Here is a 115,343-nt window from a genome sequence, read left to right as displayed (position 1 = left end):
AAGGACGTCAAGGTAGTTACTGTATTCATCCTGTATAGTAGGAACTGTATTGACGACTTGGGTGATGCGTTGTGTTTCGAGGCGCGGTGTAGTAAATGAGATCAGATTGGAGGAGATTTTTTCAGGAAAGGACAGTGCTGGTTGTTGCTGTAGTTGTTTAATGCGTACTTCCAGGACATGCAGCAATGCGTGAGGGCTACTGGCAGCGGCATGCATGAGAATACGACAGTATTCAGCGACCAGAGCGAACTGGGGCCCTCCAAGTTTTCAGCAGAAAAACTTTGTGTATATGCTTCGACATAATCGTAAAGTGTGTCGAGTGCCACTGTTTCTTCTTCAGCAGGGATATAGCTGTAAGAAGTATCTAGCTCCCTTTGAGGGAGAGGAATGGTTAGATGAGCACGTCTGTTACGAATAACGCGACTTTCTATACGGTAGTTTTCGCTGATATAAGCAAGGATCTGGGTTGCCATTGCTGGCGTTTGAGCTGATGCGTTAGAGAAGTCCTTGACGAGTGTTCGTAAGACTTGATCGTGTTTTAAATTACGCAGGAGGCCATCGAACTCGTCTTCAAACTCTTCTGCATCAAACTCATCAGGGTTGAGATTTTGGGCTAATGTGACTACTTTACGACGGATCTTGTTCTGAGCTGTGAGCATAGTGGTAAATGTTTCTTTGTCATCTGGGCCATATCTGTTTGGGTCCATTAATGCTAAAAGCTTTAAGTACTCACTCGCTCTTCGCTGTATGGGGGTGGCAGAAAGGATAAGTGCGCGCTGGGAATGTTGGCTGATATAGCGCACGCGCTCATATGCTTGAGGATCTTTTCGAAGATGATGAGCCTCGTCAACAATCAATAACCCCCAGGAAATATTGCTGATGACGTTCCAAAGGGATTGATCCTGTACGAGATCTTCTATCGAGACAATGTAACCACGCCCATTCAAACCAGTAGATCTTTTTTGTTGTGCCTGAAGTAGTGGAAAATAGAGCCAGAACTTCGAATCGAGCTCATTTTGCCACTGCTGGGTTAAGGAGCTAGGAGCAATAATAAGTGTCTTGATAAGTGGATCTCGGCGTTGCAGACCCCTCAGAATAACGCTGGCTTCGATAGTTTTGCCTAAACCAACCTCGTCCGCAAGGATGTAACGACATACAGGATCTCCGAGCACACGCGAGACGACTTCTGCCTGGTGGGAAAGGAGCATAATGCGTGAACCAACAAGATCCTCAATCCCGTATGTTGCATTTCTAAGCGTGTGATAACTGTCGATTACTTGGTCTCGCAAGCTTTTCCATTTGGGGTTTTGAAATTCATAGTGATGTAATTGAGACTCTGGTAGAGGATTCTGGCGGATTGAAGAAACAATAATCTCTTTTTCGCTCAAACTTTGTGTTCCTTGCTCTCCATAGAATTGCACGTAGTAATCCATGAATTGATCTGGTTCTGGCGCATCTAAGCAATGGATCAAGATTCTGCCGGATTTTTTCTTGTTCACGGTTGTAAATGACGTATCGGGGAGAATACGACACCGCTCAAGATTGTCTAGGGAAAATTCTTCATCGGTGGGTTCATCGTAATCAGGATGGTTGAAGTGAATCGACGCTGTAAATGCAATTTGGTTTATAGAGCGCAGTTGCCCGATACGAAATTCGCGGAAATCGCTACTACGATCGGCCTCTTGAGGCACACGAACATACATGCCAGGTAGTAGTTGAGTAGTTTTTTCTGCTGATTGCATGGATGCTAACATCCTGTTCTATAAAAATAGGTGGTGTTTAATAAAAATAGGTAATACTTAATGCGCTAGAAAGAAATAGGATAGAAAAATTTCATGTATACCCATAGCAATGAGTAAATGCCGTTGTAAAGGACGTCGAAGAAGTTGCACCATTTTGATCTGCATGAATAAAGTGATTCGTAGCTGTTGCTACAGTTCGGCCTATGGACCGAAGTTGTCTGATTCGAAATCCTCTAAAAACTTCTTCATTGTGATCGATATCGTAGGGAACACGTACATACGTACCAGGTAAAAAGCGATCAAGCGCCGCATCGTGCTGCATCATTGCAAGTGCCTTTACTATATCAAGAAATGATCCCATATAAAAATATATTGTAAAAATAAAGGATATGCAGGCAGGAAAGACTATAGCAACTGCTGCCGTAATAGAACACTGAAAATGCTTTAGGGATAAGTGTATAGCAAAATTCTAAAAAATTCAAGGTGCATTCTTTGTTGCATTATTTAATAAAAGTTTTGCTCTATGATAGCGGCTGTAGTGGCCATTGAATTGAAAGCTGATCAATTCACAAAACTTATTATATCCAAAAAAAATGCAAATGCAAGATAGCTTTGAGAATGTATCTTTTTTCTAGTTTGCATTTTATTTAACGATGGATATGGAACATATTTTATCATCAATAATTTTGGTGATTTCCAAATAGTCTATTTATTTGCCTTTCTAAAATTTTGCAGCCTCTAATTGCGGGAATCTTGAGATCTTATTTAAAACGCATTTGTATGAAAAACCGCGTCAGTTGTAATATCCGTGATAAACATCTGCCTGTATTTCTCTATTAAATAGAAGGACCAGAGTAAGTATTATTTACTCAATTTGATATGGTATAACGTGCAAAGATATATTTAATATTAGTTCAAACTTACTTGACGTCGAGGTTACTATGCAATATATTTTGAGGAGATTGTTGACGATAGGGTTTTTGCCGTATGATCGCCTCTATCACAAATGTGGGAAATCTATGTAATATATCGCCTTTTTATCATGATTTGAAACGAGGAAGATATGGTTTTATATGTTGGTGAAATTTACAAATCTAAACGGACGTCTGCTATTTCTGTTGGACTTCTCTATTCGTTTATGCCTGGATCTACCTATTTTGCTGCCCTCGATTCCGAGGTGGCAAATGAACATATTCCTTGGTGGCAAGCTCCTCGTAATCTCCAGGAAGGGAGTATGTGGATTTTGGATTTTATCGATGATCCAATAACAAAAGAGAAGGAGGTTAAATCTTATAAACCTTTTACTGAAGTACTTGATCTGAAAAAATATAAAAGAATTAATCCTTTTGATATTATTAAAGAACTACGGTCGTTAAATTTGCCTTTTATTCCCTCTCCTCGCGCTTATTTATGCCTGGAAGAAGATGTTTGGTGTGGGCCAGTCTCGCTTACCAGAGATACCAAACATAAAAGTCAATGGGTATTTGATTGGCAGTTAAGTGATTCATATATACCTATTGTGAATCTCGTGCATGAAAATTTTGTTCACTTGCCTCTACATCCAGAACGTACTTTTGTTTCTCCCTGGTACGAGCCAGGGCCGCCATTTTCATTTATCGATATGCGTACCTTTGAACTTGTATCTGCCGACAATATGCAACTGGAAATTTTAATGAATTTGAAGACGACGGAAACGCGTCGTGATATTGCTATCGAAAATACTTCGCAACTTATGGCTCTGCCTGTAAAGCAGACAAAAGTTCAACAGCCGGCAGCCAAGTTTAAATCAGTGGTGACAAATTTTATTGAGGATATCCCCAAAAGTAATGAAGATCTTGCAGAAGATAAAAAATATTACCGAAATAATAAGAAGTTAGAGAAAATATCAAAATAGAGAATCTAAAAGAAAGCATAAATTTGTATCAGAAAAAGACCAAATAAAGAAAAATAAGTTAGAAAACGTTGAGAAGTTAGAAAAAGAGTTTATAGCAATACAGGAATCTAAAAACAATATATATTCAAAAATAGAACGATTACCTGTTCGTCAAACGGAAGAGCCTATAGAATATATTGATGTACCGAGACGGCTCTTTGAGAAAGTGCAAAATGCGCTATTAACGGGAGACATGAATTCTTCTGTTGCTACTGCATTACATGCTGCTTTCATTTCTGGGATGATACCTTTGCTCGCCGGAAAAGATGCATTTTATATTTTGAAGTCATATGCATCTATTGTTGTTGGCGGTCGATTATCTCATATCCACGTTACAATGTCGAGGAACGATTCTGCAACTCCGTCTGAAATCGTCTCATCAAAAAATACAAATAAGGAATCATTTATTTCTTCCCTCGGTTTAACCTCTCTTTTTTCAGAAGCCAGTCAAAATCCTGATAATATGTATCTTGTGGTATTAGATGGTATTAATCAGGCACTTTTCGAGGAATGTTTAGCACCTCTTCTCCATTGTTATGACAACCGTTGGAAACAAGGAAACGCCTCTATCCCTGATAATTCTTACTCCCTTAACAGAACCAATAAAAAACCAATCGGTTTGTTTTGGCCAAAGAATGTTTTGTTGGCTGGCATCTTTGTGGAAACATCCAATAACGCGAAAATACCACAGTTATTTTGGGATCATATGGTATTTATTGATCTGAGCCTTTCTCTTTTTAAGGGATACCTATCTGGCCTGCCATTGCAAAATTCTTCTGTATCAACTGTTCCCGCAAAGATATGGCAACGTTGGTGTGAGGAGAATCAAAGAATCAGTGCTACAATGCAACGAAAGAACTGGAATCTTGTTATCCTGGACTTGAGTGGACACAGCACTTACTTATGCCAACGTGTGTCATTTGCTCTGCTGCAAATAATAATAGATATTAATTTAATTGATTTATATCTTCTTGTACTGATATGGTTGCCAATTGCTATTAGCAGCAATCAGACTGATAAAATCATTAAAATGATACAGAAGCCTCAATGGAATAGTAGCTTGTTTTCCCTTGCAGAGCTTGCAAAAATGAAATCTTTGATTCAAGGCAGGGAATAAATGAATTAGATCAACTGCATAATCAAAGAACGGAAATCCAGTAAAAATATATTTAGCTAGATTTCCGTTCTTTGATTATGCAGTTGAGATGGGCAGGCTTTTATGTTTATTTTTCATATGGAGTTGGATCTGGGACCCCAGAGAGCTCAAAGGCTTCTTTTCTTTCGACACATGTTCCGCATGTACCACAATGTTTAGCACCACCTTTGTAGCAACTCCATGTATCTGCGAATTGGACACCCAGTTTGTCACCAAGGCTGACAATTTGATGTTTGCCAATGTGTAGGAATGGTGCTGCCAGGTGCAGTTTGGCATTCCCAAATCCTTCTACAGCTTGTTTTTGCATCGCTTCAAAGGACGAGATAAAATCAGGTCGGCAATCTGGATAAATATAATGATCTCCTCCATGGGCACCAATTGCAACAACTTCTGCTTCCTCGCTTACCGCTATTCCGTAGGCAATGGAAAGCATAATAGCATTTCTGTTTGGTACAACGGTGATTGCCATATTGGCGTCTGCATAATGACCATCTGGGACATCAATGTCATCAGTGAGCGCAGAGCCCTTAAGATGCTTGCCAAGGCTGCTCAGGTCTACAATATTATGTTTGCCATTTAGTCTTTCAGCGCAAATTCTGGCGTAGTCGAGTTCTTTTTTATGACGTTGCCCGTAGTCGAACGAAAGTAGATGTATATCATAGCCCTGGGCTTTTAATAGATATGCTAAGGTAACGCTATCCAACCCACCACTTACAATTGCTATCGCTGTTGGCATGTGTAGAAAAATCCTCTCTGCTATTGAATTTGCTCATTCAGTGGCTAGTCTACCATGCTTGAGAAAAGAATACTATCTCTGGAATTTAAGTGCCGGACAAGAATTGAGTAAAGGGTATATATGAAGAAAACGAGGTTATAATTGATGGGTTTGACTTAGCTCGTCTGTTAAATCCATATGCCACAATATAGAAATATTGTACTAATATGGATAGGACCGCTTTTATTAATGAAGTTGGCATTATACAATAAAGGAAAGGTTTTAAGGAGGGAAGTCTATTGAAAGTTTCTGTTTGGTATGTAGCGGTTACTGCTTTGTTTGTTACATGTCTGATTACTGCAAATATTTTAGCTGTCAAACTTATCAGCCCACTTGGATTGCTTCTCCCAGCCGGTGTTATTATCTTTCCTCTTAGCTATCTTATTGGAGATATCTTGACAGAGGTCTATGGTTATAGTGCGGCTCGCTTTGTGATTTGGCTAGGGTTTTTCTGTAATTTATTAGCTGTTCTTGCTTTCTTTATAGGGGGTCTTATTCCTTCTGCAGGTGTTTGGCATGATCAAAAAGCCTTTGATGCAATCTTGGGGTCCACCCCACGTGCTCTCTTTGCGTCTTTCATCTCTTATATTGTGGGTGAATTCTCAAATTCTTTTATCCTGGCAAAGCTTAAAATTGCTACGAAAGGACGATGGCTATGGATGCGGACTATTGGCTCCACCTTTGTTGGTGAAGGGTTTGATTCTATTATTTTCATTAGCATTGTCTTCTGGAATATTCTTCCTCCCGCACTTATAATCACTGCTATTCTGACTCAATGGATTGTTAAAGTGCTTTATGAAGTAGCTGCTACTCCATTGACTTATATAGTTGTAAACTTCCTTAAGCGCCAGGAAAGCATAGACACCTACGATTATCACACCAATTTTAATCCATTCGGGGTGCATTGAGTTTTGTCACATATGAGGCATTAGTGTTTGGGATGAGAATCGTTCAATGTCTCTGGTAACTTGTGCCGTTTGTCAAAATTGAATGAGATGTTTTGTTTAATAACGCTATTGAGCAGGGCATCTCATTGCAAATTCTTCAATGGCACATACTATACTCATTGAACCACTAGACTCTGGATAGACAATGTGATCCTGTTTGAGCGAGGGCCCCAGACCATAAAAGAGCGCATGTTTCATAGTGGTTGTCACCAGTACAACCTCTCAAACCAGGTCAACCAGTCAGTAATGGTAAACTGCTCTGGTTTGTTATTATCAATATTCAGTAGTTTTTGTAAGAGGTTGAGTATATCATCCATCGATGGGAAACGCTGTAGGAGATCGGCTTGTTGTATTGGTGTTAAGTCCCAGTATGATACTAATGCCTGTTTAGCAGTGTCTGCGATAATGCCCCCTTCTTCCTGAAGATACCGCTCAAGACCCGCATACTGCACGACGCCAACCAGATCGGGTGGCGCGATCTCTTGCCAGCGTCGGGCCAGGTTTGCGAAGACGAACTGGGGCAAAGGCAGCAGGAGCGGATAGGTTTCGTAAGGGATGGTGAGGTTGCCGCGATTGAACGTGGTGAGGGAAGCAAAGTCCAGGGTTGGACTTTCCCCGTTTTTGTAGAGTCGATGAAGAAAAGTGTGATAGACTTCGACTTAGAAGGGTCCAATGGCGGTCCCTTGTTTTAGAACGGCTGGTGGACTGGATACGAATCCGGCCTTTATTTAAGAGAAGTGTACGTTTGCTCAGAAAATCTAAAGTATGTGTCCTGTATGAGCCCCAGATATACCCTTAGAAAAATCGGGTTCCACCTGAGATTATCCTCACAACGTTGAACCAGGTTATTCAGGAGAAGATTCATGGCAAATAAAAGTATGAAGGACCTTGTCTGTGTGTTTTCCAAAACGCCTGGCTAATTATGCTCATCGTATCCAATCCTGATCTCGTTTCATCCATTACTGTACACGTTCACGTCTAAATATCGGCAGAAATCGGTTCTGTGCCCTGGAAAATATGTCAGTTTTTTGTTGTATGTATACAAGTAGAGGTGAGAAATACATTGCCTGCGATTCCCAATATATAAATTGTTTCTGCCGTACAACATTGTAGTCGTGAGTCTGTCCTATTCAAAATTGCTTTAGTAGTGGTGCACAATCTTCTTCCTTGCTTTGCTGGTGTTTTCTTCCATTAGTATGATCAGTTAATCTGTCTCTCGTTTTAGACTGCTATGCGGAGAGTTCGATGGTTTTTGGATAATTGGTTGGTTTATGTATCATAGAGGCAACACTATTTTGTTTTGCGCCAGTCTGTTTATTTGCAATGGACTGGACAACTGCTGTGTTGCGGCACTTCGTCATGATGGCGTTCATTCGCATCTATACGAAATAACTTAGGATAAAATAAGTAACCTCCTTTGGTTCATTCTGTTTTTGAGGGGGCAATTTTGATGCCGATTTGTCCGATCTCTTGCGGCAAAAAAAGCCTATTATTGTGTGTAAATTTTCTGGGCTTAATTTTGTGGGCCCCTCCTTAATATGGATATTAATGGTTTTTAAGAAACCCGCTGTTAATATAGCATTTGTCTTCGTGTCGGTATGAGTGAATTCGTTGTTGCTATAACGAGCTTTTTGGATGTAAACACATGACGCTCCTTGTGAATCTGTATCTTCTTCTCTTTAATGCGGCATGGACTAAATCGGAGTCTATATGATAAACGTTTTAGCATAGCTCGCATTTGGCGCGCGTGTTAGTGATCACGCCTTTGCTGGTGCAATGTACACACATGGGAATTGTGGTCTTTGCTAAAATCTATAACAGCTGGAAGATAATTTATTAGTTGTGAGAGAGAGAAGTTACAGCAAATAATTATAATCTGGTGTTTGCTTGGTATGGTTCTGTGTTTGCACCGACTTAGTTCGCAAGCCATTGTCATATTTTTGTGTGAGAGGGTTCCTTTTATTCTCTCGTTATTGCGATATATTTATGCTGTTGCTCATATATGAATGAGTCTTTATGCATTATGCTGTATGCTCTCCTTACTCGCAATTGTATTCTTTTGCTTTTCTCCAATTTTGTCTATCTTGGGCATTTTTCATGACATTGTTGTGTTTATTTCTATCTGTATGGTACGTATGCTTATCGCGTTGGTGCTCATATGGTTGAGGGAAACGTTGTTTGACAGTTGGTACGTATTGTTCGTATTCATATTTTCTCTAATATTGATCATTCTACGTGCGTTTGATGTGGTTATTATTTGCCCGTATAGTACTTTCATTGGTTCATAGTTTATTTGTGTCCTCAATATGATATAGTTGATCGATACAACTGTGGGGTTGGGTTTACAAAACCTTGATTTGGCATGGTATACTGATGAAGTGTACTCGTGATAAAATTGATGCGCTCGTGAAAATTAAAATACGAGATAGACCGCAACTCTTCATTAAACAGCCTGATGGGCTGCTGTGTTCATAGATCTTTGAGCGGTTATTCTGATGATTTCTGCGCTCTTTGGTATTTTTTTTGATAAAATAAGGTTGTTTGGATATCACTCAATGATCGTACGGCTCTGATCGTAATCCACCTGGATAGGATCGGTCCTCCTAAGGGAGGGTACTTCTTTCTTATTCGTGCCTATGCAATTAACTGGAATGCACCTGAACCTATTGAGTATATATCGCTTGTGGATAGTTTCGCAGTGCAGGGGGTTGTTGTTGCTCATATAAAGCAGAGTTATTTGGTTGGACGTTTAACCTGTCCTGCGCCTCATTGCGATAGGCATTGTGGCTTCGACTCTCCATTTTTATGTGATGAAACTAAGGCGATGTCTGTGTACGACCAGCCGCGAAACCTAAGGGTAAAGCTTTGTGTTACTTTCGGTTATTAGGTGATCTGGCCGTCCCGATTGTGTGTCCTCCGTGTACTTGCTTCTCAAAATGCAGTGGTTGTTGGTTTGGGGTGTTGGATGGTGATACAGCGTTGATCATGGGATAATGTGTCTCGGTGCTGCTTGAAATGTTGTTGAATCAGTTGCCCGCATCCAGGCATTGTGGCTCAGGATTAAGGTCAGCCCGTTATCGTTGGCGTTTGTCTCGTGACAGGCCGTTGGCTTTGTTAGCCTCTTTAATTATGGAGATTATGCATGTTCCACTCCGCAGTCTATGTTCTCTGGGGTGTAGGGGGCATGTGTCTTTTCCAGCTGAGAGCGTGGTGTGGTGGACGCGTCTATTATACTCCACGGTGTTGCCGACGCTATTAGAGACATGCATGTTGCTTACTGTATGTTGTGCAGTGCTGTCACTCTCTGAATGTGTTTCCCTTTTTCTTGCGAAGGATCTCGCTAGTAGATGATTATCGTCTGTTTGATTCTGGCTGCGTTCCGGATTGAGAGTCGTGTTTGAGTATAGTGCGATGTCGTCTATCTATCTGTATTGCCATAGTGCATATTATCTTGTGTTCCAATGTCTTACGTTAAAAACCTTAAGTAGTGAGTCTTTGGTTGTCGACGTATGCGGTATAGGTGATGTGGCTTCCGATAGGTTCATTGCCGTTGTGCCATATCCCAGGATAAGCTCTGTAGGGTGGTGTTGTCAGTGTGCATTAGCCAACGGGCGTGGACCGTCTTTTGTTGGGGATGCTCTTCGCTCTGTCTTTGCTTGTGGGTAATGGTGCGTTAGGATTTGTTTCCGTATTGGAAGCTCGCTTTGCCAGACTGAAAATCAGCTCCGTTAAAGAAACTGATTCGTTGCCTGCTTGGTATGTGTGCTCGCGGTCCCAGGCTTCTACGCAATAGCTATGACCTCTTTGATTTCATAATGCGGCTATTAAGTATTTTTGGTTTGGTGTCGAATGGTGGTTGGTTGTTTGTCGTCTACTTGTCCCACATTATCATGGTATATTTTTTTTGGTCTTTCTGGCCTTGGCAGCGTCCCAATCATGTAGAATGTAAGTTGTTTGCGAAAATAATAGAAATGCTTCTTTTTTTGTTTGTTTCCTTTCCCCGGGTGGTTTGCTGAAGATAAGCTGTGGATACTGCTTGGTAAAAGTTGTGGCCGCGCTGTTCGGGATGTTTTGTTGGGTGTGTTCGCATAAAGAATACCTGGTGGTCTAGTTTTTTTTTTCCCTGTTGTCGTTCTTTTGTGATTTTGTAAGCGATTTGCCAACAGAATTTTGCTTCTAGGATATGTGGGTTATGTTGTATGCGCCTCCCCCGACATTTCCAGTCGTCCGAAGCCAGGGTTGTTCTGGTTTTATAGAGTTAATTGGGTTTGTTTTGTCCATTCGTATAGTTGTGATGGTGACTTTGCCGAGCTTCTCCTAGTTGGCGGATGCCCCCATCAAAGGCCATTTGTTGGCTTGTTGGGTGTGACCGGGTGACTGGAGGTAGTTTGGCCTCTGCACAATCTTAATTATCTGCGACGTTCCACCTGGGACTGCCAGGTAATAGTCTTCATTTCCATTGTCGCGTTCAGTGTTGTGGGATCATTCAGTTTTTCTATGCTCCATCGGTTTTTTTTGGATCGTGTAAATCTCTTGATATACTGTCACCGTGCCATGCCTTAAGGCTATGCTCTGTGATGTAGCTGTCTTCTATTCTACTGATACTCAATGTGAGTTAGTGATAGGTCTGTCGGTGTTGTGCTTTACGGCTTCAAAAGGAATATGATCTATCTCTCGAGTGAGTGGGTGGCATACTTTGGGAGGGTTTTGCCAGCGGTTTAGATCATACTCAAGCGGAACAAGATCGTTGTGACTTTTGTTTGTGTTTGGTTTGGTACTGTCCGTATTTCTGATACTTCCATTTTTGAAATCCAGTCCGTATGTATTTTCAAAGTATAACCCTCCCATCTTCATGTCCAATCACTTGTATCCCTCTTTGAGATCGTGAATATTGGTTAGGGTCTGTATTTAATAAGATGTTGGCTTCCCAGATGAGTGGCGCCTCCGGTTCGTGGCTCTCAGCCCAGGAATCTTAGTTTTGTCTGCTGAATGGCAGATTTGGTTATTATTCTTGGTGTTTAGCACCTGTCCAGTTGGGCCTTCTGTGGTTATTGTTGTTGGTTCGAGCCAACGATAAATTCTGTGTGTCCACGAGTAGGCTAAGTCCCGATGGGTGCACTCACTAGCCTGGTCGTCGCTGTAGTTGATGGCCTGGTATTCGTTTTTGCTAAAGCTGGCTAGAGTAGTATTACTCCCTGATGCCTCTCATTGCCATCAAATGTTAGCGGATGTTTTGTGCATGCATCACTGTGCGCATCTTATAGCTGGACGGTCTTTCCAACGCGATAAGATTAGGTAATTTGCCCTGTGGGTTGGGTGTCGTCGTGGACTCATATGCTGGTGATTCGTTTTTCCCGGTTGAATGATGTCGATTTCTGCGTGTTGAAGTAGATATTTTGTGTTTGGTTGTTAGCGTTTTTTCTGTGGAGTGGTTTTTTTGTATTTGCATAGACATTTTGGTTTGCTATAGTGAGGTGTGTCGTAAATGATTGTGTGTTCTACTTCCCCCTTCAATGTGCCAATTCACGCAGGCCAAGGTAATGAGTCGGGTTGCGCGTTCGAATTGTATTTCAGTAAGTCGGATGGTTTGCTTGCTGAGAGTGCGCTCCGGGGCTGGCACCGATGCACCCCTGAATCTTGATCGCTTTTTGGTGAAGTTAGGTTCCTTTTGGAGATATCTGTGCCTCGCTTGTTTATTAATCTTCGGTTGATTTTCCAGACTTTGTCGCTCTGGCTATTGAATAGGCATATTCCATCCTACTATTGGTGCCCTGCGGTTCAGGAACGTTTGGGATGTGGCGCGGGCTGAATAGCTGTAGCCTCCCCGGAAAAGAATCTGTCTGCGGCTTGATAATCATCGGGAGTGCCAGAGCTGCCTCGGCCAGGAATAGGCAATTCCATCGCTACTATTGGTGTGCCCTGCGTTCAGGGAGACGTTTTGGAGTGCCTGGGCTGAATAGCTGTAGCCTCCCCCATCGATATTGGCGGAGGACGGACTGCTATCGTTACTGATGCCCGTATTATTCAAGGCGGGGCCACTGATGCCAACAGAAAAAATATGCATCTGGCCGGGTGAACTGGTAGTGGGAAGGGTGACGCTTTGGACGATCTTACCTGCGGGAATGGCCACCCCGGTGTAAAAAAGAGAGACGTTCTGGGTGAGTTGGGTGGTGCGCGCGTTAAAATAGGACATCTGTGCCGCAATACTGTTATTTGGCGCCGAGAGTGTCTGGGCCCAGTCATTGAGATTGATGGTGGTGGTCTGGGTGGTGCTATCCGTGAAGGTGAGGGTCGCCGTCCCAGAAGCGTTGCCGTAATCCGCTGCGCCTAAGAAGCCGAGTGTGGCGGCATTGGCGATGGGAGGCCAGACGGGGATCACCTGACCACTGACCAGGTAGTTGTTAGGTTTGCCCGCCGGGGCATTGGGCCAGACAAAGGTGATGTTGTTGTAGGTGAAATTTTGCCCGGGCACCAGGCCGACGCCTTGCATCGCCTGGGCGGAATAGCTACTATTGCCATCGAAGTTGCCGCTGGTGGGATTGCTATCATTGCTGGTGCCTACGTTGTTGTAAGCTGGAAGCGCAGGGCTGGCAGCTTTGACTGCCGGGCTCACTGTTTTTTGAGATGGGTGGTGTGTGACATGAATTTTGCGTTTCAGCGCCTGGCGTAATTGTTCCTGCACATCTGGTGCTGGTGGTTGGTGCGTTCCTGCTGTCTGGGCAAGCGCGTGAGCGCCAGGGGCCAGCGTACTTCCTATGATTGTGAGGAAGAGAAACCCTATCATCGCGAGACGGCGCCCATGGGGAAGAAGACGTCTTCGCCGGTTCGAAGACGTCGCACGTCCTTGAATAAAGATCATCTTGTCCGTACTTCCTATTTTCCTAAAATATGCATGCTATGCATGTGAATGCCCTGGCGGAGTCACTGAAATAGAGAACGCAGATGAATACTGCCGAGTATATATTCATGTGAAATAGTATTTACTTGCTCCGTACAGAAAATATCCACAAAGGTTAATATACTGTATAAATAAAAAAAAAGTCAATGATCTTTTTAGAATAACAAATGTCGGAAGAATAAGTGACGCTCTTCTATTCCGGTTGCTCTTGGAAAATAGAGAAACCAATGCTCTCGCCATAATAACAGAGAAAGTTATGAATATTTCCTTGAATTTCTTTTCGTGCTCTATACATAGCACTATCTTAATCATCATTGGTTATTGAAATGCTTGACAAAGCAGTGTATTTTTAAATATACTTCGAAATGTATCGATGTTTCTTGCACACCTTACGCTATATCTCTTTTTTCTTGCCGTTCATGCCGATTGTACCACTTCTATTTTTCAGGTAGAAAGAACGCGCTTAAAAACAGAAAGCATCAGGGTCACAGATGAGAAGCGCCGATGTGCGTATTTTTATTTTTTGGAGCTTCTATGACTCGAAGTACCGTATTGGCTTCCGTCAAGCGAGGACGTCCTCGCTCAAAACGAAGCCTGGGTTCAGCTCTCTGGACCTCTTTTTTTGTGTCTCTGATTGTGAGTGCGTCGTTGCTCAACGCGGTAATGGATATTCCGCCCGCCTATGCGGCGACGAAACCCACCAATCCGAATCCTGCGTTAACCACACCTCAGTGGTTGAAGGCATCAAAAGCAGTGAAGCCGCCTGATGTTGGCAAATATGTCAGCGGCCATCCCGATCCAACCCAACAATTGATTACATCCCCTCAGCATCCGCACCCCACCTTGACACGGTCGTTGACCCCTCAGGCCCAGCATATCCAGACCAGCGATGGGCACCTGGTTGTTGATGTTCTGGCAGACACCGTCAGCGCCCAACAGGTCAGTGATGCAGGTGGGCGCATCCAGCTGAAAATTGTCCAGGTTGATGCCGGAAGTGGTGGTGCCGTCAGTGGACACTTGATGCTGGGCAGCTATCAGTTTTCATTATTTGATGCTCAAGGACATGCACTTACCACGCTCGTCCTTGCTCATCCGTTGACCCTGCATTATCGGCTCTTGCCGCAGCAAGGAAGCCTGCTCTGGAAGAGCCAGACGATTGTCGCGATATGGAATACCAATACACCTACTGTTTCAACCCAGGCACCATCTGCTCAAGCACAAGCCAGCCCTCAAACTGGCAGTAGCAAACCGATGTTGCTTGTCGCTCAGAAGGACGCAACTGCATTGAGCTGGAGTACAGCGACAACGTTGACGTCCTCGACATCTGTGGCGACGCCTACGCCAACCACAACGGCGAAACCACAGGGGACGCCAACGACGGTGGCAACAGGAACGGCAACCCCATCTGCCGCCGGGAAGGTAGCGACCCCAACGGCAACGGTGAAAGCGACCCCTCAAGTGACAGCAACCGTTGCCGCAACGGTAACGCCTCCACTACATGCCACGGTAACCCCGACGGCAACCCCGGCCACAATGGTCCCGGCGGCTGCCAGTAGCACGATCTCCTTTAGCACGCAGGCCCCCCAGGCCAGTTGGGGCTCACCACAAAATGTGGATGTGGGCTTAAGTGCGGGTTCCCTGGATTACAGCTATCCGATCAGTGTGCCTCCAGGCCCTGGTGGGTTTGCTCCCAACTTGAATCTGACCTATTCCAGTGGCTCGGTCAGTGAAAGTCATAACGCGCAGGGAACCGCTCCCTGGGTGGGTGAAGGCTGGAACCTGAGCCTGGGTTCGATTACCTGGAGCGAGCAGAATGTAACACCAGGCATCGATAACACGTACGAGAATGTCTGGTCGATCAGCGACCCCAATGGCATCAGCGGGCAATTGATCCCCCCTGGCTATAGTGAGACATCGACCAGCATCGATAGCACCTCGACGTACTGGCATTCCGCGCCGGAAAGTCATGCCAGGATCCAACAGGTGAAATTTAATAACCAGCCGTGTTGGCATGTCTGGCTGCCCAATGGCATGATTGAAGAGTTTGGCTGTACCAATGACTCCCGCCAGTCGGCGACCGATGTCCAGGGCAATTTCCATCCCTATCGCTGGGACCTCAATTTACTGGTTGATCGCTACGGTAACCAGATCCGCGTGCATTATCAACAGGATCAACCCATCCATGATGTACGCGACTCGGCGATCTCGTTTATTGAGTACGATGATCCCACCTGCCATAACGCCAATTATGCCCAGAGCGATGGCGTGACGCTGGGATGTAGCACCTGGAATCCTCTGGTCAAGATCGCGTTTAATGCCGAATACAAGGCAGATCGGATCTTGAACACCACCGGAGGATGTAACAACTGGTCGCAATACATTCGCTGTGATGCGCCAGCCGATCTGTCGGGATCAAATGGTCTACCGGCACCCAAAGCATTCAGCGACTATATCCTCAATAACGTTCAGATCCAATCCAATGGCCATGCGCTCAATGAGTACGATTTCTCCTATGACCAGCAACCGCCGAGCACCTTTCAAGATCCACTCAGTGGGGCCAATGAAAGTGTGGCCGGCTATCTGTTGTTGCGTAAGATTGATGAGTTTGGGACCGACAGCACCTTGCATGCTCCGATTGTGAATATTTCCTATATCCAGGAAACCGAGCATTATGAGGCCTCGGACTCAGCCCATCATGCCTTGCCTCTGGGCAACTGCGGCCCCAGCTGGACGCCGCGCTATGCCACCAATGATTGCTGGCTCTGGCAGCAGACCTATAATAAATACTTTATCCAGAACCTGGATAATGGACGCGGCTGGAATGAGACCATCAACTGGTCGGAGGCACATGGCAACACGCATGGCACCGATGGTGGCGCCGCCAATAATGCCTTGACCTGTAATCCCAGCCGTTCTTCGACCAATCTGTGTGGACAGGCCGATGATCGCAGTTGGAGTCGCATGGTGGTCTATTCGCGCACCGCGGTCACCAATGGTGTCTCTTCGACCTGGCAGTATCAGTATTATGTCAACTCACTCAGTGCGACCTGGTGTCCCAATTGTACCTATGGCTATACCTGGGGCAATGTCAACGACGAAGACTATGCCGACTACTACAATGAGCAGTTCACCAGCTTCTCGACGGTGGACGTGACGCAGCCCGATGGTTCCTCACAGCAGCATAGCTTCTACTCCACCAGCGGACCCGGCATCGCCACTAGTGGCATCACCTGCTACTACAAATATAACAAGGTCGCGAACTGTGGCGTCTCCCCCTATTGGGGTGCTGATCCAGGCCTGGCGGGCAAAGAGAAGGAATCCCTGAACTTTGGGATCGATGGCAAGTTGCTTTCGGCGCAGACCTGGAACTACCTGACGATGTGCCCTCCTCCCGGGGTGGGCAATAGTGCCGGGGCGACTGGCTTGCCCTCTGATGTGGGCAAGCAGTACATGACCAGCCAGTTAGATCGCAACAACCCGGTGGTGGTCTGTGATCCACGGGTCACACAGACGGATCAGTATCAAGTGGATGGGGTGACCGACCAGAATGGGTATCAGAGCAATAGCAATGTGGTCCATAAAACGACCACCTACAGCTACGATGGCGATAACCAGGGGTCGAGCGACGTCAACGGCTATGACTATGGCAATGTGAACCAGGTGGATGTCACGGCCAATGATGTCAATGGCAATCATTATATCTCGAAATCCACCTATTATCCCAACGATAACCCGCTGAGTTCGGTCTACCTGACCAACCTCCCGGCCTTGACCAAGACGCAGAGTGCGTCTGGGACGCAGTATGGATGTCACGCTACCTTCTATGGGGGCAATAGCGCCTTTACGACCGCCCCTTCTTTGCCGGATGTGACACGCACCGAAGACCATACCGGCTATAGTGATCCCAGCAATAGCTGTAACGCACCCGGGCCAATGGTGGTCAATCAGGCGACCTACGATGCGTCTGGGACGCCAGTAGCCACGCTTGACCCTGATAGTCATAAGGGCTGTACCAATGGGGCGTCTCAATATACCGCCTGTGCGAGCTATGATGGCTTTGGCACCCATCTGACCAAGGCGTACAATGCCAGGAATCAGCTGGTGCAGGCAGACTACAATAGCACGGCAGCTGGGGGCTATGGGCAGTGGGTGATGGCCACCAAAGATACCAATGGCCAGAGCACCGCCTATCAGTATGATGTGCTGGGACGGCTGACGGCAGTCGCGGCTCCTGATGATACGCTGACCAGTCCTACCACGACCTCCACCTACAAAAACACTTGTTCACAGGGTTCGACAGCACCGTGCCTGGAACTGGACACGACCACACGCGTGGTGAGCGGCGGCACGCAAACGGTGACCACGCAGCAATGGTTTGATGGGCAGGGGCGCCTGATCGAAACCAAAGCGCCGGGACCCAATCTGCTGTCGAAGGTGCCCAGGATCCCCTCGACACTGATCACCTACACTATCTACGATAGCATGGGACGCGCCACCACCAGGAGCCTGCCCTATGCCGTTTCCGCGCTGACCGGTACCGGGTATGTGACGCCGGACCTCTCACAGGCACGTACGGTGACGAACTACGATGGATTGGGACGCCAGTTGGGCAGTGCGACCTATCAGGATGCCAGCACGATCAAGCTCTCCACCAGTGTCGCGTACACCGTCGCGCAAGGGCTCCCCAGCTTTACCCAGAATCCCACCTTGCCGTTTGAGCGCACAACGACGTTGGATGCCTACAATCACCAGGCAGTGAGTTATACCGATGCGATTGGCAGACAGCGTTATACCCAGGTGTTTTCGGGCACGGGTCCCTCCTACACCGTGGTGCGCACGATCCGCTATGATCGGGATGTGGTTGGCAATCTGTATGCGACCTTGACCTATGACGCCACCACGACCCAGCAAGCCTTCCAGAATGCGACCTATGATGGTGTGGGACGCAAAGTGGGGATGAGCGATAGCGACTCTGGGAATAACTGGGTGTACAGCTATGATGGCGATAGCAACCTGGTTAGCCAGACGGACCCACGTGGGACGAGTACCTATGTGAGCTATGACGTGCTCAATCGCCCGCTCTGCAAAGGCACCACATCGGCAGCGGTCAATCCGTGTAGCAGTAGCGCCTATGCCACCTTTTTCTATGACAGCTATGACAATAGCAGCAACACTGGCGTCAGTTTCCCCTCGGGATGTACCGCTCCAACTGGCTCGTTTGCCTCGGATCCCATTGGAAAAGAGACGGCTGATACGTTCCGCGCGACCGCAGGCAGCGGTTGGCGCTGTTCGGGCTACGACGAGCGGGGGCGCCCCGATCAGAATAGCCTCTCGGTGACCGCCGATGGCACCACCACGACCCAGACCGTCAATGCATCCTACAACGATGCGGGCCAAGTGACCACGTTGAACTATCCCGATGGCGAATTGGTCACCTCGCAGTATGACAACAACGACTACCTGCGCTCGGTCTACTTTGGTGGGGCTGGTGTGACCAATCCTGTTACCTTCCTGGTGGGACAGGTCAGCTACACCAACGCTGGACAACTCTCAGGCATGGCCTTTGGCGGCAGCGCTGTTCCGACGAGTGTGCCAACACCCGTGTTCTCGACGAGTCTCTCCTACGACGGCATTCAGCGCCCGTTGACCAGCACGGCTTCTCGTTCCGGTACCACGTTCTGGAACCAGACGCGCACCTACGACAACGTGGGCAATGTCATCAACCTGAGCACGACGGTTCCCACCACGACTAATGGCACCAAGACGGATAGCCAATCGTTCTGCTACGATGATCTCAACCGTTTGGTGTGGTCCGGTAACACCGGGACCCCGACGGGTGGCAATCATTGTGGCCTGGCGCCCAATGGAACCACGGTGAGTGCCTATCAGCAATCCTACAGCTATGATGCGCTGGATCGCCTGACCAATGGACCCTCGGGTAGTGAAACCTATGGCACCTTCCCGGCGCACGGCGCAGTCACGCTGGGCAACGTGCCCAACCAGTATGCCAGCTACGACGCCATGGGGAACATGACCTGTCGCAACGTCGATACCACCTCGGGTCACGGTTGTGATGCTGCTCAAAGCGGGGCCATCATGACCTATGACAACGATGGTCGTCTCGCCACCTGGGTGGCACCCAATGGCACGGTGGCCAGCGATCAGTTCCTCTACGATAACTCGGGGCAGCGTGTGTTGCAACGAGCCAGCAACACGGTCGGAAGCACGACCACGACCAGTGACACCATCTCCTTTGATGGCTACACCGATGTCACCATCACCGGCGGCACCACCTCAACCACTAAATACTACAGTGTTGGTGGGAAAACGGTGGCGATGCGCCAGGATGGGACCTTCTTCTCCTATCTCATGCCCGACTTTCTGGGGAGCAACAGCATCAACTTGCGAGCCGATGGATCGGTACAAGCTGTCCAACTCTTCTCGCCCTTTGGCTCAACCCGTTACAGCGACGGCACCATGCTCTCGCCCTTTAACTTTACCGGTCAGCGCCTCGACACCCAGACGGGTCTGCTCTACTTTAACGCACGCTATTACGACGCGAACAGCGGGCGGTTTACCAGTGCGGATAACGTTGAAACTAACGGTTCTGGTCTGGATCCTTTTGCGTATGTCAAAGGGAACCCTGAGACGTTTATCGATCCCACCGGTCATGGCAGATGTCCCAGCCCCGATTCTTGCGGTGTAGGTGCCCCTACATATGATCCACCCCCACCACCCTCATCTGACCCACCATCTTCCAATCCGCCAGTAAATGGTTCTGGTGGAAGCAGTAGCGGTGGAAATGGCGGGGTTTGCCCTTATCAAGCAACATGCCCAGGAAATAATAATAGCGCTAATGGGTCTTCGGATGTTCCAGCAACATCAGATCCTGCAACTAGAAATGGTGTATGTCATTATGATTGCTGGGTCGATGTTGCTAGTGGAACAATGCTATTCCTAACACTAGTAGACCCATTCTTGCTCATTGTAGATGCATTGGATGCTCAAGCAGTTGCTAATACTGTGCAAGAAGACACATATCCTGGTCAGCTTTCCGAACAGCAACTCAAAAATTGGGTCAATGCTATAAAGCAGGCAAACAACATTGGCAAGAATAGAAACGTTGCAGCTTTAACATTTGACATTGAAGGAGAACAAGGCAATGGTTGGGCTTCTAGTGGGCCTGATTTTGATGGATCTTCTAAACCAACTAATCCTTATTTTCCTGCAAGACCAACGGGTAATAATCAACGTGACGAAGATTCGGAGTACAAGTTGTTAAATAATCTCGCGCAAACACTCAATCCAACAAGGGCAAAAGTTTCAAACATTATTGGACGTATTGATCTGTACTCTGAACGCACGCCTTGCTCTTCTTGCAGAGACGTTATATGGGATTTTGAGAAAATGTTTCCCAAGATTGATGTGTACGTATGGTATAAATAACCAATTAACGCGATGTGCAAGTTTTTCTAAAGCTTTTTTTAGCAAGTGAAACTTGCACATCGCATCAATTAAGTAAATAGAAGGAAGAAACGGATCATCCACAATAGGTTAGATTGCATCTGCTTTAATGCAGCATCTTTCTAGGCTAAAATGGCTCTTTATCCTTTCGGGTGATTGGGGAAGTGCGAAGTGTGAAGCCACTTCGCACTTCGCTAAGGGCTGTTTGCCTCTGTGCCTTGCTTTCACCCGAAAGAATATAGACAAATGAGCTTCCCCCAATCTGGTAGAGCCAAAGAAGATGAAATATACTACCAACAAGGGGGAAAGGACCAATGGCAAAAAAAGGGCAACATGTCTTCACTAAGGCATGGTTGGTTCATAATGAGCTTGAACCAATGTGACAACTTTGAACAATCTAATCGGTAAAAATAAATTCTAAGATGGCTTCCTGGACGGCTTCAGGATTTATTTTGGATTAGCTTGATCGTTCAAAACTGTCACATTCATTTGAACCATGCCTAAAGAATTTAAACAAGAAGCTGTCCGTTTAGCCGAGACGAGTGGCAAGAGTTTGACGCAGATTGCTCGTGACCTGGGCATCTCTGATAGCGCTTTGCATGCTTGGCGCAAACAATTTGCTCAACACAGAGAGCAGGTGTTTCCTAGCAAAGGGCATCAAACAGAGCTCGAGGAGGAAAATCGTCGACTGCGGCGGGAGTATGATCTGCTCAAATAGGAGCGTGATGTGTTAAAAAAAGCCATTCGTATCTTTGCGCAGAACCAGCTATGAAATTTCAGTTTATTCAGACTCAGCGTGAAGAGTATCCCATTGCACTCATGTGTCGTGCAGATGGCGCGTCTCTGAGATTGGCTATCACGCCTGGAAAAAGCGAGAACGATCCGCTCACGCTCAACAAGATCAGGAGTTAGCTGAACAGATTATGCAGATCTTTCATGCCAATTGGGGTGTCTATGGCAGCCCCCGCATTCACGCGGAACTGCAAGCGCGAGGGAAACGCTGTTCCCGCAAACGCGTCGCTCGTCTGATGCAAGAGCGAGGCATCAGCGCGCAGCGCAAACGCCGCCGTGTGAAGACAACGGTGAGCAATCCCGATCACCCGGTTGCTTCCCAATCTGCTCAATCGCGAGTTTGCAGCTCCGGCTCCCAACTGTACGTGGGTAACGGATATCACAGCCATTGCAACAGGCGAAGGAGATCTGGACTTGGCCATAATTGGCCAGTCTGCTAAAATGAACACACCATGTTGTATGGGCAAAGCGGCTGACATGAACAGGAACATTATCAATGGTGGAGACCATAGGATTATTGCTGATCGTCATATCACACAACCAACACTAAATGTGTTCCTTCACGGTTCTCAGATCTGCCAGAGCCGGAAAAAAGGACGTGTAGTAGTGTTGGATGTAGACGAACAAGGCGCTATCCTGGTTGAGTCCCAGGTAGCTTCTGATCATTTCCATCATGATCACATCACTATTGCAGAGCTTAGGCACTGGATATCGAGCTCTCAACGGTTGGATTCCAGTGATCAGGGTATCATTTCGTTAACCAGGTAGAAACATGTGACAATAACATCGTCCAAGTTCATGCGGTTTTTTCGCAGAAATTGTTTCGGTTTTTATGAGAATGCCCCATGAACTTTTTATTCAGCAAGTTTACTTGCATATTGCATTAGCTAGGAAAAGAGGAACTAATTTTATGTATCTCGATCATGTTATTAAAAGAGCGACCAGCGTTCCATATTTCAGTCCAAATGAGTTTATTCCTTGCACAATTGACGAAGTGTTAGCTCTTGAACAGTTTCTTGGTTCTCCTTTGCCACGAGCTTACCGGGAGTTTCTCTTGTGGATGGGACATTCAGGAGGAAAATTTCTCCAAGGAACAGATTGTTTTTATAGTGATCTTTTTCTTATCCAAGAAGGAGCAAAAGAGCTATTAGAAGAAGATAAATTTTCTGGACAACTTCCAGAAAATGCTTTTGTGTTTTATATGCATCAAGGCTATCAGTTTCAATTTTTTCTCTTGAATGAAGAAGACCCCCCTGTCTATTTTTATTTGGAAGAGAGACCAATTAGAACATCATTTGTAAAGCTTTACTCAAGTTTCAGTGAATTTCTTTCTATTGAATTGGAAGGACATATAAAAAGTGAGGCATATAGAATCTTCCCTAGCTGAATAGGTAATTGCAACAACCTTATTTATGCTAGGGATATTAGAGATAACCTCCTGCTTAGATAACGACCAGTGGATTTCATCCTTGTGCAGTTTGTATTGCCTATGAGAATCAAAGTAGGGTGCATATCCGATTAATGACTATGATCACATAGCAGCTAGAACGTTTCTCCCCGATCAATAGTGCTCAGTGATATCAAGAGACATCATTGAGCACTCGTTGCCGTAATAGTTCAAAACTGCCATGTTCATACATCAAGCGCTTGATTTGTTTGATGACTACTATCTACACTCTACTTACATTGGTAGTGGTGGAACGACTAATTCATTCAATTTTTGGGAGGACCAGGTCAGCTACACTAGTGTCAGACAGCTCTCACACATGGCCTTTGGGGGCACTGCTGTTCCGACGAGTGTCCCACACGCGGTCTTCTCGAAGAGCCTGTCCTATGATGGCATTCAGCGCCCGCTAACCAGCACGGCCACCCGTTCGGGCACCACGTTCTGGAGCCAGACGCGCACATATGACAATGTCGGCAATGTCATCAACCTGAACACCACAGTTCCCACCACCACCAATGGCACCAAGACCGACAGCCAGTCCTTCTGTTACGATGATCTCAACCGATTGGTGTGGTCCGGCAATACAGGCACGCCCACCGGGGGCAATCATTGTGGTCTGGCTCCCAACGGCAGCACAGTGGGCACCTATCAGCAATCCTATAGCTATGACGCCCTGGATCGCTTAACCAATGGACCATCTGGCAGTGAAACCTATGGTACCTTCCCAGCGCATGGAGCCTTGACGTTGGGTAACGTTCCCAACCAGTATGCCAGCTACGATGCTATGGGCAACATGACCTGTCGCAACGTTGATACGACTTCCGGTCATGGTTGTGATGCTGCGCAGAGCGGGGCGATCATGACCTACGACAACGAGGGTCATCTCGATACCTGGGTGGCGCCCAATGGCACTGTGGCTAGTGACCAATTCCTCTACGATAATTCGGGACAACGCGTGCTGCAGCGAGCAAGCAACACAGTCGGAAGCACGACTACGACTAGCGATACCATCTCCTTTGATGGCTACACTGATGTGACCATTACTGGGAGCACGACCTCAACCACCAAGTATTACAGTGCTGGCGGACAGAAGGTGGCCATGCGCCAGGACGGCACCTTCTCCTATCTCATGCCCGACTTCTTAGGAAGCAATAGCATCGCGCTACGCTCTGATGGTTCGGTGCAAGCGGTGCAACTCTTCTCGCCCTTTGGCGCAACCCGCTACAGCGACGGCACCATGCTTTCGCCGTTCAACTTCACCGGCCACCGCCTTGATACCCAAACCGGCTTACTTTACTATAACGCGCGCTACTACGATGCGAATAGTGGATGTTTTATCAGCACCGATACAGTAGTGACAAATAGTAATGGTCAGGACCCTTATGCCTATGTACAAGGGAATCCAGAGACCGCAACTGATCCAACTGGCCATAGGATAGACTGGGGTGGAGGCGAGCAAACCATCGTTAACTGGTCTACCGGGACGGCAACAACCTTTGAGACGCAAAGCGCTGTTGATCCTTCAATCACTCAGTGGTGGGGAACCACGATGGATTATCCCACTCATTCTCCCATCACTTCGACCTATGCGGGTGTTGATGTCCATCATTTTGGCAAGCAACCTTATAACCCATTATCAATTAATCCGTGGGATAAGTTCAAACACTCGATAAAAACCGGCCTTGGTATCGATAGGATGCAGAAAGGAGATGTGGTAGGCGGTCTTCTACATGGGGCGAATAACATTTTTCAGTTGTCATTGATCCTGGGTGGTGGTGAAGAAGGAATGGGTGGTGAATTAGCCATAGATGGTGCAGGCACAGTCATAGAAAGCGTTGAAGCAGGAGGTGGCGCTGCTGGACTTGAAATGACTAATACCGTTATGGGCCACTTTTATGATACGGCAACGGTAAACTTTTCGGGTAAAGGAGCGGGAACATTATTAAATGACAGTGGAGAACTGGTACAACAACTTAGGATGGCTAGGCCATATATGCATTCTCCAAGGATGATTGCAGATATGATCATGGAAAGTGCAGAACCCGTGGCAGATAAAGGTTTCGCTAACGGATCCAAATGGGTAACTGAGGGTTTTCTGAACGGTAAACCTGGTATCTGGGAATTAGTCATTGACCATGACACCAATCGAATTGCTCACCTTCTTTTTAAGTAATGAGATTAATCTTAGATGCTGCAAAATAGTATCAGTATCTTTAAAAGATGAAAGGTTACTGGTGTTTTTTTATGTAGTAAATTAATTTTAAAGCAGCTGTAGCCTGCTAGGGTTAGGTATAGCTACATTAAGATAGTGTTGGTGAAATCAATGTTTTCACCCGTTTTTAAGCGGCTAGTTAGAAAAACGCAGGCTTAGAAATAAATTGCCAATACCATCATTAAGAGATGAAGCTATATATTTTGAGGGCTCCCCTTTATCTAAAGGGGAGCCAAAAAGGAAACATTAATGCTGTTATCATTGAGTATTTTTGCTAAAATGGCTACATAGCTAAAACTATTTTAAAGATCATGATGTTGAATATGGGTGGTAACATGCTAATTTAAGGAACTCTTCCATTTGTTTGCCAGTAATTAACATTTTTGTGATTACTTTACACCATTCAGGAGGTAAAAGATGAATGAGCATGAAAAATCTTTAAAGGATTATAAAGCGCTCAAGCCGGAATCATTCCCGTTCCTTTTAAGAGTAGAAATTCATGAGCAATACTCTTATGATATTTTTGAGACTGAGCCGGTTCTTGAATTATGGTTCTATTCAAGTAACAGCGTTGAAGCGTTAAAGCAATCTCTTCATGTACGTTTTTATGGTATGAATTTTTGCCCAATGCGTATAAGTAGCACCAAGCATCTTCGCTTGGATGTGATCTTCTTAAAAGAATGGCATTGGGAAGATTTAGTGTTTGAAGTTCGTTCTTTTTCTGATGATGGAACACTACACGCTGAGTCTTTTTATTGCCGACGTTTTGATGCCCAGCTAGAAATTATTGAAAAAGATAGTATTTAGAGGAACAAGAAAATGATGCCACGAATGATGACTTCTTTTTGTGTGTATGGTACATCATATCGCGATGTAGGAATAGCGGGTTTACAGGGTTTGCTAAACAGTGGATATACGCTACTGGAACCAGTAGAATGTACTCCATATCTCATAGATAAAGACGACTACGATGATAAGACTTTTATAACGATTGATACGAGTCTTGCAACGGTAGAAGAACAAGAAAGGAAGATGCAGACGCAATTACAACAACTTGTCCCTCACACGCTGATTGCAGCCAGATTTGAGGTGCCATTCACATCTAGAAAGGAAGAGATAACCTTCAGTGTGAGGCCGATTGATCCTCTTTCATGTGGTGTTATCATTGGTGGTGATTATGATACTTTAGTTGAAGACGTGCCTGAGCAGATAGCAGAGCAAAATATGAGAACGTTTGCTCATGTAGGGATGGTGGTCTATAATCACGTCCATCCTATTTACGGCGTTCAAAGCCCCTATATCCCTATTATAGGATTACAAGAACTCCTTGAGACCAACGAAGCGTTACCCCTTGACTGGACTTTTTTTGGTCCAGGAATTATGCGTCAGCTTCAACGAGACGTTTCACTATTCCATAATGCAATCTGGGTAGAATATTTTTTAGATGGTGGAGTATTTTTTGCCTTTGCTGATTGGATGGATTATGGCAGGGATCCTCAAACCTCCCCTTCAATGGAGAAATTATGTGAAGCTTTACAGACTCATCTTGATTGGAAAAAAATGACATTTTGAGACAGTATTTTATTCACAGAATTCTATTGGTGGGCTAGCTAAGTGCACTCACATAACTTTCACTGAATAACACCTACTTTTTAAGCATGGACAATGCCTAAAAAGTTAGTTGGATTGTACTTAATTATTCAGGCTCATTTGCTTCTGATACCATTGGAACCAAGGCGGCGAAAATCTTCAGTTCGGTGGCAGGCAGTGGTTAGCTTGGTGTTTGGTATGATAAACAGGGATGTCCCTATCAGAATAGCTTTTTAGCGATGGCCAACAGCACCAAGACCACGCAAACAGTCAACGCGTCCTATAAAGATGCCAATTAACTGACCACATTGAACCATTCGGATGGCGAACTGGTCACCTCGCACAGTATGACAATAATGATTACCTGCGCTCAGCCTACTTCGGCGGTGCAGGCTCGACCGATCCGGTCACGTTCCTGGCTGGTCAGGTCAGCTACACTAACGCTGGACAACTCTCTGGCATGGCCTTTGGTGGTACGGGTCTCACAACCAATGTGCCGACCCCGACGTTCTCGACGAGCCTCTCCTACGATGGCATTCAGCGCCCGTTGACCAGCACGGCTTCCCGTTCTGGTACCATGTTCTGGAGCCAGACGCGAACGTATGACAATGTGGGCAACGTCATCAACCTGAACACGATGGTTCCCACCACGACCAATGGCACCAAGACCGATAGCCAATCCTTCTGTTACGATGATCTCAACCGTCTGGTGTGGTCCGGCAATGCTGGCACACCAACCGGTGGCAATCATTGTGGCCTGGCTCCCAACGGCACCACGGTGGGCACCTATCAGCAATCCTACAGCTATGATGCGCTGGATCGCCTGACCAATGGACCCTCGGGCAGCGAGACCTATGGCACTTTCCCGGCACACGGCGCGGTTACACTGGGCAACGTTCCCAACCAGTATGCCAGCTATGATGCCATGGGGAACATGACCTGCCGCAACGTCGATACGACCTCGGGTCACGGCTGTGATGCCGCGCAGAGTGGGGCCATCATGACCTACGACAACGAGGGCCGTCTCGATACCTGGGTAGCCCCCAATGGGACCGTGGCCAGCGATCAATACCTGTATGACAATTCGGGTCAACGGGTGCTGCAGCGAGCCAGTAACACCGTCGGAAGCACGACCACCACCAGCGACACCATCTCCTTTGATGGCTTTACAGATGTCACCATCACCGGCGGTACAACCTCGACCACCAAGTACTACAGCGTTGGTGGACAACGAGTGGCGATGCGCCAGGATGGGACCTTCTCCTACTTGATGCCCGACTTCCTGGGGAGCAACAGCATCACGCTACGCTCTGATGGCTCGGTGCAAGCGGTGCAACTCTTCTCGCCCTTTGGCTCAACCCGGTACAGTGACGGGACCATGGTCACGCCGTTCAACTTCACCGGACAGCGCCTTGATACCCAGACGGGTTTGCTCTACTATAATGCACGGTATTATGATGCGAATAGCGGACGTTTTACCAGTGCGGATAACGTTGAAACTAATGGTTCTGGTTTGGATCCCTTTGCGTATGTCAAGGGTAATCCTGAGACATTTGTCGATCCGACGGGTCAAGGCCGATGTGGTACCGCAGATTCGTGTGGCGTGAATGCACCTTCCTCTGATCCAACACCACCTTCGCCTGACTCACTGCCACCTGCAGGTACGAGTAATGTCGACGATGCCTGTCATGATATGTCTGTGTGTGGCCCTGGTGGTAATAATACAGGGGATACAGGTGCTGGCGGAGGGGGCTATACGGGAGAAGATTTAACTCAATCAACAACGCAGACAAAGACACAGGAAAGATCTCAAAGTGCAGCACATGGATGTGGTTACACAAGCATCTTTGGTTTATGTGTAAAGCATACAAGCCTGTTTTATCAAGGCGCAGCGGAGGTTTTTGGGTCACTTACCACACTTATCCTTGCCGGTATTGGCATGTTTCAGAGCGGTGGTGTCCTTTGGTTACTTGCTCAAGCATTTCAGATGTTCTCTTCAACCTTAATATTGGTAATGAAGAACGGTGTAAGTAATATTCTTAATTCCTTAGATGGTTCACCAAGTAAGGGATTCAAAATATTTCTCGATGTACTTCAGGTAGCCTCAGACGCTGTTGCTGCCGTTATCAATTTGGTTGGTTTTGCTAAGAACATAATGCAAATTGGAAGATACCCAGGAAACACTTATCGTGCCAGCTGGAAGGGATTTTGGAAAGTTACAGGTACATATATTGGTAAATCACAGATAAATGCAACGGTGCAATTAGCTATGAATACTGTGGGGAGTTTTGTCAACGGGGTGCTGTATACCGATGTTCTATTTAACGATAGTCAACAGTTGCTTGGAGACATAAACTCCAAGTAGCGAGGATTGGGTTGTTCAGGGACGTAAGTTCGCCTTTGATGTACTGAGGTATTTTGAATGTATTCTTTATCTGAATAACCAAATACATGTGCTAACAATTTGGGAAGTTCAAGTTGTTAGCACATTTTGATGATGTAGATATCGCGCTTGGCCTAGTTATAGTTTATAACTCGGTACGTAGATATGGCGGAAACATTTGTCTGTTGTCAGTAGTAAGATATCAGCTTTTGTGGTAGAGAGGCGTTAAGAGATCAAGAGAGAACACGTTCCCACAGCCTATCAGTGACTTTCTAGAGTCGTGTTTATGCCATTGTGGTTATCTTTCGCTTTTAGCTTTATTGTGCCATCAGTTTTCAGATTAAAATTTTATATCAAACTGGCGGTCATATCGTTGGCCACTCTTGCACGTGATCGTTGGGAAGAGTAGGATTTTTAGAGAAGTCTCACGCGGATGCAAAATAAACTGCATCACTATAGTTCATGAGCAATGGAGATATGAAATGTTTCAAACAATTCTCATTCTTTCACCAGGAATCCTTTTGTCAATTGTGGGCTTTATTTGCTTAACTTTAAGCTTGCGAAACTATAGAATTCAAAAAGAAAAAGGAGAAACAGGATTTAATGGGAATAATCTCCCGCTGCTTATATTCGGAAACGCCAGCATAACAGCTTTTTTTGCAATTATTCTATTTTATATTAATGCAATTATTATACTAATAATTGCATTTTTCTGTTTTATGCTTCTTTTTTTAACAGGAGAAATATTACTTCATAAGCTTGTTATTGCCGGAAAAGAGTATTTTTTTGCATCTCTAATTACAATGCTGGGCGCTTTTTTGTGTCTATTCCTTTTCCCTATAATAACTACTATGCGTGAGCCATTTACGTTAATATACTCAGTATTAATAATGTTTTTAATCTTTGTACAAATAATGTTCATAGATAATTGGAAAAGAAAGAGATTACAAAGAAAGAGATTATCTGGAGAAGCTCATAGAACTGCGTTAACTGATGACTAATCACAAATGCATTTTTCGGCGCCGAAGCGGAGTATTTAGTGCTTATATAATCAAGTAGGGGGTATTTTCTGGATTTCTTCGATGTTTGGCTCGGCTCAGGCCACGGTGCACCTTATGGCCTCTCGGTGACGGCCGATGGCACTACCATGCAGACCGTCAATGCCTCCTACAACGATGTGGGGTAGCTCACGACACTGGTCTATCCAGACGGTGAATTGGTCACCTCTCAGTATGACAATAACGATTACCTGCGCTCAGCCTACTTCGGCGGTGCAGGCACGACCGATCCGGCCACGTTCCTGGTGGGTCAAATCAGCTACACCAACGCTGGACAACTCGCTGGCATGGCCTTTGGCGGTACAGGCCTCACGACCAATGTGCCAACCCCCGTGTTCTCGACGAGTCTCTCCTACGACGGCATTCAGCGGCCGTTGACCAGTACGGCAACTCGTTCCGGCACGACCTTCTGGAGCCAGACGCGCACGTATGACAATGTGGGCAACGTCATCAACCTGAACACGACGGTTCCCACCACAACTAATGGGACGAAGACCAATAGCCAATCGTTCTGTTACGATGATCTCAACCGTTTGGTGTGGTCCGGCAATACCGGAACCCCGACCGGCGGCAATCATTGTGGTCTGGCTCCCAACGGCACCACGGTGAGTACCTATCAGCAATCCTATAGCTATGATGCCCTGGATCGCCTGACCAATGGACCCTCGGGCAGTGAAACCTATGGCACCTTCCCGGCGCACGGCGCAGTCACGCTGGGCAACGTGCCCAACCAGTATGCCAGCTACGACGCCATGGGGAACATGACCTGCCGCAACGTCGATACGACCTCTGGTCACGGCTGTGATGCCGCGCAGAGTGGGGCCATCATGACCTACGACAACGAGGGCCGTCTCGATACCTGGGTAGCCCCCAATGGGACCGTGGCCAGCGATCAATACCTGTATGACAATTCGGGTCAACGGGTGCTGCAGCGAGCCAGTAACACCGTCGGAAGCACGACCACCACCAGCGACACCATCTCCTTTGATGGCTTTACAGATGTCACCATCACCGGCGGTACAACCTCGACCACCAAGTACTACAGCGTTGGTGGACAACGAGTGGCGATGCGCCAGGATGGGACCTTCTCCTACTTGATGCCCGACTTCCTGGGGAGCAACAGCATTGCCTTGTGGGCAGATGGCTCGGTGCAAGCGGTACAACTCTTCTCGCCCTTTGGCGCAACCCGGTACAGTGACGGCACCATGCTTTCGCCGTTCAACTTCATGGGCCAGCGTCTCGATACCCAGACGGGCTTGCTCTACTATAACGCGCGGTATTATGATGCGAATAGCGGTCGCTTTATCAGTGCAGATACGGTAGAGACAAATGGTTCAGGATTGGATCCTTATGCTTATGTTCATGGAAATCCTGAAACTTTCAATGATCCAACTGGTAAACGCCGTCTCGATGAAAACCCAGATGATCAAGAAAACACCGGTAATGATTCAGGTTTGCCTTTTGTAGTTAAAGACCTGTTATATGGCAATGAAAGCGTTGCTGCGGTCGATGGCGGGGAAGACCTTGTAAGAAATACTCTGCGCCAAAATGAAATCAATGCTATAGAGGCCCAGTTAAATGAGCCTGGACCACAGGCACGGAGTACTTTAACAAATTTACTCTATAACGAGCCTCGACCTGGTACTCCTACTACACAGACGCCAAATCTAGGCACAGACAGACCACTTAGTGACATTTACAATGATGCAGTGAATGCCCAAAGCAATGCCCAATATAATAAGCAGAGGCTTGCAGGCGCATCTTCCAATGTAAGATCACCGAATGGCGGTTACGTAACAGAAACTCACCTTAAAGGAGGTGAGACGGCTAATCCTCAAATTGGTGATCAACAAACGTGGACTGCAACAAAAGGTGGTACATGTGGTGGAAGCACAATATTTTGTGCGATAGGCGAGACAAAAAAAGCTGACTTACCAGATCAAATTGTGGTTGTTGAGAAGCAGCAGTCTGGTTTTGCTTCATGTGACGAGTGCCGCATTAATGCATATCGACTGGCTCAATGGTCAGAGAGGCGTGTTTGGGTTGGTACAATTGATGCTAATGGAAACATTAACTGGCTGATATTTGACCCAGTTCGTTAAATTGAGTAATGGCTAGAAGCATTTTTAACTATTTGAAAGGAGGAAATGATTATAATGTCTACATTTTGACATGATTCTGCCTTGCTAAGTAGGCTATGATAATATAAATAGAGTATAAAGCTCAAGAATCTTCTGCATATGCAGAAGATTCTTGAGCTTATCGAATACATTATTTGCCTTTTTTTAAGGCTGCATTTGATGGAGGTATGTCAAATGTCTAAAGGTAGCGTTGAATTGCTGAAATTGCTTGAGGAGAAGGGCATAGAATTCAGCCATGTTGTGTACGACGATAAGGATATTATAAAGAACTTAAGGTGTGTTGTTCGAAATGCGTCCTCAATTCCTGAGGAACTATGGAGCTTAGATACTCTACAGGAACTCGATATAGTAGGCGATCATATTGAAGCTATTCCACCAGATATTCGTAAATTAAAGAGTTTGAGGCAATTATCCATTGCGGGACAACGCATTATATCTTTACCACCCACCATTGGCGAATTGCTGAATTTGCGACAGCTACAGGTAGTCCATACCCGCCTGTCTTCTCTCCCAAAAGAAATTGGTCAATTATCATCCCTTGAATCTCTTATTCTGCAGTATAATCGCCATCTGATATCACTTCCTGAGGAGATAGGATCATTACATGATTTACAGCGTTTAAATTTGAAGTATAATGGTTTAACATCTTTGCCATCGGAGATTAGCTTATTAAAAAAGCTTCGCTTCATTGATGCAACAGCCAATGACTTATCGATTTTTCCTGTATCCGCCTGCTTTGTACTTCAATTGGAAGAGCTATACCTGTCCGAAAATCAACTAGAAGCTATCCCGCGAGAAATTGGACAACTAAAGTGCTTAAAAAAATTGCATCTTTCTCAGAATGTTCTTCGATCGCTTCCTTCTGAGCTTAATGAAATGACATCTTTAATAGATTTGTTCCTTTTTCATAATCAGATAAGAGATCTCCCAGATGATTTATCTTCTTTACAGAAGCTATCCTTTTTGCGTCTAGGTCATAATCAGCTAGAAAAATTTCCAGATGTTCTTTTACAACTTCACCATCTTCTCAGTTTGGACCTGGAATACAATCATTTAAATGAACTCCCGAAAGAAATTGGGCAATTAAGAAGTTTGGAAGATCTTTCTGTGGCTGGTAATAATCTCAAAGAACTCCCGAAAGAAATTGGGCAATTAGAACATTTAGAAGGGCTAGTTGTTGCAGATAATCACTTAGGCAAACTTCCCGTAGAAATCTGGCAGCTACATCATTTGGATTACTTAGATCTGCGCCAGAATCAATTTCGAGAGCTTCCGAAGGAGATGGGGCAACTACGAAAATTAACGACTCTGGATGTATCAGGCAATCCTTTACAAGAAATACCCTTGGAGGTAATGGCACTTCCTGATTTGACTGAATTAAGTAGTGATTTGGAATAGCTAACGCCATGATGTCGCTATATATTGTACCTGCAGATCTTTTCTCGCGCTAGCATGGTAATTTGAAATTTATTCCAGCCAGAGAGGCACGTTCAGGTTCTTCCTACTGTGTTTGAGACTGCTCGGGGCACACCTCTGGAGATAACGAGTGATATGTTCTGCGATGTCATAGGGGATGGCTTCTACTTCTTGGGGAAGCAGGCCGCCTTTAACGACCTGGCACTGAAGGCAGGCGGGAACGACATTTCCGGCTCAAGTCGCGTACCCTGGCTCACTGGGGCGAAATGGTTCAGACTTTCAAAGGAACCCTTGCAGAAGGCGCAGTGCCATTTGTAGCGGTGTATTATGTATCATCAAAAACAACACTTTGGATCAGCAAGAGGAGATGTTTCAACCAGGTCCTCTTGCTGATTTCCCTACTAAGGTTCTCTGTATCGAACCTTCATACATTCAGCAAGCACAAATTTGCCGCCAGTCTTCACAAAGAGCCAGTAGTCTTGTCCGTCCCCTTCCACACAGCCACTCACCCATTCACGATTGAGCCAGATATCCAGAGTGTATCCTATGTCAAGGTGATAGTTTGCAATGCTAGCGTCTCTGGTTCGCAGATGCAATAGCGTCTGTTGTGATCCAGAACCAGCAGGCCCTCATGAATCTGCTGATTGCTCATCATTCGCTGTGTGTTTTCCGTGCTTTTCGTCGGACGGTTTTCACAGGAATAACGGTAGTTTCTCCGATTGGCACCGTTTCCATCTCACGAGGGGTGAGACCTGTTGGTGTCGGTGTATGAGCAAGTTGCTCAATGAGTGTCTGGTGCAGTTCAACTCCTTCGGTAACCAGCAACTTTTCCTCCTCGGTTAATTGTACAAACTCCAACATGCGCAGCAGGTTCGCTTGGCCTTCCAGAAGTTGGTCGGCGAGAGACTCTTTCGGACGGTAAAAGGGACAGCGGGTGCAGGCCATACGGTGTTTGCACTCGGCCCAGAAATCGTTGACACAGTAGCCATGACCCAAGTCGTAGTACTTCCAGGGTTCGCCATGTGCTGCCGCTCCACTGCGTACTGCTTCTTGTCTAAGAGCACCTCAATGGTGGCCAGATTCTGCTCCAGATACCCTGTTTTCGTTACTTTGCTTGCGAGTTTGGTGGGATCAACCTGTACATAATGCTGTGTAGATAAAAGCCTTTTGTGACTAAGATATTGCATCAGTTCATATATGGTTAAGGGCTCCTTCGCATTGTAAAGCTGAGAAGCAATACTAGCCCGTGCTCGATGACTCGTAATATTCCCTCGACTATCTTGTTCAGGAATACCAGCCTTGCGGCACAAATGTGGAATCAGCGAGTTGTTGATGTATGATTTTGCGACACGGACACCTCGGTAGGAGAAGAGAAACTGCACCAATTCGCCTGTCTTTCTATCTAGGTGAGATGGTTGCCCCTTTGGACGAACTTGTTCCCACTCATTGATGCGCTGGATCAGCTGACCAATGGGCCCTCAGGCAGTGAAACCTATGGCAGCTTCCCGGCACACGGAGCGGTCACGCTGGGCAGCGTTCCCAACCAGTATGCCAGCTACGATGCTATGGGTAACATGACCTGCCGCAACGTCGATACGACCTCGGGTCACGGTTGTGATGCTGCTCAAAGTGGGGCCATCATGACCTACGACAATGAGGGCCGTCTCGCCACCTGGGTCGCGCCCAACGGCACCGTGGCCAGCGATCAATACCTGTATGACAATTCGGGTCAACGGGTGCTGCAACGAGCGAGCAACACGGTAGGAAGCACGACCACCACCAGCGATACCATTTCCTTTGATGGCTACATGGATGTGACCATCACCGGCAGTACCACCTCGACCACCAAGTATTACAGTGTTGGTGGACAACGAGTGGCGATGCGCCAGGATGGGACCTTCTCCTACTTGATGCCCGACTTCCTGGGGAGCAACAGCATTGCCCTGCGGGTGGACGGTTCGGTGCAAGCGGTACAACTCTTCTCGCCCTTTGGCGCGACGCGCTATAGCGATGGCACCATGCTCTCACCTTTCAACTTTACCGGCCAGCGTCTCGATACCCAGACGGGCTTGCTCTACTATGGGGCCCGTTATTACGACGCCACGAGTGGACGATTTATTAGTGCCGATACTGTTGAGACGAATGGCTCTGGTTTGGATCCTTTTGCATATGTCAAAGGAAACCCAGAAACTGCAACAGATCCAACAGGTCATGCTCATATCGGACCTGATGGCGGTGAAAATCAAACATCTATTACCTCTCCAGATGGTGTGACTGATGTAAGTACTGTTACTCAATTTGGTACGCCAGTAGATTACACTTATCTTCCTGGTAATACAGAACCATCTTTTGTCACGTATCCTCAATGGTTTAATGATCAGCTTAATAAGGATCCGCATCCCTGTGATGAGAATTGTCAAGCAGGAGAGTTTCTTGTTTCGAGTGCTGTCATAGATGCTGCTCTTCTTATCCAGCCAGAGCTTGAACCCATTGCTCTAGGAGCAGAAGCAGAGGAAATGAATGCCTTAAGAGAGGAAGAAGTTAATACCTTAAACATGGCAGGAGAGGATGCTTTAACTCTAAGCCAGGAAGAAGGAAATGCTTCTATGCTGCCCTGTGAAGGAGGATTGAGTTTTGCCTATGCCACTAAGGTTTCGACTGAGACAGGTAAACAAGACATTGGTCATTTAAAACCCGGAGAAAAAGTCTGGGCGTACAATCAGAAGACGAAAAAGATGGAGCTTGAGCCCATCAGACATGTTTGGATTAACCATGACGATGATCTTGTTGATCTTACTTTAACCACCAAAACTGTTTCTCCAAAAGAAAAAACGACTCATCAGAGTAGTGAAACTTTACATACTAATAAGAAACATCCATTCTTGACGCTTGAAAAAGGGTTTGTTCCAGTTGGACAACTGCATATTGGAATGCATGTCATTGAGGCTAATGGTGTTATTAGCGAAGTGACAGCATGGAAAAGTGTGCCAGGCGTTCAGGTGATGTATAACCTTGAGGTTACCCAAGATCATACGTTTACTGTTGGAGATGGCCAGTGGATTGTTCATAATTGGGGTGATACTGCCTGTAGCAAACTTGCAGCAGACGCTAAAATGCTTTTTCAGAACCTTAAACCTAACAGTGGTAGTCTTAAAGCGATTGCTATATCCAATTCAGAGGATAGCCAGCAAAACGTCATTGGGGGTAGGAATGGAGGTAATTCTGAAACAAATATTGGGGGCTCTAAAGCTATCGATAGCCCTCACAATGGCAAATGTGCCGAAACCCATTGTCTTGCAGATATTTTTAACGCTCTACAAAATGGAGGAAAAATAACTGATTCTGATGGGATCATAAGGGTTGGAGAATATCAAATTAAGGGCAGCCCTCCTTGTGATGCTTGTCAGGGGAATGCGCAACTCTTAGCTAATGCTACAAATCGTACTGTCTACTTGGGATGGTCTGGTGGGATTGCAGTTTTCAATCCTGGCGGTAGTCCGACATTCCTAAGCGTGCCATGAGTATACTTTCGTTTCTGTAAGTGTGCTAAGATAGAGTCAATTTGCCGTGCAAAGTCTACCGGTATGGTAGGCTTTGCCTGTTTGTTGTTAATATCTGCACAAGAAAGTAGGGTAAATTAATGAATGACGAAGCACTAATCCAAAAGATAAAACAAGTATCAGGAAAAATGATACGTTCTGTTGAGTACAATGACTATGGAGATGTAATAAAATTGATCCTCTCCGGGGACGAACAGCGTTCGATTCCATCGGATCTATGGAAACTGAGTCACCTGCAATCTTTGCGACTATCTGGTTTTGACCAAATGGAGCAATTGCCATCTGAGATTTCTCAACTGACACAGTTACAGAATCTTGAGGTTCGCCGATGTGCTCGGTTGTGTACTCTTCCTGAGTCGTTGCAGGCATTATCACACTTGACAACTCTTGATCTTAAAGTGAATCACTTTGAAGAATTTCCTGAAGCAATCCTTGCACTTTCTTCACTGAAGACACTTGATCTGCAAGAGAACGCCATTCAGAATCTTCCAGATGAAATTGTGCAGTTGCAATCTCTTGAAGAACTCATTCTAAATAGAAATCCTTTACACCGTATCTCACCTGCAATTGGACGGCTCACAAATTTGCGTTCTTTATCGCTATTTGCTAGTCCGCTTACCTCTTTGCCCGAAGAATTGTATCAGCTTGAAAGGCTAGAGAAGCTCTTTTTGATGAGTCTTCCTCTGGAGGATATCTCACCTGCAATTGGGAATCTTCACTCGCTTATCGATTTAGGTTTGCATTCGTTGCCCGTTCAATCGCTTCCGGCTGAGTTAAAGCATTTGCACCGTTTAGATTGGCTTGGCATCAGCGACCTTCCCCTTCAAGAACTCTCGCCAGCCGTTTGGGAAATTGCATCTCTTCAGATCCTCAGTATTATGGATATTGCGTTGCGGAGGATTCCATCAGAGATTGTCAATTTGAAGCGATTGAAATTTTTTCGCCTTTGTGGAACGTTGGTCAGCATACTACCTGATACCTTCTGGTCCTTGGAGTTGCTAGAAGAGCTTGTCCTATCGGGGAATCGTTTTCAATCTCTTTCACCTCAGATTGGGAGGCTTCAAAAGCTGCGCTATCTTGATCTCTCTTCTAATAAGTTCACTGCTTTGCCAGCGGAAATTGGTGAGTTACGCAATCTTGAGGAAATTGATCTTAGCGAGCTTCCGTTGTTGCAAACGCCTTCACCTGAAGTAATCGAAAATGCGACACTCGAGGAGATTTTATCCTATTTCCGATCTTTGAAATCTTCTGGTGCATAAACGAATGTCAGATTATGGTGGATTGAGGTGATCTTTGGGCTGTATAACCAATTAAGATTCGACTATTGGATACAGCACTACTACTAGTAACGTCTCAATGCCCATGCCCTTAACGAGCATGTTCTATCATGGCATCCAATACCTGATAACTATCGCAACCCTTGTAATGGAACAACCATCTGGAGCCAGATATGCACGCATGACAATGTGGTCAATATCATCAATTTTGTATTCAAGTTCCTTGAATCTACTAATGTACTTAAACTAATAATCAATCCTTCTGTTACAATGTGAACTCAATTGTCTGGGCTGGCAATACTGGCACTCCGACCGATAGCTGTCATTGCGGTTTGACCCCTAGGGGGATTACTATTGGTGCCTACCAGCAATCCGACAGCTATGATGCCTTGGATTGTTTGATCAATGGTTCCTTGAAGATTGAAACCTATGGCAGCTTTCCGGCATCTGGAGCAGTTACGTTAGGCAACGTTCCCAACCAGTATGCCAGCTACGACGTCACGGGAAACATGACCTCGGGTCACGGGTGTGATGCCGCTCAAAGTGGGGCGATCATGACCTACGACAACGAGGGCCGTCTCGCTATCTGGGTCGCGCCCAACGGCACCGTGGCCAGCGATCAATACCTGTATGACAATTCGGGTCAACGAGTGCTGCAACGAGCCAGCAACACCGTCGGAAGCACGACCATGACGAGTGACACTATCTCCTTCGATGGCTTTACAGATGTCACCATCACTGGCGGCACCACTTCGACTACCAAGTACTACAGTCCAGGTGGACAAAAAGTGGCAATGCGCCAGGATGGCACTTTCTCCTATCTGATGCCTGACTTCCTGGGAGCAACAGCATCGCGCTGCGAGCCGATGGCTCGGTACAGGCGGTGCAACTCTTCTCTCCCTTTGGCTCAACGCGGTACAGTGACGGCACGATGCTCTCGCCCTTCAACTTCACGGGCCAGCGTCTCGATGCCCAGACGGGCTTGCTCTACTATAACGCGCGGTATTATGATGCTTCGAGTAGTGGTCGTTTTTACCAGTGCGGATACGTAGAACCAATGCGTCTGGTTTGATCCCTTTGCGTATGTGAAAGGCAATCCCGAGACGTTTGCCGATCCCACGGGTCATGGCAGATGTAATACGGATGGCGATTGTACGTATGGGTCTGGTCTGCCGCCACCACCTTCTGATCCTTCACCTCCTCCTGGCATCAGTGGCGTTGATGATGCCTGTCACAACATGGCTGTGTGTGGCTCAGGAGGAAGCGGTGGATCTGGTGGAGCTGGAGGAGGTGGTCAACCAACTGCTGGAGGAGGCTCGTCTTGTGGTGGTTGTATGTATCGTACCCCTCCACCAGATGATGAGAATAGTGGGAAATATAGTTCCGATCAAATAAAAAAAATAAAGGAGGCTATGAAACAGAGTAATACGGACTTTAGAAACAGCGTCGCTATTGCTCTTGATGGGATATCCTTGGTTCAAGATGTAGGAAATATGATAGCCGATCTTATTGCTAAAAATTTTGAAGATATAACAGGAGATATTTTAACGCTGCTTGTTCATGGAGTTCAACTTTGGAGAGATATTGCACTAAAGAATGGCGCTACGATTCCGGCAGGAGTATTAGCTGCCATGGCTTTTATCCAAACGTTATCTGCTATGTGGGATGCAGGAAAAACTGTTGTTGAAGCTATAGGCTTCTTCTTCGGCGGAGGATTAAGTAAAGCAATGGCCGATGTTGCTAAGGAAGGCATAAAAGATGTCACAAGTATGATAAAAGACCAAGCTGGATCGATAGTGACCAGCTCTACTGGAGTGTTGAATACCACTATTGCTTGGAGCCAAGTAAACGATGCGTATATTGATTCGGAAACACCTGTTCAAATTGCCCAATGGTGTCAGACGAGCAAAGCATCTGTGTGTGCATGATTTCATTGTTAATGCTTGGCGAACATACCTTAGCTTAAGGGTGTGAGTAGGATTTATGCTTTATGTGCCATTGCATAAAATAAGCTAAGTCATACTTATTTTGCATACTCAATGCGATGTGCGAGTTATTTTCAGACCTAAGCACTACCTTGAAGGAGTGCGATTTCATAAAATCTTTACATGATACGCTAAGAATTGTTTATGGTTTTTAGAGAAGAACTTGCATATCGCGTTCGTACTCTCTGCTAGTTTGTAGCAAAGGTTATATTACAAGCTAGCAGAACCACAAATGATCGTTACGATACTCGGTCATTCTTTGCAGGAAGTTTGTACACATGAAGTTAAAGAATGAGTTGTATGAGTAAAGTGAAAGAGGTGAATATTGAGAAAGTACGTCAATCTTTTAATGAATCTTTATTTTCTAGCATTGTTTTTGTTGGCTTTACTTATATTGCTTGATTTGTTTGTTTTTGAGGGTGTCTTAAGGCTAATTGCTATTTGCGTTACTGTATTGGTTGGGTTGGCTGGCGGAATCTGTCGCGGTTTGGCTAAGGGGAGTTAAAAAAAACATCCGCCGAAAACAAATAAATTACATGCTTAACCAGTCTGTGATACAGCTACACTAAACGGTGTGAGATTGCCTCGCTTTTGTCCAGTTCGAAAACGTGGAAGTTTGGACCACCATCTGGTATAATTCCCGGCTCTGAAAAGAATACTCATGCAGAGGAGCAATTATTTAATTGGGCAACAGGCCAATTAAATAATCGGGCAAAGCCTGGTCAGTCTTATACTGTTAATTACGTTATCGACCCAGCACCATGCTACAAATGTCAACCAAGAATACCGGATTGGGTGGACAAGCTATCAAATATAAATGGGGCGACAATCACCTCAGTCTATTAGTACCTTAGCCCTGATGGAGTATTGCGACAAGTATCAGAGTTGATATTATCCTTATCTAGGATCGAAGGATAAAAATGTCTAGGGGTAAGCCGCATGCAGAAAGAAATCTGTCTTCTTGCAAACGGCTTGCCTGTTTGTTGTCTCTGCACAGAGATAATGATATTAGAGTATTGATTTATACGAGAGAAATAGAAGGAGCACCAGTGATGGCCAATCCAGCACATCTCCAGCTTTTTGACGATCCACAACAATGGGAGGCTTGGCGCCTGCAGTTTCCAGACATTGAGCCAGATTTGAGTGCGAGTGATGTGTCGTCTCTTGATCACCTGGGTAACAGAAATGTACAACGCGTCAATTGGTCAGATGCTGATCTGAGTTACATGAATTTGACGGATGTGAACTTCGACAGAGGCCGCTTCACCCATGCATTCCTCAACTCGGCCCGACTCTGCAATGCCTCTTTTGCGTTTGCTGACATGCGTCACGTAGATCTTTCTTTTGGGCGCTGCCGCGGGGTGAATATGTCTCATGCCAATCTGCAGGAAGCATGGCTGGTGAACGCAAAGATGGAGTATGCGCAGTTGAGGGCTGCCGATTTACGGAAGGTACATCTTAGAAGAGCTGACTTGCGTTTCGCTGATCTTCGAGAGGCAACACTTGCAGGCGCGCACGCGTGCGAAGTGGTGCTCGTGGGTGCTAATGTTGCTGGGGCTGATCTTACGGGCGTTGATTTGAAAGGGGCCGATGTCCGCAGAGTGAATATCCTGGAAACACAACAGGGAAACGATCTCACCCGGATACATTTGAGTCAGGCGAATCTGAACGAACTGAATTTGTGTGGAGCGCTCATGCGAGAAATGGATTTACGACACGTCTATTTCCAGCGTACCGATTTACGGGGGGCGGATCTTCGAGGAGCCAACTTGACTGGAGCTATCTTCGACCAAACGATGATTGATGGTGCCCTCCTTGATGGTGCCCTCCTCGATTGGGATGCGATAACGCGATCCAATGATGTCTTGACCTTGCATAGGAAGCCAAAGGGGTGGTGGCCTGTACATACGCGCCAATGTTGGCGAGACCTCCAGAAGTGGAAGAACGTATAAGCCGCTCATCCATACTTTTCTGTGGTGCTCCTTCTGGTGTGAATCAATGCTGTATTTTTGTGTATGTATGTATGTATGTATGTAGGAAGGAATAATGGTAATGGCCAATCCAGAACATCTTGGCCTGTTTTTTGAGCCCAAGCGTTGGCAAGCATGGCGTCAACAACACTCACACATCCTGCCGGATCTCAGTGGAACCGATCTCTCCGGTGGTGAAGAGTGGACAGATAAATTACAACGAGTGAATGCCTCGAAATGCACATTTCATTATATGAATTTTGCCTGTGCCAATTTTGATGGTGCCCTCTTGGTCGGAGCTTCCTTGAGCTGTGCTTGCTTAATTGAAGCGTCTTTTGTGGGGGCTGATTTGCGTGGCGCTGATCTGTATGCAGCGGCGTGTAGTAATATCAATATGAGTGCGGCCAATGTGCAAGGCGCGTTCCTTGTGGGTGTCTCTATGAATGACGCAACGTTGCGTGATGCGGACTTACAAAAAGCGACGATTCGCAAATCCATTCTTGAATCTTCGGACTTTCGAGGGGCCAATCTTGCAGGCATCTACGCGAGTGAATGTGAGATCTATGATGCCAATGTTGCCGGGGCTGATTTGACTGGAGCTGATTTCCGCTGGACCAATTTATCGAGAACGAACCTCCTGGAAGCTCGCAATGGCCTTGATTTCATGCACCTCAAACTCCGTGGTGCTTTACTAAGAGAGACCAATCTGTATGGAGCGCTCATGAGAAATATGGATTTGAGGAAAGTTAATTTCGCCAAAGCAGATTTACGAGGAGCGGATCTCCGGGGAGCCGACCTCACGAAGGCCTATTTTAAGCAGACGATGGTGGCTGGCACCTTGTTTGATGGAGCGCTTGTGGATTGGGACCAGGTGACGCTATCTCATGATCTTCTGACCTCAAATGATGGACCATACTATGATTATTGGAGGGAGTGGGACAAAGAGGAGGATGAGGAGTGGGATGAAGTGTGAGCATGCACTGTTGGAGGTGTTCTTCGCTACATCTGTGGCGAGGATGACAATGAAGCTATGAATGCACGTGAGGTATCTGCTTTATCATCATTTTTATGAGCTTGGCACACTCTTGTAGAGGTTTTAAAGGCGTTGTTGAGTGCATTTTGCATTGAGAGATAATGAAACTCTCTTTGTCCAACCGGAAGTGCCGCCGGATATGATTATGAGCTTGACCCATTTTGTTTTGGACTACTGGGTCGGTCTCAGCATGAGAACAGATGACAATCCCATCCATTTGTTTTCTCTAAAAAAAGTGAAGCGATATATGTAGACAGCAACGGGGAAGATTTTCGTTGTTTTTTATGTCTTTGCATGGACATGTACCAGTGATTTTGAAGACGAAAGAGATGCTGGTAGACGGGTTGAGACCCGATGGGGCGCTTTTTGTTACCACCGCAACACAGCGACGATGCCCTGGACCGGCTGACTAGTGGACGCTCCGGCAGCGAGACCTATGGCACTTTCCCGGCACACGGCGCGGTCACGCTGGGCAACGTGCCCAACCAGTATGCCAGCTATGATGCCATGGGCAACATGACCTGCCGCAACGTCGACACGACCTCTGGTCACGGCTGTGATGCCGCGGAGAGCGGTGCCATCATGACCTACGACAACGAGGGCCGTCTCGATACCTGGGTGGCACCCAATGGGACTGTGGCCAGTGATCATTTTCTCTATGACAATTCAGGTCAACGGGTGCTGCAACGAGCCAGCAACACCGTCGGAAGCACGACCACGACGAGTGACACTATCTCCTTCGATGGCTACACGGATGTGACGATCACTGGTGGCACGACCTCGACCACCAAATACTACAGTGTTGGTGGACAACGAGTGGCGATGCGCCAGAATGGCACCTTCTCGTATTTGATGCCCGACTTCCTGGGCAGCAATAGCATCGCGTTACGCTCTGATGGTTCGGTGCAAGCGGTGCAACTCTTCTCGCCCTTTGGGGCAACCCGGTACAGTGATGGCACCATGCTTTCGCCTTTCAACTTCACTGGACAACGCTTGGATACCCAGACCGGCCTGCTCTACTATGGTGCTCGCTACTATGACGTCATGAGCGGGCGATTTATCAGTGCGGATACTGTTGAAACGAATGGGTCTGGTCTGGATCCCTATGCCTATGTCAGAGGAAACCCAGAAACTGCAACCGATCCAACTGGGCATTTTCGTGCTATGAATGATGTGAGTGGAAGTAGTACTAGCCTGAGTGATTGGAACAGTGCCTCAACGGCACCTCCTATTTATTCGGCAAGTTCTGGTGGATGGACTAATATCTACACGGATGCATCTGTGCCAGGAGTTCTAGTTTCACCGCAGCCGCCATGTGACTATAATTGTGAAACAGGGAACTTTCTCATCTCATCTGTTTTGATCGATTTAGCTTTGGGAAGCCTCTTTGGACCAGAAGCTTTAGCTGGAGGCCTTCTGGGAGAAGCAGCGGGATTAGCAGCAGATGGTGAAGGAGTTCCACCTACAAGAAATGGTTATGGAGGTGAAGGTTACAAAGATCCTGAAAATCCTGGACCGATTACTAGAGGACCGTATCCAACTCCTTATAATCTCACAAAACAAACATATAGGATGTCTTGCACTGCAGCTTGTGCTGTTATGAAGCTACTAGACGCAGGGGTAACGGGTGACAACGCAACTGAAGATGGAGCAATAGCTGGTTTAGGGATTCAAAATCCAGAGCTGACAGGAGGAGGATTAGAAAATTTACCTTTCTACTTATCTAGGAATGGAGTGGATGGCTATACTTTTTCGAATGATGCTACTATTGATGATTTAGAAACATCTACATCACATGGCAATCCTGCAGTCGCTTCCATAGGAGTAGGAATAAATAAGGATACTAGTGAAATTCAGTTGCATTCAATCATTGTCGATCGTATCGATAGTGAGAACGTGTATGTGCGAGATCCTAGTCCACTCATTGGTAATGGCAATCCTACTTCCTATTCCATATCATTAAGCGCATTCGCGAAAATGTTTAGTGAAAGGGCAGTATTCAAGCGTTAAGTGTCGCCGACGTGTTTTGGTTGCTCATGCTCAAGCAGCCATGCTATTATAATGATAGTATGGCTGCTTAGGTAAAGAATGGATGTTTAAGTATGATGTATGATATTTTTCTTCAGCATGGTTGTTCTTCTCAACCTGACCTGAGTCATGTGATGGAGCAGGTCCCTGTATTAGAAGATTCCTATCTCCAAGCTTGCATTGTTCAGAAGGAACAAGCACCAGGGTTTCTCGGTCTAGACCTATCAGCCTCTTTGGCTTCCATGCTTTTGGAATGCCTGATCGTTGCAGGTGCTGTTGGATACCGACTCTTATCAACCTATCGAACCCCAACGCTCTCTATTGGGCAAGCAAAGGTGTATGCGACACATGTTCTTACACAACAGTGGAATGAGAAATTCCCTGAAACACCTTTTTCTCAGTCGCTGAATATTATTGATAGAGGTGTATGTTGGCAATTTGAAGTCAAGGAGGGGGCTATTACTTTGTTGTTTTTGTGGATAAATTAGATGAACATCTCTGGTCGCGTGAGGACTTGAGGCATCTTAATGACGAGTCTACAGTAATCAAAAGAAAGAAGAGGTACGCAGAAGCATATGCTGCTGGTTTGCCTATGACGCGTTGGCCCGAGCGTTATGATACCTACGACCTTGCAATATCAGGATTTTGCCATACTCAGCCGCATTTACAAGACCTGCTTCAGTCTATTCCTCAACTGACAGATGAATGGTTGCAGGCTCATATTATGAAGAATGAAAGAATGGCTGAGTCGTATGAACAATGGATCGTCTTTCCATTTTTGAAATTGGATCTTCCATATGAGCTAGCCAAAACGTTGGCGCTTCGGTTGCAAGAGGCTGGAGCATGGGCAAATTATATCCCATCCATCTATCGAGAACCTCAAATTCCTCTTTCCGAAGCTCTGCTTATGGCAGAACCGATTATTATGGAACAGCATAAAAGGGTGATTCCTAATGAGCCTTTGGGTCCCGTTAAGTTAGTGGAATGGCTCTGGACCCCTTATTGGCTTTTGGGTACATTTTCTCGGGCGTTATATGAGCAAAATTACTTATATGCTTACATTGACAAGGTTGATGGACATATATGGACTCGGGACGAGCAACAATTATATAGCAGAGAAGGAAAACTTGATTAGTCAACTGCTTAGGAATAGCAATAATTAAAAATGAACGTTTGAAATTTAGAGATGTATTTATTGGTAACGAAGAGAAGGGATAGAAATCCACTAACTGGTGACTACGCAACAAATGCTCTTTCGTAGCCGGACTCTTGTCTGTGGTGACTTGAGAGGAGTTGAGGATGGGCGTTTGAGTAGTCTGCCTTACCGCTGGGGTTTGATCCATAGTGTCCGAGTGGCCTTATGCGTCAGCAATTTTTGTACATTTCACACATGATCAGTCAGTGGTTCACCGGGACAAAATGGTCTAGGCTCTCAAATGGACCCTTGCAGAAGGCGCAGTGCCATGTTTAGTAGCGTAAGGTTTCGGCCCACGCGCCGATTTGCAGAAGATAGGGGTGATTCCTGCTATAGGATTCCTCTTTATGACGCTCGATGCAATAGCGACCGGCATAGAGCCGGTCGCGACACTGCACCTTACAGGCAGTGTCGCTTTGACTCCCGGTGATCATCGCATTGCAGACCCAACAACGTTTCTCCGTATAGACCATGGTGCTCTTTTTCCGCACGCCATGAGCAACATCCAGGGATCCAGCCGATGGCTCCTCGCAGCAGCATAGTTTCTATTCCACCAGCGGACCCGGCATCGCCACTAGTGGCATCACCTGCTACTACAAATTTAACAATGTCGCCAACTGTGGCGTCTCCCCCTATTGGGGTGCTGATCCAGGCCTGGCGGGCAAAGAGAAGGAATCCCTGAACTTTGGGATTGATGGCAAACTGCTCTCAGCGCAGACCTGGAACTACCTGACGATGTGTCCTCCTCCTGGGGTGGGCCATAGTGCGGGAGCGGCAGGTTTGCCCTCTGATGTGGGCAAGCAGTACATGACCAGCCAGTTAGATCGCAACAACCCGGTGGTGGTCTGTGATCCACGGGTCACGCAAACGGATCAGTATCAGGTGGATGGGGTGACCGACCAGTATGGGTATCAGAGCAATAGCAATGTGGTCCATAAAACGACCACCTCTAGCTATGATGGCGATAACCAGGGGTCGAGCGACGTCAACGGCTATGACTATGGCAATGTGAACCAGGTGGATGTCACGGCCAATGATGTCAATGGCAATCATTATATCTCGAAATCCACCTATTACCCCAACGATAACCCGCTGAGTTCGGTCTACCTGACCAACCTCCCGGCCTTGACCAAGACGCAGAGTGCGTCTGGGACGCAGTATGGATGTCACGCTACCTTCTATGGGGGCAATAGCGCCTTTACGACCGCCCCTTCCTTGCCGGATGTGACACGCACTGAAGACCATACCGGTTATAGTGATCCCAGCAATAGCTGTAACGCACCCGGGCCAATGGTGGTCAATCAGGCGACCTATGATGCGTCTGGAATGCCAGTAGCCACGCTTGACCCTGATAGTCATAAAGGCTGTACCAATGGGGCGTCTCAATATACGGCCTGCGCGAGCTATGATGGCTTTGGCACCCATCTGACCAAGGCGTACAATGCCAAGAATCAGCTGGTGCAGGCAGACTACAATAGCACGGCAGCTGGGGGCTATGGGCAGTGGCTGATGGCCACCAAAGATGCCAATGGCCAGAGCACCGCCTATCAGTATGATGTGCTGGGACGGCTGACGGCAGTCGCGGCTCCTGATGATACGCTGACCAGTCCCACGACGACTTACACCTACAAGAATACCTGTAGCCAGGGTTCAACAGCACCGTGCCTGGAACTGGACACGACCACGCGCATCGTGAGCGGCGGCACGCAAACCGTGACCACCCAGCAGTGGTACGATGGACAGGGGCGCCTGATTGAGACCAAAGCACCCGGTCCCAATCTGTGGTCGAAAGTGCCCAAGATTTCTTCAACGCTGATTACCTACACCATCTATGACTATGACTCTACTGGACGCGCCAGGATAACAAAAAGCCTGCCGTATGCTATCTCGGCGCTCTCGGGGACTGGCTATATCGCGCCCAATTTGGCGCAGGCGCGTACCGTGACCATCTACGATGGCCTGGGTCGTCCTCTGGGCAGTGTGACCTATCAGGATACCTCGACCATTGTGCTCTCGACCAGTGTCTCCTACCAGGTCGCCAATGCCTTGCCCGGCTTTACCAAGGAGCAGTCAACGACCCCGTTTGAACGCACCATCACCGTGGATGCCTACAACCACCAGCAGGTCAGCTATACTGATGCGCTGGGACGGCATCGCTACGACCAGGTCTTTACTGGAACCAATCCCTATACGGTGGTGCGCACGATCCAGTACAACCGGGACACGGTGGGCAATCTGGTGTCGACCAATACCTTTGATGCTACCTCCACCATCGTGGCGTCCCAAAGCGCTACCTATGACGGCGTTGGTCGCAAGGTGGGGATGAACGATAGTGACTTGGGCAATAACTGGGTTTACAGCTATGATGGCGATGGCAATGTGCTCAGTCAGACGGACCCACGTGGACAGAGCACCTATGTCAGCTATGACGTGCTCAATCGTTCGCTGTGTAAAGGCACCACGTCGGCCTCGGTTAATCCCTGTAGCAGCAGTGCCTATGCCACCTTCTTCTACGATAGCTATGACAATAGCAGCAACACTGGCGTGGCCTTCCCCTCGGGGTGTGCGGCACCGACCGGTTCGTTCGCCTCGGATCCCATTGGAAACGAGACGGCTGACACGTTTCGCTCGACGGCTGGCAGCGGCTGGCGCTGTTCTGGGTATGACGAACGGGGACGCCCCGATCAAAGTGGCCTCTCGGTGACGGCCGATGGCACGACGACGACGCAAATGGTCAACGCATCCTACAACGATATGGGGCAACTGACCACGCTGAACTATCCCGATGGAGAACTGGTGACCTCGCAGTATGATAGCAACGACTATCTGCGTTCCGCCTACTTTGGTGGTGCTGGTGTCACCAATCCAGTCACCTTCCTGGTCGGGCAAGTCAGCTACACCAACGCCGGACAGTTCTCAGGCATGGCCTTTGGCGGTACCGCTGTTCCGACGAGTGGGCCAACGCCGGTTTTCTCCACGAGCCTGTCCTATGATGGCATCAGCGCCCGCTGACCAGCACAGCCACCCGTTCTGGCACGACCTTCTGGAGCCAGACGCGCACATATGACAATGTCGGCAATGTCATCAACCTGAACACCACAGTTCCCACCACCACCAATGGCACCAAGACCGACAGCCAGTCCTTCTGTTACGATGATCTCAACCGATTGGTGTGGTCCGGCAATACAGGCACGCCCACCGGGGGCAATCATTGTGGTCTGGCTCCCAACGGCAGCACAGTGGGCACCTATCAGCAATACTACAGCTATGACGCCTTGGATCGCTTAACCAATGGACCTTCTGGCAGCGAAACCTATGGCACCTTCCCAACGCATGGTGCAGTCACGCTGGGTAACATCCCCAACCAGTATGCCAGCTATGATGCGATGGGCAATATAACCTGCCGCAACGTCGATACCACCTCGGGTCACAGTTGTGATGCCGCACAGAGCGGAGCCATCATGACCTACGACAACGAGGGTCGTCTCGATACCTGGGCCGCGCCCAGTGGGACCACGGCCAGCGATCAATACCTGTATGACAATTCGGGTCAACGAGTGCTGCAACGAGCCAGCAACACCGTCGGAAGCACGACCACGACGAGTGACACTATCTCCTTCGATGGCTTTACAGATGTCACCATCACTGGCGGCACCACTTCGACTACCAAGTACTACAGTGCAGGTGGACAAAAAGTGGCAATGCGCCAGGATGGCACTTTCTCCTATCTGATGCCTGACTTCCTGGGCAGCAACAGCATTGCCTTGCGATCTGATGGCTCGGTGCAAGCGGTGCAACTCTTCTCACCCTTTGGGGCAACTCGTTATAGTGACGGCACCATGCTTTCGCCCTTCAACTTTACGGGCCAGCGTCTCGATACCCAGACGGGCTTGCTCTACTGTAGGATAGGGAACTGGCGCGTTACTGCATAGCAGCACGTTTCCCGTCCCCTTCCTCCGAACCGGACGTGAGAGTTTCCAACTCATCCGGCTCTCCATTCGTGTCTTCTTCTCAATCGTTCTGCCTGCTCTTTATCCATCGTGGATAGCAGCATGGCAGGGTTGGCAAACGATCAGGGTTTTCCTTCTTCTTTTTAGCATCATCTGCGCCCACTCCGGTCGGACTTGTCCCATCCTTCTCAGATCGTCCAGTTTGCGGACCTGATGAACGACGCACTGATCATCTTTGATCTGGCAGAGTTCACAGGTGCCCGTCATGAGCCTTCGTATCACCTCCTTTTGCTCATAGCGGATGGTGGGCGGTTGTTGATCGACGAGCATTGCGTGTATGTTTCGCCTCAGAGGAATGGCTCCAAACCGTGCGACCAGCGGTGGTTTCCCTCCTTTTTGTGCCAGGGTTGCCTCGAAACCCTTCATGGGTCCATATGGGGTTTCAATATGGGTTTGGAACCGCTTGACCATGGCACGAGTTGTGCTGTGATACTTCGCTGCCAGCGTGTGTGTCAAGGATTGTTGGACCGCCCAACGGTACCGGTGCAGCCAGGACACATTCACCGCCAGCAGATAGTACTGGACAAATCCCCGATATTCCGCTTGAAAAGTATTCAAGATGGTATAATCAGAGCGGGAAGCCAGCGAGAAGCGTCGGAGTGGTTTTCCTCCTCGTTGGTACAGCGCAAGCTTTTTCTTCACCACATCCATGGGAACGCGAAGAGCGATATGTCCATTGACCCGCCGTCGCCCGTCTGCGGAGAGTTTCTCGTTGCAGTATTGGGCCTGGATGTCATAGCTCAAGAAGCGAGCCGCTTGCCTGTGGGCATGCGTGATCAAGGTCTTTTCCTGGGATAATTCTAGCTTGAGTTCGTCTTGCAGGTATTTCCCCAGGTCCTGCTTGATCTGTTCTGCTTCCTTGCGCGATCCGACAAATCCGAGTAGCATATCATCTGCATAGCGGATATACCGCAGGCGCCGGTACGTAGGATCAAACGGATCCTTCGTTGGGAGTTGTTGGGCTTTGCGCAGGTAGGCAAGAGCCTGGCGGTGCTCCCCATTTTGGCGTGCCCTGGCGCGTTTCTTGATGAAAGATTGATACACCGGATTATGTTGGCGGACCGTCCCTCGCGTGTAGCGTGGGATCAGATGGGTTTCCATGAAGTGGTCGAGTTGGTTCAGGTAGATATTGCTGAGTATGGGTGAAACAATGCCACCCTGTGGTGCTCCACTTAGCGTGGTGTGATAGCGCCAGTCCTCAAGGTATCCGGCCTGAAGCAGCTGTTTGATTAAGCGCAGAAAGCGTGGGTCATGGATTCTTTCAGCCAGTATTTTCAAAAGAACTGTATGATCGAGTCGATCGAAACAGGCGGTGATATCGCCTTCGATGAACCAGTGTACGCCTTTCCAGGTCTGCTGAATCTGGCTGAGAACGGTATGACATCCACGTTGGGGGCGAAAACCATGGGAGGCATCGCTGAATTGTGGCTCATAATAGGCTTCTAAAAGGCTGCGAATCACCTCTTGCAGAAGCTTATCCGTCCAGGTGGGCAAGCCGAGTTGCCGCATTTTCCCGTTCTTTTTGGGCACCTCCTTTCGACGAACGGGTGTCCAGCGGTAGCGTTCATGGCGCAGATCCTCGATGATCTGTTCGATTGTGGCGAGCGACATCGCGTCGGCTGTCTCGGGTGTCGAGCCGGGAGTCATCGCGCCAGCATTGGCGTAAATGCGTCCGTACGCTCTCACGTAGAGCCACGGATTGTAGAGTTGGCGGTAGAGATCATCTACCGGTTTGCCTCGTTTGCCTCGATCTTGAAGCATACCAAGAACAGTGTCGGAAGAACGCATATCTCATGCTCCTTTCTGTCTCGTGGTATATACACTCCTTACACCCCTTCCCCCTTTGCGGAATGGACCCGCATCTTGTGGTGAGTACTATGGGTGTTCCGTCACCCTAGATCTTTGCTCAAGATCCGTAGGTGATCCCGCGTTCCGGTGACCTGATACGTATCGAGCACAGGGTAGGTCGCCTTTTCATTCCCTTATCATGGCTCAGTGCCAAACGTCTCTCGCGTGGAAGTTAGATTGGTCCATTATAAAAACCGATCTACGCGTGAGCATCGAGGTCCAGATGTTGTATCGATGGGAGACCGCGTCCTCCTTCTGGGAATTGGGCTTCAGGCAATCCAGCTTTGACCATACTGTGCGGATCTTGCACCGCCTGCTCCTAAACATCTTCAAAGCATCAGTGCGTTTCACGCATGCTTTTGTCCCCTCTGCCTTTCGCCTTCAGGTAAGCGTGATGATCCAAGAATGTTCCTCCAAATTCTTCCCGATTGCATCGGGGATATCAGGCCGCGTCCCGCGGCGCACATAACGCGCGGTATTATGATGCCACGAGCGGCCGTTTTACCAGCGCTGATAGCGTTGAAACCAATGGTACTGGTCTAGATCCTTTTGCGTATGTCAAGGGTAATCCTGAGACATTTGTCGATCCAACGGGTCATGGAAGATGTAACGCTGATGGTGATTGTGTAGGAGTGCCTGGTCCTGGAACACCTGGGCAACCAACACCTGGGCAGGGATCGCCACCACCTGGTGTCAATGGCGGAGATGATGCCTGCCATAATATGGCTCTGTGTGGATCTGGCGGCAGTGATGGTTCTGGAGGAGGTAGCCCACCAACAACTGGAGGAGGCTCGTCTTGCGGTGGTTGTATGTTTCGTACTCCATCAACACCAACAACAAATAGTCACAATGATAAGCAGACGACCTGTGACAAGGTTTGTATGCAAGAAAAAGAAGCTGTTAGACAGTATCTACAGGGTCGAATTGCTGCTGGCAACATTGGTATTGATTGGGTGACTTTGTTTCTTGATTCTGTATCTCTTGTTGGAGATATTGCGGTAGATAACGTTGGTTTTTTTATCTTAGATGCAGTAAGTTTCATTGCCCATGGCCTGCATTTATTGAGGGATATAGAACTAAGTAAGGGAGGTACATTGCCCTCATGGATTACTGGTATTACTACTATATTTGAAGTACTTGCGGGTGTGGCAAATACCATTAAAGCTATTGCCCAATTTGGTTTTGGGTTGGGTCCGCTGATGAAGGAATTTAGTCAAGGTGTTACAAAGGGGATAGCTTATCTTGGAGCTAATATGGGAGTATCGATCGCCAACGCAGGAATTAGTTTTGTCACAGGAGCCAATGATTATTATAGTCAGGATTTAGCTGATCTTGACACTGGTACTCCATCATGGATTCATGAAAGATGCACCTCATTTGGTCTCGCAATTTGTAAATAAGGAGATATCTCATTTGGATTGAACCATTTAGATATCCAGCTTCAGTTGTTCATAGGAATCTTTGAAAATAGGAATTGTGTAAGGTCAACTGTCATTAGCCGAGGAGCTTATACTCTCCGGCGCCTCCTTGTCATGAATTTTCATACATTTTATCGATTATCTAGAATAAAAGGAGTAGAATAACTGAAGGATAATTTGACTCATGAATTATCGTAACGATAATTTTTTGAAGCAGATGTTAGGATCATTGTCAAAAATAGTAATTACTTGTTAATGTAAGGATTATCTTGCATTTGAAGAAACAGGAGTGTGGAATGAACAAGAACAAATATATTCTAAAAATAACAAGTTTGTTTATACTTTCTCTCTTTTTAGCAATGGCTATTTCTTTTGTGCTTTCAACTTATCATTTATTATTTTTTGCCTGGTACATGGGTTTCTTTCTAGCTTTAGCTACGTTGCTATTGAATATTTTCGATGTCTATGCAGAAATACATAAAAATAATGCAGATCAAAAGACTGTTCGGCCTATAATAAGTTCAGCATTCAAAAATAATGGCTCATTTATGACATATTTAATCTTGTTTTCTGCGCTTGCTGTTTTTAAATATGGAGGTGCTTCTAATACTCTTCCCTTTTGTTTGTTTGTTGGTGTGACTTTAACTTTTCCGATTTTCACTATCATCGTGAAAATTTTGGCCTCGATCTCACTCATATAGGTTGTCAGGTTATTCCTACGATCCAGTACAACCGGGATACCGTAGGCAATATGGTGTCGACGAACACCTTTGATGCCACCTCCACGATCGTTGCGTCCCAGCATACCTCCTATGACGGCGTTGGTCGCAAGGTGGGGATGAACGATAGTGACTCCGGCAATAACTGGGTCTATAGTTATGATGGTGATAACAATCTGCTCAGCCAGACGGACCCACGCGGCCAGAGCACCTATGTCAGCTATGACGTGCTCAATCGCCCGCTCTGCAAAGGCACCACGTCGGCCTCGGTCAATCCCTGTAGCAGCAGTGCCTATGCGACCTTCTTCTATGATAGCTATGACACTAGCAGCAACACTGGCGTGGCCTTCCCCTTGGGGTGTGCGGCACCCACTGGTTCGTTTGCTTCGGATCCGATTGGAACAGAGACGGCGGATACGTTCCGCTCAACCGCCGGGAGCGGCTGGCGCTGTAGTGGCTATAACGAGCGAGGACGCCCCGATCAAAATAGTCTCTCGGTGACGGCCGATGGCACCACGACCACGCAGACCGTCAATGCATCCTATAATGATGCAGGGCAAGTGACCACGCTGAACTATCCGGATGGCGAACTGGTCACCTCGCAATATGACAGCAATGACTATTTGCGCTCGGCCTACTTTGGCGGTGCTGGTGTCACTGATCCGGTCACGTTCCTGGTGGGTCAAGTCAGCTACACGAACGCTGGACAGCTTGCTGGCATGGCCTTTGGCGGCACGGGTTTCACAACCAGTGTGCCAACGCCGACGTTCTCGACGAGCCTCTCTTACGACGGCATTCAGCGGCCATTGACCAGTACGGCAACGCGTTCCGGCACGACGTTCTGGAGCCAGACGCGCACCTACGACAACGTGGGCAACGTCATCAACCTGAACACGACGGTTCCCACCACCACCAATGGCACCAAGACCGATAGCCAATCGTTCTGTTACGATGATCTCAACCGTCTGGTGTGGTCCGGCAATACCGGGACACCGACGGGTGGCAATCATTGTGGCCTGGCCCCCAATGGCACGACGGTGAGTGCCTATCAGCAATCCTACAGCTATGACGATCTCGATCGCTTAACCAACGGACCCTCTGGCAGCGAAACCTATGGTACCTTTCCGACCCATGGCGCGGTCACGCTGGGCAACGTACCCAACCAGTATGCCAGCTATGATGCGATGGGCAACATGACCTGCCGCAACGTTGATACGACCTCGGGTCACGGCTGTGATGCCGCTCAAAGTGGTGCCATCATGACCTACGACAACGAGGGCCGTCTCGCCACCTGGGTCGCGCCCAACGGCACCGTGGCCAGCGATCAGTTCCTCTATGACAACTCAGGGCAGCGTGTGCTGCAACGAGCCAGCAACACGGTTGGAAGCACGACGACCACCAGCGACACCATCTCCTTCGATGGTTACACGGATGTGACCATCACCGGCGGCACCACTTCGACCACCAAGTACTACAGTGCAGGTGGTCAAAAGGTAGCGATGCGCCAGGATGGCACCTTCTCCTACCTGCTGCCGGATTTCCTAGGGAGCACTAGCATCGCATTGCGGTCGGATGGCTCGGTGCAAGCCGTGCAACTCTTCTCACCCTTTGGGGCAACTCGGTACAGTGACGGCACTATGGTCACGCCGTTCAACTTCACTGGACAGCGCCTCGACACCCAGACTGGTTTGCTCTACTATAATGCACGCTATTATGATGCTACGAGCGGTCGATTTATTAGTGCTGATGATGTCGAGGCCAACGATTCAGGATTAGATCCTTATGCCTATGTTAGAGGAAATCCCGAGTTGTTCACCGATCCTAGTGGTCATATGCTGCCAGAAGGTGAAGGTCGCCCTCCTGCGCAGTGGGAAGGATATAGTGGTGATGCAGGTTGCCTTGGTGAGCCGTGTGATAATTTAGATCTTACTACACTAAACGAACAAACCCAATCTGAGATAGAGGCTCAGCAAGCAGCTAATGATGAGCAACAAGCTATTGTACAAGCAGAACAAGCCTTGCCATACGATCCGCCCGAAGGGTCACCAGAAGCGCGAAATAGTATTACCGAACACGTCATTGCGGCGGGGCTTCAGGTTCTTGCTCAGCGCCCTCATTTACAGTACTATAGTACGTCTATTACTGGAACTGATTCTCAGCCTATCCTTCAGGCAGCTAGAAATGTAACTGACGCGCATAACGCTCTATTAGATAGGCCTGATATTCAAAGGAGAATTGCGAATGATCCGGATGCGAGCATTCCTACTTATGGTCAAGCGATAATCTTTGGGCCAGATGGTTGGATGTTACCATCTAATGTAATTACTGGTACCAATGAAAATATGCATGCTGAGGAGCAGTTATTTTACTGGGCTAAGGGTATGTTACGTAAATTTGCTCAGTCTGGCCAGTCTTATACCGTCAATTATATTATAGACCAAGCTCCATGTTACAAATGCGTACCAAAGATACCAGGTTGGAGAAAAGGTTTATCAAACATTAAAGGGGCGCACGTCACCTCGATCTATTGGTACCTTAGCCCTGATGGAGTATTGCGACAGTACTAAGATTGACGTTATACTCATTTAGAGTTGAGGGATAAAATATAAGGTAAGCTGTATGTAGAAAGAGATATCTTTTTTTGCAAACGGCTTGCCTGTTCATTGCCTTTAGCTTGCGTTTTAACCATGAGGAACCAGGCGAAAGCAGAGAGTGGCAATCACCAAAAGCAGAAATTGGAGGGAAATGCAGAGTTTAAGCGGCTTTTTTCACGGCGGGATAGCGTGTGGCATGGCCAGAAAGCCTGCCTTTGGGTCGTCCGGGTGATCGTCCGCAAGGTTTCGGTAGGTTTGCAAGCACTGGGAGATGCCTCAGAAGTGACGGAAACGCGCGACGCACGCGATAGGGAGTCAATTTCCTTTCAACCAACGGCTTTTCCCAAGGCAAGCGGTGATCAGCCACAAAGGGTCGAGCCAAGCGCAGTTGGGTATATGCGAGTACGACCAACCAGGTCCATCGATCGGCTTGCTCGGGATGGTGCACTCGTGGCAATGTCCAATTAAGATACTGTTTGGCAAAGCGAAACGTGTGTTCCAGCAGAAAGCGAGCAACATAGGCGCGCCAGACCAAGGGTAAAAGAGGCTGTTCCGGAGCATGCCACCATAACCACAATTGTTTGGGAACACGTGTCTGTTTGGGAAGTTGAGCAACTTCAACAAGGATCAATGTTCCCCGCATGATTGGTCGTGGACCGCGGGTACCACGTTTGGGGTGGTTTTGAGGGATCGCATGGAGATGGTGCCAGGCACGTACCCGAACACGGCCATACTGGGAATCCTCAGTCACATATTCCTGGTTGGGTTTGAGCCAGGTAGTGGGATCAGCGCACGCAAATTTGTGCCCATGCCGTGGAGGGCGTCCCGTAGAAGCTGCTTCGGAGGGATCAGCATAAAAGCAACGTCCGGATCGCAGTCGCGTGAGAGCAGCGGCATGCAGTGAACCCCAAGCCAGGGCGAGTTGCCCCGGCTCATAGCCCGCATCGAAAACAAAAATGGGCAACGGGGCAACCTCTGGAGTGTCTTGCAACAGTTCTTTGATTTGTCCTACGGCTAATTGATTGATGTTGTCACCAGGTTTGAGACGACAGACCTTGCGTGGGGCCGTCCAACTGTCATGAGCAAAGCTTACCTGAGCAATCCAATGGTACGCCCAACCCGCCACAATGGGTTGTCCCGCTGAATGGCGAGACAGATGATGATAAAAGGCGCGCTCGGGGCTGGTTTCGGCATCACAACGAGCCCACACGCTTGCATCAACTGCGTAGATAGCTTCATCTGCTTCGAGTAGATGCTGCGCCAATAACCTTTCGATGGACTGCCCATCAATTTGACCCTCGACCAGAGCATCGTAGACACTGCCCCACCCACGCTGAAAACTGGAGGCCAAGCTCAGGTGGGCAGGAGAAAGCGTGGGGCCAGTGGTCAACAAGGCATCGGTGAGGCCGAAGAGCGCATCGCGACGCCGCGTGAAGAGTTGATACATCTGCTGACGAAAGCTTGTCAGCGATTCCAGGGAAGAGATATTCATCTCTCTAGTATCGCACATATCACTTGTTTTGTCAGGTTTTATTGGCTTGTTTGATCTCGCTGGTTAAAACGCAAGCTTATATAAATATAATAAAATAGCACATAATATTGATTTGTTTGAGCGAATTGGAAGGGGCAACTGCGATGGCTAATTCAGAGCATCTACAGTTCTTTAGTGATCCACAGCAGTGGGAGGCATGGCGCTTGCGATTTCCAGACCTTGTGCCAGATTTAAGTGCGAGCGATGTATCTTCGTTTGATCACCTGGATGGTAGAAAAGTACAGCGTGTCAATTGGTCGGAGGCCGATTTGAGTTATATGGATTTGAGAGATGCGAACTTTGATAAAGGCAGTTTCACTCATGCATTCCTCAATTCTGCACAACTGTGCAATGCCTCTTTTGTGTTTGCTGACATGCATCACGTGGACCTTTCATTTGGACGTTGTCGTCGAGTGAACATGTCTCATACTAACCTGCAGGAAGCATGGTTGGTGAAAGCAAAAATGGAGTATGCGCAGTTGCGGGTTGCCGATATGCGCAAGGCATGTCTACGGAGAGCTGACTTACGTTTCGCAGATTTGCAAAAGGCTATACTAGCAGGTGCACGAGCATGTGAAGTTGTGCTTGTTGGTGCCAATGTTGCTGAGGCAGATTTCACCGATGTTGACTTAAAAGGAGCAGATATCCGAAGAGTTAATATTCTAGAAACGCAAAGTGGCAACGATCTTACCCGGATACACCTGAGCCAGACAAATCTGAACGAGCTGGATTTACGTGGAGCATGCATGCGTGATATGGATTTACGGCACGTCTATTTCCAGCGTACTGATTTACGGGGGGCTGACCTTCGGGGAGCTAACCTGACTGGAGCCATCTTCGATCAGACGATGATCGCTGGTGCCCTTCTTGATGGAGCTATTCTCGATTGGGATACAATAACACGATCTGATGATCTCTTGACATTGCATACAAGGCTAGACGGATGGTGGCAGGTACAGCCAAGCCAGCGCTGGCGAGACATTCAGAAGTGGGATAATGTATAAGCAGATCATCTGTATTTCTCTTTTATGTGCCCTCCAGGTGAGGAACATCGCGGTATTTTTGAGTATGTATGAAGGAGTAGCCTTGATGGCCAATCCAGCACATCTCCGTTTGTTTTTTGAGCCTGAGCGTTGGGATATATGGCGTCAACAAAACTTAGATATCATGCCAGATCTCAGTAAGGCTGATCTCTCTGGCGGAGAAATATGGACTGATGCATTACAATATGTGGATGCTTCAGGTTCAACGTTTCATTATATGAACCTTGTTGGTGCCAATTTTGATGGAGCACTCTTAGTTGGTGCTTCCCTCAGCACTGCTATCTTAATTGAAGCGTCTTTTATTGAAGCTGATTTGCGAGGTGCCGATCTGTTTGCAGGAATGGGTAGTGGTGTTGACATGAGTGCGGCCAATTTGCAAGGAGCATTTCTGGTGAGTGTCTCTATGAATGATGCGAAGTTGTGTGGTGCGGATTTACGAAAGGCGACAGTCCGCAAAGCCACACTTGAACGTTCAGACTTTCGAGGTGCCAACCTTGCAGGAATCCATGCGAGTGAATGTGCTATCTATGATGCCAATGTTGCTGATGCTGATTTGACTGGAGCTGATTTTAGATGGGCTACGTTATCGAGGACGAACCTCTTGGAGGCTCGTAACGGCCATGATCTGATGCATCTTAGACTTCGTGGCTCATCGCTACGTGAGACGAATCTGCGTGGAGCGTTGATGAGAAATATGGATCTACGGAATGTGTTTTTCGAAAAAGCGGATTTACGAGGAGCCGATCTTCGAGGAGCTGATCTTACGAAGGCTTTCTTTGACCATACAATGGTGGCCGATACCTTGTTTGATGGAGCGCTTGTGGATTGGGACCGAGTAACGCGATCGCATGACCTCTTGACTTCAAATGAAGGACCAGATTGGGACGCTTGGAAGACATGGGAGGATGAGGAGGAGGATGATGAATTGTGAGTATGCACTGCTGAATGTGTTTTTTTCTCTGATGTGGCACGGGAATAGTATGCCATAAATAAAAGTAGAAATGGTACCACGGAGAGTACCTATCAGCAGTCCTATAGCTATGATGCCCTGGATCGCTTAACCAACGGACCATCTGGCAGCGAGATCTATGGTACCTTCCCGACGCATGGTGCAACTACGCTGGGCACCGTGCCTAACCAGTATGCCAGCTACGATGCTATGGGGAACATGACCTGTCGCAACGTCGATACGACCTCGGGTCACGGCTGTGATGCTGCCCAGAGTGGGGCGATCATGACCTACGACAACGAGGGCCGTCTCGCCACCTGGGTGGCTCCTAATGGGACGGTAGCCAGCGATCAGTTCCTCTATGACAATTCGGGTCAACGAGTGCTGCAGCGAGCCAGCAACACCGTCGGAAGCACGACCACGACGAGTGACACTATCTCCTTCGATGGCTTTACAGATGTCACCATCACTGGCGGCACCACTTCGACTACCAAGTACTACAGTGCAGGTGGACAAAAAGTGGCAATGCGCCAGGATGGCACCTTTTCCTATCTCATGCCTGACTTCCTGGGGAGCAACAGCATCGCGTTACGCTCTGATGGTTCGGTGCAAGCGGTGCAACTTTTCTCGCCCTTTGGGGCAACTCGCTACAGTGACGGTACCATGCTTTCGCCGTTCAACTTCACGGGCCAGCGTCTCGATACCCAGACGGGCTTGCTCTACTATAACGCGCGGTATTATGATGCTTCGAGTGGCCGTTTTACCAGTGCAGATACGGTGGAAACCAATGCGTCTGGTCTGGATCCCTTCGCATATGTCAAAGGCAATCCGGAAACGTTCGCTGACCCCACAGGTCATGGCAGATGTAACACGGACGGTGATTGTACATATGGGTCTGGCCCCCCACCGGCACCTACTGGTGATACTGGGACGTATAGTGGCACGACACCTCCTGGTGTTGGTGGAGATGATGCCTGTCACAATATGGCATTGTGTGGTCCAGGCGGGAGTGATGGGCTTGGAGGAGGTTCACCGACAACGGGAGAAGATAGTCAACCAACACCTGGAGGCAGCACGCAGTGTCATGGTGGTTGTAATGCTGAGACTTTGCCAACCAGAACAGATAGTTCAAGTAACCTTCAAAATACTTGTGATAAGGGTTGTCAGGCACGTAAGGCACTCTTAGCCCTTTGGGATAAGAGAGATAAGCAAGCTGCATTAGCGATCGATGTCTTTCAAGTAGGAATGGATGTTGCTGCAGCGTTTCTTGAAGCAACTTTACCTAGCCCTGTGGGTGGCTTGGGCGTTATTCTGCAACTACTTGGCAGCTTACTTCCCCATCTTGTACACCTGGGAATCGACTTGTTTGCATATAAGTATGGAAATGTCCCAATTTGGATGGAACAAATGCAGGTTTTGGCTGACCAGTTTGCTGTAGCTGCTAATATTGTTAATGCAGGGTTGGGCCTTATTTCTTTGGGGCTTTTAGATTTTGCTGAAGGAGGAGTCGCGGCATTAAAATTAATGGTACAAAAATCGCTAGCTCCTATGGTTGGATCTCTCCTTACCGCTGCAATGAGCGGCTCCACTGAATCTACGGATGAACGGCAACTGTTGAGATTGCAGATGGGTCAAAACAATGATGCCTGGGCAATTCAAGAGTGCCATGCTGAAGGAGCTTGTTAACGATTTGATGTGATATAGGGCAAAGGAGTTGAAGAGGTTACCAATATTGGTAACCTCTTCAACTCCTTTTTCGCACGTGATACAATTGATTTCTTGTCATGAGGAATGGAGCTAAAACTATGCTTACAGGATTGAATATATGTTTGGCCATTTTGTATGTGGTGATGAGCTGCTTATCTTTTTACATAGAAATAGTAAAATGGAAGCGTCGGAAACAGGTAGGTGATAAAGAAATTTGGTATGAGGAATGGAATATAAGAGCTATTGCATTTCCTATTTGGGCTGCAGCCATGTGTTATTTATTATCTTTTATAGATTTTGCGTATCGTCCTTTGTCAAGGAACTGCATGGAGACAACATTGGTGCTGGGATTTATTTACGGTTCGCTGTATGTATTTTTTAACTTGCGGAGAGTGATTAATGGAAGAATAAAAAATGAGCACGACGGTTCCCACCACCACCCATGGGACCAAGACCGATAGCCAATCGCTCTGCTATGATGACCTCAACCGCCTGGTGTGGTCCGGCAACACCGGGACACCGGACTGGCGGCAATCATTGTGGCCTGACCCCTAATGGCACAACGGTGAGCGCCTATCAGCAATCCTACAGTTATGACGCCCTGGATCGTTTAACCAACGGACCTTCTGGCAGCGAGACCTATGGCACCTTCCCGGCACACGGAGCGGTTACACTGGGCAACGTTCCCAACCAGTATGCCAGCTATGATGCTATGGGCAACATGACCTGCCGCAACGTCGATACGACCTCGGGTCACGGCTGTGATGCCGCGCAGAGTGGTGCCATCATGACCTACGACAACGAGGGCCGTCTCGATACCTGGGTGGCGCCCAACGGCACCGTGGCCAGCGATCAATACCTGTATGACAATTCGGGTCAACGGGTGCTGCAACGAGCCAGCAACACGGTAGGAAGCACGACCACCACCAGCGACACCATCTCCTTTGATGGTATTACAGATGTGACGATTACTGGCGGCACCACTTCGACCACCAAATACTACAGCGTTGGTGGACAACGGGTGGCGATGCGCCAGGATGGCACCTTTTCCTATCTCATGCCTGACTTCCTGGGGAGCAACAGCATCGCGTTACGCTCTGATGGTTCGGTGCAAGCGGTTCAACTCTTCTCGCCCTTTGGGGCGACCCGGTACAGTGATGGTACCATGCTTTCGCCGTTCAACTTCACTGGACAGCGCCTTGATACCCAGACGGGCTTGCTCTACTATAACGCACGGTATTATGATGCCACAAGCGGACGTTTTACCAGTGCAGATACAGTAGAAACCAACGCTGCTGGCCTGGATCCCTTTGCGTATGTCAAAGGCAATCCCGAGACGTTCGCTGACCCAACAGGGCATGGCAGATGTAACACGGATGGCGATTGTACGTATGGGTCTGGTCCACCACCACCACCTTCTGATCCTTCACCACCTCCTGGCGTCAGTGGCGTTGATGATGCCTGCCATGATATGTCTGTGTGTGGTTCGGGAGGTAATCCTCCGCCAGCACCACCAACATCGACTCCACCATCTACAAGTAGTGGAGGTAGTGGGTATTCATGTGGAAGTGGTACTCATGTGCAAGGAGGTGCATGTGTCGCTAACCCTGACCATACGCAAGCGAGAAATCAAGTAAGGAATGATAAGGTGGCTCCTAAAATTTATGAAGCTATGGGACTCATAGCTGCAGGAGGCCTTGCGTTACTATTGATGGATTTCTTGTCATTCAAATACGATATAGAGGAAGCGGAATTTCCACGTGCTATATCAGTGCTAATAGATGCGCTCAGTATTCTTGGTGAGGTCGCGAATGCTGCATCCAGTGTTAATCCAGGCTTTACTGCAATATCAAGTGCCCTCCAGGCAACTGTCCATACCATCTTAACCTCTACCTATGGTGTGCTTAGCACGTACAAGGCTGTTATGGCTGGTGCAGTATGGCTTAAAGGAGCCCTGCAACTTGGGCTGTCATTCATAGGTTTTACTGCAGGTGGTTTACCTGGTGCGACATTAGATCTTGCAGCTAAACTTGGTAAGACGGCATTGATCTATGGTGGAAGAGCACTTGGCCATAGTCTAATGACGTATGGAGGTGTTATGCTAGCTGATGCTCAACATCAACAAGCTATGGATGTAAATGACTGGTGTACACAATACGGTCAAGGAGCGTGTTCTGGTGTGTAGAGAGGCCCTTTGTAGTTAGTTATGCTAAGTAATTTATACTACCTTTGCTGGACATGTGCCTTTATTGAGGGTTTCTGCCTTTTTGGCTGATGATATTTAGCCGAAGGATAGAGGAGATGTTTAACTAATGCTAATAGAGCATGTTATGCCAAAATCGCATGACATGCTCTGTACAAAGCCAATTCAAGGGATGATCATTTCTTTGAAGCTGAGTTCGGGCTGATCTAATTAGCTGGAGAACTCGGGTTGTATGAGAAATATTTCACGGAGAGAAGACATAGCTAAGTAATCTGCCCAATAAGTGGAGGAGTTATGCTATCTCAAATGTAATCTGAAAAGATTCCGTATATTGCTTTTTGGCAAGGAGAGTTTTTATGGAACCAAGGCAGGAAGTCGAATTTCCTAGGAGCATGTATCAATTGGCAGAACAACATCATGTTGGTCAGCCTCTTGCTCTCTATAATCTGAATCTACAATGGAAGCGTTATCTTAGTTTGATTAATTATTTTTCATTGATTGCCATGTCCTGTGCTATATTATTTATCCTCGTTGTAGCTTCTATTTTTTTCTATCAAGTGATTAAACATCAGATTTTGGATGTCCAATTCGGACTTATAATGATCCTCTTTGGCACTTTTATGTGCTTTGTCGGTTGTGCTTTTCTTATATATATTAGGCATATATATAAGTATTGGAGTCCTCAATATGTCCTTATTTGTGCAGAAGGATTTTTAGTAGTTTCTCCAAAAAAGGTGACGGTGGTTTACTGGAATGAAGTAAGAGGATTGGTAAAAGTGCCTGGAATTGGCAAAAGAAAGAATTACATGCTTTATCGCATACACCAAAATTCACTCACGTTGAGTAATATTTATGAGGAATTTGATGGCTTGATTGACCTCATCAAACAACATATACCGCAACAATTGTAACTGGCAAAATTTCGCGCCGTAATTTCTTGACGAATTATACCTTTTGGCGTTCTGGAACTCACTCGTACTTGGATGTTTCTAAGATAACGAAGCTAGCGTAAGAATAGATAGAATAAATTCCTACATTCAGCGGCCATTGACCAATCGTTCTGTTACGATGACCTCAACAGCCTGGTGTGGTCTGGTAATACCGGGACTCCAACGGGTGGCAATCATTGTGGTCTGACCCCCAACGGCCCACGGTCGGCACCTATCAGCAATCCTATAGCTATGATGCCCTGGATCGCTTGACCAACGGACCGTCTGGCAGTGAAACCTATGGCACCTTCCCGGCACACGGCGCAGTCACGCTGGGCAACGTTCCCAACCAGTATGCCAGCTATGATGCCATGGGCAACATGACCTGCCGCAATGTCGATACCACCTCGGGTCACGGCTGTGATGCCGCTCAAAGTGGGGCCATCATGACCTACGACAACGAGGGCCGTCTCGCTACCTGGGTAGCTCCCAATGGCACCGTGGCCAGCGACCACTTCCTCTACGATAATACAGGACAACGCGTACTGCAGAGTGCCAGCAACACGGTAGGAAGCACGACCACCACCAGCGATACCATCTCCTTTGATGGCTACACGGATGTGACCATCACCGGCAGTACCACCTCGACCACCAAATACTACAGTGCTGGTGGACAACGAGTGGCGATGCGACAGGATGGCACCTTCTCGTATCTGCTGCCTGATTTCTTGGGCAGCAATAGCATCGCGTTACGCTCTGATGGCTCGGTGCAAGCCGTGCAACTCTTCTCGCCCTTTGGCTCAACTCGCTACAGCGACGGCACCATGCTTTCGCCCTTCAACTTCACCGGCCAGCGTCTCGATACCCAAACCGGCTTGCTCTACTATAATGCGCGATATTATGATGCTTCGAGTGGCCGTTTTACCAGTGCAGATACGGTAGAAACCAATGATCGTGGGCTGGATCCCTATACCTATGTAGGAGAAAACCCCGAGACTGCAACAGATCCCACAGGTCATGCTCATATCGGGCCTGATGGTGGTGATAATCAAACCTCAATCACTTCTCCAGATGGCGTAACCAATGTCAGTACCGTGACTAACTTTGGTACACCAGTCGATTATACCTATTTTCCGGGTGCTACAGAACCATCTTTTGTTACATATCCTCAATGGTTTAATGATGCTATTTCAAAAATATCGTGTGGTTTTACTTGTGATCACCCGAGAACTGCCGATGCTCTTGCAGAAGGAGTGGTTACGACTGGTACTATCATACTCGATTCTGTTCTTGCTACAATAGCTGCTACCGACGAGAATGAGGGTCTTGCAGGGCAAGATGAACAAGCGGCGATGTCAGAATTCCCAGAAGCTGGTAAGGCGTATGGGGATATTTGGTCAAGTATTGCTGATAGTTCATGTGGCGGCGGGTTGAGTTTTGCATACACTACTAAAGTCGCGACAGAGTTTGGATCTCAATCTATTGGAACACTAAAACCTGGTGAAAAAGTCTGGGCGTACAATCAGAAGACGAAAAAGATGGAGCTTGAGCCCATCAAACACGTCTGGATTAACCATGATGATGACCTTGTTGATCTGACTTTAACCTCCTCGGTTTCTTCTACAAAAGGAAAAGCAACTCATCAGGTTAGTGAAACTCTACATACTAACAAAAAACACCCTTTTCTCACTGTTGAGAAAGGCTTCTTGCAGGTTGGTCAATTACGCCTTGGCATGCATGTCATCAAGGCAGATGGTAGTATTGGTGAGGTAACTGGCTGGAAAAGTGTATCTGGCATTCAAGTGATGTATAACTTGGAAGTCACGCAAGATCATACTTATACAGTTGGAAATGAGCAATGGATTGTTCATAATGCCAAATGTTATGATGTTGTTCCTTATAGACCTAAAAATCCACCATTGGAGAATCATCATGGCATTATGGATGCATGGGCAGTAGAAAATATTCCTTCATATGTCGGTAGGAATAAAGAGAATCCAACAGTTGCATTGACAAAGTCTCAGCATGCTGCTACACAAGCAGCGTTCAGAGAGTGGCTTTTTAACAGAACTGGAAAGCCTGTTGGTGGAAAAACTGATTGGCAAAATGTTTCTCCCCGAGAAATATTTGACTTATCTGAACGCATGTTTGATGCGGCTGGAGTGCCTCATGATGTACGATATGAGTATTACATGAGTTTTTACCGATACATCTATCGATAGAGGAGGTCTTGATGGACATCGATACTTTAGTCAATAAAATTCGTGCGACACCGAGTTGCCAGGTCTATGATCCTATAGGATTTCCAGCGTTAGGGCCGAATCATGTTTTACCGGAAGATTTAAAACAGTTTTATACGATTTGTGGAGGTGTAAGCCTATTCGATGCACAAGATTATTCATTGCTTATCGTGCCCCCTACACGTTGTGTGCTTGCTAATCCGGTTATTGTGGGCTCAATCTTCGAGGACGACATAACTGCTACCTGGTATATTATTGGTGATGATGGTAATGGTGATTATTTAACCATTGATTTTAGCAAAGAAAGGCTAGGAATGTGTTACGATAGTTTCCATGAAATACATGGATTACGTGGGAATTGCCCAGTGATAGCTAGATCTTTTACAGACCTTCTTTCACGTCTCTATGATAATGGGGGACAGTATTGGTATTGGTTACAGTCAGACTTTGTATCTCTAGGTGATGCATATGATGTGTAATTTGTGTAGTATGTGAGCGTTAAAATCAATAGCGCTCACATACTAGTGTATTGTGTTTTACAAGGCAACAGCTAATAGAAAGCGAATTGTTAAATTCATCCTAGGGTCTCTGTCCTTGCGGGTGAAACCAGAGTTTCATTTCAGGTTTCCCGCAAGGATGCGAAGTCGAAGATGTTGGCGATTTTTGAAACCATAGCTCCGGCGCATCATCATCTTCGTCCGATTGTTTTTTCCTTCCATAAAGCCATTAGAAATACGGAACGCAAAAAAGGCCAGAATTTCTTCCCTCCAGCGCCCAAAGGCTGAAAGAATGTGTCTTACTCCCAGCAGCATGGGAACGGTGGAGCAAGCCTGGTCAACATGCCGACGCTCGCTGAGAGCGCGATGAAGGCCTCGGAGCTTTCTGGCAAGCCCTCGTGATCGCGACACAGACGGCGCCAGCGCGTGATCCAGGCGAAGCTGCGCTCGATGACCCAGCGCCGAGGGAGAGGATGAAAGCCTTTGGGAAACAACTGATCCCAATCGACGTTCTCTCCTTCGAGCACTAAGATGCCGCGTTTGGGTTCACGGAGCGCCTTGACCGTCTGCATGATCCAGCCCAGGTGTACCTTGAGCCAGGTAATGAAGTGGCCGCCATAGTGACTGTCTCCCCACACCAGCAGCATGCGGGGAAAGCGTGTTTTCAGTGACAAGAGCAAGGGCTGGCTTCCTTGCTGATCGGACCAATCGGCTCCGGTCACTTTGATGCCCATGAGATTGCCCAAGCTATCGACGAGGGCGTGACGTTTGCGCCCCCAGATTTTTTTTCCCCGCATCGTAGCCCTTGTTGGACCCGCGAACGGCACTGGTTTTGATGGATTGGCTATCAATCACCGCCGCAGACGGCTGAGGGTCATGCCCCTGTTGCGTGCGCATCTGCCCGCGCAAAGCATCGAGCACCTGAGTCCACACGCCTTGTTGTCGCCAGAGACGAAAATAATGGTACACCGTCTGCCAGGCGGGAAAGTCATGGGGCAACGACCGCCACGGGCAGCCGCTACGCAAGACGTAGAGGATGGCATCCACAATGGTGCGCCGTTCGTGAAGCGAAAAGGCGGCGTCCGGTTTGATCGCTGGGATCAAGGGTTCCAAGAGTTTCCATTGCTCATCAGTGAGATTGGAGGGATACGCTCGATACAGCCGTGTCTTAAGCATGGCAACCTGCTCCTTTCCCGTCACTCTGCCGTACGTTGTGCTTCTTTCCTGTATCATCCCACAGGATCATCCATCCTCCAAACTCGTCCACACGAAACTTCTCTTTTTTCGTCTTTCTCCTCATTTGCTGTTTTGTCTATCCCATCAGTGAGGGTCCTTGCGTCCGATCACGATGGGAGTCAGACACATTCAAAGAGCGTGTTTGAAAACGACCAACAAGGGAGAAAAATGAGAAACAGGGGTCCCCTTGGTCAACAAAGGAAGCTCATTAGTACAAAAAGCAGGAAGAAGATAGAATATGTCAAGGCCGGTGTCATGACGAGCCGATTTGGAATTGGTCGCCCCAATCAAACGAACGGTAAAAAACAAACGTTGAGAACGTCAGCGATGAAAACGCCGACCAAACCGCGCCGGAATCCAGGCGATCCCAACGCCGACATCGTGAACGCCGGTTGACTACACGCCGGTGGGCAAATCGCCGGCGGCATGTCGTGCTGTGTCTGACAAGGTTGAGGGGGTTCGGCTCTCTGTTCGGCGCTCCTTCATGCGGTAACTGCTCCCATTGATGGCGATGACCTCTGCATGATGCAGGAGCCGGTCAAGCAAAGCCGTCGCCAGTACCTCATCCCCCAGTAACGCTCCCCAGCCAGTAAAGCTGGTATTGGACGTCAGGATAATGGAGCCGTGCTCATAGCGGGCTGCCACCAACTCAAAGAAGTGATGAGCCTGTTCGGCGGTGAGCCTGGTGTAGCCCACCTCTCATCAATGATGAGCAAACTGGGCGCAATGTAGCGCCGCAGGCGCTGACGCATGAGACCAGGATGCGAGGCACTCTCCAGGGACTGAGCCAGTTCCGCCAGCGTCGTAAACAGGACGCTGTGTCCCTCTGCCAGTGCCCGATTGGCTAGAGCCAGGCTCAAATGCGTCTTGCCCGTTCCCGGAGGGCCGAGAAAGATCACATTGGTGCAGGTCCGCACAAAGGACAGATCGGCCAACTCCCGGATGCGCCGCTCGGAGAGCGAGGGTTGGAACGAAAAATCGAAACCCTCCACCGTTTTTTTGCTGGGAATGCGTGCAGCCTTGAGACGGCGAGCTGTGGCTTTTTGCTCGCGGCCATCCAGCTCTGCGCCCAAGGCTCGCTCCACCATGGTTTCATACGTCCATTGTTCTCGCCGGGCCGTTTCCAGTAACTGGGGTAACGCCGTTTGCAGGTGGGTCAAGTTCAGTTGCTTGTACGCGGTGATTGACTTCATGCTCCCACCTCCGCTCCGGCCGACACGCCACAATACTGGTCATACTCGGCCAGGGCCCGGCTTTGCACCTGTGGTGCCTGCTGTTGGTGGCCTAAGGGTGCTCCTGCTCGTCGGATCGCCGAGGCTGAGGGAATACCCGTCCATTGCTCTGGATGCGGCACACTCTCTTGTGAGCGAGGACGCTTCTCGATGGCGAACACCTCTTGGCCCTGCGACCAAACCGTGAGCACACCCTTGCGTTCACGAACCTGCACTGTGGTTCCGGCCAGATGCAGCGTGCCTGGCAACCCGTAGAGCACGCCATCGTAGGAGACATAGCCATCCCAGGTGACTTTGCGTTCTTCGGTGGCAAAGCGCTCCCAGGCAAAGGCTTGAGGCAAGGGCTGGAGCTTCTCCACCTCCAAACGATCGACCGGGCGAGCATGAGTCGTGCGGTGCACGCGGGAATTGATGCGCTCACACCAGCGATGGGCCTGGCGATTGAGATCATCGAGATCGGTGAAAGTCACCCCGGCCCAAAAGCTCTGCTTCACATAACTCACGGTGCGCTCGACCTTGCCTTTCGTCTGTGGGTGTAAGGCTTGCAGACGCGGGCGGTGACCCCAATGGAGACCATGAAGTCAGCAAAGCGAGGATTCCAACGAGGTTTGTTCTCCTGCATTTCGAGCAACACGCTTTTCATGCGGTCAGTCAGCGCAGACCGGGTCAGGCCTCCGAAGTATTCAAACGCCTCCATCAAGCAGCGAATGAGCGTTGGAGTATCGCAGCGCTTCACAAAGGTCACAAAGCGCATGCGCGAATAGCCCAACACCGCGGTAAAGCCATAGAATTTATGGATGATGCCTTCCTGTTCATACGTGAACTCGCCCCAATCAAATTGGACCTGGTGGCCTGGCTCGGTTTCATAGCGTTGCACGGGCGCATGTCCTGCCACCACCGGGCGGAGGGATGGACGAACTCCTTCAAGATGCTGATCCCGCCGGTGTACCCCATCGGCTGTAATCGTGCGTAGATCACTTCACAATTGATGCAATGATCTTCCATCACCCAACGCGTAATCTGTTCTTTGAATGGATCAAGCTTTGAAGGCCGAGGCGGGCGTGGTTTCGGGATCACCGCTTCTGGATGGGCAAGATATTTGCGCACAGTGGTCCGCGAAATCTCCAATTTCTGGGCAATTTCCTGAACCGTCTTCCCTTGTTGATGTAAATCGTGTATTGTATTCACGGTCTGACTCCTGAGCATGTCGGTCTCCTGAGGTTGTGTTTTTGATTTTCCTCAGAATACCGCCTTCTTGGGGGTCGGTCAATTCTATTCCGGCTCGAGTATACACCGTCTTTAATAGAATAGGAGGGACAAAGCAAGCAGACACGGCAAGCAGAAAGGAGCGAAACGATGCGAATAACGTGCGGGAGAATCGCGTATCCAAGTGATCTTACTGATGCAGAATGGGAACGGCTGAAGCCATTCATTCCTGATCCACTGCCTGGTGGGCGTCCTCTGGAAATCGAGCGACGGGAAATCGTCAACGCCATTCTGTACCAACTCCGCAGTGGAGGCGCATGGCGGTTGCTTCCACACGACTTCCCTGCTTGGCGAACGGTGTATGGATATTTTCGTCTGTGGCAGCAGATGGGGATTTGGCAACAGATCATGGATACCTTGCGTCAGGAGGTACGGGTTCAAATGGGACGTGATCCCACTCCCAGCGCAGGTGTCCTGGATAGCCAATCGATCAAAGGCAGTGCGATTCGTGGTTCTGACACCGGCTATGATGCGGGGAAAAAAAATCAAGGGCCGCAAACGTCATCTGTTCGTCGACACGCAAGGATTGCTGCTCGCCGTTCGCGTGACGGGGGCTGATTGCAGCGATAAGCAGGGAGCAAGAGACGTGCTTTCATCGTTGTCTATTCCTTTTCCACGGTTGCAACACATGTGGGCTGATAGCAATTATGGCGGAACGCTCATTGACTGGGTTCAGCAACACCTGGGCTGTGTTCTGGAAATCGTGAAACGACCACAACCGTTCAATCCGTGGGATGGCTTGCCGAAGAAGAAAGGGCGTCCAACCATTCAGGAGCGTGAGGCACGTGCGCAGTACCTCTCCCAGTTTTCTCACGAGGAGCTGTATCCAGCCGCCGTACCATATCAAGCTGGCGCTCATCGCTGGGTCGTTGAGCGCACATTTGGTTGGATCACCCATTCCCGACGTCTTGCACGCGATGACGAAGGATTGCCTCAATGTAGTGAGGCCTTTATCCAGGTCGCTTTGAGCCGCATCATGTTACGGCGGCTCGTGCGACCTTATTCCTAGCTCTCGCTTTTCAAACACGCTCAAAGCGCTTTTTTGAGCGGATCACAAGCACTCGCTTTCACCTGATCAATCCATTCCTCCAGTTGCTCAATTGCGGTTTCTTGCATGGCTGTCGCGTACCAGTCACGCAAGCTTTCTTTCATCTGCCAGGCATGTTCCAGCAAGGGAAGCCTCCGGCCAATCTGGGAGCGCTCTTGCTCCTCTTCTTCCGTCAACTCCTCTTTGGCCCTCAAAAAGAGACGCTGTTTGCGATGACGCAGAATCATACCCTCTTTTTTAGAGCCCAACTTGAGACCGTTTTTCGAATCCATGCACACCGCTTCCTGTGTCCGGCCTTCGCTCACTTCGAGCACACTAGCATGTTCCAGATCACACAAAATAGTATCGTGGACATGCCCTTTGCGCCGCGCAAATTCATCGATGCCGAGAAACCGTGGAGAAGCCAGCGCAACGGTTTCATCTTCTCCGCATCCCTGAGCTCTGAGCTCTTCTTCCAGAACCATTTGAAAGCAGGTTTGGACAAAACGTGAGCCAACATGCGGCTGCGTTCCCACATCAGAAAGTGGTTGCTTCAATGCCTGGTGACCGATATGTTGCCGAAATCGTCTGGTTGTTCTTCTGCGCCAACCACACATCGTATCAGGTTCCGTAAAAAGAGCGCTGCACACTTCACAACGAAAACGTCCTTTCAGAAGGATGAGGTTTACTTGGTGCGTTTGACAGGGCAGATCTCGTTTCTTTCTGGCACGCCGATCATGGATTTTGGTACACGTGTGCTGACACTGTGGGCAACAAGCCTGACAGGCCTGAGCTATGATCGTGGCACAAATCGTTCCATCCTCCTGCCATTGCTGTTGGTGGATGGAAAATCCAGGCAAATCGAGTGGGACCAAAATACCTTCTGTTTGGGCGTGCTCTGTTTCTATGATATGCTGGTTTTGCATCGCTTATCGTTCGCCTCACTTGGCTGTTTTTATTCTTACCAAGTCAACGAATGATGAGCTTTTTTTCTTCCTCTCACCCGCAAGGAGACCCTAATCGAATGCCTTGTCGTTGCAGGTGCTAGAGGATACCAACTCCCAGTAACGTACCGACACCCACATCTGACCGTTGAGGAAACAACTGCATATGCGAGACAAGCTCTCACGCGGCAGTGGGAAGAGCGATTTGCTGAAACATCTTTTTCTCTCGTGCCAAATATCCTCGATCGAGGAGTGTGCCGGCAATTTATGGGTAGAGAGGTTCACCGTCAAGCTACGGTGTATATAGATAAATTGGATGGACATCTCTGGTCGCATGAAGATATCGAACATCTCAGGGACGAGGCCGCAATCATGCGAAGGAAGGCAAAGTACGCAAAGGCGTATACTGCTGGCCTTCCGATGACGCGTTGGCCCGAGCGTTATGCAACCTATGACGTTGTGATATCCCGCGTGTGCCGTACTCAGCCACAGATACAGGATTTGATCCTGGCCATTCCAGGTCTGGCCAATGAGCTATTGCAGGCCCGTTTCGTGGTCAATGGCATGATGACAAAGGAGCAATATGCTCAGTGGGGAGACTTTCCGTTCTTGGAATTGGATCTTTCATATAACCTGGCCCAAAAGCTGGCTTTCAGACTGCAAGAGGCAGGGGCGTGGGCCAATGTTATCCCAACCGTTTATCGAGAGCCCCAGTTCCCTTTCTCTACTGCTCAGATGCTCGCCGAGCAAGTGATCAAGGAAAGGCATGAAAGCGTGGCCCCCAATGAGCTTCTAGGTCCCGTTGGGTTGTATCGATGGCTTTGGACCCCGTACTGGATTTTTAGTGCTTCATCTCCTGCAGCACCGCCTGAACCAGGCTACTTATTTGCTTATATTGATAATATTGATGGGCATGTATGGACATATGATGAGGAAAGGCTCTTTATTCGAGAGGGGACTCTTACTTAAATAACGCCATGTGCTACATGACCTGTCGCAATGTTGATACGACCTCGGGTCATGGCTGTGATACCGCCCAGAGTGGGGCGATCATGACCTATGACAACGAGGGCCGTCTTGCTACCTGGGTCGCCCCGAATGGGACGGTAGCCAGTGATCAATACCTGTATGACAATTCGGATCAACGTGTGCTGCAACGGGCAAGCAACACGGTAGGAAGCACGACCACCACCAGTGACACCATCTCCTTCGATGGTTACACGGATGTCACCATCACGGGAAGCACGACCTCGACCACCAAGTACTACAGTGCTAGTGGACAAAAGGTAGCGATGCGACAGGATGGCACCTTCTCCTATCTCATGCCAGACTTCCTGGGGAGCAACAGCATCACGCTACGCTCTGATGGCTCGGTGCAAGCGGTGCAACTTTTCTCGCCCTTTGGGGCGACCCGGTACAGTGATGGTACCATGCTTTCGCCGTTCAACTTCACTGGACAGCGCCTTGATACCCAGACGGGCTTGCTCTACTATAACGCGCGGTATTTTGATGTCTCGAGTGGCCGTTTTACCAGTGCCGATACGGTAGAAACCAATGCTGCTGGTCTGGATCCCTTTGCGTATGTCAAAGGCAATCCCGAGACATTCGCTGACCCAACGGGTCATGGCAGATGTAACACGGACGGTGATTGCACATATGGGTCTGGTCCACCACCACCACCTTCTGATCCTTCACCTCCTCCTGGCGTCAGTGGCGTTGATGATGCCTGTCACAACATGGCTCTGTGTGGTGGAGGCAATGGTGGTTCTGACGGAGGTAGTCCACCGATAACTGGAGGAGGTACGCAGTGTCATGGTGGTTGTATGAGTCGTACTCCTCCTGCATCTAATTCTTCAACAACAAGCTCTACTTGCGATACCGCTTGTGGGGAACAGACAAAATTCTCATTGAATCTTACCTAAACCAGAGGAAAGCACGCCAGCAATCTGCTTGGGATGCAGTTGGAGACGGAATATCTATTGTAGGAGATTTCCTTGCTATTGCTGCAGACTGGGGAAATGATTGGCAAGATGTTATCTTTACTGCCCTTACATCTCTTTTGCCTCATGCTTTAGCTTTAATTGTAGATATTACAAAAGCTACAGGCAATAAGCCGCCACAATGGTTGAGCGACTTCGTTGGATATACTAAGGTTGCTGTAAACTTTCTAAATGGCATCAGGACAGTTTTACGTTGGCTGGATCCACAAGCAGGTTTTCTAGGAGTAATAAAATCTTGGATTATTCATGAAACAAAGCAAGCTTTACGCGAGGGTATTGGTCTGGCTGTGAGTACTATTGCCGCTCCTGTGATATCAAGCGGATCCAATGCAATACTTAATGATATCTATAATAGTACAAACAGTCAAATCGATGCATTATCTAATGATGGTGCTCGGCAAGAGTGTAATGTGGTTTACGCAGGTGATAGCTCGGTGCGTTGTTTATAAACAAAGTAGATGATTCTCATGTCCTATAAGATTTTGCGAAATCATTAGATTGGAGGATGAGAGCACACCTTTTCGTTTTGCTTAAAGGTGGAATGATAGAGTGATGATTCGAAGGCTCATCACTTTATCATTTTTGTAGTTTTTATTCATAAGCATTACCAGGGAGGTTATTTGTGGCGAAAATTAAGGACATTATCTATTCGCTCGTAATAGTTGGGTATGTTTTATCAGTAGTCGTTAATCTTTGGATGCTGGATGTTATAAGCACATCAATTATTTTGGCTTGTATATGTGCCCTTTGGGGTATATTGGGAGGTGTAATGTGTTTTTCAATCGGCTTTAATAAATATCATATTGCCCGAGAAAAAGGCTTAGATATTCCTGGGTATCGTTCCCCTTCGATAATTATGGGATTGGCTCTATTTTGTTTAGGTTCAATAACACTTGGTCCTTTCTTTGATTTGGCGTTGCCATTTGTTAAGATGCAGCTATCAATAAAAATCCTCTTCTGGATGGTAGGGCTAGGTTTATTTTTTCTATTCGCGGGATTGGCTTTTTTGAATAGATATCAGGAAAGAAAATTATAGTTGAAATAGTAGATACCTTGCCCTGTCGCTCCATGGCAAGGAAGAAAATCGTGGACTCTACCTGGCTGTCGAGCAAGAGATGAAATATATTCGCGATCAGAACGTCTCTGGAAGGCCGATTACCATTGAGGATACGATCTGCGTGATAGTACGCTATCGCAATGGCGTGTTGTTCTCGTACTCTTTAGTTGCCTGTTCCCCGTGGGAAGGCTTGCGTGAGGTCATAACCAGCAGCAGATCATGATCGACGATCTGCTTATGTTACCTGAGTTAATACTATCGACCTATTTGTGTGAAATGGAAGGATCAACGGTGATGGCCAATCCAGAGCATCTGCAGCTATTTGGTGATCCACAGCAGTGGGAGGCGTGGCGTCTGCAATTCCCAGACATCGTGCCAGATTTACGTGCGAGCGATGTGTCGTCTCTTGACCGCCTGGGTGGCAGAAATGTACAATGCGTCAATTGGTCAGAGGCCGATCTGAGTTATATGGATTTGACAGGTATGAACTTTGATGGAGGCTATTTTATCCATGCATTCCTCAACTCGGCACAACTCTGCAATGCCTCCTTTGCGTTTGCTGACATGCGTCATGTAGATCTTTCTTTTGGGCGTTGCCGAGGGGTGAATATGTCTCATGCCAATCTGCAGGAAGCATGGCTGGTGAACGCAAAGATGGAGTACGCGCAGTTGAGGGCTACTGATTTGCGGAAAGCACATCTCAGAAGAGCTGATTTACGTTTCGCTGATCTTCGTGGGGCAGCGCTTGCAGGAACGCAAGCGTGTGAATTGGTGCTTGTTGGTGCCAATGTTGCTGGGGCTGATCTCACTGGCGTTGACCTGAAAGGAGCAGATATGCGAAGAGTTAATATTCTAGATACGCAAAGTGGCAACGATCTTACCCAGGTACACCTGAGCCTGACAAATCTGAACGAGCTGAATCTGCGTGGAGCACTCATGAGAGAGATGGATTTAAGGAATGTCTATCTCCAACGCGCCGATCTACGAGGAGCGGATCTACGAGGGGCGAACCTGACTGGAGCCATCTTCAATCAGACGATGATTGCCGGTGCCCTCCTTGATGGAGCCCTTCTCGAGTGGGATCAGATAACGAGATCCGATGATCTCTTGACCTCGCGTACGATACCCCAAAAGCGGTGGAATACAAGGCCACACCAACGCTGGCGAGACATCCAGAAGTGGGATGAAGTATAAGCAGGTAGTGCTTATATCTCTTTTGTATTTCCTCGAAGTGAAGAACATCTTTGTGTTTATGTGTGCAGGAAGGAGTAACGATGATGGCGAATCCAGAACATCTTCGTCTGTTTTTTGAGGATAAGCGTTGGGATGCGTGGCGTCAACAATATCCACACATTACGCCGGATTTAAGTGGATCTGACCTCTCTGGCGGTGAAACGTGTAATTATGCATTGCAATATGTAGATGCATTGGGTTCAACGTTTCATTATATGAATCTTGCTTGTGCCAATTTTGATGGAGCACTCTTAGTTGATGCTTCCCTCAGTGTTGCCCTCTTAATTGAGGCGTCTTTTATCGGAGCTGATTTGCAAGGTGCCGATCTGTTTGCCGGAATGTGTAGTGGTGTCGACATGAGTTCTGCCAATTTGCGAGGAGCATTTCTGGTGAGTGTTTCTATGAATGATGCGAAGTTGTGTGGTGCGGATTTACGAAAGGCGACAATCCGCAAAGCCAGACTTGAACGTTCAGACCTTCGGGGTGCCAATCTTGCAGGAATCCATGCGAGTGAATGTGCCATCTATGATGCTAATGTTGCCGATGCTGATCTGACTGGTGCTGATTTTAGATGGGCCAGTTTATCGAGAACGAACCTCTTGGAGGCTCGCAATGGCCTTGATTTGATGCATCTCAAACTTCGTGGTGCCGCGCTGGAAGGGACCAATCTGCGTGGAGTGCTGATGAGAAATATGGATTTGAGGAAAGTTGATTTCAAGGAAGCGGATTTACGGGGAGCTGACCTTCGAGGAGCTGATCTTACGAAGGCGTATTTCGAGCAGACAATGGTGGCTGATACCTTGTTTGATGGAGTCCTTTTGGATTGGGACCAGGTGACGCGATCGAATGATCTCTTGACCTCAAATTATAAGTTATATTTTGATGATTGGGAGACATGGGACAAAGAGGAGGATGAGGAGTAGGATGAATTGTGAGTATGCACTTTTTCGCTCGCTGCGATTGGATATGCCGAGAGCGAGGAATCACTTCCCTTTCTTGAGCCTTAATTACGCCAGGGTTTATTAACGGAGTAGTTTATGCGTACTCAGCAATCATGTTCCTTCTATCCCAAGCTGGCTTTTACGTTTGTGGCAAAGTATTTTTCGAGTCGCTCTCTCATCCACTGCGTTGATTGTTGATTCATCTTGGAGCTGTTTTTTGTTTGCGGCGGGAGCGAAGCGGCATCTTTGAGGTGCATTGTATAGAAGTGGCGTTGGTTCGGAAAGTGTTCGATAAGGTCTTTTGAGGCGGGCTCACAAAGAAAGTGGAAAGGCCATATTGGTCGGGATGTTCCACCAGGGTCAGAATGCCGAATAGATGCGTAGATGCCATCACTTAGCGCTTCAAGCGTTGTACTTCCCCCTGAGAGTGGTGTGGTGGTCCGTTTGATGCTCGTTTCTAGGGGAGGCGCGTTCATAGTGAAAGCCTAGGGTGCGTGGAGATAATCAATACGTCCGGCAACTGGTGACGATAGCGTCTCAAGTTTTGGCGCAGACCCAGATGTGAGAGTAGCCAGGATCCAACAGGTCAACTTTAATGGACAACCCTGCTGGCACGTCTAGTTGCCCAATGGCATGATTGAAGAATTTGGCTGTACCAATGAGTCGCGCCAATCGGCCACCGATGCGCAAGGCACTTTTCATCCCTATCGCTGGGACCTCAATTTGCTGGTGGATCGCTACGGCAACCAGATCCGCGTGCATTATCAACAGGATCAACCCATCCATGATGTACGCGACTCGGTGATCTCGTTTATTGAGTATGATGATCCCACCTGCCATAATGCCAATTATGCCCAGAGCAATGGCGTGACGCTGGGATGTAGCTCCTGGAATCCTCTGGTCAAGATCGCGTTTAATGCCGAATACAAGGCAGATCGGATCTTGAACACCACCGGAGGATGTAATAACTGGTCGCAATACATTCGCTGTGATGCGCCAGCCGATCTCTCGGGATCAAATGGTCTACCGGCACCCAAAGCATTCAGCGACTATATCCTCAATAACGTTCAGATCCAATCCAATGGCCATGCGCTCAATGAGTACGATTTCTCCTATGACCAGCAACCGCCGGGCACCTTTCAAGATCCACTCAGTGGGGCCAATGAAAGTGTGGCCGGCTATCTGTTGTTGCGTAAGATTGATGAGTTTGGGACCGACAGCACCTTGCATGCTCCGATTGTGAATATTTCCTATATCCAGGAAACCGAGCATTATGAGGCCTCGGACTCAGCACATCATGCCCAGCCTCTGGGCAACTGCGGTCCCAGCTGGACGCCGCGCTATACCACCAATGATTGCTGGCTCTGGCAGCAGACCTATAATAAATACTTTATCCAGAACCTGGATAATGGACGCGGCTGGAATGAGACGATTAACTGGTCGGAGGCACATGGCAACACGCATGGCACCGATGGGGGCGCCGCCAATAATGCCTTGACCTGTAATCCCAGCCGTTCTTCGACCAATCTGTGTGGACAGGCCGATGATCGCAGTTGGAGTCGCATGGTGGTCTATTCGCGCACCGCGGTCACCAATGGCGTCTCTTCGACCTGGCAATATCAGTATTATGTCAACTCGCTCAGTGCGACCTGGTGCCCCAATTGTACCTATGGCTATACCTGGGGCAATGTCAACGACGAAGACTATGCCGACTACTACAACGAGCAGTTCACCAGCTTCTCGACGGTGGATGTGACCCAGCCGGATGGCTCCTCGCAGCAGCATAGTTTCTACTCCACCAGCGGGCCCGGCATCGCCACTAGTGGCATCACCTGCTACTACAAATATAACAATGTCGCGAACTGTGGCGTCTCCCCCTATTATCCCAATGATAACCCGCTGGGATCGGTCTATCTGACCAATTTACCCGCTTTAACGACGACGCAGAGTGCCTCGGGGACGCAGTATGGGTGTCATGCCACCTTCTATGGGGGCAATAGCGCCTTCAATACAGCGCCGAGCTTGCCGAATGTGACGCGCACGGAAGATCATACGGGCTATAGCGATCCCAGCAATGGCTGTAACGCTCCTGGTTCGATGGTCGTTAATCAGGCGACCTTTGATGCCTCGGGGACGCCTGTGGCCACGCTCGATCCTGATAGCCATAAGGGCTGTACTAATGGGTCTTCTCAATATACAGCCTGTGCCAGTTATGATGGCTTTGGCACCCATCTCACCAAGGCTTACAATGCCAAAAATCAGATGGTGCAGGCGGACTACAATAGCACGGCAGCAGGAGGCTATGGGCAGTGGCTGATGGCCACCAAAGATGCCAATGGGCAGAGTACGGCCTATCAGTACGATGTGCTGGGCCGGCTAACGGCGGTGGCGGCCCCTGGTGATACACTGGATAGCCCTACCATCACCTACGCCTATAAAAACACCTGTACCCAGGGCTCGACGGCACCGTGTCTTGAGTTAGACACGACCACGCGCCAGATCAGTGGCGGCACGCAAACCGTGACCACGCAACAGTGGTACGATGGGCAGGGACGCTTGATCGAGACCAAAGCGCCCGGTCCCAACCTGTGGTCGAAGGTGCCGAAGATCTCCTCGACGCTAATTACCTACACGGTCTACGATACCATGGGGCGTGCCACGACCAAAAGCCTGCCCTATGCCATCTCGTCGCTGTCGGGCACGGGCTACATCGCGCCCAACCTGGCACAGGCGCGGACCGTGACCACCTACGATGGGTTGGGACGTCCCCTGGGGAGTGCGACCTATCAGGATGCGACCACCATCAAGCTCTCAACCAGCGTCGCCTATACGGTGGGAGTGGGGCTTCCCAGTTTTACTCAAAGTACCACCCTGCCGTTTGAGCGTACCACGACGCTGGATGCCTACAATCATCAGTCTGTGAGTTATGCCGATGGGGTGGGGTATCAACGCTATACACAGGTGTTCTCAGGGACAGGACCGTCCTACGCGGTGGTGCGCACGATCCGCTATGATCGTGATATCGTGGGCAATCTGTATGCGACCTTGACGTACGATGCTACGACCACCCTGCAAGCCTCCCAGAACGCGACCTATGATGGGGTGGGACGCAAGGTGGGGATGAGCGATAGTGACTCCGGCAATAACTGGGTCTACAACTATGATGGCGATAGTAATCTGCTCAGTCAGACAGACCCGCGTGGGCAGAGCACCTATGTCAGCTATGATCAGCTCAATCGACCGCTGTGTAAAGGGACCACCTCGGCCTCGGTCAATCCCTGTAGCAGCAGTGCCTATGCCACCTTCTTCTACGATAGCTATGACAATAGCAGCAATACCGGCGTCTCGTTCCCATCGGGATGTACCGCACCGACTGGTTCGTTTGCCTCGGATCCCATTGGAAAAGAGACTGCCGATACGTTCCGCGCGACCGCAGGCAGCGGGTGGCGCTGTTCGGGCTATGATGAGCGAGGACGCCCCGATCAAAATAGCCTCTCGGTGACGGCTGATGGCACCACGACCACGCAAACGGTCAATGCGTCCTATAATGATGCCAACCAATTGACCACGCTGAACTATCCCGATGGTGAACTGGTGACCTCGCAGTATGACAGTAACGATTACCTGCGCTCGACCTACTTTGGTGGGGCTGGTGTGACCAATCCTGTCACCTTCCTGGTGGGACAGGTCAGCTACACCAACGCGGGACAACTCTCAGGCCTGGCCTTTGGGGGAAGCGCTGTTCCGACGGGTGTGCCAACACCCGTGTTCTCAACGAGCCTCTCCTACGACGGCATTCAGCGCCCGTTGACCAGTACGGCTTCCCGTTCTGGTACCACGTTCTGGAGCCAGACGCGCACCTACGACAATGTGGGCAACGTCATTAACCTGAGCACGACGGTTCCTACTACCACCAATGGCACCAAGACGGATAGCCAATCGTTCTGTTACGATGATCTCAACCGTCTGGTGTGGTCCGGCAATACTGGCACACCAACCGGTGGCAATCATTGTGGCCTGGCCCCCAACGGCACCACGGTCGGCACCTATCAGCAATCCTACAGCTATGATGCCCTGGATCGCCTGACCAATGGACCCTCGGGCAGTGAGACCTATGGCACCTTCCCGGCACACGGAGTGGTTACACTAGGCAACGTTCCCAATCAGTATGCTAGCTATGATGCTATGGGCGACATGACATGTCGCAACGTCGACACCACCTCGGGTCACAGTTGTGATGCCGCTCAGAGCGGAGCCATCATGACCTACGACAACGAGGGCCGTCTCGCCACCTGGGTCGCCCCCAACGGCACTGTGGCCAGCGATCAATACCTGTATGACAATTCGGGTCAACGTGTGCTGCAACGAGCCAGCAACACCGTCGGAAGCACGACCACGACTAGCGACACTATCTCCTTTGATGGTTTTACAGATGTCACCATCACAGGAAGCACCACTTCGACCACCAAATACTACAGCGTTGGTGGACAAATAGTGGCGATGCGCCAGGATGGCACCTTCTCCTATCTCATGCCCGACTTCTTGGGCAGCAATAGCATAGCGCTACGCTCTGATGGTTCGGTGCAAGCGGTACAACTCTTCTTGCCCTTTGGCTCAAATCGCTACAGCGATGGCACGATGCTCTCGCCCTTCAACTTCACTGGGCAGCGCCTTGATACTCAGACTGGATTACTCTATTACGGAGCCCGGTACTACGACACACAAAGTGGTCGTTTTATCAGTGCAGATACAGTTGAAACAAATCTAAGTGGATTAGATACCTATACGTATGTGCGGGGTAATCCAGAAACAGCGATTGATCCAAGTGGTCATAGCTTATGGGATGGTAATGATGCTGGTGGTAGTGGTGGTGTAATTGAACCAGGTTCAACCGATAATGGTGGTGACAGTGGATCGGGTTCAAGTAGTGGCGAAACTGGAGGCAGTAATTGGTGGGACAGCATCACTAATTGGTGGAATAGCTGGTTTGAGGGTGATGGAGGTTCTAGTTCTGCTGCCAACGGAGGGGGGAACTCCATTGGTGCGTTTGGTGACTTTGGATCATCTGGAGGCTCCCCTGAAGGAGAATCAGGTGCAGGAAGCTTGATCGGCGATGCAGGAGCAACCGGAGTAGTAGATGGTAGTGGAAATAGTACTGATGGGAATAGTGGAAGCAATGGCTCTGGGAGCACTCCTACAAATTCAGGGACCGAGACAAACCCAACAAGGATGAACCCTAATAATATTGGTTTCACTCAGGATACTGTACCTAATAGTGGGAGAATTAAAGGAGAAAATGGTGGTGCTTATACTGTAAAGGGCAATATTGCTGCATTGAAATCTGGAAATCTAACACCAGATGATCTTCCAGCCATAAGGGTTTTCAATGTAACAAATGAAATTTATAATTCGGGAGATATAACAGGTGGACCTGGGAATAAATTTACCGGAAATGGCCAGAACCTTTTGCTAGGTCAGTGGTATACTCTTGATAATAGACGATTGTTTGCTTTTCAACGCGCTGGGATAACAGACATTCCAGTAACGATATGGAAGGACACACAAGATATTTTAAATGAAGGATGGAAGTTTACAACCACAAAGTGGGGAATAGATGCTACGCTGAAATAATTTCAGTTTAGCTTACTAACCATTAGTGATCTCATTTGCCCTTCAATAGAAACAAATGAGATCACTAAGATAATATATAAAGGGGCACAAGCAATGAAGAAATTAGATGAAAATTTACTTCGTACTTTTAAGATAGATATTTCCAATGAGGAAAAATTTGATTATTTCAGCTTTAATATTGATACTAAATATAGCGAAAGTTGGGATATATTCGGTGTTCATTTCTCCTCTGATAATAAAATAGTATTGAGATTAATGCATTTCGAAGATGAAATGTTTGAAGATGAAATGTTTTCACCAGTAAAATTAGCTAGCCCTTTTGTTTCATTAAAATTTCTTGATTATCTAAATTTTCTTAACTTTATTAGGTTTTCCTTATTGAAGAAAGAAAAAGAAACAAACAACGGAGTATATTTTGAGTTGCTGGATGCGGAAGAGCTACTAAAGTTTCATTACCCTAAATCATTATTAACATCTGGAGTAGGAAGATGGTACAGATATAAAGAAAATGATGCTTCTGATAATGGATTAGTTAGTTTGATTAGTATTCCTCTTTATAATAAGAAATATGGTAATAATCAAAGCTTGTCTTTACGCTTCGTTACATTAGAAAAATCTCATTTAATAGATGAGCATTTTAATTTACTTTTTAGTAGCCATGGATTGGGTACAATTTCATTTTCAAAAGAGGCTCTAGAAGATCTAGTAAATATTTTAAGTAAGGTGGTAGACTAAGTACTGTCAATTGATATCTCTATTTAGATAAGTATTGTGTTCAGCTAGAAGGATCCACGTGGGCAGAGCACCTATGTAAGCTATGACGTGCTCAATCGCCCGCTCTGTAAAGGCACCACATCGACAGCGGTCAATCCGTGTAGTAGTAGTGCTTGTGCCACCTTCTTCTACGACAGCTATGACAATAGCAGCAATGCTAGCGTATCTTTCCCATCGAGGTGTACGGCACCCACCGGTTCGTTTGCTTCGGATCCGATTGGAACAGAGGCGGCGGATACGTTCCGCTCGACCGCCGGTAGCGGCTGGCGTTGTTCCGGCTACGACGAGCGGGGACGCCCCGATCAGAATAGCCTCTCGGTAACCGCTGATGGAACCACCACGACCCAGACCGTCAATGCGTCCTACAACGATGCGGGCCAACTGACCACGCTGAACTATCCCGATGGCGAACTGGTCACCTCGCAGTATGACAACAACGACTACCTGCGCTCGGCCTACTTTGGTGGTGCTGGTGTCACCAATCCCGTCACCTTCCTGGTGGGACAGGTCAGCTACACCAACGCGGGACAACTCTCAGGCCTGGCCTTTGGGGAAGCGCTGTTCCGACGGGTGTGCCAACACCCGTGTTCTCAACGAGCCTCTCCTACGACGGCATTCAGCGCCCGTTGACCAGTACGGCTTCCCGTTCTGGTACCACGTTCTGGAGCCAGACGCGCACCTACGACAATGTGGGCAACGTCATCAACTTGAGCACGACGGTTCCCACCACGACCAATGGCACCAAGACGGATAGCCAATCCTTCTGCTACGATGATCTCAACCGTCTGGTGTGGTCCGGCAACACCGGAACCCCGACCGGCGGTAATCATTGTGGCCTGGCCCCCAATGGCACCACGGTGGGCACCTATCAGCAATCCTACAGCTATGATGCACTGGACCGCTTAACCAATGGCCCTTCAGGCAGTGAAACCTATGGCACCTTCCCAGCACACGGAGCGGTCACGCTGGGCAGCGTTCCCAAGCAGTATGCTAGCTATGATGCTATGGGCGACATGACATGTCGCAACGTCGACACCACCTCGGGTCACAGTTGTGATGCCGCTCAGAGCGGAGCCATCATGACCTACGACAACGAGGGCCGTCTCGCCACCTGGGTCGCCCCCAACGGCACTGTGGCCAGCGATCAATACCTCTATGACAATGCGGGCAACCGCGTGTTGCAGAGTGCCAGCAACACGGTCGGAAGCACGACTACCACCAGTGATACCATATCCTTTGATGGTATTACAGACGTGACCATCACAGGAAGCACCACCTCAACCACCAAATACTACAGCGTGGGTGGAAAAACAGTGGCGATGCGCCAGGATGGGACTTTCTCGTACCTGTTGCCCGACTTCCTGGGCAGCACCAGCATTGCGCTGCGAGCCGATGGTTCGGTGCAAGCCGCGCAACTCTTCTCGCCCTTTGGGGCAACTCGCTACAGTGACGGCACCATGCTTTCGCCGTTCAACTTCACCGGCCACCGCCTTGATACCCAGACGGGCCTTCTCTACTGTAGGATAGGGAACTGGCGCGTTACTGCATAGCAGCACGTTTCCCGTCCCCTTCCTCCGAACCGGACGTGAGAGTTTCCAACTCATCCGGCTCTCCATTCGTGTCTTCTTCTCAATCGTTCTGCCTGCTCTTTATCCATCGTGGATAGCAGCATGGCAGGGTTGGCAAACGATCAGGGTTTTCCTTCTTCTTTTTAGCATCATCTGCGCCCACTCCGGTCGGACTTGTCCCATCCTTCTCAGATCGTCCAGTTTGCGGACCTGATGAACGACGCACTGATCATCTTTGATCTGGCAGAGTTCACAGGTGCCCGTCATGAGCCTTCGTATCACCTCCTTTTGCTCATAGCGGATGGTGGGCGGTTGTTGATCGACGAGCATTGCGTGTATGTTTCGCCTCAGAGGAATGGCTCCAAACCGTGCGACCAGCGGTGGTTTCCCTCCTTTTTGTGCCAGGGTTGCCTCGAAACCCTTCATGGGTCCATATGGGGTTTCAATATGGGTTTGGAACCGCTTGACCATGGCACGAGTTGTGCTGTGATACTTCGCTGCCAGCGTGTGTGTCAAGGATTGTTGGACCGCCCAACGGTACCGGTGCAGCCAGGACACATTCACCGCCAGCAGATAGTACTGGACAAATCCCCGATATTCCGCTTGAAAAGTATTCAAGATGGTATAATCAGAGCGGGAAGCCAGCGAGAAGCGTCGGAGTGGTTTTCCTCCTCGTTGGTACAGCGCAAGCTTTTTCTTCACCACATCCATGGGAACGCGAAGAGCGATATGTCCATTGACCCGCCGTCGCCCGTCTGCGGAGAGTTTCTCGTTGCAGTATTGGGCCTGGATGTCATAGCTCAAGAAGCGAGCCGCTTGCCTGTGGGCATGCGTGATCAAGGTCTTTTCCTGGGATAATTCTAGCTTGAGTTCGTCTTGCAGGTATTTCCCCAGGTCCTGCTTGATCTGTTCTGCTTCCTTGCGCGATCCGACAAATCCGAGTAGCATATCATCTGCATAGCGGATATACCGCAGGCGCCGGTACGTAGGATCAAACGGATCCTTCGTTGGGAGTTGTTGGGCTTTGCGCAGGTAGGCAAGAGCCTGGCGGTGCTCCCCATTTTGGCGTGCCCTGGCGCGTTTCTTGATGAAAGATTGATACACCGGATTATGTTGGCGGACCGTCCCTCGCGTGTAGCGTGGGATCAGATGGGTTTCCATGAAGTGGTCGAGTTGGTTCAGGTAGATATTGCTGAGTATGGGTGAAACAATGCCACCCTGTGGTGCTCCACTTAGCGTGGTGTGATAGCGCCAGTCCTCAAGGTATCCGGCCTGAAGCAGCTGTTTGATTAAGCGCAGAAAGCGTGGGTCATGGATTCTTTCAGCCAGTATTTTCAAAAGAACTGTATGATCGAGTCGATCGAAACAGGCGGTGATATCGCCTTCGATGAACCAGTGTACGCCTTTCCAGGTCTGCTGAATCTGGCTGAGAACGGTATGACATCCACGTTGGGGGCGAAAACCATGGGAGGCATCGCTGAATTGTGGCTCATAATAGGCTTCTAAAAGGCTGCGAATCACCTCTTGCAGAAGCTTATCCGTCCAGGTGGGCAAGCCGAGTTGCCGCATTTTCCCGTTCTTTTTGGGCACCTCCTTTCGACGAACGGGTGTCCAGCGGTAGCGTTCATGGCGCAGATCCTCGATGATCTGTTCGATTGTGGCGAGCGACATCGCGTCGGCTGTCTCGGGTGTCGAGCCGGGAGTCATCGCGCCAGCATTGGCGTAAATGCGTCCGTACGCTCTCACGTAGAGCCACGGATTGTAGAGTTGGCGGTAGAGATCATCTACCGGTTTGCCTCGTTTGCCTCGATCTTGAAGCATACCAAGAACAGTGTCGGAAGAACGCATATCTCATGCTCCTTTCTGTCTCGTGGTATATACACTCCTTACACCCCTTCCCCTTTGCGGAATGGACCCGCATCTTGTGGTGAGTACTATGGGTGTTCCGTCACCCTAGATCTTTGCTCAAGATCCGTAGGTGATCCCGCGTTCCGGTGACCTGATACGTATCGAGCACAGGGTAGGTCGCCTTTTCATTCCCTTATCATGGCTCAGTGCCAAACGTCTCTCGCGTGGAAGTTAGATTGGTCCATTATAAAAACCGATCTACGCGTGAGCATCGAGGTCCAGATGTTGTATCGATGGGAGACCGCGTCCTCCTTCTGGGAATTGGGCTTCAGGCAATCCAGCTTTGACCATACTGTGCGGATCTTGCACCGCCTGCTCCTAAACATCTTCAAAGCATCAGTGCGTTTCACGCATGCTTTTGTCCCCTCTGCCTTTCGCCTTCAGGTAAGCGTGATGATCCAAGAATGTTCCTCCAAATTCTTCCCGATTGCATCGGGGATATCAGGCCGCGTCCCGCGGCGCACATAACGCGCGGTATTATGATGCCTCGAGTGGCCGTTTTACCAGTGCCGATACGGTAGAAACCAATGCTGCTGGTCTGGATCCCTTTGCGTATGTGAAAGGCAATCCCGAGACATTCGCTGACCCAACGGGTCATGGCAGATGTAACACGGACGGTGATTGCACATATGGGTCTGGGCCTCCACCACCACCTTCTGATCCTTCACCTCCTCCTGGCGTCAGTGGTGTTGATGATGCCTGTCACAACATGGCTCTGTGTGGTCCTGGAGGCAATGGTGATTCTGGCGGAGGTAGTCCAGGCATGCAGTGTCATGGTGGTTGTGACATAGTTACGGCAGGTGGTACTCGGCAACCGCCACCAACTACTGCCGGATGCAACCCTGGTGTTGGAGCTAGCGATGCTTGTAATTCATGGGCTTTTACAGCATCTGGTACACGGAGCACAATGCTTAAAGAGGGCATTGATACGTCTTATCATGAGAAGATGCTTATGGGAGTGGTTCTTCAGATGATAGCGGATATTGTGATGCTTTTTAGTACAAAAGATACTATAAGATGGGTTCAGCTCTTTATAGATTTTGGTGGTCTACTCCTACGTTCAGCCTTACCTCAGATCACTGCATTAATACAGGATAATAATCCTTCGTTAAAGGGGTGGCTAACACGCTCACGGGTATGTCATCATGGATAAATAGAGCTCTAGGGACTGCGGAGGGACTAATGGGAGCCATATATAGTGGAAGGCTGTTGGCAAGATATGGGCTTCTGGCTCTTATGATTGCTACTGATGCATCATTGGGTCCAGTCGAGATGACCTTTAAACTAGTACTAACCTTTGCAGGTCCAGCCATCGCGGGTTTAATTGATCTTGGTGCTTTCTACATGTACGCGTCAGCAAACGATGATCTTGTGGAAGAGAACCGACAGAGCAGCATGAACATTGTAGATTGGTGCACTCAATATGGAAATGGAGCTTGTTGATGTTAACCTCCCTTTCTGTCTTACCTGATCAATGTAGAAAGCAGATAAAATAAGTATATAAGTATCGTTGTTCGTAATTATTATGCATTTAGATCAGCAGGATCATACGTGTTGCTGGTCTAAATGCGCTCTCATATAGATGATAAGTAGGAGGTGATATGAAGCAAGATAACAATGCATAACATTTTATACCTATCGTATGGAAGAGCAAATTGTTTCTGTACAGGAACGCAATTTGTCAATACGTTGTTTGAAGTAAGAATATGTATTGTACTATCTAAGTAGACGTGATTTCTTATATTTAAATACCGCAATTCCTCCAGAATGATCAGAGTACCCAGAACATACGAGAAAGAAGAAGGACTGATTATGGATACATTTGAGATATACCCTTTGCTTCCACTACCAAAGATTTATCGACCACCTATTATGTGGAAGATTTCTATGCTGTTTGCTTATTTTGCACTAATTTTAGTGTCACTTTTATTACTCGTATCATCTATAATGCTATTCAGCATTAGTCTGAGCCCTACAAAGATTGGAATCGTTCTGCTCACAAGTTTTATATCTCTTCTTATTATCTCTATTATGCTTGGTGCTTCTTTTTACCTGATAAATCAGCTCTGCTTGCGTCTTGAATTGTGCCCTCAAGGTATAATCTATTCGGCTTTCGGCCAACGTTTGTATACTCCCTGGACCAATATCTCGAGTTATGATTTCTTGGGAAACTCTAAAGTAATAATCTTGCATGAAGGTATCATCAAGGGCTCTCTGGAAGAGGGGCTACAACGTAATATAGCTGTCCGCGAAACTGCTAGATGGTATGTACGGTGGTGGTTAGGAAGTGCTCACACGCGTCTGCTTCTATTACCGCGGGCATTTTGGAATTTCGAACAAACTAATCTTGATTTACAGCTACTCGCCCGCTATTTACAAAAGTATGCGCCTCAAGCTTCTCAATTCTGAGACTGATAGAGGATATTTCCTCTCTTTTATCAAGTATTAGTGATTCTGGAGAGCACAACGAACAAAAAAAAGAATAAAGATGATGGCTGATTATTCCTGCCCTCCTTTTTGGCCGATGGATAATGTCGATGAAGGGCTTATTGAACCAGAATCGTTATCTTTGCAACAAGAGACGATTAACCTGTTACATAATTGGGTCGATCGTTACGATGTGATTTTGAACATGGAAACCCCGATTGCTTCTGGCTTCGAGACTCCTGAATCAGAATTGGCATGAAGAAGAGATGGCGTGGAGCTATGGAAGAAAGTCAAACAGGAGTTAGCTACGGACTATGATGTATATTACTTTGATGAGGTGCTAGGGAAATTGTTTGATTCACCAGAGCAGTTAGAAGAGATATTGAGTTTGAAGAACTGATGCTGAAATAATATATAGCCAATCGTCTAGGTACGGCCTTCTGGAGCCAGACGCGCACCTACGACAATGTGGGCAACGTCATCAACCTGAACAAGACGGTTGTATGCCAGCTACGATGCCATGGGCAACATGACCTGCCGCAATGTCGACACCACCTCGAGTCACGGCTGTGATGCTGCTCAAAGTGGGGCGATCATGACCTACGACAACGAGGGCCGTCTCGATACCTGGGTCACGCCCAATGGCACTGTGGCCAGCGATCAATACCTGTATGACAATTCGGGTCAACGAGTGCTGCAACGAGCCAGCAACACCGTCGGAAGCACGACCACCACTAGTGACACTATCTCCTTCGATGGCTTTACAGATGTCACCTATCACCGGCGGTACAACCTCGACCACCAAGTACTACAGTGCAGGTGGACAAAAAGTGGCGATGCGCCAGGATGGCACCTTCTCCTATCTGATGCCAGACTTCTTAGGAAGCAATAGCATTGCTTTGCGGGCTGATGGCTCGGTACAAGCGGTCCAACTCTTCTCGCCCTTTGGCGCGACCCGGTACAGCGACGGCACCATGCTTTCGCCCTTCAACTTCACGGGCCAGCGTCTTGATACCCAGACGGGCTTGCTCTACTATAATGCGCGATATTATGATGCGAATAGCGGACGTTTTACCAGTGCAGATACAGTAGAAACCAATGGGTCTGGTCTGGATCCCTTTGCATATGTGAAAGGCAATCCCGAGACGTTCGCTGACCCAACAGGGCATGGCAGATGTAACACGGACGGTGATTGCACATACGGGTCTGGGCCGCCGCCACCACCTTCTGATCCTTCACCTCCTCCTGGCGTCAGTGGTGTTGATGATGCCTGTCACAATATGGCTCTGTGTGGTCCTGGAAGCAATGGTGGGTTGAGTGGAACCAATGGAAATAGTCAGCCAACAACTGGAGGAGGTACGCAGTGTCACGGTGGTTGTAATATAGTTACGACAGACCATACTGTAAAATCGTCACCAACGCCAACAACACCTTCTTCTAGTGTTAAAGATTTGACGGGGCTTTTAATTGGAGCAGGTAAGATTGCCGCTGGAATAGGGATCGTAATTACAGCGTTTCTGAATTTTACGAAATCCTGTAATGGCAGTGTTAGAAGCTATTGCTCGATTTGCTCTAAAAAATGCTATTACGGGAGTTGTATGGCTGATTAATGATGGTTTGAGAGACGTATTAGCATCTTTTACGTATGTTGATCCTGCTGTCAAAGTATGGGTAGATATAGCTGCGGTTGTTTTAGATGTTATTGCGTTAGGAGTAAGTGCAGTTTCAACATTAAACTTAGTTAAGAGTTTTTCGGTTGTAAATAAATTGTCTGATGGCTTGAAATATTTAGCTACGAAAGCACAAGGATATATAGAAAAGAAGGCTATAGGTCCTTTGGCGACACAAAGGTTTGGTACCTTGGGGAACCATATCTGGAAATAATGTTCTTGGCGTCGGTCAACTTTTGAGCGATGCGCACACATTGGCAAATGATTGGAATGCGGGACAGTGCAATCTTAAAGATGGCTGCCCTTAAAATATTCTAAGATCGTAATTTGTAGTATTGGTTTGGAATAAGTATCTGATATGCTCTGTCTTGCTTCATTAAAAATATAAAGATATTTCGTATTTCTTGATATTTGAATGCGTAATATTGTAATTATGTTTTTCATAAAGCATTGATAGGCATACTTTTCTTGTATCGAGCTTTTTTTCTGATAGAGCATACCTTTTTCTTGTATCGAGCTTTTTTTCTGATCACATGGAGGTCTATTAGATTCAAGGGACGGGAATTACTATATCGATCTGTATTTAACAGATTCTTTTTCCCTTTATTTGACAAGTACATGCTGTTGCTCTCGACACATGTGCGTACTCGACTAATATGCTCTAGAGCGAGAGAATGGAGATTGTTATGAAAGATTTTTCCTTGATACTAAAGTTGTTCGTAAAAAGATTCTTTTTGCCTGTAGGTTCTCTTTCAAAAGAATTAGCCCCCTATGATCCTGTTGATAAACCTATTCTTTATTATGAAGCTCTTTTGTTCCGAATTGTATTGATCCTTTCATTTTTAGGAAAGACTATTATTATCTTTAATGTTTTGGAAATGCGCTGGAACTTTCTTCTTAGTGCGATTCTTTTGCTATTACTAGCAATAGTAATTTTTAACTCACTTTTTCATTTAATAATACCACCCCGATTTTCTGCTAGCCGTTTAGCTATTATCGTAGTGTCCTCGATAATGTTTTTAGTACTAATTAGTAAGTAATAATGTGTATAATGGCGTTGGAATTCTGATACTTCCGCATAAACGATATTGACGGTGAACCCTAGTAGCTTCTTTTTCAGTGACAGGGCAAAGTAATTGAACGAAAGCTGAGCATTGGGTTTGAGTATAAGGTGATCAGATGTGAGGCGCAATTCCTCACGCGCGAGGTGAATGTGGATTGGCTATGCTCTGCAGTTACGACTGGACCTCAATCTGTAAAGTGGGCATGGGAAAGTAGATAACGAACCTAACGAGTATCGAAGTCTGATGATGGCTACACCGATGTCACCATCACCGGCGGTACAACCTCGACCACCAAGTACTACAGTGCAGGTGGACAACGAGTGGCGATGCGCCAGGATGGCACCTTCTCCTATCTGATGCCAGACTTCTTAGGAAGCAATAGCATCGCGTTACGCTCTGATGGTTCGGTGCAAGCGGTGTAACTTTTCTCGCCCTTTGGGGCAACCCGGTACAGTGATGGCACCATGCTTTCGCCATTCAACTTCACTGGACAGCGCCTTGATACCCAGACGGGCTTGCTCTACTATAACGCGCGGTATTATGATGCTTCGAGTGGCCGTTTTACCAGTGCAGATACGGTGGAAACCAACGGTTCTGGCCTGGATCCCTTCGCGTATGTCAAAGGTAATCCCGAGACGTTTGCCGATCCCACGGGTCATGGCCGATGTAACACGGACGGCGATTGTACGTATGGGTCTGGTCCACCACCACCACCTTCTGATCCTCCTGGTGTCAGTGGGGTTGATGATGCCTGCCACAATATGAATGTATGTGGCCCACCGCAGACACCGACACCACCAACATCGACACCGCCAGCAACAAGCAGTGGAGGTGGTGGGTATTCATGTGGAACTCCTGGAAGTGGTACTCATGTGCAAGGAGGTGCATGTGTCGCTAACCCTGACCATACGCAAGCGAGAAATCAGGTAAGGAATGATAAGGTGGCTCCTAAAATTTATGAAGCTATGGGGCTCATAACTGCAGGGGCCTTGCGTTAATATTGATGGATTTCTTGTCATTCAAATACAATATAATTTCTTGTCATTCAAATACAATATAGAGGAAGCGGAATTTCCGCGTGCTATATCAGTATTAATAGATGCGCTCGGTATTCTTGGTGAGATTGCGAATGCTGCATCCAGTGTTAATCCAGGCTTTACTGCAATATCAAGTGCCCTCCAGGCAACTGTCCATACTGTCTTAACTTCTACCTATGGTGTGCTTAGCACGTATAAGGCTGTTATGGCTGGTGCAGCATGGCTTAAAGGAGTTTTGCAACTGGGACTGTCATTCATAGGTTTTACTGCAGGTGGTTTACCTGGTGCGGCATTAGATCTTGCAGTTAAACTTGGTAAGACGGCATTGATCTATAGTGGAAGAGCGCTTGGCCATAGTCTAATGACGTATGGAGGTGTTATGTTAGCTGATGCTCAACATCAACAAACTATGGATGTAAATGACTGGTGTACACAGTACGGTCAAGGAGCGTGTTCTGGTGTGTAGAGGACCTTTGTAGTTAGTTATGCTAAGTAATTTATACTACTGTTACTGGACATGTGCCTTTATTGAAGGTTTCTCCCTTTCTGGCTGATGATATTTAGCCGAAGGATGGAGAAGATGTTTAACTAATACTAATAGAGCATGTTATGCGATTTTCTCATAACATGCTCTTACAAAGCCAATTTAAGAGATAATTATTTCTTTGAAGCTGAGCGTGGGCTGATCTAGTTTAGCTGGAGACCTCGGGTTGTACGAGAAATATTTCAAAAGGAGAAAATGTTATGCTGAGAGACAATATTTATCGGAAGAATAGAAGCTAGAAGCTATCCAAATGGCTGTTATGTAGAGAAAGAATTATTGGAGTTCTTCAATATTTTGGATCACTAATAGAGCTTTTTATAAATAGAGCAAACATTTCGAGCAATACGGAAAGAAGACATAGCTGGGTAATCTGCTTAATAAGAGAAAGAGTTATGCTATTTCAAATGTAATCTGGGAGTATTCCGTATATCGCTTTGTAACTACTCAGTACCTTGAGAAAAGCTGGACAAAGCTGATAAACTAAGAGCATGACAGAAGAAGAAGTGAGAAATCTTCAGAAAGCCTACCGAGAGCTCAAAGAGCAAGCAGAGGCATTCAAAGAGCAAGCAGAGCAGAAAGATCGCAGGATCGAAGAGCTCGAAGGATTGCTCATAGGTGCCTTGTTGCGCATTGAAGAGCTTGAACGGCGATTGGGAAAAGATAGTCATAATAGTAGTAAACCTCCTTCCAGTGATGGATTGGGTCGCAAACCTGGCAAACAGCGGCGCAAAAGCGGCAAGACTTCCGGTGGACAAGCCGGTCACCACGGTCATACCCTGATGCAAGCATTGACTCCTGATAGCGTCGTGCTTCATCGTCCAACGCACTGTGAAGCATGTCAGTACCCTCTTGAGCAGGAGGCAGCTATCACCAACGAACGCCGTCAAGTCCACGATCTGCCCACGTGGCGTTTGCTGGTCGAGGAGCATTGCCGACAAGCAATCTGCTGCCCCTATTGCCAGCATGTGACGCAGGCGTCTTTTCCGGCAGGCGTCGATGCTGCTGTCCAGTATGGCCCGCAGGTCCAAGCCTTGGCGGTCTATCTTTCCCACTTTCAACTGGTGCCACTGCAACGCACCTGTGAAGCTCTTGCTGATCTGTGCGGGTGTCAGTTGTCCGAAGGCACGCTGGTCCGTTGGATTGCTCAGGCAGCCAAGACCCTTGAGTCGAGCATCGAGCGGATCAAAACCTTACTGCTGGCCAGCCCCTTGCAACATGCTGACGAAACGGGGATGCGTGTCAAAGGCATCTTGCATTGGATGCATCTCAATGCGACTCCCTGGCTCACCCTGTACTCCTGGCATCGCAAACGAGGGCATCAGGCTCTGGAGCAGATTGGGATCTGGCCACACTATCAGGGCCGCTCCATGCATGATCGCTGGTCCAGCTATGATCGCTACCTCTGTACCCATAGCCTCTGCGGAGCCCACCTGCTACGCGACTGCCTGTATGTCGCCGAACAGGAGAAGCAGCCTTGGGGACAAGCCATGTTCGATCTGTTGCTGGCGATGAAGCAAGCCGCTGATCGCTGGCGCCTCCAAGGAGCGAGCGCCGTCCCCACCCCCGAACGGGAGCAGTGGCTTGCCCAGTATTTTGCCATTCTGGCCGCTGGCTTTGCCACGCATGCCGCTCAAGCCCCTCCCCCAGGAAGTCTGCAGCCCAAACGACAAGGACGCAAAAAACAGGAAGCCTCCAAGAATCTGCTCGATGCGCTCTTAAAGCGAGCTGATCAAGTGTTGGGTTTTCTGGAGGACCTGTCTGTGCCTTTTACCAACAATCTCGCCGAACGAGATTTACGCATGGTGAAAGTGCAGCAAAAGATTTCCGGAACCTTCCGCAGTGACGATGGAGCTACGGCTTTTTGCATCATTCGCAGCTATCTTTCAACCATGCGCAAGCAGGGGCGCTCAATGCTTGCTGCCATTGCTGCGGTTTTTGCTGGTTCTCCTTTCCCCATTGCATGGGCTACTGAGTAGTTACATCGCTTTTTAGTAAGGAGAGTTTTCATGGAATCAAGGCAGGAAGTCGAATTTCCTAGGAGCATGTATCAATTGGCAGAACAACATCATGTTGGTCATCCCCTTGCTCTCTATAACCTGAGTATACAATGGAAGCGTTATCTGAATCTAATCAATTATTTTTCATTGATTGCCATGTCCTGTGCTATATTATTTATTCTCGTTGTAACTTCTATTTTTTCTATCACGTGATTAGACATCAGATTCTGGATGTCCAATTTGGGCTTATAATGATCCTCTTTAGCATCTTTATGTGTTTTTTGGGTTGTGCTTTTTTTATATATATTAGACATATATATAAATATTGGAGTCCTCAATCTGTCCTTATTTGTGCAGAAGGATTTTTAGTGGTTTCCCCAAAAAAGGTGACGGTGGTTCACTGGAATGAGGTACGAGGATTGGTAAAAGTGCCTGGATTTGGCAGGAAAAAGAATTATATGCTTTATCGCATCCACCAAACTTCACTCACGTTGAGTAATATTTATGAGGATTTTGATGGCTTGATTGACCTCGTCAAACAACATATCCCACAACAATTGTCTCAGTGACCGCCGATGGCACCACGACGACCCAGACGGTCAATGCGTCCTATAACGATACAGGCCAAGTGACCACACTGAACTATCCCAATGGGGAACTGGTCACCTCGCAATATAACAACAATGACTATCTCCAACAGATGCTTGTACAAGCCTATCGGTAACAGGAATGTCAAGCGTATAGACTCGTTTTAGATGTTGCTGAGTATTTTCTTGTTTGATCCTATATTCTGTTTAGACAGAGGGGATCACTACCGTATATTGAATGTTATTCTTACTTGCATGGAGAATCTAGCATGCCTACTATACCAGAATATATGAGAAAAGCTGTAGAGGTTTTCAATATTGGCGATGATGATGACTGGAGGCTTGACAAGCAAATTAACGAACTTTCCTCACATTGGGGGGGCTGGGATGTTCCGACGTTACAAAAGATATTGGCCCAGCAAGAGGTTTCTCATGATGATCAATTGATTGCCCTTCTGGCCATCGGTTTTGCCGGACAGCCTGAGTCTTTTTTGATATTCTGCAACCGTATTTACAAAGCTCAAGGTGGATGAGCGACTCATGAGCGCACTCGGTCTCTGGGAGACGCATCGTGAACTGTCCTTTTCACTTTTATCTCAGCTTTTAGAGACGAATATTGTGACATCTGGCGAGTTTGCTCATGTGGAGCTATTTTGGTTTTTGAACAAGCGGGTTAGAGTACTCTCATTTTTTTTACAGTGGAAAGATCAGCGTGTTATTTCTACCTTACGACATTCGCTCATCGTTACTTTAGAAATGGAACGGCAATTAGTGATTGATGCACATCTGTATAAAGTTCAGGATTTTATATAGAAATATTGATGCATTATCAAATCGATGTGGTTTTTATCTTGGGAATGCTTGATGCATTTGGAGTCCTTACGGGTATACAAATGAGTGAAAAGCGCCTGAGGAAACTGATGCTTCACCTCGTTTTGGGATCGATCATGAAGCATACTGATGTCCCTAGCGATATATTCTTAATGGACTTGGAGGTAAAAGATTCCAATCCTCTGTATCAGACGTTTGCGAGGATCTTGGAGCAGAAATTTGGATTAACCGCTTCTGAATGCCAATCAGCTATCCATGCATTTTGGGCTTATCCGTTCGAGCTTGATGAGGAGTTTCATTGAGAAGGATTGCCTGAGAGATAGTATATAGAGGTTTCAGGAGTTTACTTGGGTCAAACACCTCACCATATGCCGGATTATGGCAAGACAGATCCACGTTCCTTCAATGTACTTCGTATTCCTGTCGCACAGACTGAACCAGGCCAACTCTTCTCGCCCTTTGGGGCAACCCGGTACAGTGATGGCACCATGCTTTCGCCTTTCAACTTCACTGGACAGCGTCTCGATACCCAGACGGGCTTGCTCTACTATAACGCGCGGTATTATGATGCGAATAGCAGACGTTTTACCAGTGCCGATACTGTTGAAACAAATATGATTGGATTAGTGGAGCAAATTCAACTTGACAGCTTTAGGACAAAGGATAAGTTATAGACACATTATGAGAGGAAAATATACATATGGCGAATGAACAGCACTTAAGCATTATCCAGGCTGGTTATTTTGATTGGAATGAATGGAGATTAAGGTATCCCGACATGCAACCTGATTTGAGCGAAGCATGTCTTTTTGATGTAGATTTGAATGCATTCGATCTTCATCATGCAAATATGCATGGCGTAATATTGAATGCTTGTCCCTTAACATTTGCCAATCTTTCAAGAGCAGATTTAACAGGTGCGACACTTATCGAAACCATCTTGATTGAAGCGAATCTCTCTCATGCTATCTTACAACATGCTAATCTCGTTCAAACTGACTTTACTGCCGCAGACCTGAGTCATACAGATCTGCAAGGTATCTGTGCTGTAAGTGCTAGTTTTAGTAATGCTACTATGAGCCATGCGAATCTTAAGGATGCAGATTTGCGCCTTGCGAGATGTCAAGAGGTGGATTTGCGGCACGCTATCCTCATGAATGCTCAGCTGGCAAACACAGATTTTGAAGCCACAAATCTGAGTGGAGCCAATTGTAGAGGCGCGAATATCCAATCTGCATCGCTTAAAAACTGTGTTTTAAATAATACTGATTTGAGCCATGCTGATTTGGTTGGGGCTAACTTTACGAATGCAAATTTAGGCACGGCTCATCTACAAGGAGCCTTCGCAGTTCATGCCATCTTTATGGGTAGCCAACTGACCGGTGCTATTCTTGATGAGGTAGATTTAAGATGGGCAGATTGTAGATATGTAAATGCGCACCAAGCGATGTTTACCAAGGCAAAATTAATAGGCGCAGATTTCTTGGAAGCAAATCTCAGTGGTGCTCATTTTGAACATGCGGATTTACGCTATGCATCATTCAAGAGCAGCAACTTAAGTGGAGCCGATTTAAGTGGTGCTGATTTAAGAAAAGCTATTTTCGTTGGTGCTAACCTGACGAATGCGAATGTCAGCAACGCCCTCTTATCTGGTGCTGATTTAAGATCTGCAAATTTACAAAGTGCTAACTTCGATGGAGCCGATTTGTCAAACGCAAAACTATAAATCCCTTACAAGAATATACTCTTCTGTAACTTGGGCTCCCCTTTAGATAAAGGGGAGCCAAAAAGGAAACATTAATGTTGTTATCATTGAGCATTTTTGATAAAATGGCTACATAGCTAAAGCTATTTTAAAGATCATGATGTTGAATACAGGTGGTAACATGCTAATTTAAGGCGCTCTTCCCATTGTTTGCCAGTAATTAACATTTTTGTGATTAATTATACTATCCATAAGATAAAAGATGAATCAGCATGAAAAGTCTTTAAATAATTATAAAATGCTCAAGCCGGAATTATTCCCGCTCCTTTTAAGGGTAGAAGTTCATGAGCAATACTCTTATGATATTTTTGAGATTGAGCCGATTGTTGAATTATGGTTCTATTCAAGTAATAGCGTTGAAGCGTTAAAGCAATCTCTTCATGTACGTTTTTATGGTCTGAATTTTTGCCCAATGAGTATAAGTAGTACTAAGCCTCTTCGCTTGGATGTGATCTTCTTAAAAGAATGGCATTGGGAAGACTTAGTGTTTGAAGTTCGCGCTTTTTCTGATGATGGGATACTAGACGCTGATCCTTTTTATTGCCGACGTTTTGATGCCCAGATAGAAATCACTGAAAAAGAGAGGAATTAAATATATAGTAAAGATGCTTAAACTATTAAATGAATGATTTTGTACAGTCACCACCCGAGCACCAATGCTGGACAACTCTCCGGCATGGCCTTTGGTGGTACGGCTCTCCCGACCAAGGTGCCAACTCCAACGTTCTCGACGCGCCTCTCCTACGACGGCATTCAGCGCCCAGTGACCAGCACGGCCACCCGTTCTGGCACCACCTTCTGGAGTCAGACGCGCACCTATAACAATGTGGGCAATGTCATCAACCTGAACACCACAGTGCCCACGACCACCAATGGGACCAAGACCGATAGCCAATCCTTCTGTTACGATGACCTCAATCGCCTGGTGTGGTCTGGCAACACCGGGACACCGACGGGCGACAATCATTGTGGCCTTGCTCCTAATGGTACAACGGTGGGCGCCTATCAGCAATCCTATAGCTATGACGCTCTGAATCGCTTAACCAACGGACCTTCTGGCAGTGAAACCTAAACTGCTCCTCCAATCTATTCAGCAAGTTCTGGTGGATGGACAAATCTCTACACGAATTCATCTGTGCCAGGCGTTCTAGCTCCACCGTCTGCGCCATGTGACTATAATTGTGAAACAGGGAACTTTCTCATCACATCTGCTTTGATCGATTTGGGGCTTCTCTATTGCGTGGTTGATCCGATGAAAGGATGAATGATACGTACAATGTATGATATTTTTCTGCAAAGAGGGTGTTCTTCCTTGCCCGATATGACAGGTCTAGTGGAGCAGATTCCTGCATTAGCAGATCCACTCGTGCAATCACGTATTGTCCAACGGGAAACGCAGCCAGGTTTTCTTGGATTGAACCTACCCTCTTCCCTTGCTTCCACACTTTTAGAATGTCTTATAGTAGCAGAGGCCAGTGCATGCCGGCTTCCAGTGGCCTATCGGCAGCCTTCTCTGACACTCAATGAGATAACTGCGCTTGCTACACACATCCTTAGGAAACAGCAGGTAGAAAAATTTCCTGATGCTTCTTTTGGACCAATTCAAGGACCGTGTGATCATGGTGTATGTTTGGGATTTTCTATTGGTTCTATACGAGGTATCCTCTCTGTTAGCGTAGATAAACTCGATGGGCATCTTTGGTCAAGTGAAGAATTGCAACATTTGTATGATGAGAGTCGCTTGATTCGACGAAAATTAGCGTATGCAAAGGCGTGCGCCGCTGGTCTTCCCATGACGCGTTGGCAAGAGCGTTTTGATTCCTACGATATTGTGATCTCAAGGAGATGCCGTACATGGCCCCAACTCCAAGAACTTATTTCAGTTATTCCGGAACTTGCAAATCCTCATGTGCAAGCCTATTTTCTAGGAGATAGAACAATTCCTGAGGAGCAACTCAGGCATTTTAGAGACCTCCCATTTTTAGGCTTAGCCCTCTCGTATGAATTAGCTGGACAGTTAGCTCAACGGTTACAGGAGGCTGGAGCACAAGCCAATCGTATACCAATCGAGTATCGGGAACCACGTATACGTCTTCAGGAGGCTCATGTGCTTGCGGAACAGGAGATTATGGACCTGCATGAAAAGGCGGTTCCTCATGATACCCTAGGCCCGGTAGAATTGTCCGAATGGCAATGGACGCCATATTGGGTCTTTGAAGCTCGTTCTCCTGAATTAATCGCCAAAGGACACATTCCAGGGAGGCTATTTGCACACATTGATAAATTAGATGGGCACGTATGGACCTTCGATGAGATGTATTTGTTCATCGGACAAGGAACAATCATGTAAATAGCGATTTATACTTTAATGTTTGTATTATTCTAAATTTATTGATTTATTATATTAAAAATATTAAATGCAGTTATGCAATGCATGTGTACATCAGTATTATGCTGATGATCTGGGTGAATGTTAGTAGGCATAAATTGCTTAGAAAACTTCCATGACTGCGAACATCTACTATTTTAAGTTAGAAGAGAATGGAGAAAGGAAAATTTTTTAGTATATTGGGTCAAATCCATACCACAACATCGTTTTGCTAGTAAATGACATCCGAAGTGGTTCTGGATCACTCTTGGTATACCTTTAGGTACTCTTAAAGTGAAGCTATTTTTTGCCAAATTCTATTATTGGGCGGGATTATTAGTGTTTTTAGCAAGCATTATTATATTATTTATTTGCATTGTAGGCTTTAAAGGATGGTCTGAAAAACATATTGGGCATCCGAATATGTGCGGATCTTTTTTTCTCAGTATGTATTCTATCCTCCTGTTGGTGTGATATTGCCGACACATTTTGTTTGCTTTATTAGTGGATTGATTTTGTTGTGTGTTGTAGCTCCACAAGCCCATCATCAAAGTCTGATCGGTTGTGAAGAAGGATTGCTCTTCATAAAAAAGAGAAGTATTTCTTATGTACCCTGGAAAGACATCCACGTTCGTATGAGGCACGAGCCTTATCTCGTTTATGACGTCTTTTACTCTGAAGGGAGAGGGACAAAAAATCCCTATCTCTTTTGACTACGAAAATTACACACAACTATTTATGCTTCTTCAACAAAAAGCAGGAGCGTGAAAAAGGGATGGAGTATTGCAACTGAGTCAACGTTGGCCTGATCTCTATTTGGGGCTGAAGGATAAAAATGTATAGGGGTAAGCTGAATGCAGAAAGATGTCTTCTTGCAGGCGGATTGTCTGTTTGTTGTAGCTGCGTAGAGATAATTCCATAGTCAATACTATCGACCTGTTTGTGTGAAATGGAAGGAGCGACGGTAATGGCCAATCCAGAGCATCTACAGCTATTTCGTGACCCTCAGCAGTGGGAGGCGTGGCGTCTGCAATTCCCAGACATCGTGCCAGATTTACGTGCGAGCGATGTGTCGCCTCTTGACCGCCTGGGTGGCAGAAATGTACAACGCGTCAATTGGTCAGAGGCCGATCTGAGTTATATGGATTTGACAGGTATGAACTTTGATGGAGGCTGCTTCACCCATGTATTTCTCAATTCGGCACAATTGCTCAACGCCTCTTTTGCTTTTGCTGACATGCGTCACGTGGACCTTTCTTTTGGGCGTTGTTATGGGGTGAACCTGTCTCATGCCAACCTGCAGGAAGCATGGTTGGTGGAAACGAAGATGGAGTATGCGCAGTTGCAGCATGCGAATATGTGCAAGGCCCATCTACGAAGAGCTGATCTTCGTTTTGCTGATCTTCGAGGAGCGACGCTTGCAAAAGCACAAGCCTGTGAAGCAGTGCTGTTAGGTGCTAATGTTGCCGGAGCGGATCTGACGGGTATGGATTTGAAAGGGGCAGATATGCGATGCGTACCTCTTTTGGAAACGCAGAGTGGCAACGATCTCACCCAGATACACCTGAGTCAGGCGAACCTCAGCGGGCTGAATTTGCGTGGAGCTCTCATGCAAGAAATGGATTTGCGACATGCCTATTTTCAACATACCGATTTACAGGGAGCGGATCTTCGAGGGGCGAACCTGATTGGCGCCATCTTCGAGCAGACAATGATTGCTGGAGCTCTCCTTGATGGAGCCTCCCTTGATTGGGATGCGATCGCGCGATCCGATGATCTTCTAACCTTGCAGCAGAGACCAGACATGTGGTGGGAAGGACAGACACGCCAACGCTGGCAATGGGACCAAGCCTGAGTAACTCATCTTTCTTTCTCTCGAGCGGATCTGCAAAAGGAACATTGTTGCGTTTATATATATGTAGAGGAAGGAACAATCCTGATGGCTAATCTAGAACATCTTCGTCTGTTTGTTGAGCCTAAGAGTTGGGATGCGTGGCGTCAACAACATCCACACATTATGCCGGATCTTAGTGAAGTCGACCTTTCCGGTAGTAAAACGTGGACGCGTAAGTTACAGGGGGTGAATGCCTCGGGTTCTCTGTGGCATTATATGAATCTTTGCGATGCCAATTTTGATGGAGTGCTTCTGATCGGTGCGGCCTTGAGCTGTGCATTCTTAATTGATGCGTCTTTTGAGGGGGCTGATTTGCGTGGTGTTGATTTGTTTGCGGGCATGTGTAGTGGGGTCAACATGCGTACTGCCAATTTGCAAGGAGCGTTTCTGGCGGCTGTCTCTATGAATGATGCGAAGTTATGCAGCGCGGATTTACGAGAGGCGACGCTTCGCAAAGCCATTCTTGAAAGTTCGGATCTTCGAGGTGCCAACTTTGCGGGAGTCCACGCGAGTGAATGTGCCATCTATAATGCCAATGTCGCGGGAGCTGATCTGACGGGAGCTGATTTCCGCTGGGCTAGATTATCGAGGACGAACCTTTTGGAGGCGCGCAACGGCCTTGATCTTATGCACCTTAAACTTCGTGGCTCTTCGCTAGGACAGACCAATTTGCGTGGCGCACTGATGAGAAATATGGATTTGAGAAAAGTCTCTCTCTACCAAGCGGATTTACGGGGAGCCGACCTTCGGGGAGCGGACCTCACGAAGGCGTATTTCGATCAGACGATGGTGGCTGGTGCCCTGTTTGATGACGCGCTTGTGGATTGGGACCGGGTAACACGATCGAATGATCTCCTGACCTCAAATGAAGGACCATATTGGGACGATTGGGAGAAATGGCACCAGGAGGAAGACGCGGAGTAGGACGAAGCATGAGCATTTACTTCTGGAGGGTATGTACATATGCACACGTTTTCTTTTCCAAACGGCTTGAAATTTTTGGATGGCCGCATTTGGGAACCCGATCAAGTAAAAGTATGGATGAATTCAGAAGCTATTCACTATTTTAGAATTCACATTTCATACGAAACTCTTGCTGTGCCTAATCTGGAAAACATATGCGGGCTTTCTTATCTCAGGGCGGACATGGATAAAACAATGGTAAAACTCATAAGCAGAAGAATAGTTAGACACAGTTAAAATTGTAATACTGTTCGAAACTAGCACCAGATTCTGGGACGTTTCTGCGAATTGAGCAGTGGGAGAGAGGAGGCCAGCAAAGAAGGCATCCTCATAAATCGTGTTCAGTGCTGATAAAGGAGCTAAAGAACCAACACCAGGAAAACTCTTTTCATTTTGCATTTCTTAAATCAGCACCGGCTAAAATAGCATTTCTTAAATCAGCCCCTTTGAGATCAGCACCGACTAAAATAGCGTTTCTTAAATCAGCCCCTTTGAGATCAGCACCGACTAAAATAGCGTTTCTTAATGATGCACATTGTAAGTTTGCATTGCTACAATTGGCCCCCCTAAGGTTTGTTCCTATGAATTCAGCACTCCCTAATTTGGTATTTGTGAGGTTAGCTTGGCTCAAATCTGCGTAATTGCAGGTGACAAGTCTTAAATCAGCTTCTTTAAGGTTTGCTCCCTCCATATGAGCATGATTGAATATAGCACTGGTTGCTAATACACCTTGTAAATTTGCCTCATTCAAATGTGCTTCACTAAAGTCTGCTCCGACTAAGTCAGCATGATATAGTATGGCATGAGATAAATCAGCTTTTATAAAGAGAGTTTCAGTGAAGGTCGCATTTGATAAATCAGCTTCAGAGAAATTTGTATATGTTAAGGCACAAGCTCCCATCATTATTTTTTGCATATTGGCACGGTAAAAATTGCATCTATTTAGTTCTAACCCAAAAAGATCTGCGTTACTCAAATCTGGTTGAATTTCAGGGTATTCTGATCGCCATTTATCCCAAGCTAAATCGCCAGACTGAACAATGCGAAGATGCTGTTCGTTTGCCATATATATTATCCTTTACTGTAGTATTTTTATACTTTATCTTTTTTACTAATGTTGTCAAGTCATTAGATAGACTCTAAAAGTGGTAATCCTTATAGCGGTACCGTTTGTCAAGACAAAAAACGGGCCCAAATAAGATAAAACTCAGCAACATGAGAATGAGTATTTTACGTTACGCTTATCAACGTTGCCGATAGATTTGAGCTGGCGTTTGATAGTCAAGTGACTGATGCAAACGCTGGTGATTATAAAATTCAAAGTACGCTTGTATTCCGTTCCTTACGTCCTTAACGTTTTGATACTCCCTGAGATAAATGTCTTCATATTTCAGAGAGCGCCAGAGCCGCTCCACAAAAATGTTGTCTAAGGCTCTTCCTCTCCCATCCCAGCTGATGCGAATATGATTGGCTTGCAATCGCTGCACAAACTCTGTGCTCGTAAATTGGACCCCCTGATCGCTATTGAAAATGGTTGGCGTCGCTTGGTTCAAAGCTCGCTCCAAGGCTTCCAGGCAAAAACTCGTATCTAAGGTGATGGAGAGTTCCCAGGAAAGCACGTAGCGGCTCCACCAATCCAGCACAGCGACCAGGTAGACAAACCCGCGTGCCAGGCGGATATAGGTGATATCCGTGCTCCACACTTGGTTCACAGTGGTGATCTCCACATTGCGCAGCAGGTAGGGAAATCGTTGCTCCACAGCTCCAGGCTGGCTCAGGCGCGGATGAGGATAGATCGTTTCTAAACCCATCGTGCGAAGCAGGCGACGGACCCGTTTGCGTTCGACTCCATAGCCTTGTTGGTTGAGCCAGTTTGTCATTTTTCGTGTGCCATAAAACGGCGTCCGCGTGTATTGCTCATCTAATAAGCGCATCAACATGAGATCTTCCTCACTGACTGCAACGGGTTGATAGTAGTAGCTCGAACGCGCAAGCCCCAGCAGTTCACACTGGCGTCCAATGGAAAGCTGCGGATCGTTAGGATCGATGAGTTGGCGCTTGTGCTCAACGGAGCTGGCCTGATTTTTTTTTCAACCAGTCCAGTTCCACTTTCAACTGACCGATTTGTTGATACAAGGGCGCTGTGAGGTCTTCCTCACTTTTTTCCTGGCCAGGACCGCGTGTCGAGAACACGGCAGGTAATCCGTCAAGCGCTTGTTTTTTCCATTGAGCAATTTGTGTTGGATGAACCCCATACTCAGCCGCTATTTCGTTGGCGGTTTTGTTGCCGCGAATGGCTTCGAGTGCTATTTTTGCTTTCAATTCTGCGCTGTATCGTTTGCGTGGTCCTGCCATAATCTTTCTCCTTTTGCACTCATTCTGATACAGCTATTTTATCTTATTTGCCTGTCCAGGATTCCGGTACCATCATACCTGCAGCCTCAGAGAAATAACAGGACTAAACGCTTTATGAAAATAAATGAGTGAATGGGAACAATCACCTGAAGATGATTTGGCATTTTTAACTGCTGACCTCCTTCCATTTTGATCAAGTTTCATTCTTATCCAATATAATGCCACAATATCCGCAGAATAGATCTTCATTGTTCACTCGTTGTTTGCATGCATGGCAGTGAGAATGAGTGATCTGGGTTGGGATGTTTTCTTCACTCATTGCTAGCGTTGATGTTAGTTGTGTTTTTCTCATAGAGAAGGTGGCAGTTGTTTGCGCTGGATAAAGATTTGAAATAGCCAGTTGCGTGGCTGTGATCACATCTAGTTTTGGCTTATGCGTGTTAAGGTAATTCTTATGAGGAGCACAATTTTCTCTTCGGCGTGCTGTATGTGGTTTCTTCACTCCATAGGTTTCGGCGATGATAATCATGGCGGCGACCAGGATCGTGGTGCTGATCAGGATGATGATTGCTTGTGTTGTGTGTGACATGTTCGTTCCCCTTTTATTTCAATAAGCTGATAGGGGCAACACACATTGCCCCTCATATAGTCATGTTATAGTTCTGCTTGCTGGCTTACATTTATCTGTAGGTCTTCTTCGTGTTGTTTGAGCCAGGTGCTGCATGTGGCGCGACGCGCTTTGGCTCTTTGAGCCAGGTCGCGTGCCGATATGGGCTTATCATTTTTCTGTTCCGTTCTTTCCTCCAGCAGCTCCTCGTAGGCTTGCGCGATCCGTTGTTCCGCTGGCTCTGTTTCGGGCTTGTCTTCCTCTGCGTTGGTGAGCAGGAAGAGTTTGGGAGGCTCCTCGATAGAGGGTGCTTCAAGTTCTTTTTCTTCGCTGACGTTGATATTTTGGATAATGCCTTGTAGTGCAAGGGCCAGCTCGTTGTAATCTATTTGCGGGGTGGCTTCCTGTTTGTCCTGCTGTTCTTGTCTATGCCAATCGTCGCGGAGCTCGTTGAAGGAGAAGTTTTTGAGTCGGGAGGTGAGGAGGAAGCCGATCACGGCCACAGCGCGCAGGGCGGTCATGATCCAGAGGGGGATGACGCCGGAGACGCCTTTGTCCGAGACGGGGAGGCCGGCGGCGTGGCCGAGGGCGTCGAAGTGGGTGATGAGTCCGGCGACCGTGGCGAGCAGAGCGGTGAGTGTGAAGAAAATAATTGCGCGTATTTTGTCGCGCTCCCGCAGGGCCTGGAAGGCGTTGATGAAGACGATGCCCAGGCTGGAGTCGATAGCGATGGCCTGCGCCCATGCCCAGGCGTCTGAAAGAGCCGCGTGTCCCTGCATGACGCTTCCATCGGTGAGGAAGTTGGCGGTGCTAACCACGATGCCAGCGGCCAGCAGGAGTTCGCTGGTCTTGGTGACGAAGTTGAAGATGAACTTGATGGTCTCATCATACCAGTGCAAGGTCGCAAATGCGTGCAGTCGCGAAGTGTTTTGTGTGCTCATTCCGTGTACCGTTCTATGCTATCTTTTGGCGTTTTAGGAGCCCGATTAGACCCTAAAACGCTGTTTTTGAAATTGGCTGTCAAGTTGGCTGTCATGCGGTACACAGCACTTTTGAGATTACCTCCTGAATTCGCTTCTCAGGCTACTTTATTAGGTACCCCTTTTGGTCCCCTGTTTGATACCAGTCTTACCAATTCCGCTTTATCGTGGGGAGCGCAGAGGATGTCTTTTCTGGAGAATCAAGCTCAAAAATGCATGCTAGGAAGGCGATATCTGTTTAGGGAATGAAGGAAATGGTCTCTTCCTGAAGGATGTGTCTGAGAAATTGCCAGCAGTCTTGACGCCCAATGAAAGCGAGTCTACAATAAGTAACAAATGAACAAAATTTGTGAAAGTGAGAAGTCATGGGGGGTGATGAGAAAGAACGCGAACGGGCCATCCTGGATGTGACCGCTGAGCTGCTGCTTCGACATGGGTACAATAAATTGACGATGAGCGATGTGGCCGATGCTGTCGGCTTAAACCGCAGGCTGGTCTATCTCTTGTTTCCTTCCAAGGATGCATTGATAGAAGCCCTTCTACTCCGAGAATTGAATACCTATGTGGAAATCTGGAATCACTGCCTCGAGAGTGATCCTCTGGGGGGTCGGTCGCCAGCGTCTATCGGGGTCTGCTCGTTACCCTCAAGCAGTTACCATTGATGGCTGCGATGTATACGCGAGATGAGCAGACGTTTGGCAAATATCTTTCCAGGCCAGGCAATTTCTTTGTCTCCTGGCCGCCTGATCCTGGCCCGACACGGGAGTATCTCCAGGCAATGCAAGAGGTGGGAGCCGTTCGTCAGGACATCAACACGAGAGCCATGGCTTTCATCCTGGATGCGCTGACCCCCTCCATTCTTGCCGCCCTCTCTTCTCATACGAGCGCAGCACTTTCTGACTCCACCAGGCGGGACCAGCCATCTTTTGATGAGTTGGTGGAAACGGTGGGTGGGATCTGCGATTGCTTGCTCACACCGAAAGTTGGGGCGAACCTCGAAGCAGGAAAAGCGATGATGCGTCGGAAAATCGAAGAGGTGCAGGCACAGTTTGCTGAAGCAGATGATACGGAGGGGAAAAACCAATGACAACTGAGAAGATCCACTTTACCAAAGAAAAAGAAACGATGCTCATGACCTTGAGCGGCCGAGCTCTTCAGAGCCAATGGAAGAATCCTATCTTGCGTGATCCCTGGGCTGAAGAGGCGATGCGGCATATCGATTACGACATCAGCAAGCAGTACAGGGGAGTGGGCTCGTGGAGCATGTGGAGCAAGATCGGATGTACCATTATCGCTACGCGCGCTACGACCTTTGATCTGCTCACGAACCGTTATCTGGCCGATCACCCGGATGCGACCGTGTTGCATCTGGGCTGTGGCATGGACAGCCGTGTTTTCCGAGTTGATCCGCCTGCCAGCGTCCAGTGGTTCGATGTGGATTACCCGGATGTGATCGATCTACGCCGCCAACTGTTTCCCGAACGGGACACCTATCACCTGATCGGCGCACCGCTGGATGATTTGCGCTGGTTAGACGAGGTTCCACAGGACCGACCCGGGCTGCTGATCGCCGAAGGGGTGCTGCACTACCTGAGCGAACCAGAAGTGAAAGCGCTCCTCAATGCGGTGGTTGCTCACTTCCCCGGTGGCCAGATGATCTTCGATATCTGCAATCCGTGGATTGTGAAAAGAGTGGGCTCGAACGTCGGGGGCACGGGTGCCACTTACAAGTGGGGTCTTGATGATCCACAGGACATCAAGCAGCTTGAGCCAAAACTTGAGCTGATCAAGGAATTCAGACCAAGTGAACTGGTTGCGTTTTCCCGCTTCCCGTTATGGTGGCGGGTTCTTTACCGCGTGCAGGAGGTCAACCCCACGTTGCGTAGGATGGAACGTACAATCGTTTACCGATATGAGAATGCAAGCTCGGAATCACGATCCTAAGCCGGGTGAAATAGAAAAATGCAATGTAACACGATTTGAGAAGAATGGGGAAATGACAAAGGGAGACAAGACTGACCAGGGCCTGGAAAGCCATTTCACGCGATGGCAAATTTGGTTCTTCCTGGGGAATGAATTGGTGTGCCACCCGACAAACATAAGTGCAATCTCTTCTATTTGCCGGGTCACGCTCTACTGAGTATGAGAGTTTATACTGATGCTACTATTCGCTCATGCCCCGCGACCCGGCGCGATGCCAGGAGCTCACGAATGAGAAGCGTGATAGCGGCAATGGGGAACCACAACTCTTCAACGGCCTCGAGAATCGCCAAAGCGGCGACCCCATCCACCACGGGAGTGAAAAGAAAGACGACTCCCAGGATGGCGAAAAGACTTCCTATGATAATTGCCGCGTATCCAAGCACACGCGGGAGAACAGGTGAACCAATAATCACTACTCCCAGCGGAATGATGAGCGCGGGCGCAGCAATGATAGAATAAAGGTGCTGGACAGCGTTGACAAAACTCAGGCTGATTAACGCCGTCGTCAAATTGTGAGCATTTGCCGCACCAAGGTAAAATGTGACTTCTAACAGGTCCACTACCATGAAAATGCCTCCCCCTAGCAACGTTGCCAGGCCTGCAAAGCGTGTGGTTGCTTTTGCGAGCTGAAGGATGGCGAGCACAAAAAAGATGATAAGAAGCGGACTAATAGCCTGTAACCAGGCCCCCACAAGAATATCGTTATGGTATTGCTTGCCAAACGCAGCCAATTGTGTGGGGTCAGTAGGTGGAGTAGGATTGAGCGAGAAAGAGATAAAAAGAAAAACGACGCCCAGAATACAACCAAGGGCAGCCAGAATACTGAAGAGTCGTGTGGACATGCATGTAGCTCCTTCATATGATCGTTATTCGTTCTGAGAAGAGTCTCTGCCTGTTGGGAAACTAAGCGAGAAAGTGCTCTCGCCATACGTGTGATATCATGCTCCCAAATGGGACTTGCCCCCGAATGAGGGTCACTCTTCATATCAGAAGTATAAAGGGCAAGATTTGAATTGCTCTTCGCACCGTCTCTACATGTGCTTCGCAGAACATCCTTCTTTGACAGGAAAAGCGCTTTTTGTTACTATGTAATTGCCTATGCAAAAGGAAAAAGCGTACGGCCAGAATATTTACATTCACATTAATCAATTTAATTGACAAGTCTTTACAGACACAAGGATGAGGTGTAATGCAAGACGCGCGTATGATGCGAAAGCTCACCAGCCCACCGCTCCCGCAGACCCTCCTCCATCGAGAAGAGGTCTTGTCACGTTTGAGCCTCGTGCTCAATAGGAATACACAATCGCATTCCCAGCCACAAATCTACACCTCATCAAAGCTTGTCTTACTCCTCGCGCCTGCCGGATATGGAAAGACTACTGTCCTGGCAGACTTTGCGAGCAGGGGAAACGCTCACTATTGCTGGTACATGCTTGACCGTACAGATAGTGATATCATCACCTTTCTGCAACGACTCGTGCTCAGTGTTCGCCAACAATTTCCTGACTTTGGCGCGGACCTCGATGATATACTCATGAATATTGCCTATGAGCACATGAGGGAGGCTGAAGGCATTTCGTATTTCATTCCCCTGCTGGATGCTTTCCTCCAGGCTCTAGCAACGGAAACAGCTCAACAAGTAGTCTTGCTCTTCTGCAACTATCAGGAAGTGAATGACACACTGGCAATCAATCAGGCAACCAATTACCTGCTACGTGGCCTTCCACCTCATTGCGCCCTGGTTATTGAGAGCCGGGCCATACCTGAGCTGGAATTTGCGTATCTGCTGGCTCATAACCAGGCGTATAGCTTCACACAAAATGATCTGCGCTTTTCGGCGCAAGAGGTGGCCAGGCTGGCACAACTTCAAGGGATTCCTTCACTCAGCCCAGAAGAAGCCGCACAATTGGAGGCGTTATTTGATGGCTGGATTTCTGGCATGCTCCTGGGAACGCGCCTGAGCCATATTCATCTCCTTCAAGGGAGCCGTATTCCAGGTCTACGCGTGCTCAACACCTCCATGCACCTCCAGCAGCTCTTCACCTATGTCGTCGATGGTGTCTTTCAACGCTATCCAGATCTCTATACCTTCCTGTATGAAGCCTGTATCCTGGAAGAGATGATTCCTTCGCTCTGTGAAGAGGTCTTAGAAATTGAGCATGCCGAGGAGCATCTACAGGAATTAGAGCGCAATGGCCTCTTTGTAACCCATAGAAATGAGGGTGAGCAACAGATCTATGTCTGTCATCAGGTACTGCGCGATCTCTTTCTTGAAGAGCTTGAGCGAAGCAATCCGCAACGTTTTCACGCCTTGCATCAGCGGGCTGCTCATAAGTTGGGTGAAGAACAACGCTATGAGCAGGCCATCCATCATGCATTACAAGCTCAGGAATACCCCATGGCTGCACGCTTTATCGTAGATATATTTCCAGTAATATTTGACCAGCAACGCCTGGTAACTCTTATGCGTTGGTGTCATTTGCTCTCCTCCCCATTTCGCGAGTTTGCGCCTCAAATATTGTTGACCCAGGCCCGTGTCTATTTGCGATGGCATGATCATGCTCATGCGTTGCTGCTCCTGGAGCGCGCCGAGCAGGTTATACTCGACAAAAGCGCCTCCATGTTGCTTGAGGATCCGCATTTGCTCTTAACAGAGATACGGATCTTCAAAGGATTAGCCTTCTTCATGTCTGGAGCCTATCAACAGGCTGCCGATCAATGCCAGAACGCATTAGATGAATTACCCGCCAATGAAACTGTATTG

The 115,343-nt window shown here is 47.8% G+C and carries 103 protein-coding genes and 4 pseudogenes (2 of these 107 only partly in view); 78 read left to right on the top strand and 29 right to left on the bottom strand.

The features are described from left to right. Together EL645_RS32850 and EL645_RS32845 are read right to left on the bottom strand one after the other, a co-directional pair. Positions 1–216, bottom strand: partial view of a helicase-related protein gene (locus EL645_RS32850; protein WP_126556685.1) — the beginning only. The gene continues 1,701 nt to the left of window position 1, outside the view; 216 of the gene's 1,917 nt are visible here — the first part of the coding sequence; the start codon lies at positions 214–216; its stop codon lies off the left edge, out of view. Continuing rightward, a complete protein-coding gene (locus tag EL645_RS32845) occupies positions 102–1,742 on the bottom strand; it encodes a DEAD/DEAH box helicase (RefSeq protein ID WP_161977893.1) in 1,641 nt (546 codons plus the stop codon). The genes EL645_RS32850 and EL645_RS32845 overlap by 115 nt, the downstream gene beginning before the upstream one ends. Before the next feature lie 1,063 nt (positions 1,743–2,805). On the opposite strand from EL645_RS32845, the gene EL645_RS32840 reads away from it, so the two are divergent. Both EL645_RS32840 and EL645_RS32835 read left to right on the top strand, forming a co-directional pair. Further along, complete coding sequence (locus tag EL645_RS32840) at positions 2,806–3,636, top strand: hypothetical protein (protein ID WP_126556683.1); 831 nt, start codon at positions 2,806–2,808, stop codon at positions 3,634–3,636. Positions 3,637–3,868: 232 nt separating this feature from the next. Further along, entirely contained in the window at positions 3,869–4,792 is a 924-nt protein-coding gene (locus EL645_RS32835) for a hypothetical protein (protein ID WP_126556682.1), read from the top strand. A 106-nt stretch (positions 4,793–4,898) separates the two neighbouring features. Here EL645_RS32835 and queC read toward each other — a convergent pair whose 3' ends face one another. Then, positions 4,899–5,567, bottom strand: a complete 669-nt coding sequence (queC, locus tag EL645_RS32830; protein ID WP_126556681.1) for a 7-cyano-7-deazaguanine synthase QueC — start codon at positions 5,565–5,567, stop codon at positions 4,899–4,901. 278 nt (positions 5,568–5,845) lie between these two features. On the opposite strand from queC, the gene EL645_RS32825 reads away from it, so the two are divergent. Beyond that, entirely contained in the window at positions 5,846–6,514 is a 669-nt protein-coding gene (locus EL645_RS32825) for a queuosine precursor transporter (protein ID WP_126556680.1), read from the top strand. Between the two features lie 245 nt (positions 6,515–6,759). Here EL645_RS32825 and EL645_RS32820 read toward each other — a convergent pair whose 3' ends face one another. Both EL645_RS32820 and EL645_RS32815 read right to left on the bottom strand, forming a co-directional pair. Further along, a complete protein-coding gene (locus EL645_RS32820; protein ID WP_126556679.1) occupies positions 6,760–7,077 on the bottom strand; it encodes a hypothetical protein in 318 nt (105 codons plus the stop codon). A gap of 5,330 nt (positions 7,078–12,407) precedes the next feature. Further along, entirely contained in the window at positions 12,408–13,412 is a 1,005-nt protein-coding gene (locus EL645_RS32815; RefSeq protein WP_126556678.1) for a beta-sandwich domain-containing protein, read from the bottom strand. 573 nt (positions 13,413–13,985) lie between these two features. Between EL645_RS32815 and EL645_RS32810 the strand changes: the two genes are divergently transcribed. From EL645_RS32810 to EL645_RS32755, 12 genes are all read left to right on the top strand, one after another. Further along, complete coding sequence (locus tag EL645_RS32810) at positions 13,986–20,897, top strand: RHS repeat-associated core domain-containing protein (RefSeq protein WP_161977892.1); 6,912 nt, start codon at positions 13,986–13,988, stop codon at positions 20,895–20,897. Positions 20,898–21,411: 514 nt separating this feature from the next. Then, the gene (locus tag EL645_RS46000) at positions 21,412–21,633 is read left to right on the top strand and encodes a transposase (protein WP_126556676.1); all 222 of its coding nucleotides are present in this window, start codon (positions 21,412–21,414) and stop codon (positions 21,631–21,633) included. A 103-nt stretch (positions 21,634–21,736) separates the two neighbouring features. Continuing rightward, positions 21,737–22,147 carry an IS3 family transposase gene (locus EL645_RS32800; RefSeq protein ID WP_126556675.1) on the top strand — a complete coding sequence of 137 codons (411 nt, stop codon included), beginning with the start codon at positions 21,737–21,739 and terminating at the stop codon, positions 22,145–22,147. Positions 22,148–22,184: 37 nt separating this feature from the next. Continuing rightward, the gene (locus EL645_RS32795) at positions 22,185–22,475 is read left to right on the top strand and encodes a hypothetical protein (RefSeq protein WP_126556674.1); all 291 of its coding nucleotides are present in this window, start codon (positions 22,185–22,187) and stop codon (positions 22,473–22,475) included. 142 nt (positions 22,476–22,617) lie between these two features. Beyond that, the gene (locus EL645_RS32790) at positions 22,618–23,094 is read left to right on the top strand and encodes an SMI1/KNR4 family protein (protein WP_126556673.1); all 477 of its coding nucleotides are present in this window, start codon (positions 22,618–22,620) and stop codon (positions 23,092–23,094) included. Positions 23,095–23,335: 241 nt separating this feature from the next. Then, positions 23,336–25,327, top strand: coding sequence for an RHS repeat-associated core domain-containing protein (locus EL645_RS32785; protein ID WP_126556672.1), 1,992 nt, complete (start codon positions 23,336–23,338; stop codon positions 25,325–25,327). Positions 25,328–25,783: 456 nt separating this feature from the next. Next, positions 25,784–26,173, top strand: a complete 390-nt coding sequence (locus EL645_RS32780; RefSeq protein WP_126556671.1) for a hypothetical protein — start codon at positions 25,784–25,786, stop codon at positions 26,171–26,173. Positions 26,174–26,185: 12 nt separating this feature from the next. Next, positions 26,186–26,938, top strand: a complete 753-nt coding sequence (locus EL645_RS32775; protein ID WP_126556670.1) for a hypothetical protein — start codon at positions 26,186–26,188, stop codon at positions 26,936–26,938. Positions 26,939–27,416: 478 nt separating this feature from the next. Next, on the top strand, positions 27,417–29,321 hold the full coding sequence (locus EL645_RS32770; RefSeq protein WP_126556669.1) for an RHS repeat-associated core domain-containing protein: 1,905 nt from the start codon (positions 27,417–27,419) through the stop codon (positions 29,319–29,321). A gap of 500 nt (positions 29,322–29,821) precedes the next feature. Next, entirely contained in the window at positions 29,822–30,340 is a 519-nt protein-coding gene (locus EL645_RS32765; RefSeq protein ID WP_126556668.1) for a hypothetical protein, read from the top strand. A gap of 215 nt (positions 30,341–30,555) precedes the next feature. Then, a complete protein-coding gene (locus EL645_RS32760; protein WP_126556667.1) occupies positions 30,556–32,499 on the top strand; it encodes an RHS repeat-associated core domain-containing protein in 1,944 nt (647 codons plus the stop codon). A 213-nt stretch (positions 32,500–32,712) separates the two neighbouring features. Further along, entirely contained in the window at positions 32,713–33,936 is a 1,224-nt protein-coding gene (locus EL645_RS32755; RefSeq protein WP_161977891.1) for a leucine-rich repeat domain-containing protein, read from the top strand. A gap of 419 nt (positions 33,937–34,355) precedes the next feature. On the opposite strand, the gene EL645_RS45995 is transcribed toward EL645_RS32755, so the two are convergent. From EL645_RS45995 to EL645_RS39730, 4 genes are read right to left on the bottom strand one after another with little or no spacing between them, the layout of a single operon-like run. Continuing rightward, on the bottom strand, positions 34,356–34,550 hold the full coding sequence (locus EL645_RS45995; RefSeq protein WP_161977890.1) for a DUF5348 domain-containing protein: 195 nt from the start codon (positions 34,548–34,550) through the stop codon (positions 34,356–34,358). Between the two features lie 55 nt (positions 34,551–34,605). After that, positions 34,606–34,815 carry a hypothetical protein gene (locus EL645_RS32745; RefSeq protein WP_126556664.1) on the bottom strand — a complete coding sequence of 70 codons (210 nt, stop codon included), beginning with the start codon at positions 34,813–34,815 and terminating at the stop codon, positions 34,606–34,608. Next, entirely contained in the window at positions 34,794–35,405 is a 612-nt protein-coding gene (locus tag EL645_RS45990; RefSeq protein ID WP_371865839.1) for a tyrosine-type recombinase/integrase, read from the bottom strand. The genes EL645_RS32745 and EL645_RS45990 overlap by 22 nt, the downstream gene beginning before the upstream one ends. A 27-nt stretch (positions 35,406–35,432) precedes the next feature. After that, positions 35,433–35,921 (bottom strand): hypothetical protein, encoded by a 489-nt coding sequence (locus EL645_RS39730; protein ID WP_161977887.1) that lies wholly within the window; start codon positions 35,919–35,921, stop codon positions 35,433–35,435. Between EL645_RS39730 and EL645_RS32735 the strand changes: the two genes are divergently transcribed. Both EL645_RS32735 and EL645_RS32730 read left to right on the top strand, forming a co-directional pair. Then, positions 35,835–37,475, top strand: coding sequence for an RHS repeat-associated core domain-containing protein (locus EL645_RS32735; protein WP_503827033.1), 1,641 nt, complete (start codon positions 35,835–35,837; stop codon positions 37,473–37,475). The two genes, EL645_RS39730 and EL645_RS32735, sit on opposite strands and share 87 nt — an antisense overlap. A gap of 119 nt (positions 37,476–37,594) precedes the next feature. Next, positions 37,595–38,773 (top strand): leucine-rich repeat domain-containing protein, encoded by a 1,179-nt coding sequence (locus EL645_RS32730; RefSeq protein WP_126556662.1) that lies wholly within the window; start codon positions 37,595–37,597, stop codon positions 38,771–38,773. 479 nt (positions 38,774–39,252) lie between these two features. Here EL645_RS32730 and EL645_RS45985 read toward each other — a convergent pair whose 3' ends face one another. Then, entirely contained in the window at positions 39,253–39,576 is a 324-nt protein-coding gene (locus EL645_RS45985) for a hypothetical protein (protein ID WP_126556661.1), read from the bottom strand. A gap of 146 nt (positions 39,577–39,722) precedes the next feature. Here EL645_RS45985 and EL645_RS45980 point away from each other — a divergent pair, with 146 nt between their 5' ends. The 9 genes from EL645_RS45980 to EL645_RS32675 all read left to right on the top strand — a co-directional run bounded on the left by EL645_RS45980 (position 39,723) and on the right by EL645_RS32675 (position 50,014). Beyond that, positions 39,723–39,863, top strand: a complete 141-nt coding sequence (locus tag EL645_RS45980; RefSeq protein WP_371865838.1) for an RHS repeat-associated core domain-containing protein — start codon at positions 39,723–39,725, stop codon at positions 39,861–39,863. A 35-nt stretch (positions 39,864–39,898) separates the two neighbouring features. After that, complete coding sequence (locus EL645_RS32715; protein ID WP_136625334.1) at positions 39,899–40,186, top strand: hypothetical protein; 288 nt, start codon at positions 39,899–39,901, stop codon at positions 40,184–40,186. Between the two features lie 17 nt (positions 40,187–40,203). Next, on the top strand, positions 40,204–40,719 hold the full coding sequence (locus EL645_RS32710) for a hypothetical protein (RefSeq protein WP_126556658.1): 516 nt from the start codon (positions 40,204–40,206) through the stop codon (positions 40,717–40,719). 1,109 nt (positions 40,720–41,828) lie between these two features. Next, a complete protein-coding gene (locus EL645_RS32705) occupies positions 41,829–42,728 on the top strand; it encodes a pentapeptide repeat-containing protein (protein WP_161977885.1) in 900 nt (299 codons plus the stop codon). 100 nt (positions 42,729–42,828) lie between these two features. Continuing rightward, on the top strand, positions 42,829–43,719 hold the full coding sequence (locus tag EL645_RS32700; RefSeq protein ID WP_161977884.1) for a pentapeptide repeat-containing protein: 891 nt from the start codon (positions 42,829–42,831) through the stop codon (positions 43,717–43,719). A 426-nt stretch (positions 43,720–44,145) separates the two neighbouring features. After that, complete coding sequence (locus EL645_RS32695; RefSeq protein WP_161977883.1) at positions 44,146–45,789, top strand: RHS repeat-associated core domain-containing protein; 1,644 nt, start codon at positions 44,146–44,148, stop codon at positions 45,787–45,789. Positions 45,790–45,881: 92 nt separating this feature from the next. After that, on the top strand, positions 45,882–46,295 hold the full coding sequence (locus EL645_RS32690) for a hypothetical protein (RefSeq protein WP_126556654.1): 414 nt from the start codon (positions 45,882–45,884) through the stop codon (positions 46,293–46,295). After that, positions 46,283–46,942, top strand: a complete 660-nt coding sequence (locus EL645_RS32685) for a hypothetical protein (protein WP_126556653.1) — start codon at positions 46,283–46,285, stop codon at positions 46,940–46,942. The genes EL645_RS32690 and EL645_RS32685 overlap by 13 nt, the downstream gene beginning before the upstream one ends. Before the next feature lie 840 nt (positions 46,943–47,782). Then, the gene (locus tag EL645_RS32675) at positions 47,783–50,014 is read left to right on the top strand and encodes an RHS repeat protein (RefSeq protein WP_161977882.1); all 2,232 of its coding nucleotides are present in this window, start codon (positions 47,783–47,785) and stop codon (positions 50,012–50,014) included. Here the strand turns inward: EL645_RS32675 and EL645_RS32670 are convergent. Then, entirely contained in the window at positions 49,990–50,214 is a 225-nt protein-coding gene (locus EL645_RS32670; protein WP_126556650.1) for a hypothetical protein, read from the bottom strand. The two genes, EL645_RS32675 and EL645_RS32670, sit on opposite strands and share 25 nt — an antisense overlap. Before the next feature lie 27 nt (positions 50,215–50,241). Here EL645_RS32670 and EL645_RS32665 point away from each other — a divergent pair, with 27 nt between their 5' ends. Continuing rightward, positions 50,242–50,934, top strand: coding sequence for an RHS repeat-associated core domain-containing protein (locus tag EL645_RS32665; RefSeq protein WP_126556649.1), 693 nt, complete (start codon positions 50,242–50,244; stop codon positions 50,932–50,934). A 99-nt stretch (positions 50,935–51,033) separates the two neighbouring features. On the opposite strand, the gene EL645_RS32660 is transcribed toward EL645_RS32665, so the two are convergent. Further along, positions 51,034–52,800, bottom strand: coding sequence for a reverse transcriptase/maturase family protein (locus EL645_RS32660; RefSeq protein ID WP_126556620.1), 1,767 nt, complete (start codon positions 52,798–52,800; stop codon positions 51,034–51,036). Between the two features lie 488 nt (positions 52,801–53,288). Here EL645_RS32660 and EL645_RS45975 point away from each other — a divergent pair. The 4 genes and pseudogenes from EL645_RS45975 to EL645_RS32645 all read left to right on the top strand — a co-directional run. Then, positions 53,289–53,447 (top strand): annotated as a pseudogene (locus tag EL645_RS45975) (RHS repeat-associated core domain-containing protein); the annotation flags it as partial. 45 nt (positions 53,448–53,492) lie between these two features. Next, positions 53,493–54,260 carry a hypothetical protein gene (locus EL645_RS32655; RefSeq protein WP_246035652.1) on the top strand — a complete coding sequence of 256 codons (768 nt, stop codon included), beginning with the start codon at positions 53,493–53,495 and terminating at the stop codon, positions 54,258–54,260. A 293-nt stretch (positions 54,261–54,553) separates the two neighbouring features. Beyond that, positions 54,554–54,979, top strand: a complete 426-nt coding sequence (locus EL645_RS32650) for a hypothetical protein (RefSeq protein ID WP_126556647.1) — start codon at positions 54,554–54,556, stop codon at positions 54,977–54,979. 50 nt (positions 54,980–55,029) lie between these two features. Then, a complete protein-coding gene (locus tag EL645_RS32645) occupies positions 55,030–57,564 on the top strand; it encodes an RHS repeat-associated core domain-containing protein (RefSeq protein WP_126556646.1) in 2,535 nt (844 codons plus the stop codon). Positions 57,565–57,751: 187 nt separating this feature from the next. On the opposite strand, the gene EL645_RS32640 is transcribed toward EL645_RS32645, so the two are convergent. Further along, positions 57,752–59,083 carry an NF041680 family putative transposase gene (locus tag EL645_RS32640; RefSeq protein ID WP_136625333.1) on the bottom strand — a complete coding sequence of 444 codons (1,332 nt, stop codon included), beginning with the start codon at positions 59,081–59,083 and terminating at the stop codon, positions 57,752–57,754. Positions 59,084–59,226: 143 nt separating this feature from the next. On the opposite strand from EL645_RS32640, the gene EL645_RS32635 reads away from it, so the two are divergent. The 8 genes from EL645_RS32635 (at position 59,227) to EL645_RS32600 (ending at position 68,672) form a co-directional block, all read left to right on the top strand. After that, positions 59,227–60,126 carry a pentapeptide repeat-containing protein gene (locus EL645_RS32635; protein WP_126556644.1) on the top strand — a complete coding sequence of 300 codons (900 nt, stop codon included), beginning with the start codon at positions 59,227–59,229 and terminating at the stop codon, positions 60,124–60,126. Continuing rightward, a complete protein-coding gene (locus EL645_RS32630) occupies positions 60,119–61,096 on the top strand; it encodes a pentapeptide repeat-containing protein (RefSeq protein ID WP_126556643.1) in 978 nt (325 codons plus the stop codon). The genes EL645_RS32635 and EL645_RS32630 overlap by 8 nt, the downstream gene beginning before the upstream one ends. A gap of 54 nt (positions 61,097–61,150) precedes the next feature. Further along, positions 61,151–62,800, top strand: a complete 1,650-nt coding sequence (locus EL645_RS32625; protein ID WP_503827032.1) for an RHS repeat-associated core domain-containing protein — start codon at positions 61,151–61,153, stop codon at positions 62,798–62,800. Between the two features lie 119 nt (positions 62,801–62,919). Further along, the gene (locus tag EL645_RS32620) at positions 62,920–63,282 is read left to right on the top strand and encodes a hypothetical protein (protein ID WP_126556641.1); all 363 of its coding nucleotides are present in this window, start codon (positions 62,920–62,922) and stop codon (positions 63,280–63,282) included. Next, positions 63,264–65,006 carry an RHS repeat-associated core domain-containing protein gene (locus tag EL645_RS32615; protein ID WP_126556640.1) on the top strand — a complete coding sequence of 581 codons (1,743 nt, stop codon included), beginning with the start codon at positions 63,264–63,266 and terminating at the stop codon, positions 65,004–65,006. Before EL645_RS32620 ends, EL645_RS32615 begins: the two co-directional genes overlap by 19 nt. A 374-nt stretch (positions 65,007–65,380) precedes the next feature. Continuing rightward, positions 65,381–65,935, top strand: coding sequence for a hypothetical protein (locus tag EL645_RS32610; RefSeq protein ID WP_126556639.1), 555 nt, complete (start codon positions 65,381–65,383; stop codon positions 65,933–65,935). 215 nt (positions 65,936–66,150) lie between these two features. After that, positions 66,151–68,175 (top strand): RHS repeat-associated core domain-containing protein, encoded by a 2,025-nt coding sequence (locus EL645_RS32605; RefSeq protein WP_126556638.1) that lies wholly within the window; start codon positions 66,151–66,153, stop codon positions 68,173–68,175. 11 nt (positions 68,176–68,186) lie between these two features. Then, the gene (locus tag EL645_RS32600) at positions 68,187–68,672 is read left to right on the top strand and encodes an SMI1/KNR4 family protein (RefSeq protein WP_218032165.1); all 486 of its coding nucleotides are present in this window, start codon (positions 68,187–68,189) and stop codon (positions 68,670–68,672) included. Between the two features lie 135 nt (positions 68,673–68,807). On the opposite strand, the gene EL645_RS45970 is transcribed toward EL645_RS32600, so the two are convergent. The 8 genes and pseudogenes from EL645_RS45970 to EL645_RS45965 all read right to left on the bottom strand — a co-directional run. After that, complete coding sequence (locus tag EL645_RS45970; protein WP_126556636.1) at positions 68,808–69,005, bottom strand: transposase; 198 nt, start codon at positions 69,003–69,005, stop codon at positions 68,808–68,810. Continuing rightward, the gene (locus EL645_RS41710; protein ID WP_218032164.1) at positions 68,990–69,487 is read right to left on the bottom strand and encodes a transposase; all 498 of its coding nucleotides are present in this window, start codon (positions 69,485–69,487) and stop codon (positions 68,990–68,992) included. Before EL645_RS41710 ends, EL645_RS45970 begins: the two co-directional genes overlap by 16 nt. Beyond that, the gene (locus tag EL645_RS41705) at positions 69,438–69,866 is read right to left on the bottom strand and encodes an IS5 family transposase (protein WP_218032163.1); all 429 of its coding nucleotides are present in this window, start codon (positions 69,864–69,866) and stop codon (positions 69,438–69,440) included. Before EL645_RS41705 ends, EL645_RS41710 begins: the two co-directional genes overlap by 50 nt. A gap of 456 nt (positions 69,867–70,322) precedes the next feature. Then, positions 70,323–70,571 carry an ATP-binding protein gene (locus EL645_RS44715; RefSeq protein WP_281276443.1) on the bottom strand — a complete coding sequence of 83 codons (249 nt, stop codon included), beginning with the start codon at positions 70,569–70,571 and terminating at the stop codon, positions 70,323–70,325. Next, positions 70,535–71,119, bottom strand: coding sequence for an ATP-binding protein (locus EL645_RS32580; RefSeq protein WP_126556634.1), 585 nt, complete (start codon positions 71,117–71,119; stop codon positions 70,535–70,537). The genes EL645_RS44715 and EL645_RS32580 overlap by 37 nt, the downstream gene beginning before the upstream one ends. Then, positions 71,116–71,661: a Mu transposase domain-containing protein gene (locus EL645_RS32575; RefSeq protein WP_136625332.1), complete on the bottom strand. Its 546-nt coding sequence runs from the start codon at positions 71,659–71,661 to the stop codon at positions 71,116–71,118. The genes EL645_RS32580 and EL645_RS32575 overlap by 4 nt, the downstream gene beginning before the upstream one ends. After that, positions 71,658–72,035 carry a DDE-type integrase/transposase/recombinase gene (locus EL645_RS43360; protein ID WP_161977881.1) on the bottom strand — a complete coding sequence of 126 codons (378 nt, stop codon included), beginning with the start codon at positions 72,033–72,035 and terminating at the stop codon, positions 71,658–71,660. The genes EL645_RS32575 and EL645_RS43360 overlap by 4 nt, the downstream gene beginning before the upstream one ends. 218 nt (positions 72,036–72,253) lie before the next feature. Beyond that, positions 72,254–72,364, bottom strand: a pseudogene (locus EL645_RS45965) (helix-turn-helix domain-containing protein); the annotation flags it as partial. A 150-nt stretch (positions 72,365–72,514) separates the two neighbouring features. Here EL645_RS45965 and EL645_RS46275 point away from each other — a divergent pair. Both EL645_RS46275 and EL645_RS46270 read left to right on the top strand, forming a co-directional pair. After that, positions 72,515–72,982: an IS5 family transposase gene (locus EL645_RS46275; RefSeq protein ID WP_246035651.1), complete on the top strand. Its 468-nt coding sequence runs from the start codon at positions 72,515–72,517 to the stop codon at positions 72,980–72,982. Next, on the top strand, positions 72,891–73,433 hold the full coding sequence (locus EL645_RS46270) for a transposase (protein WP_443090046.1): 543 nt from the start codon (positions 72,891–72,893) through the stop codon (positions 73,431–73,433). Before EL645_RS46275 ends, EL645_RS46270 begins: the two co-directional genes overlap by 92 nt. A gap of 20 nt (positions 73,434–73,453) precedes the next feature. On the opposite strand, the gene EL645_RS32555 is transcribed toward EL645_RS46270, so the two are convergent. Next, complete coding sequence (locus EL645_RS32555) at positions 73,454–74,068, bottom strand: transposase (protein ID WP_161977880.1); 615 nt, start codon at positions 74,066–74,068, stop codon at positions 73,454–73,456. A 72-nt stretch (positions 74,069–74,140) separates the two neighbouring features. Between EL645_RS32555 and EL645_RS39725 the strand changes: the two genes are divergently transcribed. The 11 genes from EL645_RS39725 (at position 74,141) to EL645_RS32505 (ending at position 87,581) form a co-directional block, all read left to right on the top strand. Beyond that, positions 74,141–74,431 carry a hypothetical protein gene (locus EL645_RS39725; protein WP_161977879.1) on the top strand — a complete coding sequence of 97 codons (291 nt, stop codon included), beginning with the start codon at positions 74,141–74,143 and terminating at the stop codon, positions 74,429–74,431. A 231-nt stretch (positions 74,432–74,662) separates the two neighbouring features. Then, positions 74,663–75,364 carry a hypothetical protein gene (locus EL645_RS32550; RefSeq protein ID WP_126556630.1) on the top strand — a complete coding sequence of 234 codons (702 nt, stop codon included), beginning with the start codon at positions 74,663–74,665 and terminating at the stop codon, positions 75,362–75,364. Between the two features lie 17 nt (positions 75,365–75,381). Beyond that, positions 75,382–76,317: an RHS repeat-associated core domain-containing protein gene (locus EL645_RS32545; RefSeq protein ID WP_161977878.1), complete on the top strand. Its 936-nt coding sequence runs from the start codon at positions 75,382–75,384 to the stop codon at positions 76,315–76,317. Continuing rightward, entirely contained in the window at positions 76,278–76,844 is a 567-nt protein-coding gene (locus tag EL645_RS32540) for a hypothetical protein (protein ID WP_126556628.1), read from the top strand. The genes EL645_RS32545 and EL645_RS32540 overlap by 40 nt, the downstream gene beginning before the upstream one ends. A 173-nt stretch (positions 76,845–77,017) precedes the next feature. Further along, on the top strand, positions 77,018–77,431 hold the full coding sequence (locus EL645_RS32535) for a hypothetical protein (RefSeq protein WP_126556627.1): 414 nt from the start codon (positions 77,018–77,020) through the stop codon (positions 77,429–77,431). 240 nt (positions 77,432–77,671) lie between these two features. Next, positions 77,672–78,646, top strand: a complete 975-nt coding sequence (locus EL645_RS32530) for a pentapeptide repeat-containing protein (protein WP_126556626.1) — start codon at positions 77,672–77,674, stop codon at positions 78,644–78,646. 80 nt (positions 78,647–78,726) lie between these two features. Further along, positions 78,727–79,608, top strand: coding sequence for a pentapeptide repeat-containing protein (locus tag EL645_RS32525; protein WP_126556625.1), 882 nt, complete (start codon positions 78,727–78,729; stop codon positions 79,606–79,608). Positions 79,609–80,259: 651 nt separating this feature from the next. Further along, positions 80,260–85,257 (top strand): RHS repeat-associated core domain-containing protein, encoded by a 4,998-nt coding sequence (locus EL645_RS32520; protein WP_126556624.1) that lies wholly within the window; start codon positions 80,260–80,262, stop codon positions 85,255–85,257. A 93-nt stretch (positions 85,258–85,350) separates the two neighbouring features. Further along, positions 85,351–85,992 carry a hypothetical protein gene (locus EL645_RS32515; protein WP_126556623.1) on the top strand — a complete coding sequence of 214 codons (642 nt, stop codon included), beginning with the start codon at positions 85,351–85,353 and terminating at the stop codon, positions 85,990–85,992. Between the two features lie 87 nt (positions 85,993–86,079). After that, complete coding sequence (locus EL645_RS32510) at positions 86,080–86,661, top strand: hypothetical protein (RefSeq protein WP_126556622.1); 582 nt, start codon at positions 86,080–86,082, stop codon at positions 86,659–86,661. Beyond that, a complete protein-coding gene (locus EL645_RS32505; protein WP_136625331.1) occupies positions 86,616–87,581 on the top strand; it encodes an RHS repeat-associated core domain-containing protein in 966 nt (321 codons plus the stop codon). Before EL645_RS32510 ends, EL645_RS32505 begins: the two co-directional genes overlap by 46 nt. A gap of 99 nt (positions 87,582–87,680) precedes the next feature. On the opposite strand, the gene EL645_RS32500 is transcribed toward EL645_RS32505, so the two are convergent. Continuing rightward, on the bottom strand, positions 87,681–89,447 hold the full coding sequence (locus EL645_RS32500; RefSeq protein WP_126556620.1) for a reverse transcriptase/maturase family protein: 1,767 nt from the start codon (positions 89,445–89,447) through the stop codon (positions 87,681–87,683). Positions 89,448–89,934: 487 nt separating this feature from the next. Here EL645_RS32500 and EL645_RS45955 point away from each other — a divergent pair. From EL645_RS45955 to EL645_RS32485, 4 genes and pseudogenes are all read left to right on the top strand, one after another. Further along, positions 89,935–90,045 (top strand): annotated as a pseudogene (locus tag EL645_RS45955) (hypothetical protein); the annotation flags it as partial. A 58-nt stretch (positions 90,046–90,103) separates the two neighbouring features. Beyond that, positions 90,104–90,298 carry a hypothetical protein gene (locus EL645_RS43340; RefSeq protein WP_246035650.1) on the top strand — a complete coding sequence of 65 codons (195 nt, stop codon included), beginning with the start codon at positions 90,104–90,106 and terminating at the stop codon, positions 90,296–90,298. 1,021 nt (positions 90,299–91,319) lie between these two features. Beyond that, on the top strand, positions 91,320–91,916 hold the full coding sequence (locus EL645_RS32490) for a hypothetical protein (RefSeq protein ID WP_126556618.1): 597 nt from the start codon (positions 91,320–91,322) through the stop codon (positions 91,914–91,916). Positions 91,917–91,995: 79 nt separating this feature from the next. Further along, positions 91,996–92,193 (top strand): immunity protein CdiI family protein, encoded by a 198-nt coding sequence (locus tag EL645_RS32485; protein ID WP_126556617.1) that lies wholly within the window; start codon positions 91,996–91,998, stop codon positions 92,191–92,193. Between the two features lie 222 nt (positions 92,194–92,415). Here the strand turns inward: EL645_RS32485 and EL645_RS39720 are convergent, their stop codons facing one another. After that, the gene (locus EL645_RS39720; RefSeq protein ID WP_161977877.1) at positions 92,416–92,715 is read right to left on the bottom strand and encodes a hypothetical protein; all 300 of its coding nucleotides are present in this window, start codon (positions 92,713–92,715) and stop codon (positions 92,416–92,418) included. On the opposite strand from EL645_RS39720, the gene EL645_RS32480 reads away from it, so the two are divergent. The 18 genes and pseudogenes from EL645_RS32480 (at position 92,702) to EL645_RS32400 (ending at position 106,615) form a co-directional block, all read left to right on the top strand. After that, positions 92,702–93,544 (top strand): RHS repeat-associated core domain-containing protein, encoded by an 843-nt coding sequence (locus tag EL645_RS32480; protein ID WP_161977876.1) that lies wholly within the window; start codon positions 92,702–92,704, stop codon positions 93,542–93,544. The two genes, EL645_RS39720 and EL645_RS32480, sit on opposite strands and share 14 nt — an antisense overlap. Continuing rightward, entirely contained in the window at positions 93,474–93,818 is a 345-nt protein-coding gene (locus EL645_RS32475; protein WP_126556615.1) for a hypothetical protein, read from the top strand. The genes EL645_RS32480 and EL645_RS32475 overlap by 71 nt, the downstream gene beginning before the upstream one ends. A 472-nt stretch (positions 93,819–94,290) precedes the next feature. Continuing rightward, a complete protein-coding gene (locus EL645_RS32470; protein WP_126556614.1) occupies positions 94,291–94,644 on the top strand; it encodes a hypothetical protein in 354 nt (117 codons plus the stop codon). Between the two features lie 464 nt (positions 94,645–95,108). Further along, a pseudogene (locus EL645_RS32465) lies at positions 95,109–95,666 on the top strand (RHS repeat-associated core domain-containing protein); the annotation flags it as partial. 40 nt (positions 95,667–95,706) lie between these two features. After that, positions 95,707–96,171, top strand: a complete 465-nt coding sequence (locus EL645_RS32460; RefSeq protein ID WP_126556612.1) for a hypothetical protein — start codon at positions 95,707–95,709, stop codon at positions 96,169–96,171. Between the two features lie 566 nt (positions 96,172–96,737). Beyond that, complete coding sequence (gene tnpC / locus EL645_RS32455; protein ID WP_126548577.1) at positions 96,738–98,225, top strand: IS66 family transposase; 1,488 nt, start codon at positions 96,738–96,740, stop codon at positions 98,223–98,225. Positions 98,226–98,614: 389 nt separating this feature from the next. Then, complete coding sequence (locus tag EL645_RS32450) at positions 98,615–98,815, top strand: hypothetical protein (protein WP_126556611.1); 201 nt, start codon at positions 98,615–98,617, stop codon at positions 98,813–98,815. Continuing rightward, entirely contained in the window at positions 98,812–98,970 is a 159-nt protein-coding gene (locus EL645_RS39715) for a hypothetical protein (RefSeq protein WP_161977875.1), read from the top strand. Before EL645_RS32450 ends, EL645_RS39715 begins: the two co-directional genes overlap by 4 nt. Positions 98,971–99,102: 132 nt before the next feature. Beyond that, a complete protein-coding gene (locus EL645_RS32445) occupies positions 99,103–99,366 on the top strand; it encodes a hypothetical protein (RefSeq protein ID WP_126556610.1) in 264 nt (87 codons plus the stop codon). A 7-nt stretch (positions 99,367–99,373) separates the two neighbouring features. Further along, entirely contained in the window at positions 99,374–99,646 is a 273-nt protein-coding gene (locus tag EL645_RS32440; protein WP_136625330.1) for a hypothetical protein, read from the top strand. Between the two features lie 8 nt (positions 99,647–99,654). After that, the gene (locus tag EL645_RS32435) at positions 99,655–99,966 is read left to right on the top strand and encodes a hypothetical protein (RefSeq protein WP_126556608.1); all 312 of its coding nucleotides are present in this window, start codon (positions 99,655–99,657) and stop codon (positions 99,964–99,966) included. 45 nt (positions 99,967–100,011) lie between these two features. After that, positions 100,012–100,338: an RHS repeat-associated core domain-containing protein gene (locus tag EL645_RS32430; RefSeq protein ID WP_218032162.1), complete on the top strand. Its 327-nt coding sequence runs from the start codon at positions 100,012–100,014 to the stop codon at positions 100,336–100,338. Between the two features lie 26 nt (positions 100,339–100,364). Beyond that, on the top strand, positions 100,365–101,390 hold the full coding sequence (locus tag EL645_RS32425; RefSeq protein ID WP_126556607.1) for a pentapeptide repeat-containing protein: 1,026 nt from the start codon (positions 100,365–100,367) through the stop codon (positions 101,388–101,390). A 241-nt stretch (positions 101,391–101,631) separates the two neighbouring features. Further along, on the top strand, positions 101,632–102,021 hold the full coding sequence (locus EL645_RS32420; RefSeq protein WP_126556606.1) for a hypothetical protein: 390 nt from the start codon (positions 101,632–101,634) through the stop codon (positions 102,019–102,021). A gap of 39 nt (positions 102,022–102,060) precedes the next feature. Then, positions 102,061–102,501, top strand: coding sequence for a hypothetical protein (locus tag EL645_RS32415; protein ID WP_126556605.1), 441 nt, complete (start codon positions 102,061–102,063; stop codon positions 102,499–102,501). Between the two features lie 204 nt (positions 102,502–102,705). Beyond that, positions 102,706–103,779 carry a hypothetical protein gene (locus tag EL645_RS32410; RefSeq protein ID WP_126556604.1) on the top strand — a complete coding sequence of 358 codons (1,074 nt, stop codon included), beginning with the start codon at positions 102,706–102,708 and terminating at the stop codon, positions 103,777–103,779. A 985-nt stretch (positions 103,780–104,764) separates the two neighbouring features. After that, positions 104,765–105,652: a pentapeptide repeat-containing protein gene (locus EL645_RS32405; RefSeq protein ID WP_161977874.1), complete on the top strand. Its 888-nt coding sequence runs from the start codon at positions 104,765–104,767 to the stop codon at positions 105,650–105,652. 84 nt (positions 105,653–105,736) lie between these two features. Next, entirely contained in the window at positions 105,737–106,615 is an 879-nt protein-coding gene (locus EL645_RS32400) for a pentapeptide repeat-containing protein (protein WP_126556602.1), read from the top strand. Positions 106,616–107,042: 427 nt separating this feature from the next. On the opposite strand, the gene EL645_RS32395 is transcribed toward EL645_RS32400, so the two are convergent. The 4 genes from EL645_RS32395 to EL645_RS32380 all read right to left on the bottom strand — a co-directional run bounded on the left by EL645_RS32395 (position 107,043) and on the right by EL645_RS32380 (position 110,557). After that, positions 107,043–107,720 (bottom strand): pentapeptide repeat-containing protein, encoded by a 678-nt coding sequence (locus tag EL645_RS32395; protein WP_126556601.1) that lies wholly within the window; start codon positions 107,718–107,720, stop codon positions 107,043–107,045. A 178-nt stretch (positions 107,721–107,898) separates the two neighbouring features. Next, a protein-coding gene (locus EL645_RS32390; RefSeq protein WP_371865631.1) for an IS3 family transposase occupies positions 107,899–109,009 on the bottom strand; the annotation gives its coding sequence in 2 pieces (ribosomal slippage) (positions 107,899–108,729 and positions 108,731–109,009; 1,110 coding nt in all). Between the two features lie 193 nt (positions 109,010–109,202). Then, a complete protein-coding gene (locus tag EL645_RS32385; RefSeq protein ID WP_126556600.1) occupies positions 109,203–109,598 on the bottom strand; it encodes a zinc ribbon domain-containing protein in 396 nt (131 codons plus the stop codon). 65 nt (positions 109,599–109,663) lie between these two features. Further along, positions 109,664–110,557, bottom strand: a complete 894-nt coding sequence (locus EL645_RS32380; protein ID WP_126556599.1) for a hypothetical protein — start codon at positions 110,555–110,557, stop codon at positions 109,664–109,666. A gap of 404 nt (positions 110,558–110,961) precedes the next feature. On the opposite strand from EL645_RS32380, the gene EL645_RS32375 reads away from it, so the two are divergent. From EL645_RS32375 to EL645_RS32365, 3 genes are read left to right on the top strand one after another with little or no spacing between them, the layout of a single operon-like run. Next, the gene (locus EL645_RS32375; RefSeq protein ID WP_126556598.1) at positions 110,962–111,258 is read left to right on the top strand and encodes a TetR/AcrR family transcriptional regulator; all 297 of its coding nucleotides are present in this window, start codon (positions 110,962–110,964) and stop codon (positions 111,256–111,258) included. Beyond that, complete coding sequence (locus tag EL645_RS32370) at positions 111,258–111,683, top strand: 6TM ABC transporter family protein (RefSeq protein WP_126556597.1); 426 nt, start codon at positions 111,258–111,260, stop codon at positions 111,681–111,683. Before EL645_RS32375 ends, EL645_RS32370 begins: the two co-directional genes overlap by 1 nt. Next, positions 111,680–112,540 carry a class I SAM-dependent methyltransferase gene (locus EL645_RS32365; protein WP_126556596.1) on the top strand — a complete coding sequence of 287 codons (861 nt, stop codon included), beginning with the start codon at positions 111,680–111,682 and terminating at the stop codon, positions 112,538–112,540. The genes EL645_RS32370 and EL645_RS32365 overlap by 4 nt, the downstream gene beginning before the upstream one ends. A 206-nt stretch (positions 112,541–112,746) precedes the next feature. Here EL645_RS32365 and EL645_RS32360 read toward each other — a convergent pair whose 3' ends face one another. Then, positions 112,747–113,421, bottom strand: coding sequence for a hypothetical protein (locus tag EL645_RS32360; RefSeq protein WP_126556595.1), 675 nt, complete (start codon positions 113,419–113,421; stop codon positions 112,747–112,749). 347 nt (positions 113,422–113,768) lie between these two features. Here EL645_RS32360 and EL645_RS32355 point away from each other — a divergent pair, with 347 nt between their 5' ends. Further along, positions 113,769–115,343 carry the 5' portion of a winged helix-turn-helix domain-containing protein gene (locus EL645_RS32355; RefSeq protein ID WP_126556594.1) on the top strand. The gene runs 855 nt beyond the window's last position, so only the first 1,575 of its 2,430 coding nucleotides appear in the window; its start codon is at positions 113,769–113,771; the stop codon falls past the right edge of the window.

Source organism: Dictyobacter kobayashii, from assembly GCF_003967555.1.
GTDB lineage: Bacteria > Chloroflexota > Ktedonobacteria > Ktedonobacterales > Ktedonobacteraceae > Dictyobacter > Dictyobacter kobayashii.
Note: the sequence above shows the minus strand (reverse complement) of the source record. Positions and strands in the feature narration are given on the sequence as shown.

Bases quoted from the DNA above. Each gene is read 5' to 3' on its own strand.
- EL645_RS32845 (WP_161977893.1), bottom strand. From the start codon at position 1,742: ATGCAATCAGCAGAAAAAACTACTCAACTACTACCTGGCATGTATGTT.
- EL645_RS32840 (WP_126556683.1), top strand. From the start codon at position 2,806: ATGGTTTTATATGTTGGTGAAATTTACAAATCTAAACGGACGTCTGCT.
- EL645_RS32835 (WP_126556682.1), top strand. From the start codon at position 3,869: ATGAATTCTTCTGTTGCTACTGCATTACATGCTGCTTTCATTTCTGGG.
- queC (WP_126556681.1), bottom strand. From the start codon at position 5,567: ATGCCAACAGCGATAGCAATTGTAAGTGGTGGGTTGGATAGCGTTACC.
- EL645_RS32815 (WP_126556678.1), bottom strand. From the start codon at position 13,412: ATGATCTTTATTCAAGGACGTGCGACGTCTTCGAACCGGCGAAGACGT.
- EL645_RS32810 (WP_161977892.1), top strand. From the start codon at position 13,986: ATGACTCGAAGTACCGTATTGGCTTCCGTCAAGCGAGGACGTCCTCGC.
- EL645_RS46000 (WP_126556676.1), top strand. From the start codon at position 21,412: ATGCCTAAAGAATTTAAACAAGAAGCTGTCCGTTTAGCCGAGACGAGT.
- EL645_RS32795 (WP_126556674.1), top strand. From the start codon at position 22,185: ATGAACAGGAACATTATCAATGGTGGAGACCATAGGATTATTGCTGAT.
- EL645_RS32790 (WP_126556673.1), top strand. From the start codon at position 22,618: ATGTATCTCGATCATGTTATTAAAAGAGCGACCAGCGTTCCATATTTC.
- EL645_RS32785 (WP_126556672.1), top strand. From the start codon at position 23,336: ATGTTCATACATCAAGCGCTTGATTTGTTTGATGACTACTATCTACAC.
- EL645_RS32780 (WP_126556671.1), top strand. From the start codon at position 25,784: ATGAATGAGCATGAAAAATCTTTAAAGGATTATAAAGCGCTCAAGCCG.
- EL645_RS32775 (WP_126556670.1), top strand. From the start codon at position 26,186: ATGATGCCACGAATGATGACTTCTTTTTGTGTGTATGGTACATCATAT.
- EL645_RS32770 (WP_126556669.1), top strand. From the start codon at position 27,417: ATGGCCTTTGGTGGTACGGGTCTCACAACCAATGTGCCGACCCCGACG.
- EL645_RS32765 (WP_126556668.1), top strand. From the start codon at position 29,822: ATGTTTCAAACAATTCTCATTCTTTCACCAGGAATCCTTTTGTCAATT.
- EL645_RS32755 (WP_161977891.1), top strand. From the start codon at position 32,713: ATGTCTAAAGGTAGCGTTGAATTGCTGAAATTGCTTGAGGAGAAGGGC.
- EL645_RS32745 (WP_126556664.1), bottom strand. From the start codon at position 34,815: ATGTTGGAGTTTGTACAATTAACCGAGGAGGAAAAGTTGCTGGTTACC.
- EL645_RS32735 (WP_503827033.1), top strand. From the start codon at position 35,835: ATGCGCCAGGATGGGACCTTCTCCTACTTGATGCCCGACTTCCTGGGG.
- EL645_RS32730 (WP_126556662.1), top strand. From the start codon at position 37,595: ATGAATGACGAAGCACTAATCCAAAAGATAAAACAAGTATCAGGAAAA.
- EL645_RS45980 (WP_371865838.1), top strand. From the start codon at position 39,723: ATGCTCTCGCCCTTCAACTTCACGGGCCAGCGTCTCGATGCCCAGACG.
- EL645_RS32710 (WP_126556658.1), top strand. From the start codon at position 40,204: ATGAAACAGAGTAATACGGACTTTAGAAACAGCGTCGCTATTGCTCTT.
- EL645_RS32705 (WP_161977885.1), top strand. From the start codon at position 41,829: ATGGCCAATCCAGCACATCTCCAGCTTTTTGACGATCCACAACAATGG.
- EL645_RS32700 (WP_161977884.1), top strand. From the start codon at position 42,829: ATGGCCAATCCAGAACATCTTGGCCTGTTTTTTGAGCCCAAGCGTTGG.
- EL645_RS32690 (WP_126556654.1), top strand. From the start codon at position 45,882: ATGATGTATGATATTTTTCTTCAGCATGGTTGTTCTTCTCAACCTGAC.
- EL645_RS32670 (WP_126556650.1), bottom strand. From the start codon at position 50,214: ATGATTGCCCCCGGTGGGCGTGCCTGTATTGCCGGACCACACCAATCG.
- EL645_RS32660 (WP_126556620.1), bottom strand. From the start codon at position 52,800: ATGCGTTCTTCCGACACTGTTCTTGGTATGCTTCAAGATCGAGGCAAA.
- EL645_RS32645 (WP_126556646.1), top strand. From the start codon at position 55,030: ATGGTGTCGACGAACACCTTTGATGCCACCTCCACGATCGTTGCGTCC.
- EL645_RS32640 (WP_136625333.1), bottom strand. From the start codon at position 59,083: ATGAATATCTCTTCCCTGGAATCGCTGACAAGCTTTCGTCAGCAGATG.
- EL645_RS32635 (WP_126556644.1), top strand. From the start codon at position 59,227: ATGGCTAATTCAGAGCATCTACAGTTCTTTAGTGATCCACAGCAGTGG.
- EL645_RS32630 (WP_126556643.1), top strand. From the start codon at position 60,119: ATGTATAAGCAGATCATCTGTATTTCTCTTTTATGTGCCCTCCAGGTG.
- EL645_RS32620 (WP_126556641.1), top strand. From the start codon at position 62,920: ATGCTTACAGGATTGAATATATGTTTGGCCATTTTGTATGTGGTGATG.
- EL645_RS32615 (WP_126556640.1), top strand. From the start codon at position 63,264: ATGGGACCAAGACCGATAGCCAATCGCTCTGCTATGATGACCTCAACC.
- EL645_RS32610 (WP_126556639.1), top strand. From the start codon at position 65,381: ATGGAACCAAGGCAGGAAGTCGAATTTCCTAGGAGCATGTATCAATTG.
- EL645_RS32600 (WP_218032165.1), top strand. From the start codon at position 68,187: ATGGACATCGATACTTTAGTCAATAAAATTCGTGCGACACCGAGTTGC.
- EL645_RS45970 (WP_126556636.1), bottom strand. From the start codon at position 69,005: ATGCTGCTGGGAGTAAGACACATTCTTTCAGCCTTTGGGCGCTGGAGG.
- EL645_RS41710 (WP_218032164.1), bottom strand. From the start codon at position 69,487: ATGCGGGGAAAAAAAATCTGGGGGCGCAAACGTCACGCCCTCGTCGAT.
- EL645_RS41705 (WP_218032163.1), bottom strand. From the start codon at position 69,866: ATGCTTAAGACACGGCTGTATCGAGCGTATCCCTCCAATCTCACTGAT.
- EL645_RS32580 (WP_126556634.1), bottom strand. From the start codon at position 71,119: ATGAAGTCAATCACCGCGTACAAGCAACTGAACTTGACCCACCTGCAA.
- EL645_RS46275 (WP_246035651.1), top strand. From the start codon at position 72,515: ATGCGAATAACGTGCGGGAGAATCGCGTATCCAAGTGATCTTACTGAT.
- EL645_RS46270 (WP_443090046.1), top strand. From the start codon at position 72,891: ATGATGCGGGGAAAAAAAATCAAGGGCCGCAAACGTCATCTGTTCGTC.
- EL645_RS32555 (WP_161977880.1), bottom strand. From the start codon at position 74,068: ATGTGTGGTTGGCGCAGAAGAACAACCAGACGATTTCGGCAACATATC.
- EL645_RS32550 (WP_126556630.1), top strand. From the start codon at position 74,663: ATGGGTAGAGAGGTTCACCGTCAAGCTACGGTGTATATAGATAAATTG.
- EL645_RS32545 (WP_161977878.1), top strand. From the start codon at position 75,382: ATGACCTGTCGCAATGTTGATACGACCTCGGGTCATGGCTGTGATACC.
- EL645_RS32530 (WP_126556626.1), top strand. From the start codon at position 77,672: ATGATCGACGATCTGCTTATGTTACCTGAGTTAATACTATCGACCTAT.
- EL645_RS32525 (WP_126556625.1), top strand. From the start codon at position 78,727: ATGATGGCGAATCCAGAACATCTTCGTCTGTTTTTTGAGGATAAGCGT.
- EL645_RS32520 (WP_126556624.1), top strand. From the start codon at position 80,260: ATGATTGAAGAATTTGGCTGTACCAATGAGTCGCGCCAATCGGCCACC.
- EL645_RS32515 (WP_126556623.1), top strand. From the start codon at position 85,351: ATGAAGAAATTAGATGAAAATTTACTTCGTACTTTTAAGATAGATATT.
- EL645_RS32500 (WP_126556620.1), bottom strand. From the start codon at position 89,447: ATGCGTTCTTCCGACACTGTTCTTGGTATGCTTCAAGATCGAGGCAAA.
- EL645_RS43340 (WP_246035650.1), top strand. From the start codon at position 90,104: ATGGCAGATGTAACACGGACGGTGATTGCACATATGGGTCTGGGCCTC.
- EL645_RS32490 (WP_126556618.1), top strand. From the start codon at position 91,320: ATGGATACATTTGAGATATACCCTTTGCTTCCACTACCAAAGATTTAT.
- EL645_RS32485 (WP_126556617.1), top strand. From the start codon at position 91,996: ATGATGGCTGATTATTCCTGCCCTCCTTTTTGGCCGATGGATAATGTC.
- EL645_RS32480 (WP_161977876.1), top strand. From the start codon at position 92,702: ATGTCACCTATCACCGGCGGTACAACCTCGACCACCAAGTACTACAGT.
- EL645_RS32475 (WP_126556615.1), top strand. From the start codon at position 93,474: ATGGCAGTGTTAGAAGCTATTGCTCGATTTGCTCTAAAAAATGCTATT.
- EL645_RS32470 (WP_126556614.1), top strand. From the start codon at position 94,291: ATGAAAGATTTTTCCTTGATACTAAAGTTGTTCGTAAAAAGATTCTTT.
- tnpC (WP_126548577.1), top strand. From the start codon at position 96,738: ATGACAGAAGAAGAAGTGAGAAATCTTCAGAAAGCCTACCGAGAGCTC.
- EL645_RS32445 (WP_126556610.1), top strand. From the start codon at position 99,103: ATGCCTACTATACCAGAATATATGAGAAAAGCTGTAGAGGTTTTCAAT.
- EL645_RS32440 (WP_136625330.1), top strand. From the start codon at position 99,374: ATGAGCGCACTCGGTCTCTGGGAGACGCATCGTGAACTGTCCTTTTCA.
- EL645_RS32435 (WP_126556608.1), top strand. From the start codon at position 99,655: ATGCATTATCAAATCGATGTGGTTTTTATCTTGGGAATGCTTGATGCA.
- EL645_RS32425 (WP_126556607.1), top strand. From the start codon at position 100,365: ATGGCGAATGAACAGCACTTAAGCATTATCCAGGCTGGTTATTTTGAT.
- EL645_RS32420 (WP_126556606.1), top strand. From the start codon at position 101,632: ATGAATCAGCATGAAAAGTCTTTAAATAATTATAAAATGCTCAAGCCG.
- EL645_RS32410 (WP_126556604.1), top strand. From the start codon at position 102,706: ATGTATGATATTTTTCTGCAAAGAGGGTGTTCTTCCTTGCCCGATATG.
- EL645_RS32405 (WP_161977874.1), top strand. From the start codon at position 104,765: ATGGCCAATCCAGAGCATCTACAGCTATTTCGTGACCCTCAGCAGTGG.
- EL645_RS32400 (WP_126556602.1), top strand. From the start codon at position 105,737: ATGGCTAATCTAGAACATCTTCGTCTGTTTGTTGAGCCTAAGAGTTGG.
- EL645_RS32395 (WP_126556601.1), bottom strand. From the start codon at position 107,720: ATGGCAAACGAACAGCATCTTCGCATTGTTCAGTCTGGCGATTTAGCT.
- EL645_RS32385 (WP_126556600.1), bottom strand. From the start codon at position 109,598: ATGTCACACACAACACAAGCAATCATCATCCTGATCAGCACCACGATC.
- EL645_RS32380 (WP_126556599.1), bottom strand. From the start codon at position 110,557: ATGAGCACACAAAACACTTCGCGACTGCACGCATTTGCGACCTTGCAC.
- EL645_RS32375 (WP_126556598.1), top strand. From the start codon at position 110,962: ATGGGGGGTGATGAGAAAGAACGCGAACGGGCCATCCTGGATGTGACC.
- EL645_RS32370 (WP_126556597.1), top strand. From the start codon at position 111,258: ATGGCTGCGATGTATACGCGAGATGAGCAGACGTTTGGCAAATATCTT.
- EL645_RS32365 (WP_126556596.1), top strand. From the start codon at position 111,680: ATGACAACTGAGAAGATCCACTTTACCAAAGAAAAAGAAACGATGCTC.
- EL645_RS32360 (WP_126556595.1), bottom strand. From the start codon at position 113,421: ATGTCCACACGACTCTTCAGTATTCTGGCTGCCCTTGGTTGTATTCTG.